The 80,743-nt window shown below is 39.9% G+C and carries 63 protein-coding genes (1 of these 63 running past the window's edge); 24 read left to right on the top strand and 39 right to left on the bottom strand.

Annotated features, from left to right (window positions below):
- Both ESB04_RS08500 and ESB04_RS08495 read left to right on the top strand, forming a co-directional pair.
- The coding region (locus ESB04_RS08500) for a T9SS type B sorting domain-containing protein (RefSeq protein ID WP_205749493.1) at positions 1 to 5,032 on the top strand (5,032 nt) is incomplete at its 5' end.
- A gap of 173 nt (positions 5,033 to 5,205) precedes the next feature.
- The gene (locus ESB04_RS08495) at positions 5,206 to 5,805 is read left to right on the top strand and encodes a Crp/Fnr family transcriptional regulator (protein ID WP_129027301.1); all 600 of its coding nucleotides are present in this window, start codon (positions 5,206 to 5,208) and stop codon (positions 5,803 to 5,805) included.
- A gap of 287 nt (positions 5,806 to 6,092) precedes the next feature.
- Here the strand turns inward: ESB04_RS08495 and ESB04_RS08490 are convergent, their stop codons facing one another.
- The gene (locus ESB04_RS08490) at positions 6,093 to 6,968 is read right to left on the bottom strand and encodes a YitT family protein (RefSeq protein WP_129027300.1); all 876 of its coding nucleotides are present in this window, start codon (positions 6,966 to 6,968) and stop codon (positions 6,093 to 6,095) included.
- A 360-nt stretch (positions 6,969 to 7,328) separates the two neighbouring features.
- Here ESB04_RS08490 and ESB04_RS08485 point away from each other — a divergent pair, with 360 nt between their 5' ends.
- From ESB04_RS08485 to ESB04_RS08475, 3 genes are all read left to right on the top strand, one after another.
- Positions 7,329 to 7,829, top strand: coding sequence for a heme-binding domain-containing protein (locus tag ESB04_RS08485; RefSeq protein ID WP_129027299.1), 501 nt, complete (start codon positions 7,329 to 7,331; stop codon positions 7,827 to 7,829).
- Positions 7,830 to 7,971: 142 nt separating this feature from the next.
- Positions 7,972 to 9,117: a glycoside hydrolase family 88/105 protein gene (locus tag ESB04_RS08480; RefSeq protein WP_129027298.1), complete on the top strand. Its 1,146-nt coding sequence runs from the start codon at positions 7,972 to 7,974 to the stop codon at positions 9,115 to 9,117.
- A 4-nt stretch (positions 9,118 to 9,121) separates the two neighbouring features.
- Positions 9,122 to 10,834 (top strand): hypothetical protein, encoded by a 1,713-nt coding sequence (locus ESB04_RS08475; RefSeq protein ID WP_129027297.1) that lies wholly within the window; start codon positions 9,122 to 9,124, stop codon positions 10,832 to 10,834.
- Positions 10,835 to 10,883: 49 nt separating this feature from the next.
- On the opposite strand, the gene ESB04_RS08470 is transcribed toward ESB04_RS08475, so the two are convergent.
- The 11 genes from ESB04_RS08470 to ESB04_RS08420 all read right to left on the bottom strand — a co-directional run bounded on the left by ESB04_RS08470 (position 10,884) and on the right by ESB04_RS08420 (position 22,626).
- The gene (locus ESB04_RS08470) at positions 10,884 to 11,333 is read right to left on the bottom strand and encodes a hypothetical protein (RefSeq protein WP_129027296.1); all 450 of its coding nucleotides are present in this window, start codon (positions 11,331 to 11,333) and stop codon (positions 10,884 to 10,886) included.
- 81 nt (positions 11,334 to 11,414) lie between these two features.
- Positions 11,415 to 12,410, bottom strand: a complete 996-nt coding sequence (locus tag ESB04_RS08465; RefSeq protein WP_129027295.1) for a GRP family sugar transporter — start codon at positions 12,408 to 12,410, stop codon at positions 11,415 to 11,417.
- A gap of 17 nt (positions 12,411 to 12,427) precedes the next feature.
- Positions 12,428 to 13,972, bottom strand: coding sequence for an ADP-ribosylglycohydrolase family protein (locus ESB04_RS08460; RefSeq protein ID WP_129027294.1), 1,545 nt, complete (start codon positions 13,970 to 13,972; stop codon positions 12,428 to 12,430).
- A 4-nt stretch (positions 13,973 to 13,976) separates the two neighbouring features.
- Positions 13,977 to 14,924 carry a nucleoside hydrolase gene (locus ESB04_RS08455; protein ID WP_129027293.1) on the bottom strand — a complete coding sequence of 316 codons (948 nt, stop codon included), beginning with the start codon at positions 14,922 to 14,924 and terminating at the stop codon, positions 13,977 to 13,979.
- Entirely contained in the window at positions 14,921 to 15,817 is an 897-nt protein-coding gene (rbsK, locus tag ESB04_RS08450) for a ribokinase (protein ID WP_129027292.1), read from the bottom strand. The genes ESB04_RS08455 and rbsK overlap by 4 nt, the downstream gene beginning before the upstream one ends.
- Positions 15,817 to 17,013 (bottom strand): Gfo/Idh/MocA family protein, encoded by a 1,197-nt coding sequence (locus ESB04_RS08445; RefSeq protein ID WP_129027291.1) that lies wholly within the window; start codon positions 17,011 to 17,013, stop codon positions 15,817 to 15,819. Before ESB04_RS08445 ends, rbsK begins: the two co-directional genes overlap by 1 nt.
- A gap of 1 nt (position 17,014) precedes the next feature.
- A complete protein-coding gene (locus ESB04_RS08440) occupies positions 17,015 to 17,830 on the bottom strand; it encodes a phytanoyl-CoA dioxygenase family protein (protein WP_129027290.1) in 816 nt (271 codons plus the stop codon).
- A 107-nt stretch (positions 17,831 to 17,937) separates the two neighbouring features.
- Positions 17,938 to 19,596 (bottom strand): amidase, encoded by a 1,659-nt coding sequence (locus ESB04_RS08435; protein WP_129027289.1) that lies wholly within the window; start codon positions 19,594 to 19,596, stop codon positions 17,938 to 17,940.
- A 268-nt stretch (positions 19,597 to 19,864) separates the two neighbouring features.
- Complete coding sequence (locus ESB04_RS08430; RefSeq protein ID WP_129027288.1) at positions 19,865 to 20,854, bottom strand: aldo/keto reductase; 990 nt, start codon at positions 20,852 to 20,854, stop codon at positions 19,865 to 19,867.
- A 3-nt stretch (positions 20,855 to 20,857) separates the two neighbouring features.
- Positions 20,858 to 21,640 carry a TauD/TfdA family dioxygenase gene (locus ESB04_RS08425; RefSeq protein ID WP_129027287.1) on the bottom strand — a complete coding sequence of 261 codons (783 nt, stop codon included), beginning with the start codon at positions 21,638 to 21,640 and terminating at the stop codon, positions 20,858 to 20,860.
- A 125-nt stretch (positions 21,641 to 21,765) separates the two neighbouring features.
- Positions 21,766 to 22,626, bottom strand: coding sequence for a polysaccharide deacetylase family protein (locus ESB04_RS08420; protein WP_235832204.1), 861 nt, complete (start codon positions 22,624 to 22,626; stop codon positions 21,766 to 21,768).
- A gap of 79 nt (positions 22,627 to 22,705) precedes the next feature.
- Between ESB04_RS08420 and ESB04_RS12625 the strand changes: the two genes are divergently transcribed.
- Positions 22,706 to 24,265: an Atu1372/SO_1960 family protein gene (locus ESB04_RS12625; RefSeq protein ID WP_129027286.1), complete on the top strand. Its 1,560-nt coding sequence runs from the start codon at positions 22,706 to 22,708 to the stop codon at positions 24,263 to 24,265.
- Here ESB04_RS12625 and ESB04_RS08410 read toward each other — a convergent pair.
- The 3 genes from ESB04_RS08410 to ESB04_RS08400 form a co-directional block, all read right to left on the bottom strand.
- The gene (locus ESB04_RS08410) at positions 24,262 to 25,083 is read right to left on the bottom strand and encodes a sterol desaturase family protein (protein WP_129027285.1); all 822 of its coding nucleotides are present in this window, start codon (positions 25,081 to 25,083) and stop codon (positions 24,262 to 24,264) included. The two genes, ESB04_RS12625 and ESB04_RS08410, sit on opposite strands and share 4 nt — an antisense overlap.
- An 85-nt stretch (positions 25,084 to 25,168) precedes the next feature.
- Positions 25,169 to 25,795, bottom strand: coding sequence for a PepSY-associated TM helix domain-containing protein (locus tag ESB04_RS08405; RefSeq protein ID WP_129027284.1), 627 nt, complete (start codon positions 25,793 to 25,795; stop codon positions 25,169 to 25,171).
- Positions 25,796 to 25,853: 58 nt separating this feature from the next.
- Complete coding sequence (locus tag ESB04_RS08400; protein WP_129027283.1) at positions 25,854 to 27,353, bottom strand: DUF2271 domain-containing protein; 1,500 nt, start codon at positions 27,351 to 27,353, stop codon at positions 25,854 to 25,856.
- 243 nt (positions 27,354 to 27,596) lie between these two features.
- Here ESB04_RS08400 and ESB04_RS08395 point away from each other — a divergent pair, with 243 nt between their 5' ends.
- Positions 27,597 to 30,026: an outer membrane beta-barrel family protein gene (locus ESB04_RS08395; RefSeq protein ID WP_129027282.1), complete on the top strand. Its 2,430-nt coding sequence runs from the start codon at positions 27,597 to 27,599 to the stop codon at positions 30,024 to 30,026.
- Positions 30,027 to 30,074: 48 nt separating this feature from the next.
- Here the strand turns inward: ESB04_RS08395 and ESB04_RS08390 are convergent, their stop codons facing one another.
- Positions 30,075 to 31,265, bottom strand: a complete 1,191-nt coding sequence (locus ESB04_RS08390; RefSeq protein WP_129027281.1) for a DUF6786 family protein — start codon at positions 31,263 to 31,265, stop codon at positions 30,075 to 30,077.
- 293 nt (positions 31,266 to 31,558) lie between these two features.
- On the opposite strand from ESB04_RS08390, the gene ESB04_RS08385 reads away from it, so the two are divergent.
- Positions 31,559 to 32,395 (top strand): glycerophosphodiester phosphodiesterase family protein, encoded by an 837-nt coding sequence (locus tag ESB04_RS08385; RefSeq protein WP_129027280.1) that lies wholly within the window; start codon positions 31,559 to 31,561, stop codon positions 32,393 to 32,395.
- A gap of 55 nt (positions 32,396 to 32,450) precedes the next feature.
- Here ESB04_RS08385 and ESB04_RS08380 read toward each other — a convergent pair whose 3' ends face one another.
- The 6 genes from ESB04_RS08380 to ESB04_RS08355 form a co-directional block, all read right to left on the bottom strand.
- Positions 32,451 to 34,688, bottom strand: coding sequence for a hypothetical protein (locus tag ESB04_RS08380; RefSeq protein ID WP_235832203.1), 2,238 nt, complete (start codon positions 34,686 to 34,688; stop codon positions 32,451 to 32,453).
- 25 nt (positions 34,689 to 34,713) lie between these two features.
- Positions 34,714 to 35,895 (bottom strand): sialidase family protein, encoded by a 1,182-nt coding sequence (locus ESB04_RS08375; RefSeq protein WP_129027279.1) that lies wholly within the window; start codon positions 35,893 to 35,895, stop codon positions 34,714 to 34,716.
- A 4-nt stretch (positions 35,896 to 35,899) separates the two neighbouring features.
- Complete coding sequence (locus tag ESB04_RS08370; protein WP_129027278.1) at positions 35,900 to 36,985, bottom strand: polysaccharide deacetylase family protein; 1,086 nt, start codon at positions 36,983 to 36,985, stop codon at positions 35,900 to 35,902.
- Between the two features lie 84 nt (positions 36,986 to 37,069).
- Positions 37,070 to 38,368, bottom strand: a complete 1,299-nt coding sequence (locus ESB04_RS08365; RefSeq protein WP_129027277.1) for a hypothetical protein — start codon at positions 38,366 to 38,368, stop codon at positions 37,070 to 37,072.
- A gap of 63 nt (positions 38,369 to 38,431) precedes the next feature.
- A complete protein-coding gene (locus tag ESB04_RS08360) occupies positions 38,432 to 40,072 on the bottom strand; it encodes a SusD/RagB family nutrient-binding outer membrane lipoprotein (RefSeq protein ID WP_129027276.1) in 1,641 nt (546 codons plus the stop codon).
- Positions 40,073 to 40,098: 26 nt separating this feature from the next.
- Positions 40,099 to 43,494: a SusC/RagA family TonB-linked outer membrane protein gene (locus ESB04_RS08355; protein WP_164969624.1), complete on the bottom strand. Its 3,396-nt coding sequence runs from the start codon at positions 43,492 to 43,494 to the stop codon at positions 40,099 to 40,101.
- A 164-nt stretch (positions 43,495 to 43,658) separates the two neighbouring features.
- On the opposite strand from ESB04_RS08355, the gene ESB04_RS08350 reads away from it, so the two are divergent.
- The 3 genes from ESB04_RS08350 to ESB04_RS08340 are packed head-to-tail and all read left to right on the top strand — an operon-like array spanning position 43,659 to position 46,646.
- Positions 43,659 to 44,522 carry an AraC family transcriptional regulator gene (locus tag ESB04_RS08350; protein ID WP_129027275.1) on the top strand — a complete coding sequence of 288 codons (864 nt, stop codon included), beginning with the start codon at positions 43,659 to 43,661 and terminating at the stop codon, positions 44,520 to 44,522.
- Positions 44,523 to 44,563: 41 nt separating this feature from the next.
- A complete protein-coding gene (locus ESB04_RS08345; RefSeq protein ID WP_129027274.1) occupies positions 44,564 to 45,853 on the top strand; it encodes a hypothetical protein in 1,290 nt (429 codons plus the stop codon).
- A 7-nt stretch (positions 45,854 to 45,860) separates the two neighbouring features.
- Positions 45,861 to 46,646: a polysaccharide deacetylase family protein gene (locus ESB04_RS08340; protein WP_129027273.1), complete on the top strand. Its 786-nt coding sequence runs from the start codon at positions 45,861 to 45,863 to the stop codon at positions 46,644 to 46,646.
- On the opposite strand, the gene ESB04_RS08335 is transcribed toward ESB04_RS08340, so the two are convergent.
- From ESB04_RS08335 to ESB04_RS08320, 4 genes are all read right to left on the bottom strand, one after another.
- Positions 46,643 to 47,587: a dihydrodipicolinate synthase family protein gene (locus ESB04_RS08335; protein ID WP_235832202.1), complete on the bottom strand. Its 945-nt coding sequence runs from the start codon at positions 47,585 to 47,587 to the stop codon at positions 46,643 to 46,645. The genes ESB04_RS08340 and ESB04_RS08335 overlap by 4 nt on opposite strands.
- A gap of 6 nt (positions 47,588 to 47,593) precedes the next feature.
- Positions 47,594 to 49,096 (bottom strand): sodium:solute symporter, encoded by a 1,503-nt coding sequence (locus ESB04_RS08330; RefSeq protein ID WP_129027272.1) that lies wholly within the window; start codon positions 49,094 to 49,096, stop codon positions 47,594 to 47,596.
- Between the two features lie 2 nt (positions 49,097 to 49,098).
- Positions 49,099 to 50,118 (bottom strand): sialidase family protein, encoded by a 1,020-nt coding sequence (locus ESB04_RS08325; RefSeq protein WP_129027271.1) that lies wholly within the window; start codon positions 50,116 to 50,118, stop codon positions 49,099 to 49,101.
- Between the two features lie 141 nt (positions 50,119 to 50,259).
- Entirely contained in the window at positions 50,260 to 51,012 is a 753-nt protein-coding gene (locus ESB04_RS08320) for a LiaF transmembrane domain-containing protein (protein WP_164969623.1), read from the bottom strand.
- Between the two features lie 262 nt (positions 51,013 to 51,274).
- Between ESB04_RS08320 and ESB04_RS08315 the strand changes: the two genes are divergently transcribed.
- The 3 genes from ESB04_RS08315 to ESB04_RS08305 all read left to right on the top strand — a co-directional run bounded on the left by ESB04_RS08315 (position 51,275) and on the right by ESB04_RS08305 (position 56,132).
- Complete coding sequence (locus ESB04_RS08315; RefSeq protein ID WP_129027269.1) at positions 51,275 to 54,271, top strand: PVC-type heme-binding CxxCH protein; 2,997 nt, start codon at positions 51,275 to 51,277, stop codon at positions 54,269 to 54,271.
- A 128-nt stretch (positions 54,272 to 54,399) separates the two neighbouring features.
- Positions 54,400 to 55,200, top strand: a complete 801-nt coding sequence (locus ESB04_RS08310) for a 3-keto-disaccharide hydrolase (RefSeq protein WP_129027268.1) — start codon at positions 54,400 to 54,402, stop codon at positions 55,198 to 55,200.
- Positions 55,200 to 56,132, top strand: a complete 933-nt coding sequence (locus ESB04_RS08305; protein ID WP_129027267.1) for an SGNH/GDSL hydrolase family protein — start codon at positions 55,200 to 55,202, stop codon at positions 56,130 to 56,132. Before ESB04_RS08310 ends, ESB04_RS08305 begins: the two co-directional genes overlap by 1 nt.
- On the opposite strand, the gene ESB04_RS08300 is transcribed toward ESB04_RS08305, so the two are convergent.
- Positions 56,129 to 57,049, bottom strand: a complete 921-nt coding sequence (locus ESB04_RS08300; protein WP_129027266.1) for a metallophosphoesterase — start codon at positions 57,047 to 57,049, stop codon at positions 56,129 to 56,131. The two genes, ESB04_RS08305 and ESB04_RS08300, sit on opposite strands and share 4 nt — an antisense overlap.
- A gap of 9 nt (positions 57,050 to 57,058) precedes the next feature.
- Positions 57,059 to 57,814: a sterol desaturase family protein gene (locus ESB04_RS08295; protein ID WP_129027265.1), complete on the bottom strand. Its 756-nt coding sequence runs from the start codon at positions 57,812 to 57,814 to the stop codon at positions 57,059 to 57,061.
- A 146-nt stretch (positions 57,815 to 57,960) separates the two neighbouring features.
- Between ESB04_RS08295 and ESB04_RS08290 the strand changes: the two genes are divergently transcribed.
- Complete coding sequence (locus ESB04_RS08290) at positions 57,961 to 59,079, top strand: vWA domain-containing protein (protein ID WP_129027264.1); 1,119 nt, start codon at positions 57,961 to 57,963, stop codon at positions 59,077 to 59,079.
- A gap of 6 nt (positions 59,080 to 59,085) precedes the next feature.
- On the top strand, positions 59,086 to 60,528 hold the full coding sequence (locus tag ESB04_RS08285) for an AAA family ATPase (protein WP_129027263.1): 1,443 nt from the start codon (positions 59,086 to 59,088) through the stop codon (positions 60,526 to 60,528).
- Between the two features lie 29 nt (positions 60,529 to 60,557).
- Here ESB04_RS08285 and ESB04_RS08280 read toward each other — a convergent pair whose 3' ends face one another.
- The 5 genes from ESB04_RS08280 to ESB04_RS08260 are packed head-to-tail and all read right to left on the bottom strand — an operon-like array spanning position 60,558 to position 69,048.
- Positions 60,558 to 62,198 (bottom strand): FAD-dependent oxidoreductase, encoded by a 1,641-nt coding sequence (locus tag ESB04_RS08280; protein WP_129027262.1) that lies wholly within the window; start codon positions 62,196 to 62,198, stop codon positions 60,558 to 60,560.
- Positions 62,199 to 62,210: 12 nt separating this feature from the next.
- Positions 62,211 to 63,695: a DUF1501 domain-containing protein gene (locus ESB04_RS08275; RefSeq protein WP_129027261.1), complete on the bottom strand. Its 1,485-nt coding sequence runs from the start codon at positions 63,693 to 63,695 to the stop codon at positions 62,211 to 62,213.
- Between the two features lie 4 nt (positions 63,696 to 63,699).
- Positions 63,700 to 66,909 (bottom strand): DUF1553 domain-containing protein, encoded by a 3,210-nt coding sequence (locus tag ESB04_RS08270; RefSeq protein WP_129027260.1) that lies wholly within the window; start codon positions 66,907 to 66,909, stop codon positions 63,700 to 63,702.
- A gap of 3 nt (positions 66,910 to 66,912) precedes the next feature.
- Entirely contained in the window at positions 66,913 to 68,319 is a 1,407-nt protein-coding gene (locus tag ESB04_RS08265) for a c-type cytochrome domain-containing protein (RefSeq protein ID WP_129027259.1), read from the bottom strand.
- A 9-nt stretch (positions 68,320 to 68,328) separates the two neighbouring features.
- Entirely contained in the window at positions 68,329 to 69,048 is a 720-nt protein-coding gene (locus tag ESB04_RS08260; protein ID WP_129027258.1) for a hypothetical protein, read from the bottom strand.
- A 128-nt stretch (positions 69,049 to 69,176) separates the two neighbouring features.
- Here ESB04_RS08260 and ESB04_RS08255 point away from each other — a divergent pair, with 128 nt between their 5' ends.
- A complete protein-coding gene (locus ESB04_RS08255) occupies positions 69,177 to 69,743 on the top strand; it encodes a pentapeptide repeat-containing protein (RefSeq protein WP_129027257.1) in 567 nt (188 codons plus the stop codon).
- On the opposite strand, the gene ESB04_RS08250 is transcribed toward ESB04_RS08255, so the two are convergent.
- The 4 genes from ESB04_RS08250 to ESB04_RS08235 all read right to left on the bottom strand — a co-directional run bounded on the left by ESB04_RS08250 (position 69,711) and on the right by ESB04_RS08235 (position 72,968).
- On the bottom strand, positions 69,711 to 70,187 hold the full coding sequence (locus ESB04_RS08250; protein WP_129027256.1) for a DinB family protein: 477 nt from the start codon (positions 70,185 to 70,187) through the stop codon (positions 69,711 to 69,713). The genes ESB04_RS08255 and ESB04_RS08250 overlap by 33 nt on opposite strands.
- Positions 70,175 to 70,678, bottom strand: a complete 504-nt coding sequence (locus tag ESB04_RS08245) for a GNAT family N-acetyltransferase (protein ID WP_129027255.1) — start codon at positions 70,676 to 70,678, stop codon at positions 70,175 to 70,177. The genes ESB04_RS08250 and ESB04_RS08245 overlap by 13 nt, the downstream gene beginning before the upstream one ends.
- Before the next feature lie 85 nt (positions 70,679 to 70,763).
- Positions 70,764 to 72,128, bottom strand: coding sequence for an oxygen-independent coproporphyrinogen III oxidase (hemN, locus tag ESB04_RS08240; protein ID WP_129027254.1), 1,365 nt, complete (start codon positions 72,126 to 72,128; stop codon positions 70,764 to 70,766).
- A 198-nt stretch (positions 72,129 to 72,326) separates the two neighbouring features.
- The gene (locus tag ESB04_RS08235) at positions 72,327 to 72,968 is read right to left on the bottom strand and encodes a DsbA family oxidoreductase (RefSeq protein ID WP_129027253.1); all 642 of its coding nucleotides are present in this window, start codon (positions 72,966 to 72,968) and stop codon (positions 72,327 to 72,329) included.
- Between the two features lie 111 nt (positions 72,969 to 73,079).
- Here ESB04_RS08235 and ESB04_RS08230 point away from each other — a divergent pair, with 111 nt between their 5' ends.
- Positions 73,080 to 73,430 carry a DUF2834 domain-containing protein gene (locus ESB04_RS08230; RefSeq protein ID WP_129027252.1) on the top strand — a complete coding sequence of 117 codons (351 nt, stop codon included), beginning with the start codon at positions 73,080 to 73,082 and terminating at the stop codon, positions 73,428 to 73,430.
- Positions 73,427 to 74,113, top strand: a complete 687-nt coding sequence (locus ESB04_RS08225) for a carbohydrate-binding family 9-like protein (RefSeq protein WP_129027251.1) — start codon at positions 73,427 to 73,429, stop codon at positions 74,111 to 74,113. The genes ESB04_RS08230 and ESB04_RS08225 overlap by 4 nt, the downstream gene beginning before the upstream one ends.
- Before the next feature lie 19 nt (positions 74,114 to 74,132).
- Here the strand turns inward: ESB04_RS08225 and ESB04_RS08220 are convergent, their stop codons facing one another.
- Together ESB04_RS08220 and ESB04_RS08215 are read right to left on the bottom strand one after the other, a co-directional pair.
- The gene (locus ESB04_RS08220; RefSeq protein WP_129027250.1) at positions 74,133 to 75,011 is read right to left on the bottom strand and encodes a PIG-L deacetylase family protein; all 879 of its coding nucleotides are present in this window, start codon (positions 75,009 to 75,011) and stop codon (positions 74,133 to 74,135) included.
- Between the two features lie 10 nt (positions 75,012 to 75,021).
- Positions 75,022 to 77,172 (bottom strand): TIM-barrel domain-containing protein, encoded by a 2,151-nt coding sequence (locus tag ESB04_RS08215; protein WP_129027249.1) that lies wholly within the window; start codon positions 77,170 to 77,172, stop codon positions 75,022 to 75,024.
- Between the two features lie 190 nt (positions 77,173 to 77,362).
- Between ESB04_RS08215 and ESB04_RS08210 the strand changes: the two genes are divergently transcribed.
- From ESB04_RS08210 to ESB04_RS08190, 5 genes are all read left to right on the top strand, one after another.
- Complete coding sequence (locus ESB04_RS08210; protein ID WP_129027248.1) at positions 77,363 to 77,737, top strand: DUF4260 family protein; 375 nt, start codon at positions 77,363 to 77,365, stop codon at positions 77,735 to 77,737.
- Positions 77,738 to 77,853: 116 nt separating this feature from the next.
- Positions 77,854 to 78,171 (top strand): Dabb family protein, encoded by a 318-nt coding sequence (locus ESB04_RS08205; protein WP_129027247.1) that lies wholly within the window; start codon positions 77,854 to 77,856, stop codon positions 78,169 to 78,171.
- Positions 78,172 to 78,228: 57 nt separating this feature from the next.
- Entirely contained in the window at positions 78,229 to 78,939 is a 711-nt protein-coding gene (locus ESB04_RS08200; protein ID WP_129027246.1) for an SGNH/GDSL hydrolase family protein, read from the top strand.
- 159 nt (positions 78,940 to 79,098) lie between these two features.
- Positions 79,099 to 80,157, top strand: coding sequence for an NAD-dependent epimerase/dehydratase family protein (locus tag ESB04_RS08195; RefSeq protein ID WP_129027245.1), 1,059 nt, complete (start codon positions 79,099 to 79,101; stop codon positions 80,155 to 80,157).
- Positions 80,154 to 80,743, top strand: partial view of an NAD-dependent epimerase/dehydratase family protein gene (locus ESB04_RS08190; RefSeq protein ID WP_129027244.1) — the 5' portion only. The gene runs 475 nt beyond the window's last position; 590 of the gene's 1,065 nt are visible here — the first part of the coding sequence; it begins with the start codon at positions 80,154 to 80,156; its stop codon lies beyond the right edge, outside the window. Before ESB04_RS08195 ends, ESB04_RS08190 begins: the two co-directional genes overlap by 4 nt.

Below are 80,743 nucleotides of genomic sequence, written 5' to 3'. Positions count from 1 at the left end.
AAGCAGTGCAGTAACCATTTCGGGTGTAACCTACACCAAGGCAGAAACAGGAGTTGAATTAACCGCTACTGGTTCAGGTTCAGGTAATGTAAGTGGTAAAACAGGCAATTCCAATGCATTTACCGTAGTAGCTGGAGCAGCTAGCAAATACATCGTAACAAGCAGCTCTTCTTCTCCTACCGCTGGGGGTACCGTAACCATCACCGCTCAATTAGTCGATGCCAACAATAACCCAGTAAGCACTTCGGGTAAAACCATCACTTGGTCCAAGAGCGATGCCAATGGTTCTTTCTCTTCGGCAACTAGTACAACCGATGCCAACGGTACTGCTACTGTAACATTTACTTCACATACAGTTTCTGGTACTACGACTACCATTACGGCCACTGATAATACTAGCTTAACGGGTACTACTTCTAACATTACTACCGGTGTAGGTACGGCTTCTAAATTAGTTGTTTCTAACATCGGGCAACAAACTGCTGGCACCGGGTTCAGCGTTACAGTAACATTAACAGATGATAATGGTAATGCTGTCAATGCCACAGCCAATGGTACAGTGACCTTGACTCGTAAAACAGGAACAGGTACATTAGGTGGTACTTTAACAGGTACCATCACTTCGGGAAGTAGTGCAGTAACCATTTCGGGTGTTACCTACACCAAGGCAGAAACAGGGGTAGAATTAACCGCTACTGGTTCGGGTTCAGGTAATGTAAATGGTAAAACAGGCAATTCCAATGCCTTTGCTGTAGTGGCTGGTAGTGCTAACCGCTTTATCATCTCGAACATTGCAGACATGATAGCCAATAGCACATTCTCTGCTACTGCTACCTTAGTGGATGCCAATAATAATCTAGTAAATGCTGATGCGACTACCACTGTTACCTTTAGTGTAAAAACAGGAACAGGTAATTTGGGAGGTACAGTGAGTGGAACTTTGGCCAGTGGAAGTTCCAGTATTACCATCAGTGGGATTACCTATGATAAGGTAGAAACTGGGGTAGAAATAAAGGCAACTGGTACTAGCTCAGGTAATACCAATGGTAAAATTGGTAATTCCAACGCCTTTGCTGTAAGTGCAGGAACGGGTTCAAAAATCAAATTAAGTACAATTAACAACTATGTTGCAGGTACTGATCAAACGATCACCGCTACCTTAACGGATGATAATAACAACGCTGTTTTAGCTACTGCCAACACTACCATCACCATTACAGTTAAAACAGGTACTGGAACCATTGCAGGAACTTATACTGGAACCATTTTATCGGGAACAAGCTCAATCACCATTTCAGGTTTAAAATACAATAAAGCCGAATCAGGTATAGTTTTACGTGCCACTGGTTCAGGTGCGGGTTCCAATGCAAATGGTAAAGTGGGAGATAGTAATGCCTTTACAGTGAGCCCTGGTCCACTTTATCGCTTTTTCATTACAGGTTTAACACGGCAGGAGGCTGGTACTGCCCAAACAATCACTATTCTTGCCTATGACCAATATAATAATGTAGTTCCAACCATAGCTGGAGTCAAGCCGATTACTTTCACGGGTGCTACTGCTGCTTCTGATACCTATAAGCCAAGTGTAGGTCCTACAAATGTGAACACAAGTTCTAATAGTGGTGGTGTTATCGTGCTAAATCAAACAGCTAAAAAAACTACTAGCTCTTCACCAACCATAGTGAACATCAATGCCACGGCAACAGGGAACACAGTAGTACAAACCCCTGGATCCAACAACATTAGTTTAAATTCCACTTTGAGTACAATGACGGAGTTTGGAAGTACCGTAAATCTAACCTTCACCAACGGTACAGCTAGTGCAAGTATTATTTTATATAAAGCGGAAACAGCTACTATTTCGGCAACCGATGGAACCATTAATACTCCAAAAGAAGGGGAACTACAAGTGGAAGTAGTGCATTCTACATTCACCAAATTAGAAGTAACCTTAGCACCGCAGCAAATCGTTGGACAACCATTGGTTGGTACTTTGAAAGCTCTAGACCAATATGGTAATGTGGTGACGAATTTTGATGCATCGCAAAACAACATTACCATAGTTGTGAATAATTTAACAGGCAGTGTAACAGGTCTTTCTGGTACCATTAAATTAGCTAGTTCAAACGACTTTGTGAATGGAGTAGCAGACTTCTCTCTTTTAGGAATTACCTATCAAGGAGGATCTGGTAGCGGAGGATTTACCTTCACTCCAAGTACGGGAACTGGTACAAAAGCTGAAAATATTGTTGTCGTGGCAGACGACACTGATGGCGATGGGGTGACTGATGACAATGAAGAGAAAGATGGAACGGATAAAAATGATCCTTGCTCATATTTATTAGCTAGCCAAGTAATCTCCAAAACTACCCAAGCTTGGAAAGATGCAGACTGTGATGGAGATGGTACGTCAAACGGATATGATACCGCACCATTGAACTCCTGTGTAGGAGGTATTCCAGGTTTCGTACCTGCTAAAGGATCTGCAGGATACCAACGCTACTTTATGGGAGATTGTGATGGGGATGGCATTACCAACGACATGGAGTGCTACGGTGGATACACAGGTACCGGCAATTGCCAAGACTTCGACAGTGACGGTATTCCAAATTATCAAGATCCAGATTCTGATGGAGATGGTATTTTAGACATCATTGAAAAGAATATTGACTCCGATGGAGATGGTGATGCCAATTACTTAGATCTAGATTCGGACAATGATGGTATCCTTGACTCTATGGAAAGAACTGTAGATACCGACGGCGACGGTACTCCAAATTATTTGGATATGGATTCTGACAATGACGGAATCATGGATGCTTGGGAAGCTACTAACAGTTCTCGCGGGGTTATTGATAGCAATTATGATGGCCGGGTAGACATCAATGGTTCTTTACCAGATGCCAATGGAAATGGTTTGGCTGATTTCCTTGAATCCAATCCAGCTCCAATTCCAGATACAGATAAGGATGGAACTCCTGATTATCTAGATGTGGATTCTGATGGAGATGGTATCAACGATAGCGTTGAACTTACAGGAGACCCTGATAAAGACGGTAAACCAAACTACAGAGATAAAGATTCAGATGGAGATTGGTTAGGTGACTCCGACGAACGTGATCGGGATAATGATGGAGATGGTATTTCCAATTACCTTGATTTAGACTCTGATGGAGATGGTATTCTAGATGCATGGGAAGGTAAAAACAAGTGCGCTACTTGTGAAAATAAAATGGATGATAATGACGATGGCTGGGATGATCGTGGACAATATGTGGCGGTCATTGATACCGACAAAGACGGATCTCCTGACTTCTTAGACTTAGATTCAGATAATGATTGTATAGCCGATAAACTTGAACTAGGAGGGGATATGGATGGTGATGATATCCCTAATTTCCGTGACTTAGACTCAGATGGAGATAGAATACCCGATAAAGTAGAGAGTGTAACTTGCGATAATCCTATAGATACAGATAAAGATGGCATTCGAGATTTTGAAGATCTTGACGCTGACGGGGACGGAATTCCGGATGCCATTGAAGCAGGAAGCAATCCAAGTGAACCATTAGATTCTGACAAAGATGGATTAGCAAATTACCGTGATACCGATTCTGATGGAGATGGTATATTGGATAAATATGAAGCAGGTGCTAATCCTAAAAATCCTATTGATACGGATAAAGATGGCATAGCTGATTACTTAGATCTTGACTCAGATGGAGATAGTATTCCTGACCGAATTGAGGGTGGTGGAGTAGGCTTCAAACCATTAGACAGTGATAAAGATGGTATTGAGGACTATCTTGATTTAGATTCTGATAATGATGGTATTCCTGATAAGGTTGAGGTGGGTATCAGTGGCTCTAACCCAATAGATACTGACCAAGATGGATATTTCGATTTCAGAGATACAGATTCGGACGGTGATGGCATTTCTGATAAGTTTGAGGCAGGTAATGATCCAAATAATCCAGTGGATACCGACAAAGATGGTAAACCAGATTACTTGGATACTGATTCTGACAATGATAGTATTTTGGATCTTTTGGAATTAGGTTCTGATGCCAATAAACCATTAGATTCTGATGAAGACGGAATTCCCAATTACCGGGATACTGATTCAGACAATGATACCATATTGGATAGCCTTGAAGTTGGAAATGATCCAATGGTTCCATCTGATTTTGATAAAGATGGTATACCAGATTATATGGATGTGGACTCTGATAATGACACTATTCCTGATAAAGTAGAAGTAGGGCCAAATCCTGCTACACCATATGATACAGACAAAGATGGTATGTTTGATTTCCGTGATCTAGATTCTGACAATGATTCCATTCCTGACAAAGTGGAAGCTGGAGCGGATCCAAACAAACCTATCGATACTGATAAAGATGGTATTCCAGATTACCGCGATTTAGATAGTGATAATGATGGCATTCCTGATATCATTGAAGTAGGGAAAAATCCTAATAATCCTGTGGATACTGATCGAGATGGCCTTCCAGATTTCCGCGATTTAGATAGTGATAACGATGGTACCCCAGATAGTGCTGGCGCTGGAAGTAGCTTGTTCAGCCCATTAGATACCGATAAAGATGGAATCTATGATTATCTAGACCCAGATGATGATAACGATGGCATACCAGATCTTTTGGAGGATGATTTAAATTATGGAGCTATGCCAGACTGTGATAAAGATGGTATACCAAATCGTTTAGATCCTGATACTTGTAACACCTTTGTGCCACAAGGTATATCTCCTAATGGGGATGGATTAAATGACAAATTGATCATTCCTGGAATATTCAATTACCAGAATAGATTGTCCATCTATAATCGCTGGGGTGATTTAGTTTTCGAGATTGAAAATTATAAAAACGATTGGGGTGGAGAAAGCTCTCCTAACAATCTATTTACCTTAGATAAAAAACTCCCTGATGGGGTTTACTATTACATTGTTGATTTCTTTGGTGCTAAACCAAATATCTCATCTTATGTATTTATCAATAGAACCTCTAATTAGAGAGTAAGGATTTCATCAATCAAAAAAAAACGAGGGCTCATGGTCCTCGTTTTTTTATTTATGGAAAAATCTGTTCAAATCTTTTTTTATTTAGAATAATTAGTTCTTACTTTAAAACAGTTTGCTTTTAAAGTACTGTAGATTTTAAAAAACCTATACGGTCCATTGATAATATGAGCCATCCTACTCCTAAAAATTTATACAGTCTCATTTTTTTTAATTCCATCATTCCCATCTCTAAGGACCTGAAGGACTACTTCTCTGCCCACATGAGAAGCTATAATTTCAAAAAGGGTGAAATGATTTGTCAGGCAGGAGAACCCTTCCATGAATTACATTTGATTAAAAAAGGACTAGTAAGAGGGTTTTATAAGCACGGAAGCAAAGAGATTACACAATGGGTAGATTGGGAAAATCATGTATTCACCTCCGTTTCAGGCTTTTTCATGAGAACTCCTTGTAAAGAAAACATTCAGGCTTTGGAGGCCACCCAAACAGAAGCATTACATTACGATGATTTACAATACTGTTTGAAACACTTTCCAGACATGTCAATCATCTATCGATCCTTGTTCGAATTCTACCTTGTCTCAGCTGAAGAAAGGGTGTATATTTCCCGAATACCCAATGCTAAAGAACGGTATGAGGCTTTTTTACAATCAGGATACGCGGAAAGTATCAACAGAATACCGAATAAATACATCGCTGAATTTTTAGGAATGAGACCTGAAACATTTAGTCGTTTAGCCCAAGAATACGCTCATAAAAGTTGATTTGACCTAGACCTGATCTTGACATTTGTCATGAAGCACATACATTTTTTAGACTATTTGAATGTGATTCAAAACATAAAATATAATTTTGATCAGCAAACACGGACTACTCCGTGTTCCGGACTTGCTCCGTGTTCTTCATGACAAACGAAAAAGGAGTTTCTTTCTGTTTTTGATTCGTTCAAAATAGTAAGTTTATTCCTTTTTTTATGGCCCAAAAAAAGGTATTTAAAAATCTTCCAAAGATCCTGACTTCGAACAATTAGCCATAAAACAGAAGCATCCTGTTAATGCTTTAATGGGCGTTGTTTTATCATACCACCTTTGGTATCCTTAACGCTAGACATCACCACAAAAGCATCCTTATCAATTTGCTCAATGGCATTATTCAATCGATTTAACTCCAATCGGGTAACAATCGTATATACTATATCGACATGCTCTGATTCACCCTTTTTCCCATACCCTTTCTTTCCAGAATATACGGTAAATCCTCTACCCAATTCTTTTTGAATCATATCTTTGATTGCGCCATGTCTGGTAGAAATAATGGTAACTCCCATATATTCTTCAAAACCTTCAAGGAAAAAATCCAGTGTTTTAGAGGCTGATAAATATGTCACCATGGAATAGAGAGCTATTTCCACCGATAAAAAATAGGTTGCGGCCAAAAATATGCAGGCATTCAATCCAATGATGATATCCCCAATAGTGGTCCCCAAACGCTTACTTAAATAAATGGCTAAAACCTCGGTTCCATCAATCACCGCTCCCCCACGAATAGTTAATCCAATTCCCGCTCCTAGAAAAAAGCCACCAAAAAGAGCCACCAATAAATTATCACTCGTCACATCTGGAAAGGGAATAAAGGCCACCACAGCCGCTAGACCCGAAATAGCAAAGGCTGTTTTAATGGCAAAAGTCCTACCCATTACCCGCAATCCCAAAAGGACAAAAGGAATATTGATGATGATCAATAAAAAAGCAAGTGGCAATTTCGTAACGTTCGTCAACAATAAAGAGATACCTGTAGCTCCACCATCAATGAAATGATTCGTCAATAAAAACCCTTTAAAACCAAATGAAGCAGAAAAAATACCTGTAATAATGAGCAGGATATCCTTTAAAAATGAATTATTTCTATTTATGTTTTTATTTGGCATATGAAAATGTCATTTGGGGTTGTCATGGTAATCTAAGAAAAATCCCTGGATTTGGCACACCAAATTGATCTTAAATCTGTATCCAATGAATGATTCCTTTTAATTGAATAGACATGGGGTCATTTTAATTACTGTATTTATTAATTTAGCCAAATATCTAAATTTGTCAACTTCTCGACACAAACCGATTAACAGAAAATCCAGAGAAATTTATGAATTGACAACGTACCTAGGGACATATTATTCTCTCAGGCATGCACAAAATAGTAAAAGATTTAAGCACCTACCGTATTTTAAAAAGAAAACAATGCTTAAATTCATTAAATAAAAATTTAGGCCACATATTTATCCCTAAAATTCATGAAAAAGAAAATCCTCTTAGCCCTAATTATCATCTTAGTTGGGATTCAATTCATTCACCAGGAAAAAAATGAATCCAATGATGAGACCTATTCCATCTCGACTAAATACCTAGTCCCAGAAAATGTGAATCAAATCCTGAAAGTAGCTTGCAACGACTGCCATTCCAATAAAAGTACCTACCCTTGGTATTCCAATTTCCAACCCGTTGGCTTTTTCTTAACACACCACATCAATGATGGGAAAAAGCATTTGAACCTGTCAAGTTTTACCAAATTACCTATCGCGGTGCAGAATCATAAGCTGGAAGAAATCGTTGAAACAGTGGAGGAAAAAGAAATGCCACTAGAATCTTACACCTACTTTGGCCTACATAAAGAAGCCAATCTAAGCCAAGAACAAAGAGAAGTGTTAATTAGCTGGGCAAAGGCACAAATGGATAGTCTCAAAGCTCATTATCCTGCGGATAGTTTGGTCATGAAAAAAAGAAAGAAATCCTAACAATCTATCTCATATAACTATTTATATAGTTTGTTAAACAGAATTAAGGATTTAAATAATTATATTGATGGGAAAATGTTGGAGAATTAATCCAACATTTTCCCTTTTTTATGCTCTAAACCTTTTAAACGATGATTAAGCGATGAGAAGAATTGTATTCCTCAGCATTTTCTTTTACCTAACTTTTTCCAGCACGCAAGCGCAAACTTGGATAGATTCCCTAGATCGATACGGTCGAGAAGTTTATATGCCCGCTGAAAAATATACATGGGATTGGGGACAGGCGACATTTCTTAATTCATTGATTCATTTGTACGAAACAAAACCTACCGATGAGAAGTACAAATACCTGCAGTATATCCGAACAGCCATGGATAAAACCTACGATGTGGCTAACGGAAAACATCCAAATGCTATTGCATCAGGAATTGGAATGGCATTTTTGGCTCGTGTCACTAAAGAGGAAAAATACAAACTAAAAGCACAGGCCATTTATCAAGATTACCTCAATGCCCCAAGATCAAAAAACGGCGGAATTTCCCATAGAACAGAAACCGTAGAGTTATGGGATGATACAGTCTATATGCTCCAAATGTTTCTCATGGAAATGTACCGCGCCACCGGAGAGGAAAAATATTTGGCCCATGTTTACAGCCAAATTAAATCTCATAGCCAATCACTCGCTAATCCCACCACTGGACTTTGGGTACATGCTTTGGATGACGATGACCAAGATTATGATGATGGCTGCAGTGTAGTCGGCTGGCCTGATAAAAAGACTAGAAAAAGTAGTGAATATTGGGGACGTGCCAACGGGTGGGTCGCTATGACTTTAGTGGATGTGCTAAGTAGCATTAGTCCCAAGTCAAACTACTATGAACCACTAAAAAATGAATTCTTAGCCATGATGCATACCTTACCCTCTTTACAAAATAAACAAACAGGGCATTGGTACCAACTCCTGTTATATCCACAAGATGCCAAAAACTGGGAAGAAAGTTCATGTACCGCCATGTTTGCCTATTCCATGGCCAAAGGCATAGAATTAGGAATCCTAAAAGCCCAGGAATATTTACCTTCCATAGATTTAGCCTATCGAGGTCTGAAAAAACACAGCCTTGTTCAACCCAAAGGCCCCTATTTATGTCCAAGCAGAGTCTCAGGCGGAACCTGTGTTGGCATGAAAGATTATTATTATGGCAGGCCCATCGTAGAAGGTCAGGGTTTCGGCATTGGCTCTTTCATCATGTTTGCCCTAGAATACCAAAAAATCTCTCGCCAAAAATAAGCGCATGAAAAGAAGAAAGTTTGTGCATATAGGAGCTATGAGCATGGGAGCTCTATCCTGGACAAATTGGGCCTATGCCAGCCATTTAAAAGAGGAAAAGCCTGCTTGGCTAGTCAAAATCATTCACCAAAATGATCAAGACTTTTCACGTTATGAGGCTCTGAGAATTAGCGAAACCCAACACCGCTATTTGGGTGGTTTCCGAGACGGGGACGATATTCCCAATCCTCAAACCACGGGATATTATATCGTAAAAGTAGCCTGTGCGGTTACCAGTCCAGAGTCTAGCCTTTACCAATCCCAAACACATGTAGAAAAGGCCATACAAGCCTGTCAATGCCTTTTGAAGATGCAACATGCTGATGGGACCATTGATTTATTAAGTACCAATTTTCACTCCACACCAGACACAGCTTTTGTGGTTGAAAAACTGAGTGTAGCCTATCTTTTATTACAAAAAAATAATGCTGATAATCGCTATACTTCCCTCATGAAACCCTTAGAAACATTTTTAAAGCGTTGCGGGGAATCACTGATTGTAGGCGGAATTCACACACCCAATCATCGCTGGGTAGTTTCGGGAGCTTTGGCCCATCTTTACAAAATTTGGCCTGACCCAAGATACAAAGCAAGGGCAGAACAATGGCTCCAAGAGCATATTGACCTAGATCCCGATGGACAATATACCGAAAAAAGTGCGGGTATATATTCTGCCATTATCAACAAAGCCCTCCTAGCCGTTTACCAAGTATTTAAAAAACCAGAACTTCTGGATGTCATTCGAAAAAATCTAGAAATGACTTTGTACTATGTTCATCCTAACATGGAGGTAGTAACTGATGCTTCAAACCGACAAGACAAAGGAGGAATCAGCATGTTTGAGAATTACTATTATGGCTACCGTTACCTGGCTATCCTAGATAAAAATCCTCGCTTTGCGGCAATGTGCCGACTGATTGAAAAAGCTTATTTCCCAAGAATTGGTACACATATTGAAAACTTTCTGGAAGAGCCATTTTTATGGCAAGAATTACCTGAAGGAAACAACATTCCGATCAATTATGTTAAGTCTTTCCCCTACTCTGGCATCCTTAGAATCAGAAGAAATCGATGGGATTCTACCATTCTAGTCAATAATCCCAATTTCTTAACTTTCCAGCATGGAAATGCTACTTTGCAGGGGCTTCGCTTGGCGGCTTCTTTTTTTGGTAAAGGCCAGTTTCAATCCCATGAAATCCAGCAGGATGGAGACACCTGGGTGCTGCAGCAGAAACTAGATGGCCCTTATTTTCAACCGCATCAAAAAGAGCAAATCGCTCCCGATGGAGATTGGGAAAAAATGCCTCGAAGTAATCGGCAGCAAAGTGAAGTTCAATATCTGGAAACCCGAATTCAAATAAAAGAAAGGGATGGAGGATTGATGATTGATATCCACATGAAAGGCACCGATGGTGTGCCGGTAAGTTTGGAATTGATTTTCCGCGGCGATGGCCGTTTCGAAGGTGTTATCCCTAGTGGAAAAGAAAACAATACCTATTTATTGAAAGAACCTGAAGGAAAATACACCCTAGGTGATGATAGCATACGCTTTGGACCAGGTAGAGCTGAGCATAAAAACATTCACCTTAGAGGAGCCTTAGCTTTTGCACAAGCACCTTCGGTTTATATAACAGCATTCACCCCCTTTGCTCATCAATTGTTTTTGAGCTCCAAATAATTTATCAAAGTAAAAATGAATTAATCAGCATATTAATCGCTTAAAAAACTCATGGGGCAAATTCTGCTTTCAACTGAGCTAACTTAGCTTGTAACGCATTAATGGTGTCAATTTTCAATCCTCGGGTGAAGGTGATTTGATGAGATAAAGCCCCATTTTGAACAGCTATCCACTCATCACAACCATCAAAGCAGACGTTACAGGTTTTATATGATAATGAATTAAACTGGGACCAATTAAGCGCCTTCCTAATATCTACCCATTCCTGATCAGACAGTTTCCTAGTTTTGGAAATTTGTGCCTGCATGGATTGACGAGGAATATAATACACATACCTTACTGTTTGGTTCGTAATCTCCAAGGTGTCTATCCCTGAACCCCATCCACAAATGTATCCGGCTTTAATCTTAAGGTCAGATGGGTCTATAAGATCTGTAGAAGAATTTCTACAAGATAAAAAAACCATTCCAATACCAATAAGAAAAATCAAATGCTTCATGCCAGAATAATCTTGTAGGTTATAATACGATGAAGCAATAGGTAAAATTATACCTGGTCCTAACAAATCAACATAAAATCGCTACTTCGCCACAATCAACAATGCCAACCCGACAATATAAAATAATAACATCCAATTAAGCATCATTCGAGTAGAAGGCTTAGCTTGGGCAAATTCCTTCCAAATAAAAATGCCCCAAATTGCCGCTACCACCGTGGCACCTTGACCCAAGCCATAGGACACGGCAGGGCCTGCTTTTTCGGATGCCAAAATACTCAGTGCCATGCCGATAAACCAAATTCCACCTCCTAATATACCCATCAGATGATCTTGAAAAGATCCTTGAAAATACTCTTGAAAGGAAACGGCTTCGCCCGAAAACGGTTTTTTCATCTGCCAAGTATTGAATACGAATGAGCTGGCCATAATACCGACCGAAAATAGAACTAAAGCTGTATAAGGGCTTAACTTACCCATTTCAGGATCAACAAAATTGGTGGCCATGGAAGCTGCCACGTACTTATAAAATAGGCCCATTAAGCATCCACTAATTACCGACAAAATCAATCCTTTGGTGGATAATTTTTCTGCTCCTTCATTCAATTGCTTGTAAGCTCTCGCATTCAAAATAATAGCTAAAGATATCAGCGCAACCCCACCCAATATCAAGAGTGGATTGCCTTGTGGCGAAGCCAAATAATTCACTAAAACACCTAACACCAAAGCAATTCCTATGCCTACCGGGAAGGCCACCGACATGCCAGCAATGGATATGGCAGCTACTAATAAAATGTTAGCAGCATTAAATATTACTCCTCCCAGAAATGCTGAAAAAAGGTTTTCTTGACTTGCTTGGTTTAAATCAGGCATAAAACTTCGTCCTTCATCACCCACACTCCCCAAACTAAAAGCCAATAAAATTGACGAAATCAAAATACCCAAAGCATAGTCCCAATAGAACAATTCGAAACGCCAATGACTGCTAGCGAGCTTTTGGGTGTTTGCCCAAGAACCCCAACAAAGCATGGTGACCACGCATAATAAAACCGCTGTTAGGTAATCATCAATGATGAACATAGAAGTAGGATTTAGATTTATTTCAAATTACCCAATCGATAAAAATGAGTATCTGTTACTCGCTTGGATGGTGCATCATAGACAATCACATCCATCATTTTAAGCTCAAGTCCCTCCACTGGATTTAACAGTTTCAAACGTACCCGATGTTTACCTGGAAACAAATCGTAATTCCAAGTTAATTCATGTCGGCGCGTCGTAAAGGCCGTAGGCAAAAGCGCCTTCTCCATCAGTTTACCATCCACATATACTTCCATTTCAAAGGTATGACTAGAATTAGATGCCCATTTCGCCGTTTCACCCCTTAAAACAAATCCCTTCCCTGTAAACTCAAATTGGTATTCATCTTTTAGTGTTTTGCCCACGCCGATTTTCTGCGTTGGATATACTCCATCAAAACTCTTCTCAAATGCCACGGTCTTGGGCGCCTCCTGTGGAATATATACCTGATCTCCAACAATCTTTCCTCCATTCCTCTGAATGTTTTGCAATGCATGCTTAAAACCAATACTGTATACATCAGATAAGGAGGTACTTGTGTATTTAAAATCGATATCCTCCGCTTCCTTTAACCCTTGTTTCCAATAAGCCGGTATCTTATCATAACCTAACATGGTACCTAAAATTCCTCCCGCTGAGGAAGGATTACAGTCGGCATCCTGCCCACAGCGTGTCGTGATTTCCATGGTTTTGCTAAAGTCTCCCTGGCCATACAATAGACCTATCACCACATAAGCAGAATTTACTGTCGCATCTATATTAAACGGTGCGAAAACCCCATCTGGGCAACCAATATCTTGTGCCCATTTTTTCTGCACTTCTAACCAAGTTTTGGTCCAGTCGCTAGGGTATTGTTTGTGCCAACGAACCACATCAGAAATGCATTGATAATAAGCACTTTGCTTTGGAATGGTTTTTAATGCCTCTTGGATAATGTAAGGAATATTGTTCGAAACAAATGCCAAAGTATAACAGGCGCCCAAAAATACTCCGCCATAATAGCCATCGCCATAATTCATGATATGGCCAATTTTATCTGAAATTTTAGACGCGACATTGGGCATTCCGGGCGACATTAATCCTGCAAAATCACATTCAATTTGATAATCAATGCAATCCGCATGAGGATTGTTTTTCCAATGCCCCGAGGCTGGAGCAGCCATCCCATGTAAAATATTGTACCTCCCCGCTTGATTCGCATGCCAAAGGGCATAGCCTGCTTCTGCATAGGCTTTCGCATGTGAACTAATGGGTGCATCCAATCCCTCGCGGTCAAACACCTCTACGAATGTCAAATCCATATATAAATCATCGTAAAGACCCGCATTTTCTAACATGGTCTTTTTCAGGTATCCATCGTACCAAGGAATGGGTTGATAAGCATCAATCATGGTACCATTGTATCGGAATTCCATGGGTCCACCAAAAGTCACTCCGATAGTCTGCCCGGCCCAACCTCCTTTGATTTTATCTTGAAGAGTCTGCTTAGAAAGCACGAAGTTCTTGGACTGCGACCAAGCCACGGCAGGTATAAAAAGTAGAAGTAAACACAGTTTTTTCATCGTTTTAGGGTTTTTTAGCAAATGATTGTTTCAAATAATGATTCATCAAAATCTTCAACACTTTCGCTTCTTGGATTTTTATCCCAACCACCGCATTGGGCTTAGCCTGAGTACTACGCGTATAACCTTGATCATCCACCATAATATTCCTTTTTTCTGTTTGAAATAAATCGGGATGCAATAACATCGCAATGGCAACTGGATCAAACAAGGTGGGCGTTTCATGCCCCCAAAGTCGGTAAAGCTCCGTTAAGGCATTCGTCAATGGTGTATTTTTCTCCTTCAAAATCCGACGATTCTCTGCCGAAAGTTTCACTTGTGAAGTCACATCCGTTCCCGCATAGGTAATGGAAGTGCCAGATTGCACAAATTGCTTAGAGGCGGGAATATCAACCTTGACATTCCATTCAGCATCAATAGGTTTTTTCTGATTATAACCCACATCAAATGACCCAAACATGGCATAAATATGCTTTGCTTTCTGCAAAATCTTAGGGTCTTTTTGTATGATATCAGCGAAATTGGTCACAGGTCCTACCGAAAATATGACCACTTCATTGGGGTATTTTTTAATTTGTTCCATGATAAAATCTGCCGCAGGTTTCGACTGGGGTTTTAATTTTTCAAATCCTTTTGCCCATGAAAATTGATCAGCGTACCAATTAGCTCTTTTGTCGACATGCGACGTATTTCTCCCTATGTAAACGGGAATGTGTTCCTGACCCGTCTCATACAACATCTTTAATGCCAAACGGGCACGATCATCTGTTCTTCCGTAACAAGTAGTAATTCCTAAAATTTCTAACTTATCCTGTTGGGTCAACAAATAAGCCAAAGCATAGGCATCGTCAATATCATCTCCTAAATCACAGTCAAAAATGACTTTCTGTTTCTTAGTCTGAGCCGTTAGAAACATAGGGATGCATAAAAAGAGTAATAGGAGTTTTTTCATAATTGTTCTCGTCTGGGCATGGAGGCTTGTGCGCCTAATTGGGTAACTGAAATGGCAGCGGCTCGACAAGCAAAAGCTATGGCTTGTTCAAAATCTTGGCCTTCTGAAAGTGCAACAACCAAAGCTCCATTGAAACAATCTCCAGCAGCGGTGCTATCCACAGCCACAACCTGCTGGGCAAGTATGTGCCCCGAACTTTCCTTTGTTTTCCAATAAGCTCCTTGTGAACCACGTGTAATCACCACTCGTTTAACTCCTCGAGAAAGAAAATAGTCTGATGCCTGTATCAAACTAGCCTCATCCACCGGTTGGATTCCTGTCAGAAACTCGGTTTCCGTTTCGTTGGGAGTAATGATATCTAGATCGGCATACAACGATTCTGGCAATTCACAAGCAGGGGCAGGATTTAACACGACAGATAAACCCGCTTGTTTAGCTTGTTGAACCGAATAAATGACAGTTTCCAAGGGTATTTCTAATTGCAACAATATGCAATTCCCTGGCTGAAAGAGCGAAACAGCCGCTTTTATGTCTTGAGGCATTAAATGGGCATTTGCTCCTGAGGCAACTGTAATGCTATTTTCGCCATGCGTATCTACATTAATGAGTGCAATACCCGAAGGATGTAAATCATCCTGAAAGATAAATTGACCATGTATTCCTTCTTGGGCGAATTGTTTTAAAGCGCTTTCTCCAAATACATCTTTACCCACTTTGGTAATAAAATAGGTTTCTCCACCTAATCGGGCAGCAGCCACTGCCTGATTAGCTCCTTTGCCACCGGGATTCATAAAAAATGTTCCACCTAAGACCGTTTCTCCAGGGGCAGGAAGTCGGTCCGACTGGATAACCATGTCCGTGTTAGAACTACCTATGACAATGATTTTAGCCATTATACCCAAGTTTCTTTTTCAATAATTTCCCCAGTAGCTTTCACTTTCAGGATGACTTTTTTGTCGCCATTAGGCAATATTTCATCCTTGATAAACCAATGATCTGCATCAAATTCTTGATATACAGAGGGCTTGCTTAGACCCACTTGTCCACGCCATTCCGGTAATTGTACAGGCTCCCATAATTTGGTTTTTGCTGATCTATAAGCTGCATCAATGATAGCATTCACGACATAACCATCATAAAAGGTTTCCATGGGACTTTCTCCCTTTTCATAGGCATCAAACATGTCGGTGAACATATTCGTGTATCCCAATTCATGCGCCTCATCTCCTACGGGAAACTGCCAACCTGAATCACTCTCTGCTTTTTCAGCTACATAGGATTTACCAGCACCCGAGGTAAACATTTCAAAACCCGTTCTTAAAAATGAATTTACCCAAATGGTTCCTTCGGTTCCCATGACCTCATCGCGTAAGTCCATGCCTCCACGGAAAGTCCAAGAAACCTCAAATTGACCAATCGCCCCATTTTCATATTTCACTAAACCGATGGCATGATCCTCTGCATCAATCGGTTTAACTTGGGTATCAGCCCAGCACATCACTTCCACGGGTTTAACATCCTTTCCAATGAAATTACGAGCAATTTCAATGCAATGACAGCCTAAATCAAGCACCGCACCTCCTCCTGCTTTTTGAATATCCCAGAACCAGTCGGAATGTGGACCAGGATGTGTTTCTCTAGATTTGGCCCATAGAATACGTCCCAAAGCACCCGATTGTACCGTTTTTAATGATTTCAAAAATTTCGGGGTATAGCAAAGGTCTTCCAAATAACCCGCAAATATTCCCGCTTTTTCACAAGCTTGAGTCATTCGTAAAGCCTCTTCCGCTGTTCGGCCAAGAGGTTTGGTACAAAGCACTGCCTTCTTATGTTTGACACATAAATTAACCGCCTCTTCATGCAGGTAATTGGGTAAGGCGATCACAACAAATTCACTGTTTGGATGCGCAATAGCCTCCTCCATTTGGGTAGTAAAATGCGGAACTTGATAATCTTTCGCAAAGCGAATAGCTGTTTCCTCTCTTCGGGCATACACTACGCTTACTTGGTCCTTACCTCTACGACCCGTTAGGGAATCGGCATAAAACCTTCCAATAAATCCACCACCTAGAATACAAACTTGAGCCATCTTATTTTAAATCTTGTAAGGTTATTTCTTTGTCTTTACTCAAAAAATCTGCTTGTGTAACGGTCCGTTGGCCACTGGCCAAAAGAGCAGTATCATCGACCACCTGAACGGGTTCAATACAGGAAGTATGCTTTTCTCTAAAAGGCTTATTGTAGGATAAATTATAGGCAGAAATGACAGACCAGCGAGCCTTATCCGATAAATTTGCCTCCGAGCGATGCAAAATATTGCTATGGAAAAACAAGACATCACCCGCTTTCAATTCACAGTAAACTAGTTCCGAAACCTTTTCAGCTTCCCTCACAAAGTCCATGTCAGCCCCCTGCTGCTCCCCGGCAAATAGATGCTCAAAACGTTGCATTTTATGGGTTCCTTTGAGTACCTGCAAACAACCATTTTCAATGGTGGCATCCGTGAGGGCAACCATCACCGAAATCATGGCCTCTGGAAAAAGAAAGCCATTTTTATACCAGTATCCATAATCTTGATGCCATTCCCAAGAACCGCCTACATGGGGTTCTTTTTGCATGACTTTGGAATGAAAATGACAAACCTCACCTTCCCCTAATAAGCTTTGCACCCCTTCCACCAAACGTCTACTCCTCGACATCAACCCGAAGGAATCATCGCCAGCCGTGAACCATAAAGTAAGTTTAGTTTTTTTGCCGGATTGGTCATTGAGGTCAAATGCTTGACTAACAACCGACTGGTCCGTTGCCACGGCATATAATAAATCAATTTCCTCTTGAGAAAATAGCTTAGGTACAATCAAGTAACCATCTCGATGGTATGCCTGTTTTTGTAGATCAGTAATCATAAGTTTAGAATAGAATAGGCTAATATAAGTATTTCTCAAAAAAATCTTATTTTATCTACCCTGATTACCAAAAATCATTTCCTGATAAAAAGAAATGAAAAATCCCCCTACTTAAACATCTCGGGATGCATTTCGTCCCAAGGGGTGGCATCTTGATACATTTTAGCTAAAGCCAAAATAGTTGCCTCGTCAAATAAATTCCCCAAAAAACTAATGCTGGTAGGCTTATGTGTTTTTTTATCAAATCCATTCGGGATACAAACCACTGGATGCCCTGTCAAATTCGTAATCGCCAATTGGTTACCAGAGGCTAGGCTTGGACTGATAATTACATCAAAATCTTTGAAGAAGTAATTGACTTGCTGCATCAATAAATATCTATGACGCTGCGCATTGATGTATTCTACGGCAGGGATAAAACGTGCTGTCCTAAACTGATTGGGCCAATCTCCCTTTCTTTGCATGGTTAACTCATCATCGATATTGAAGCGAGTTAATTCATCAAATTGCGCGGCACATTCCGCACCGATGATGATATCCATCATTTGGAAGGGATAAAACTGCTTCTCTGGAAATTCCACAGGCACCAGCTTAGCTCCCAATTTTTTTAATACTTGAAGAACCTGCCATTCGTTGGCAGTAGTATCTTTCAATTTGTCGAAATAGTTTTTTAGGTACCCAATTCTTAACTTTTTAATATCTAATTGATTGGAATAATTAAACGCTGCTTCGGTTGCTGATAAATCTAAACCATCTGTCCCCTTGATTGCCTCAAAAACGATGGCTGCATCTTCAGCATTTCGACAAATAGGACCTATTTTATCCAAACTATAACTCAATGCCATGGCACCGGTTCTACTCACCCGTCCAAAGGTAGGTCGAAGCCCCAAGGCACCACAGGTAGTGGAAGGAGATACGATACTTCCCCAAGTTTCAGTTCCTATGGCAAATGGCACTAAACCTGCCACGGTAGCCGAGGCAGATCCAGCTGAGGAACCAGAAGAACCTAATGCCAAATTCCATGGATTTTTGGTTCTTCCTCCATACCAATAATCGCCCATGGCCAAGGCACCCAAGGTAAATTTGGCAACGAGAACTGCACCTGCAGCTCGTAGCTTTTGATAAACGTAAGCATCTTCATCTATTACTTGTTCCTTGTAAGGAGCAGCACCCCAGGTAGTCTTAGTCCCTTTCACGGCAAAAAGATCTTTCAAACCGTAAGGAATTCCATGCAGCATTCCCCGATATTTCCCTTGGGAAATTTCCTGGTCTGCTTGATGAGCCTGCTCTAAAGCAATGGTTTCCGTTAATGAGATCAAACATTGAAGTGTATCTCCATATTTTTTGATTCGATCTATGTAGAATTGTGTCAACTGCACAGAGCTTATCTTTTTTGTTTTGATTAGCTCAGCTAATTGAGGGATACTATAAAATGCCAAAGATGATTTATTCATGGGCAGTTCTATCCCTGAGGCTTTAGTCCAATAAATAGGCTGTTGATTTTTATTAAGATGTACCTCTGGAAGAAGTACGGTTTGCCATAAGCTTAAAGGAACGGAATTGGGTAAATGTACTCGATGTTGCTCTTGGTAGACAGCCAAATTATCTTGGACATCTGACAGTAGGGTATCTATTTCAGCACCAGTAAAATTAAGATCAAATATTTTGGCAGCGCCTTCCACATCTCTCTTTTGAATTTTTGTATGTTGAGCAAAACCTAAGTGGATAAGTAGAAGTAGCGGAATAGAAAGTACATATTTCATCATATGGCATCTTTAGTTACCATGAAATAAATCAAAATAAGCGAAATAGCACCTTTTCAATCAAAAATTTATCACAAAGCTGATGATATGATGCTTGGAAAACACGAGAATTTTGATGTAGCTTGGGTGGCGGTGGGGATGGTTATTTGAGGATACCAACAATTAGGCAATTGACAATTTGTCGATTAGCAATTGGCAATTAGATTTGTCAACTTTTAAAAAGTTGACAAATCTAATCACTAATCAAATCCGAATCGTTACATCAATAAATCTATTTGCTAGGTTTCCACCAATCAGGGACAGAAGGCACGGCTTGTACAATTCGATCAACCAAATCTTGACCAATTGCCGGTAAATTCGATGCAGACAGATTAGCATGTACTTGTGATACCGATCTAGCTCCAGGAATTACCACCGCGATTTGGGGATTTTGCAAACTAAAACGTAAGGCATTGGCAGATAGTCCACCTGGCAAATCCGCCAAAAAGGCTAGCTTCCTAGCATTTTCCAGCATCCAATTTTTATCTCGATCCGCTAAGTAAGTACGGTAATCATCTTCTCCAAAATGGGGCTCTTCCGTCAACCAGCGATCACTTAAAAATCCAGAACCCAGTGGCACTCGACCAATAATGTCGTAGGCCTCTCGTTGGGGATGATGACTTAATATCTCATCCACCCGACGATCCAAAACATTATAAATTACCTCGATTACAGAGCCAAAACCCGCATCCATCACTCGCTTTGCTCCATAGACACTTTTGGAACTTACTCCATATTGTCGGACTAATCCTTGACGAACCAAATCTTCAAATGGATGGGAATCATAGTTTTCCCAATCAAAGTTGTCCGGCGGACTATGCATCAACAAAACATCGATACAGTCGCGACCTAAACGATCTAAACTAGCTTTTACACTTGCCATCAAATGTTCTACAGAAAAATCTTGTCCAGTAGAACCATCTGGAAGATACACGTTACCAAATTTGGTACAAACGATGACATCTTGAGTAAAATTAGCTGTTCGGAGAGCCTTGCCTACCATCTTTTCAGATAGTCCTTTTCCATAAGAATCAGCCGTATCAATAAATTGAATACCTGACTCCAAAGCAGTCACCAAAATATCTAGTGATTCTTCCTCGTTAATTTCTCCCCAGCCCATAGCCTTACCTTGTACCACATTGGGTCCACCTAATTGCCATGTACCAAGACCTAATTTTTGATGTAAGCGATTGGAAAAGCGGTGTGAGCAAGTTTTTGTCATGTCCTAGGACAATTGAAAATCTGGCTCTAAAATAATCTTTCCTTTGATCAAGCAGCGCTCCCCTTTTTTTGTAGCGAAATATGCATTTCTACCGTGCAAAATACGGTCATCATGGAAAAATGCAGCTTCACCTCGCTCTAATTGAACTGGTAAAACTAAACCTGCATTAATGATCCTAGCCTCTAAAAAATGGTGAAAATCCTCCACTAGTTTAAGCGCTTCAGGTGTATTGTCAACATCAACACAGTAATAGTTCCAATTGGCTAACCAACCTAACTCATCCTGATCTAAAATTTTACGTACTTTTTTATGTCCAGCTTTCTCAAAATTAACCGAAATGGTCATCAATCGATTCAATAAATCATCTTGTCCATCAATTTTCAAACACTCCACCAAATCCGGCAAATCATAAAACGTGGTGGCTCCACCGCGGGCAGCACGGGAAGTACAATAAAAAAACTGCAATGATTTCTCATCTCCTAACTCCACATACGAATCATCTGTATGCAAAGGCTGACGGGTATTACTACTTCTATAACGATCAGGTATAGCGGGATCATAACTAATGTCAATCCAACGATTTTCTTTACGCTCTCCAGTGATTAAATCCTCATCTTCATTAAACGGGGTACCAATGGAATCAGCAAAATTGATATAGAATTGCTCTAAGGGAATAGATAAATTATATCCTGCCAAATGGATAACCTTGTATTGCTTCACCGCTTCTGTTAATTCAGCGATGGTCTCTTGCTCGGTCGTAAAATTAATTTTCTTAAAAAACTTCATAAGTAAAACTTTCAAATGTACTGTAAACTAGACCATTACAAAGGTCCAGTCTCAAAGGTACAAAAATTTGTTTACTGACATTTCTTGCTATAAAGAATAAATTATTTTTGGGTCAATATCCCACCTCAAGGTAATGGCCCCAGATCACGGTAAGAAATGAGCTTAATTCCTAGAGCTTCAATGGCATCCTTTACTTTTTGACTCGTAAAAACATCCGTCACCCCTTGCCTGTCCACAGCAACCCCTTCGTATCCAACATGAGATATCGCCCGTAATTCTGCATCATCTAAACCAGGATGATCCACAAAACAATAGGTTTTCCCTGCCTGTAAGTTGCGTAGCATATTAATAAAACTGTCTATTTTCTGCGCGGAGGTCTCCTTTGGGCCATCATAACTCGCTCGTTCAAAGGGATACAAGGTGTTTTCAAATATCAAATGATACTCTTTGGCCAATTTCTTGGTCAATTGGTTGACTTCATCATTTATTCTAGAACAACCCATGTGGGCAGATATATGACTAATTCGAGGTATCTTCTTTTTAGCCAATTCTATTTGCGCCCTAAATTCCACTTCAATGTCTGCCAAAGAAAATTTATTCTCCACGATAGCTGCACCCGGATAATTTTTATTGGCATATACCATAGGGAAAAAATATCCATCTGAATCCCGAAGACTTTTTGCTTCGGTTAATGGTCTCCATTTCACCTTATCCCACTCACTTGTCAATGCCAAATGAATCCCCACATCAATATTTGGATGTTGTTGAAGCAGCTGAACCGCCTCCGGAAACCAAGGGGAAGGCACAATAACTTCAATGGACGTTTGAATACCCTGAAGGGATGATTGAATCAATGCCAAATTTCCCGAGTGGCTGTAACCCATATCATCACCCCGAACAATTAGTCGAGGTGGCTCAGGTATTTGTGCCAAGGAGGCAAATGTCCAAAATAGCAAAATCCAAACTTTATTCATGATACCCGCCATGGAATTGTAGAAAATTGTAAGGTGAAAAATACCCAAAATTTACGGACATTCGTATCTTGTTTACCCAAAACCTTTACCTATGTTAAATAGCATTACCCTTTTTATCAGTACTCTCTTGATGGGGTCACCCGCAGATTCTACCCAATATCAATTAATAGTTGGCTCCTACACCAAAGCCAAAAATCCTGGAATTGAAGTTTTTGATGTGGATTTAGCCACAGCCAAAACCAAGGCCAATTATGTCAGAGAAAACCCCAATGCTTCTTACCAAGCGCTTTCTTCCGATGGAAATCTATTGTACTCCGTTTCAGAAGAAGGAGGCGGTAAATCTGCCATTAGTGCCTATGCACGAAATGCCAATGGTACCTATACGAAATTAAACTCCAGCCCAACCGTTGGAGATGGCCCCTGTTTTGTAAAATTTCATGAAGCAACCAGAACAGTATATGTGGCCAACTACGGCAGCGGTTCACTGAATGTGTTTAAAACGGGAGAGGACGGTCGACTGTTACCTGCCGCCCAAGCCTTTTTTTATAAGGGTTCTAGTGTCGTTACTGGTAGACAGGACTCACCGCATGCCCACATGGTCGCCATTGCGCCCGATCAAAAAAGTTTATATGTTCCAGATTTAGGTTCTGACAAAATCCATTGGCATAGTATTTTACCCGATGGAACATTGACTGAAAATTATCAATCGATTGCCGTGAATCCCGGAAATGGTCCTAGACATATGATATTCCATCCCAACGGGAATTTAGCCTATGTGATCAATGAATTAAATGGTACCATAGATGTTTTTAAAATCAGCGCTCAAGGCTTGGACAAAATCCAAAACATTGTTTCAGATACCAGCACCAAATTGACGGTGAAAGCTAGTGCCGACATACACATATCACCTAATGGCAAATGGCTCATTAGCTCCAACCGTATTACAAGCGACAATTTGGCCCTCTTTGCCATACAGCCAGATGGCAAATTGAAGTCCATGGGTTACCAAGCTGTAGCCAAAATGCCCCGAAATTTTAGCTATGACCCCAGCGGGAAATGGTTATTTGTGGCTAGTCAGACCGAAAACAGAATTCAAGTTTTTTCTGTCAATCAGCAGACAGGACAATTAAGCGATAGCAAACAAGACATTTCAGTAAGTTCTCCCGTTTGCCTCCTATTCCTCAAAAAACCTGACAGTCCAGAGGAGCGCTTGCAGGCATTAGGAATCCAATTGCTGAAGCCTAGCACTCCGCTAGCCAACTACGTCAAATTTACCCGAGCAGGCAATATCGCTTATTTATCTGGACATTTACCTGAGAAAGCAGATGGTGGTTTTGTTTTAGGTAAGCTAGGCAATAAACTCACAGTAGAAGAAGGTCAGGCAGCAGCGAAATTTGCGGGAATTGCCTTAATATCTACGTTAAAAGGCCAATTGGGCGATTTACGCCGTGTAAAAAGAATCCTAAAAGTAACAGGCTATGTCAATTCCGATCCTAGTTTTACCCAACAGCCCATGGTCATGAACGGATTTTCCGATTTGATGGTGGCAGTATTTGGCGACAAAGGAAAGCATGCTCGCTCAGCGATTGGCGTTAATACCTTGCCTAATAATGCAGCCGTAGAAGTAGAAATGATTGTGGAGCTTTACTAATAGTCTGTTTTAATTTGGGAATTAAATGGTACTCTAAATTGATAACCTAAATCTCCATCTTTTTGGTTATCCAAGACATCTAGTCCATAAGTCAATTCGTTGACTGAAGTAGAATTAAACGTGCCAAAAAGTCTATCCCAAATCGCAAAAATATTTCCATAATTTGAATCTGTCTGAGGACGAGTCACGTGGTGGTGCACTTTATGCATGTTCGGAGAAACTATCACATAACTGATAGCATTGTCCAAAGCCTTTGGCAAAGAAATATTGGCATGATTAAACTGTGAAAGTACTACAGAAGTACTTTGATAAATCATAACTAACCACATGGGAGCGCCACATACCAATACTCCTAACATAGTAAATAAGGCTCGAATGACACTTTCTCCAGGATGATGACGGTTAGCTGTGGTGGTATCTACCATAGTATCCGCATGATGAACCATGTGAAATTTCCACATCACTTTCACTTTATGCTCCGTCCAATGAACAAAATAAGCCCCCACCAAATCCAAGACTAAAAGTCCTACAATCAGGCTTGCCCAATTGCCCATCGGAAACCATTGTAAAATACCAACCTGCTGACTGATAGTCCAATCGCTCAAACGAACTATCCACAGGGCAAAAGCAAAATTCACCACGATGGTGGTAAAGGTAAATAGCAAATTTATCCCAGCATGTTTCCATTTATTGTAGCGAAAAGAAACCAATGGAATGGCATATTCTACCAACCAGAAAAAACTAATTCCACCCGCTAAAATGAGTGCACGATGACTGCTTGGAATATGGTCAAAATAGGAAATAAGGCTTTCTAACATGATGAAGTGATTTTGCTCAATTTGGTGACAAATTATATGAAAAACCCTCTCATTTCCAATAGACTATTCGTCTGATTTTGATTACCTAAGTTAAAAAATAATAGATGCCATAAGAAATAGCCAAACCAATCAAGGCCAACAACAAGCCCGTGGTTTTTCTCTTCTTTAAAAACAACAACAAAATTAAACCCGTCGCTGAAATGAAAATCATGAAAATGGCCGAGAGATCAATCACCCAAGCCCAAGATTTACCCGTATCTCTTCCCTTATGCAAATCATTCACTACGGCCATCCAACCCATCCGTGTTTCTGTTAGATCATAGTCGCCCGTTTCGCGATCAACAAATACATCTGCTGTATAACCAGGTCCTTGAAAGGAAATGGAAATTTCCCTTTCATCGATTCTAAAATCATTCAATTGCCCCTTGATTCCATGAGTATTTCGAAGATGTTCCACCACTTCCAATTTGGCTATTTTGGAAGTATCTGTTGGATTAACCCATGCCACGTTCAACTTAGCCTTTTGCTCCTGAACATCCGATTTCTCAGGTAACCACTCCTGATGATTCAATGTCAAACCTGTCACCGAAAAAAACAATACGATGGCAAAGCTGAACATGGATAAATAGATGTGTAGCCACCGGGAAATTTCTGCAGTAGAACGACGAAGCTTGTTGGACTTGCTTTTTAACTTAGCATTGGGAGTACTCATGGTATTTATTTAAAAGAAGCCCATGAATTTTCATAGGCTCCCAGAATTATTCAACAATTTATTTGGCTACATAAATCAAAGAAGCCCCCTTTACTTCTTCGTTTCCTGGAAGAGTTTGCTTTTGATCTTTTCCGTTAAAATTCATCTCTTGCTTCATCAATTGATAAGTTCCATGCTCACGTGCTGCCTCAATATACACCGTATATTTACCTTGTTTCACAAATTGACCAGCATCATCTTTTCCGTCCCAAACCAAAGTATATTCTCCAGGCGAACGAGTAGCACTAGCCAAGGAGGCTATGTCAATAGCGCTTTCTCTTTGAGCGGCATACCATGAACGTAAATCTGGCAACCACCTAGGCTTGTTAAACCACAAAGCGATACGTCGAACCGGCTTATGGTTCTCATCTTCTACCCATACGGCCACAAATGGTCTACGGAATCTACCCTCAAAACTCGCCAGTTCAAATTTGATTTGTAACTCTTGCTTATCTGTCCACATTTTTTCCTTTTGGTTAACCATCAGGATATTAGTACTAAAACTAGCAGGACTTATACTAGGAGCTGTAGAGGCTAGTAAATTCTTCCAATTGGGACTTTGGTATTCTTCCCCAGACTTAGTCAAAATCAAATAATCCGTATCAGGAATGGAAGCCGCTAGTTGTTGACTTTGTCCCGGACTCATCACTTGAAATGCTGTGGAAAGTGCTCCGGCAGTCACCGCATCTGGATGAACCACGGTGGCACTGATTACTTCTGAGGCAGGCAATCCAGTCAATGGATTCACAACGTGTGAAAACCATTGTTTATTAATTTCGAATCCTCTTTGATAATCTCCTGAGGTAGCTACGGCTTTATTCTCCACTAAGATTTGAGCGTGTGGTTGGGCATTTTCCGCATAATTACGAGGATCTTTGATGGAAATTTGATCTACTCCGTTCCCTTTTACGAGAATATCACCCCCAACATTTAAGACGATCCCCTGTACTCCCTCAGTGGCTAAAGCGACTTCCGCTGCTTGTTGCATCACGTAGGATTTAGCAAATGAATGTAGGCGCAAAGCAGCTTGACTAGTTCTGGCAACGCTTTGCTCAGCTTCATTTATTTCCCAGTGTTTTTGTTGGGCAACGTTAACTGCCTGTTGGATTTTCTCCGCATCAGGCATCTGCTTTTGGTCACTGGCCGACTTCCAAACGCGAGAAATTTCCTCAGAAGAAGCATTGATAAGTCCTCCCGTTTTTTCTTGCCAAGTGTCAAAAAGCCGAAGCACCTGTAATAAATCTTGAGAAACAGGTTTGAATTCTCCTTGACTAGACAGCCACTGATTGAACTCTGTGCTAGGATGATAGGAACCCAAAATTTGACTCAACCGTTTTACCTCTGCGAGTAAATTAGCTTCGGCTTTTTTGGCAGCACCGTAATGCGATGCAGCGATTTTTAAATCGAGTGATGTTCCCAACAAATGATCCATTTGGGAAACATACATACCAGAAGATTGGGTAGAAGTGATTTGGGGACTGGTAACAGAAAGGGCCGCAAGGCCAAGGGATCTTAACATATGCTATTTCATTAGGGTTATTAGATTCGAAATTTAATTTTATTCTTAAAATGGCTAGAAAATTAGAGATAAACCCCTATTATTTGTCTACCCAAGGTGTTTTTGATTCGAATCTAATAACGGAGCTCTGCCCTGATTATTAGCTCACTATCTGATTTTACGTTGTAATTAATGTGCATTTTGTCGATTTTTACCAAAATAAACACCTCTAAAACCGAATTTTAGCTTGACAAAATTATTATCATGAAATTTAATCACCTTATTTGCTTCTCATTTCTATTCTCCATTCTGAATTTTCCAAGTTTCGCCCAAGTAGGTCCAAAAGGTAAAGTCAAGGGACAAATCATCGAAAAAGATTCCAAAGCTCCCATTCCATTTTCAAGTATTCGCTTGTTTCAAGCGGGTGCACAAAAATTAGTTACAGGAGGCATAGGTGACGAAAAAGGTCAGTTTTCCATAGATGTCGTTTACGGATCCTATGATGTCGTTATAGAAAGTGTGGGTTTTGAGACTGTTTCTCAAAAAGGCGTACAGATTAACAAAGAGAATCATACACTCAATCTGGGCATTTTAGAGGCCAAATCTTCTTCAAAGACCTTGGAAGAAGTCACCGTAAAGGGTCAAAAAGCATCTATGGAATTAGCCTTGGATAAGCGAATATTTAACGTAGGAACAGACTTGGCCAATCGGGGCGCCACAGCCGCAGAAATCTTGGGAAATCTACCTTCTATTCAAGTAGATGGTGAGGGCGGAGTGAAGCTACGTGGAAGTGAAAACGTGCGCATTTTGATTGATGGAAAACCCTCTACCTTGGTGGGCATCAGCGGGTCGGGAGGTTTACAATCCTTGCAAGGAAATTTAATTGAAAAAGTTGAGGTAATTACTAATCCATCCGCTCGATATGAGGCGGAAGGAATGGCAGGTATCATCAATATTGTCCTTAAGAAAAACCAAAATCAAGGCTTCAATGGAGCCATTGAAACGACCACAGGATACCCTGAAAATTTCGGGGCGACGGCCATTGTGAATTATCGTAAAGACAAGTTGAATTTTTTCTTAAACTACGGATTGTTCTATCGCAGAACTCCTGGAAGAGGAAATATTTACCAAGAAGTTTATAATCCCGGACAAACGAATTATTTGCAGCAAACTTCACAAAATAATGTAAGAGGAATGGTCAACAACATCCGTGGCGGTGCGGACTATTTTTTCAATGAAAAAACGGTATTAACAGGTTCATACATTTTCCGCAGAACGGACGTTCGTCGAATTTCAGATTTTCATTATTTGGACTACCAAAAAAGCCTGAACAATTTATACAGTATCACCGATCGTCAGCAAGACGAAAAAGAGGCAGAGCCAAATTCGGAATATGCCTTGACTTTCAAAAAATCCTATGCTCGAAAAGGGAAGGAATTTACCGCTGATTTACGTTATTTGGATTATTGGGAAAGTTCAGATCAGCTGTTTACCCAAGTGGGGAAAAAGCCCGATGGGTCCGCCTTTCCGGAGAATACCAAAATTCAAAAATCCATCAATGATGAAGCAGAACATCAATGGATTTTACAAGCAGATTATGTTAACCCAATCGGCAAAGATTGGAAAGTGGAAACCGGTTTGCGAACGAGTTTTAGGGATATGACCAATGATTACATCGTTACGCAAAAGCAAGAAACGGGGGAATTTACCGTGGTACCTGGTTTACAAAACAACTTTGTTTATCACGAGAATATTACGGCAGCTTATGCCATTTGGGGGACAAAAATCAAGAAATTTTCCTATCAAGTTGGGATACGTGGCGAGATGACGGACATTCGTACTGAGTTATTACAAACTCAGGAGAAAAACCCAAGAAACTATGCCAATCTTTTCCCAAGTGCACACTTTACATATTCTTTGTCACCAGACAATTCCTTCCAACTAGGTTATTCCAGACGTGTACGTAGACCTACTTACAACGAATTAAGTCCATTTGTAACCTATTCAGATAATAGAAACTATTTCTCCGGTAATCCTAATTTAAATCCACAATTCACCGACGTATTTGATTTAGGACATGTGAAGTATTTTGAAAATGGAAGCATTAGCTCCTCCATTTACTACCGAAATACCGATGGAAAAATAGATCGTATTCGTACAGTTGACGCGAATGGATTCTCTGTTACTTTACCACAAAACTTCAAAAATGAAGTTTCTATGGGAGCAGAATTTACAGGCTCTTCTAATGTAACTAAAACTTGGAAAGCGGATTTAAGCATTAATATTTTTAGGGCAAAAGCAGATGCCAGCAACATTGATCCTACCTATGTGAGTGATACCTATTCTTGGTTTGCACGTCATACTTCCCGCTTTAAGCTAGGAGGGGGAATAGATGCTCAATTGAGAGCCAATTATGAGGCGCCACAAAATACTCCTCAGGGTTCAAGAGGTTACATTGCGTGGATGGACTTGTCGGCAAGCAAAGACATCATGAAAGGCAATGGAACTTTAACGCTAAATATCCTTGATGTATTCAGTTCTAGAATCATGCGCTCGGAAACGAGGGGTACTAGCTTTTATACCAAATCCGAATTTCAAGGTCGTTTGACCCAATTCAACCTAACATTTAATTACCGAATCAAAACCACCAAACAAGCGGCTAAACAGCGTCGAAGTATGATGGATGAGGAGTAAGAATTGAAGATCATCTATTTTAAAAGCTCTAGAAATTCTGGAGCTTTTTTATTTCCAAGGTAAATCGGATAATTGGATTCCCAATAGTTGTTGGCATACTTGATTCAACTGAGCTTCCATACCTTCCAGATGAAATGTACGTTGCACATGTCGCAAGGACTGACCTTGGGCTAAAGCAATAGCAGGTGAGGAACTTTCCAATTCATAAAACTTGCCCATTTGTGTGCCTGTATCATTCTTGCCATCATTATAGGCGTTCAGGGCATCGCCTTGATAAGGTTTTTCCTGAATTTCCCACATGGAATTCACGTATTCTTTCTCGCCATGATAATCAAACTGTAAGATGGTTAAAATATGGTTGGTAGCATCATAGCTAGCAGCTAATGGAACTAAGGCTTGGGGAGGAATGCCCAATTTTCCTCGTGAATTGGCATCCGCTTTAAAGTAAAGCATTCCATCCTTTTTGATAAGTCGGTCAGCTGGAATCTTTCCAAAATAGGCATCGTTAATGGCTGCCTCCTTACCCTTTTGATAAGGGATAAGAATGGTATTTTGTTCTGATGCCTTCATCATCCCTAATAACCAAATCGACAATACACCAGTCGATTTATTCCAATCTGCACCTGTATTTTTTAAGGTATTATCAGTTTGATAACCTACCCAAGAAAGCCCTTGTAAAGAAACATTTAAATACTTCTCGGCTTCCTCTTGACTTAGTAATTTGATTTCTCGGTCAAGGGCCAACTTAAATTTCGTTCCGGAATAATTTTCTATTTCAAAATCCTTGTGAAAAAGGGCTTTCTGACCATCCGACTTAACTAATGGATAGGTTTCAGTGTCGATGATGGCAGGCGTTTGCCAATGCTCAAATGTAAAAGGATCACCTGCTTTGAAATATACCGAATACTGCCCTCCCTCAGGCCCCAACCAAAAGCGTTCTTCCCCACCAAAGGCATTCATGTGCGGCCCTAATTTGCCTGATTGAATAAGTTCATGATTAATCCAGCCATAACTAAATCCCTCCCTTCCCATGGAGCTACTTGTCATTACTCGGGCTTGGTATTTACCAACAACTAAAACTTGTTGGTCACCTTGACTTAGTAAGACTGTCGTGGGATCATTTTTCAATAGTTCATAGTCATAAGCGAAACTATTTTCTGGTTGTATCATGCTTTGCGTAGGCTTAGAAGGTTGGCAAGCCATCATCCCCAAAAGGATTAGTAAACAATACGTTTTCATAGGTTTTGAGGGCTTGTAAATAGGAAATGAAGTTACTCAAAATTCCTAACGCTGTCAAGGTTCGAAACCTTAACAGCGTTGTCGTAACGAATGAGTCCATTTAACTATTGTCCAAGAATCTGATATTCATCAACACACCCATTATAACATAATTCCGAATGTAAATTTCAAGATTAAAACCAGAAAAATTTTATCACAGATTTACATCGTAAAAGCCGATAAATGGGATTAGATTCCTAATTTTGAAACAGCATAAAAGCTTATCCTTTTATGACATTTATAACCTATTTAATATGAAAAAAACCGTTTGGTTATTGGCATGTTCCATAGCCACCTTAATCTCTTGTCATCGGCTAAATAGCCCAAATCAAATAGTGGCTCGGACTTATAAGTCTCAACAGAAGCTTCGCATATCAGCCCATAGAGGGAACTCAGGATTAGCTCCAGAAAATACTCTCGCCACCTTTCAAAAAACATTGGATATGGGCGTAGATTTTATTGAAATTGATGTCAGAACATCCAAAGACAATCAGTTGGTTATTTTACATGATGGGACATTAAACCGCACGACTAATGGCACTGGGCCTATTTCCAATTTGACATTGACAGAAATCAAACAATTGAAGGCGAACAAAGGCTGGGAAACTCAATTTCCAGATGAGCGCATTCCCACCTTAGAGGAAACTCTTCAGTTGGTATCCAGTTGGAATAAAGAAAGAAATACCAAAACCTATATTTATGTAGATTGTAAGCAAGTGGATCCAAAACCTTTGGTCCAGTTGATGAGGAAATACCGCTTGGACAAGGAATCAGTCTACTATGGAAATGACGACTTTTTGGTCAGACTAAAGGCTGAAGATCCACAGAGTAAAAGGATGCCAAGCTTGGATAAAGCAGAGGAAATGGAGAGAAAAATCGCTCAGATAGCTCCTTATGCCTTTGATGTTAATTGGCTTCAATTAAGCCCTCAATTAGTGAAAGATATCCATCAAAAAAATATTCGAGTATTTTCAGATGCCCTTGGCCCACTTGATCAAGAAAAAAATTATCAGAAAGCAAAAGAGCTCGGAATTGATCTAATCCAAACAGATCACGTAAAATCAGTTTATCGATATTTTTTAGGAAAATAATCTCCCCAAATGCAACGTTGTCAAGGTTTGAAACCTTGACAACGTTAGCAGATTTTTAGTTCTTAGGTCCTGAAATCACCCCCAAATACCTTCCTAACCAATAAGGCAATAGCCAAATATCTCCAGCACTATGTTCAGATAAACCATTTCCTCCATTTCTATCCATATTAAACTGGTTAGCATTATGGCGCATAATTGGTTTTTCATCTGGAGGCAATACCTCCTGAGTGGTTTGTCTCCGGAAATTGTCTGGAATTTTAACAATGTCTTTGCGGTGACTGTTTTGTATAGCCCAATCAATCATGTCCAATGGATGCTCCTTTAAATACCAGGCCGCTTCATTTAAATCGAATTGCTTAGTTCCTGTCAAAGCCGTGAAAATATTCCATGCTCCCTCTTTCTCTGGACGCTCAATTTGCCAGTGATCTAAAATCGATTTCTTAAAATTGGCTTTTAAGGTATCATTGAAAGCATATCGATATAATCCCCAATAACCCACATAATACATTTCATCATCCGAGTGATTCCAACCGTCCGACATATTTTGAGCATGGGCATCAGCATCTTTGCCAGCTCGTCCTAACACACTAAATGGACGCATTAAATTTTCATAATACCCATATTTGGTTAATAATTCAAAAGCCTTCTGCTTATATTTCTCCTTCTTTGTGAAATGATATGCCGTTTGTAACATGGCCGTAATATTGGAGGAATTTAATTTACGGTCTCCAACATTGGTAGGGAATGAATTCACGTATTTCGGATTCCACTTACCCCACATGGTTGGCTTACCATCAAAATCAATGAGGTACATATCATTTTTCAAGATATGCGACATCAAGGTATCAATCAGCACAATAGAACGCTTCTTTAAATCCGGATCATCCACCAACTCAGCCATAGCCCCAAAAGCAAAAATATGCCCAATCACCTCATCACTACTGGTGGTAGATTTGAAATCCCACTCAGGATCAGGAGATGGCTGCCAGCGCTCAGGATCTGATAAACTGGAGATAAAACCACGACGCTCAAAAGAACGCGCTGGAAAACCCGGAACTGGAGTTAACTTGTATAACCGCTCCATAGCATCCAAAGATTCGCGACAGTTTTGCAAAGCTTCTGGGTCCTTCGTTACTGCATAGCGGAATATTTCACCTCCTAAATACATGGATGTCCAAAGGCCATCATTATCTGAATCAGCCAAATATCCTGTGCTCAAATTACCTTTTTGCATTCCATCCAACGAGGCATTAAATCCATTTCTGATATGACGCTTTCTCACTTGTTCATCGTAAAAAACAGCCTTTTCATGCAAGGTCATTTTCTTAAAACAGATTTGTCCTAAACCCGCGCTGGTAGTGATTAACACAGAATTTTTAGGCCCCTCAGCAATGTGCTTCACCACATTACTTGGCAACCAACGCTCTCCATTGTAATAATCAAATTTCCCATCTTTCTTCAAGGCAAAAGCCCCCTTGGTTGACCCAAACCAAACTTTATCTCCAATCACTTTAATCGCCGTAATTTCTGTCCAAGGTAATTTTTGTTGTTTTTCCCCTACTTGTTTGGTTGAAGCATCTAATACGGCATATCCATCAGACATCCCTAGGTAAACTTTACTCGATTTCTCAGCTATATCAAATGCGGCCAAAGGACCTCCCGCATATAATTTTGAAATACTTAAAGAGCTCGGAGAAAAAGTATAAACTCCATGTTTGCCCAAAATAAAATAGGTCTGACTAGATGCCTGGTATTTCAAATCCAATACTTGATCGCCTGACAAATTTCCTTTGAACAAGGTCTTGGAGTCTTTTACCCAATGAAGACTGCTGCCATCGGAGATTAAAAAGGCAAAATCCTTTCCTCCCACCACTTGATTAGCCTTCGGAAGCTCATGCTTAGAATAGATACTTCCCGCAAAGGCATGACTCAAAATGGCTTTATCATCCAACAATACAAATTGATTTTGATAGGAAGTCAAAGCAGCCATTTTCTTTGGTGCACTAGTCCTATACTTGGTGTCTTTAATAATGGAACCTGGATATAAAAATTGTCCATCATGAGGGAGTAAGGTTCCCGTAGAACCAAACAACAATACATTTCCATTTCTATCCGCATAAGTCGCGTTTAAGTCAATGGATTGATCTTTAGAAAGGTAATACTTAACAGCATAATCCTGCCAAAAGGGGGTATCTTGGTAAACAGGTTGTTTTGCTTTGCTTTGTGCCCCAACATGCGATACATTGAGCATTAAACAAAAGCACAGTAGTGCATAGATTCGATTCTTATTCATAGTATAGGTTTAGATTAATGTAAGGCTACTCAGCTTTGATTTTTTGTGGATCCACTACCACATATTTAATGGATTTTTGATCTTTATCTACATGATGGGAGTAAGTGATATGTAATAAACCATCAGGACTTTGTGTTAAGCAAGGATAAGAAAAACTACCTTTCCCTGGAGCTACATTTTCTAAATAGGTCTTCCATTTCCACGTTTTCCCCTCATCATCTGAAAGAAATAAAGCGATTCGATAACGGCCATCAATGATGTCATTTCCGAGGAAGGCCATTCGTCCATCCTGTAAAACCAACAGCTCAACACTGGCTGTGTTAGGGATATTTGTTTTGACAGATGCTGACCAGGTTTGTCCTTGATCACTTGATTCACTAATATGCACTCGTGGCGGACCATCACCGCTGTCTCGCATATATGCCAATAAATTTCCGTTCTTCTTTTTTACCACGGCCGGTTGGATGGGTCCCCGCCCCACCAAAGGTAAACTTGGACGCCAAGAAGTTCCCTGGTCGTCAGAAATGGCCATTAATGAAAAATTATAGCCATCTGAGTAAAGAGGTAAAATAATCCGTCCATTGTCTAAAATTAATGGTTTAATACGCGTCATCCATCCGAAACTACGCTTCACTGGATCGGCACTGGCTTTGGCGATCATCTCATCATATTTAGGCGCGTATCCCGCCCAACCAATATGATGCTCCGGTAATTCCTTCAACTTTTTACTTACCTCGGTAGCAAACTCATTTCCTGGCTTTAAAAATATATTGTCTTGCCAATCCCATACGGGTGCCCCATCTCTATTATAATTGATAGATGTTTTCACACGCAACACCGATTGCTCCCATTGATTAGCCTGCACCGCAATCCAAACTAAAAAAAGTTTATTGTCTTTATTCAAAAACAAGACTGGATTACAATCCGGGATATTCGGTGTATCCGCCATTAAAAATGGCTCTCCCCATTGGGAAGCTCCTTTTTTTAATCTGGCACCCATCAACTTTACATCATCTGCCGTCCTTTCGCCACTACCATAAAACCAAACAGAAAGGTAATCTCCATTGGGTAATCGTACCAAACTACTTCCGTGAACATGTTTTTCTTGTCCAGGAAAAATGAGCATTGACTTAACGACAGCCGAATTCTGTGCCAGTGAAGGAAATGCCATCACTAGCAGGGCAATGATAATTTTAACAAATTTCATGCGATTATTTTACTTTTTTGCGACGCTCCATTAACTCGCGGAAGGTACTTAAAATGATTCCTTCCTTCTCTATATAAGCTTTCAAATCTGGGTGCATCATGGAATTCATATCAGCCAATCGAGAGCCCCCAGAACCACTGATAAATTTAAACTCTTCTGTGATATCACTGCTATGAACAATTAACATGGCCACCCCAGGCTTCATGTGTTCCAATTGATAAATCCATTGATCAGCTTTGTATTTTGCCCACTCAGCAGAACTTGGATTACCCTCAGGTTTCCAATCTCCACTATCTGAATGCAAATCATCTAATACAGGTAAACCCGCTTTCCAAAGCATTTCTCCAATCTTCTTGGATTCAGTTACTAAATCCGTCAAACCAAACTTAGCCATCGGCAAAGGCATTCCTTCTTTCCATTTGCCCTCTGCCTTCATTTTTTTGATATATGGCTTATTGACAGATTCAATCAACATTTTATTGTTGCCACCAGGAAACATCACAGGTATTCCCAGTTCCATACCCACTTTTAAATAACGCTCCAAAAAGGGAGGATAAGCAAACAATGTTCCCATGTGGGAATCTAAATGAGTAGGTTTCCAACCTAGGCGAGTAGCTCTTTCAATTTGTGCCCGAATCTCTCTTTCAACCTCATCTGGACTAGCATTTTTAATAACCTGTTCTACACTATGCCACAAACAGCCATCTCCATCACTCAAGGTTGGAACTTGTTGAAAGCCCGACAAAGCTGGCCAACGATAATCCTTCCATTCGGAGGTTAAGGTCAAGTGTAATCCTGCGTCTAGATTAGGATGATTTTTTTGGATGTAATGAATAAAACTGGCAGCCCATGGGCAAGGCATCATGATACTGCAAGAAGTAGCCACTCCTTGTTCAATGGATTTATAGGCTCCCTGATTGGAAGAATATGACATCCCGCAATCATCCACATGGAAAATAACAACCTTCTTTCCCTTAGGATAGCCTAATTTTTCCGCATAAGTTGGCTCTAGTTGTTGCTGTGCCATGGTACTATTGCTTATGGTGCTACTGGTAATGAAAGCCCATAAAAGTAGTCCTAGTTTTTTCATATTACAAAACATATCAATGTGACAATGGAAATAAAGCCTGCTTGGCTGAGGCTAAGATAAATCAAAAGAAAGAAAACTGGATGATTATTTACCTATTGGCTTAGGACTTGCCTGAATCAATTGCAGGGCTTGTTCCATATAAATCTCCGCGGTCATTTCCCCCAAGCTAGTCCTAGTTACATAATCATAGCGCTTAAAACTATTATAATCCACTTTGGCCAACATATAACCAAATGCATCATTCGTTAATCCAAACAGAAAGGGCAATTTAGTTGCCATATGTCGCTTCACATAATAGCCCACATTGGGTAATGCTTCTCCAGGAACTGTCAATATTTGGGCAGGGCCAATGTTCAACAAATTCAATTGTGTACTGACAGTATTTGGCTTTTTATATTCGTATTTCAATGGAGAATGGGTAAGAATATACCGCATAATCTCTGAATCTACAGGTAAATCAATCATTTTAGAAGTACAATACAAGGATGGAGAATCCAATACAGGTGCCTTATTGATTATTCTCAATGCCTCATCTGCCAATAACTCCCCGATTCGAATACATTCTTCCCAATTATTGGCTTCCTTTTGGTCACTCTGACCTTCTTTTCCATATTCCAAACGAGTATCTGCCGTCACCATGCCTCCCTGAGCTCCATTCATGAATAAGGCTACACCACCTGCTTGGGCTTCGATACGGCTATACAATGGCCCACATAAATCAGGACTTAGAATGCCTCTACCACTTCCGATTACTTCTGGGTGAATGGCATAATTAACCAAGGTGGCAATAGCTTTTCCTTTTCGTTCACCCGAAGTAGCTAATGCCTGAATGACACCACATCGAGGATCATACAATGCAGGAGCGTAATAATTATAGGCAATTTTGCCTTTAGCATCTTCTACATTTACTTTTAAAACAGCTGGTTCTAATTTCGTAATGGCTTCGTTGACAGCATCAGCGATTTGCTGCACACAACGATCTAGGTATTTTAAATCGGCATAATTTTTTCCAGTAGCATCAGGAAATCCGTAGGCGTCTGGAGCAGAATGGGTATGAGTAGCTCCTATGATGATGTTTTCTGGAGGGATGCCTTTAATCAAGGCTCTTGACTTATTTCCTAAGATGGATGTCCATCCCAGATTATCCACATTAACAATCGCAAAACGGGTATTTCCTTGTTCAAATACCATCGCACGCGCAAATAAATCCCCTTTCTTTTCTACAGCAGGTTTAGGTGTGCCTATACCCCCTGAAACAGGCAGTAAGGGATCTGGAGTTATCACTCGAACCGCTGCTCCAACCCGAAGGGTTTGAGCAGAAAGTTGAGTGAAAAAAAACAGGAATACAAGTATTAAAAGGTTTAGAGGTTTATAAATTTTCATTAGGTTAACAGAAGAATAGAGGTCTATTTTTGAAGGGTCCCCCGAAGGAGACCCCGTAAAATATTAATATGGCTTACCTGTTCCTTGAATAATCCAAGGTTTAGACCAAGCACTGTTTTTGCCATCAGCCTGAGAAAAATTAGTTACTTCTAATTTATCTAAAGCAGCAGCTGAATTTTTGGAATTGATACGCAATTCATCCTGCATATAGTAGAAACGAACAGGAAGCGCTTGACGTTTGGCAACAGGACCTGCTTTTAACTCAGGGAATCCTGTACGACGGAAGTCAAACCATGCCTCAGTGGCAGCTGTCCAGCTAGCAATCCACTTTTGCTCGATCACTTGCTTCACTGTTCCATTATAGGCTACGCCAGAATTTGCTAAATAAGCCGCTGATGTAGAACCTACTCCCCAAGTAGTTAAAGAGGCTTTGATACCATTTTCATAAAAAGTCTTAGCATCACCTACAGAATATCCCTTTAATGCTGCTTCAGCCAAGATGAAATTCACCTCTGCGGCTGAAACTAAACGTGCTCTTAACAATGGTCCTGTTGCATTTTTGTACATTGGAGCTAAAAACGAAACGTGAGGGTTGAAAGAAGTCTGACCTGGCGTCGGGTTCATATTGTAAGCAGATGGCAGCTGCGAAAATGAAGTAGGTAAGCCTACGTATTCTGGATCAGTATCTACTTTAGTATTTCCAACTACGTCTGGAGACAAATAACGCTTGCCATCCACAATCTTATCCGTTTTTGCAGGAAGAGTAGCATCTACCACTAAAGGAATTTCAACTTTAGCTGCCCAAACACCTAAACGTGGGTCTTTCACTCCTTGTAAATATTTTACAAAAGTGTTTGCCATTTTGATACGACGGTAGTTAGATCCACTTACATCATATACGGCATTAGCTGGCCAAGAAGTACCATCAGATGTACCTGGGAAGCCCATAGTTGCATCATCTGAATTACTTAAAATCACTGGGTAGTTGGCAGGATTTTTGGCAATTTTCTCAATTCCTGCTTTCGCTACATCTGGCTTCTTAGATGAAATACGCATGTAATAACGTAAAGCTAAAGAGTTAGCCAATTTACGCCATTTGGTAGGATCTCCAGAGTAAATAACGTCTACGTTATCTACGATGTTGGAGTATTCACTTTTTTGCTTTGATAACAAGGTATTAGCCTTTTCTAAATCTGCTAAAATACCTGTATAAATTACCTCTTGAGAATCATAAGCAGGTAAGATATTATCTGTACCACCTGTCTCCCCTTTCAAGGCATTGGTATATGGTGCATCACCCCAAAGGTCTGTAATCAAACCGAACATAAAGGCTTTGTTAACCAAAGCAACTCCTTGTTGGAATTCCCAGTTTAATGCAACAGCACGACTATAAAGTAAATCGTTGTTACGTAAAATATCATAATAACCCGACCAACTTTGGTTCCCACCCCAGTCATAGTCATTATGTCCAGAAGACCATGCATCTTTTTGCGTATGCTGAACCACACCCGCAATATCCTGATAGCCTAGGTTCACATAAGCCTTAGACATTTCGGTTAATACGGTTGGCATCACCAAGTTCGGATTCACAACCTCTGGCTGCACTCCGTTTGGATTTATATTCACTTTTGTCAAGTCTTCACAAGAGAAAAATACTCCTGTTAATAGTGTGAAGGCGACAGCTTTTATTAATCTTATTTTCATGATTTTAATGTTTTAAGGTGCTTTGATTAAAATGTCAAACCAAGTTTAAATCCAACTGGGATAACCCAAGGAGTAACATTATAGCGCTCAATTCCTTGCTTAAATTGGGTACCTGCTTGCGCTCCAGCCTGTGGTTGGAAAGCTGTTTCTGGGTCAATTCCAATTTTTGATGCAGTCCATAAAATGATATTACGGCTATACACAGAGAAGTTAGCACTTTGTAAACCTAAGCTCTTAACAAAAGTACTAGGTAGCTCATATCCCAAAGAGATCTCTCTCAACTTCACGAAAGAAGCATCAAAAGTAGCTGCACGAGTAAAGCTCCAAGGATAGTTATCTCCATAAGGTAAGATACGGGTATTAGGACCACCTAAGTTTTCCTCATATCCTGTAATATTTCCCTTAGAATCGTAAATCGCGATTACACCCGGATTAAATACCCCATTTGGATATGTTTTCCCGCCGTATTCAAATGGATATCCACCGTATTCAGCAGTAGGTCCACCCACGATAGGGAAATAGCCATTTTTGTTGATTCGGATGTATTTATCCTCATTCGCTACCAAGAAATTACGTAAGGCATCACCTGTTAATCCATTAGGGTTAATCAAGTTGTCTAAGAAACGCTGAGATTTCAAATCTGACTCACTGTAACGATAGGTCTGAGAAACGAAGTCTCCACCATTTCTCCAGTCGAATGTCATATTCAAACTAAAGTTCTTGTAGGACAAAGAAGTCTGTAAACCTAAAATGAAATCTGGGTTAAAGTTACCAATCTTAGTACGCGAGTTACTTGCACTTACTGATTGCCATGAACCATCAGAATCCAAAATTGGGTATCCGTAATACTTCGATGATTTATCCTTTACAGTCACAATCTCCGCATCATAGATATCACCAATCTTATCGCCTACATAAGTCCATGCTCCACCTTTGGCATCTGTCCAAAGAGTGTAGAAGTTCAAGCCTTCAGAAAGTTCTTTGATGGTTGTTTCGTTCTTATAGAAGTTAGCTGTCAAATCCAATCTCCAACCATTCTTGTCAATTGGCGTACCACCTGCTGTAATTTCAATTCCCTTAGATACTAACAAACCTGCGTTGATGTTCTTCGAAGTAAAACCAGATGAAGATGGTAAGGTAGTAGGGATAATTTGGTTACGATTTTCTACCGTATAATACGTACCAGAGAATCTTAAACGATTTTTGTACATCGTTAAATCAGCTCCTAAATCATAAGAAGTAGAAATCTCAGGTTTCAAATCAGGTAATAAAATAGAACCCGGTTTGCTCAAACGAGTCAATGACCCCCAAGCTTCTGAATTTTGAAGCGTGTTAATCAAAGCGTAAGGGTTGGTATCATTACCTACTTGGGCTACACCTGCACGTACTTTCAATAAGTCAATCTTATCGTTTGGAATAGCAAAAGCCTCATTCAATAATACGCTCAAAGATGCCGATGGATAGAAATAAGATCTATTTTCTACTGGCAAAGTACTTGACCAGTCGTTACGAGCAGTCAAATCCAAGTACACCATGTCCTTATAAGATACGTTGGCCATTCCATAAGCACTGTACACCACCTTCTTAGTTTGGAAACTAGAATAGTTGATATTCGTGTTGGCAATGTTTTGCAAGGTGAACAAACCAGGAATAATCAATCCAGTACCATTTCTAGAAGCAGTACTTACGTCAGTAGTTCTATATGTTCTGGCATTTCCTCCCACAGAGAAAGATAAATGGAAATCTTCTACCGGCTTAGTCCAAGTAGCTAAGAAATCTACGTTACGCTCATAACGATCTAAGTTAACGATACCATAAGCACCATTTTTCTCTCCTGTATAAGACTTCGCAATTTTAGTCTCACGAGTCTCACCATACGTATCCAAAGCATAACGAGCCATGAAACTTAATTCCTTATTGATTTGGTAATCTAATTTCACATTACCAAAAGCACGATTACGCTCAAAACCGTTCTTTACTTCGTACGCTAAGAACCATGGGTTATTAAAGTTTCCGATGGATTGAGACTTTTGTTGTAAACCTTCTTGTCCTGGAACCCAATAATCTTTTAAGTCCATGATATTAATGTGAGGAGATACCGCATAAGCCCACTGCAATGGGTTAGATCCTCTTTCACTCGCTGGACGATTGTTAGAGTTATTTCTGCTCAAATCAATGTTAGCACTTAATTTCAATTTTTTAGACAAATTGAAAGCAGAAGCCGCGGATAAGGAATTCTTAAATAAATCCGAGCCTGGGATAATTCCACGACTAGTCATATTGGAATAAGTCAAACGGTAATTAGCAACTTCATTACCATTGGTAACAGAAACACCATTAGTCGTAGTAATACCCGTTTGAACGAAATTCTTCACGTTATCAGCATAAGACTTCAATTCAGTTGGAATTGGCTTGCCATCAGCACCTTTCGGACTGTTCCATTGAATAGCCTTATAACCTTTATCTAATTCTGGTCCAATACCACCAGCAGATCCTTCTTCAATACTTAAAATTCCTCCAGGATATGGATTGTTATCTGGAGTAAATGGAAGCACACCCGTTGCAAACTTCGAGTGCATCTTCAAGAACTTATAAGGATTATCAAATACCGTATTTGAAGTAATATTAACGGTCATTTTCTTTGCCTTAGCACCATTCTTAGTAGTAATTAACACCACTCCGTTACCCGCACGAGAACCGTAAAGAGCCGCAGCACTTGGCCCCTTTAAAACCGATACACTTTCCACGTTTTCAGGATTCAAGTCAGAAATAGCATTACCATAGTCAACACGGTTATCATTACCCACTTGACCCACGTTGTTCAACGAGTTAATTACAGGCACACCGTCAATCACAAACAAAGGCTGGTTGTCATTACTTAACGACTTAGCTCCACGAATAATCATACTCACCGAAGAACCCGTTCCACCTGTCGCATTGATACTCACACCGGCCACTTTTCCAGATAATGAGTTTAATACGTTTTCGTTTACGACACGACTTAAATCCTTACCTGCTACTTTACCCACAGAATATCCTAAAGATTTTTCCTCACGCTTAATGCCTAAGGCCGTTACAACTACCTCGTTTAATAATGCCGTACTAGATGCCAAAGATACATCCACTACGCTACGGCTTCCTACGCGAATTTCCTGTGTGTCAAAACCCACAAAAGAAAATACTAATACGGGATTTGCTCCACTCACTTCAATGGAATAAGTTCCTGAGTTATTAGTAGTTGTTCCTTTGGTTGTACCCTTCAGTGAAATATTCACACCGGGAACCTCGGTACCATCTTGACTGGAGGTTACCTTTCCAGTAATCAGTCGAGACTGAGCAAAAGCAGCTGAATAGCACCCGGCCATCATGACTGCTACAAATAGAAAATGCCGAAACATTTTTACTGTAAAATTTAATCTCATAATTAGATTGATTTGGTTAAAGAAGAATTACTTGGTTTTCTGGTTTAAAATTTTAACAAAAAAATGCATTAAAATGGATGAATAATTAAATAAATTTGTCAAAAAGCACAACTATTCTAGCATAATAGCTTCATTTAGGCTAAATTGACAACTTTAATAATTCAATGAAGGCTCATTTACTTAAAGTTTCGAACCAACCACTGCGATCTTTTAGTGTTCGCCGTGACATAGTTAATTACTTTTTTAACAAGTATCATTACCATCCTGAAATCGAATTATTATTAATCGAAAAAGGAACTGGAACTCAGTTTGTAGGAGACAGTATTCAGCGTTTTCAAGACGGTGATTTATTGTTAATTGGCTCCAACTGCCCGCACTATTTACGCAGTGATAACGTGTACTTTCAAGGGGATGAAAACCTAAAAGCGAGTGCCCTAGTGATCCACTTCAATCCGGATTTATTTGGAAACTCTTTTTTAAAGCTTCATGAAAATCGCTTTATCTTACAGTTATTGGAGGAGGCCAGAAAAGGAATCCGGATTCAAGGAATTACCAAAAAACAAATCATTAGTCGAATGAATTTCATCTTAGACAATGAAAATGAGAATCTCGTATTACATTTATATCAAATCCTAGATTTATTGTCCATGAGCAAAGAGATGGAAATTCTCTCCATGGGTATTTTGGAAAACTCCACCAGTGAAAAGGAGACGGAAAGACTTAACCTCATCTATAATTATTCGGTAAAGCATTTCAAAAGAAAAATTAGTATTGATGAAATTGCCGGAGTAGCTCACCTGAGCCCCCTTTCTTTTTGTCGGTACTTCAAAACCAAAACGAGAAAAAACTACGCCAGCTTTTTAAATGAAATTAGAGTGGAATACGCTTGCAAGCTGATCAAAGAAAATCAATTTTTAGTTACACAAATTTGCTACGAATCTGGCTTCAACAACTTCACTAATTTCAATAAGGCCTTTAAAAAAACCACGGGGAAAACTCCTTTTCAATACGCTAAGGAGTTTAATTAAGCCCCCAGTAATAACCATTTATTTTCTAAACCTATCAAACAATGAACAACAAAAAATTACTGATCTCCCTACTAACAGTGGGGATGACATTAGGAACGGCATGGGCTATACGTGGCCAGTTCGGACATGAACATGGTGCCGCTTGGGCCGGGTCCATTGGAACCATCGCCATATTATTATTTGCCAAGAGACAGGACTGGTTTTCCAAGGCATTTCAAATCATCGTTTCAGGAGCCATGGGCTGGGGAATAGGAGGGGTCATGAGCTATGGCTTGGTCGTAGGCTATGGTCGCGACACTGAATTTGTGAATGTCTATTATGGTTTACTATCCTTATTTGTAATCGGTGGACTATACGGCTTTATTGGCGGAGGACTATTCGGATTAAGTTTATCCAACTCGAACAAAAACTCCATCCCTTGGCACCAGCTATTAGTGGAAATGGTTGTGGGAGCTTTACTTTTCTATTTTTTCATCATCGTTCAATACGAGTGGCTTATGACTCCACCTAGAGACGAATCTTGGGCTGGAGTTTTGGGCATGGCGGCCGCATTAACCTGGTTTATGTTTCGGACCAAACAATATTCTGCCCTACGTGTGGCTTTATTTGCCGGACTTGGTGGAGGATTTGGATTCGCATTTGGGAATTTCTTACAGGTATTGGGGCATGTTTCCGAAATCAAATTCAATTTTTGGAATGTCATGGAATACTCCTTGGGATTCTTTGGTGGAATTGGAATGGCCTATGGAACTTTTACCTCTCATTGGGAAGATACTACGGAGCAAACCTATTCCAAGCAATGGTTTCCCATGATCATGCTCGTATTAATCATTCCATTCACCATGTGGCAACAAAATTTCCGAATGGATCGATTGGAAAAAACGATCACACCTTTACTTACTGCATCTGATCAGGCCATCGAACTATCTGTGCGCTGGGATTCCCTCTTATTAATTCTTTTCGCAGGAATCTATTGGCTCAATGTTCACGCAAAACCCAAATCATTGGAATATGAAGATATCAAAAAGTTCTTCATCGGTCATTTTGCCCTTTACATGTTATTGAGCATTATCATTACCGGGGCTTTCTTAAGCACTTACCGCATAGAGCAATATCTATACGTGCTGAACTTTGTAATTATTATTTATTTGCTCAGTAAGGCTGAAGTAGATTTTGAAAACAAAAGCCTATCCTGGAATACCTATGCCAAAAACTTCGGAATCGTCTTGGCCTTCATCGCGATATTAGCCTATATTGCCGCTAATTCTCACGATGAAATCAAAGGAGCACATAAAAGATTTGGTGAAGAAATTCCCCTAGAAAAACCATAAACAGCCGATGAAAAAATTAGCCATTTTCTTGTGTGGATTAGCTCTATTGGGAGCTATTCCATCCTTTTCACAACAATTTACTTGGCCTTCTGACAAAAAAATGGCTCTCAGCCTTAGTTTTGATGATGCCCGCGGAAGTCAGGTGACCCTAGGTACTAAGCTTCTTAATCAATATGGGGTAAAAGCCACATTTTTTGTCAACCCCGGTTCCATGGAGAAGAACCTAACCGGATGGAAAAAGGCCGTTGCCGATGGACATGAAATAGGAAACCACAGTACATCTCACCCTTGTACTGGAATTTTCACCTGGTCTAGAGCCAATGCCCTAGAAAATTACAGCCTAGAAAAAATGGAAAAGGATATTTTAGATTGCAATGCCTCTATTGAAAAGAACTTAGGAGTAAAAGCTGAGGTATTCGCCTATCCCTGCGGACAAACTTTTATTGGAAATGCCACCCAAACACAAAGCTATGTACCACTGATAGCCAAGCATTTCCTTTTGGGTAGACTATGGAAAAGCGAGGCTCCCAATGACCCTAATTACCATAATTTTGCTCAATTAACAGGCATAGAAATGGATGGACAAGATTTTGAACAAATCCTGCCTCTGATAGAAGAAGCAAGAAAAACAGGTAAATGGCTAGTTTTAGCTGGCCATGAAATGAATGAGTCGGGTAATCAAACTACCCGACTCAGCATGCTCAAAAAACTCATGGAATACGCCACTAATCCAGCCAATGGTATTTGGATAGCACCCATGGGTACCGTAGCCAAATACATCCAATCTCGCTAATCCAATCGCCCCAATGCCAAAGTTTTAACCATCGGCAATTTCAAATAACTCTCGATCAATTGATCCAAAGCTGAGGTTTCCTTAGGAGTCAGTTTCCCCACATCGCGTCGGGTAGCTAGGCGAATAGGGAAGCCTCTTTTTTGTAATACATATTTGGCACTAGTAGGATAAACGGTATGCATCACATCCATATGATCTATGAAGAACTTTTGGACTATATCTACCTGCTCCTCTTTGCCTGAAGTATTAAAGTTTTCGCAAAGCCAGACTATTAATTCAGGAAAGTAATTTCCTTGAATACAAGATAAACCCATGGCTCCAGCTTTTAAAACAGAAACCGCATGACCCATATAGGCATCATACAATCCAAAATTATACCCTTGTGCCGTACGGATACGTAAGGCTACTTTGGCTAAATCCAAGGAAGTGTCTTTATGATAAACCAAACGACCGGAAGGTAATAAATCCTCCAGAACTTCCTGGCTTATCAAACGCTTGTATGGAACAGGACATTCATAAATACCAAAAGGAATACCCGGTGTCAAGTCCATGAATCGATGCATATGCTTCAAAAATTCCGCATCAGATTCCTCTTCTTTAACCATCAAATTATTCAATACAATCACGGCATCAACCCCTAATGCATAAATAGCTCTGGAAAAATCAGCCATTTCTTCGATGCTATCCCCCAATGTGCCTGTGGCCACTACGGGTACACGTCCAGCGGCTGTTTTCACCACTGTTTCAATTAAACTTAATCGCTCCACGCGCGTTAATTCATACATTTCACTGGACAAACAGTTGGCAAATAAACCTACAGAGCCTGTTTGTATATACATCTCCGTTAGCCGAGCAATCCCGTCTAAATCAAGCGAATGATCTTCTTTAAAAGTACTTATCATCACGGGTACAAAACCCTTTGGTAATTTCTGCTGCATCATTTTTACTTATTTACTGATAAATTTTTGAACTACGCGACCGATCACTACGATAGAAATGGTTCCCAATACGACGGTCATTTTTGAATCAAATGGGCTTTGCCAAGCTGGAGGGAAACTGTCTTTAAAAGAAATCCAAGCAATGATAGCTACTCCTGTAGCAGCACCAATCTTGGCTGCTAAATTTTCCACATTCTTGGCTAGGAAACCCAATAAGAAAATCCCTAACATACCCCCCGCAAAAATTCCAGATAATTTCCACCAAACATCTAAAAGGCTCTTCACTCCGATCATACTAATACCAAAGGTGATACCCAACAAGCCCATCACCACAGTAGCCGTATGCAATACCTTCAGCTGTTTGGCGGCAGGTAAATCTTTATGAACATAGCGCAAATAAATATCCTTCAAGAATACCGTAGCTGAGCTATTCATACCACTACTCATGGTACTCATGGCAGCTGATAATAATGCGGCCATTAACAAACCCAATAAACCTTTCGGAATCTGTGTCTTCATGAAAAAGGGTAATACACGATCTCCATAATCCGAAGGTTTCAATGCATCCAAAGCTATACTCTTTTCCGCTGAAACTTGTTGCTTTAATTCTAAAATCAAAGCAGGGTTTTCCATGTAAAAAGTATAGAGTGCTGTTCCTATGAAAAAGAAAAGACAAGAAACAGGAACAAAATAAAATACACAAAGCCAAATACTCTTAGCCGCTTCTTTAGCATCTTTGGCAGTATGATAACGCTGTATATAATTTTGATCAATTCCAAAATTGGTCAGGTTAATGAAAAATCCATACATCAACACCACCCAGACAGAACTTGTACTCAGATCAGGACTAAAACTTCCTAAGCTAAATTTATCATCCCGTATCCCCACTTCAATCACCTTCGAAATTCCTGTTTGATAAATGATAATTCCTACGATCATCAAAGCTCCCAAGGTTTTTAAAATCGCTTGAATAACCTCTGTCCAAATAACGGCCTCCATACCTCCCAACACCGTGTAAAAAATAATACACAATCCAGAAACGATGATAATAAGTCGCATATCAAGCCCAGTCAATGCATTGATTGTCAGAGCTATTCCATAAAAAATAGTTCCCATTCTAGCCAATTGGGTCATAATAAAACAGACCATGGCATAAGTACGAGCCCAAGCCCCAAAACGCTTTTCTAAATGCGTGTAGGCACTTACTTCTCCGCTTTGTCTGTAAAAGGGAACGAAATATTTAGTAGATACCCAGGCAGCTAAGGGGATAGATAAACTAAAAACAAATGGATTCCAGTTAGACCCAAATGACTTTCCTGGATCACCTAAAAAGGTAATCGCGCTTAAAAAAGTAGCATAAAAACTTAGTCCTAAAGCCCAACCCGGAATTTGACCGGAGGCTGTGGTAAATTGTTCGGAACTATTATTTTTCCTGGAAAAATAAACCCCAATAGCCACCATGCATAATAAATATATGACGATGATGCTCAGATCAAGAACGGGTAAATTCATAACTATAGGGAAATGACTACGTGCTTAATCTTTTCTCTTTTCCAAGTATAGGTAATATGAATTTTACCATCTTTGGTCTGAATGACAGCAGGGTATGAAAATTCCATTTTAGGTTCAGTTTCTAATATAGCCAATTCCTTCCAGTTCTTTCCATCAGAAGAAATTGCCACATTCAATGGAGAACGCCTACCACCCCATTCTTGTGATTCCTTGGTTACATGGTTATACACCAATACCTGTCTACCATCTTTTAATGTCACGGCATCGGTGCCAGAATTCGGATTTGGAAGAGAAATTGGCTTCAAAGCCGACCAGGTTTTACCTTGATCTGCTGAATAAGATTCTAAAATGTATCCATTCTTGCTTCTACAAAGAATTTGCAAACGACCATCTTTTAAAAACAAGACACTAGGCTGAATCGCCGAATACTCCTTGCCATCATTGATGGCCTCAGTACGCGTCCAGGTACGTCCACCGTCTTTGGTCATTTCAAAGTGTACCCGCCAGCCCTGGTCCTCTGAACTCGTTGGACATAATAAGGTGCCATCTTTTAACATGACTGGCTTATTTTTAATAGGGCCTAAAATTCCCAAGGGTAAACGCTCGGCATTTGACCAGGTCTTACCTCCATCTTTGGAGCGCTTAATCATACCCCACCAGCTACTAGGTGTAGGACCTTCTTTGTAAAATAATAATAACTCTCCGCCTTTGGAAGCAGGCATCTGAAATAAAACAGGATTCCATAATGGATAACGAATAGTACTATTTTGAACCCCATTCGCCACCTCCACAGGAGCGGTCCATTTCCCCTTCACCATTCTACTCACCCAGATTCCAACATCTGGATGGCGTTCCTCCGTTCCTCCAAACCAAGCGGTAACTAAACCACTGGGCGTTTCTTCTATGGTAGAGGCATGACACTCAGGGAAAGGTGCCTTTTCATAAATAAATTCTGAGCTAACTGTTTGCGCGAAAGCGCTTTGCCCCAGCACAAGAAGTGCCAGCAAATACAAAATTTTCATAGTTAAATAGGTTCAATGGAAAGCGAATTTACACTATTTATAAGAAAATCATCCTTTTTATGCCACTTTTTGAAAAAAAGGCTCCTAAAAAATGATTTTATTTTTCCTGCAAATGCCTCCAAAGCCACCTAAATCATATACTTAACGGATATCCTTAATTTCTATCCCCGACAAGGCTTGAATACCATTTAGATACAATATCTTCTTTTCTCCCTCCAAATTATTACCTAAAGTATTTCGTTTGTCCTCAAAACCTGCCAATAAAGTTGTGTAATGCTGCCTAATTTCCCAGTTGGCCGGAACGTATATTGTCACACCTGATAAAATTTGGGTCAATTCAATTTGAATGGAGACTCCTTCAAATTCCACTTGACTTAAATCTATTTCCATTCCTGCCAAAATATTGGTCAGATTTGCTCCCTTAAAATCTTGGTTGGTTACCTTAAGATGACGGGAACTGAGTACACTGGAAATAGCTATAAAAGGTTCATCATGGATGGAAAAATGGGCATTCGAACTACCTGTGCCTGATTGCCCAGAACTATCCTCTCTTCCCATTGATTTCTTATTGGCCTTTCGATTGGTTTTCAAGACCATAGAAATTCCAATCAAAATAAATACCAATGGAAGGGTATATTCAAAAATATCAACCTCAACAAATTCATGATCAATGAGAAAAATTGAGCCTATGATTAAAGGCCAAAACCATCCATTCCCTTGAAATGAGCTACTAATTCCAGATACTAAACCCACTACTATCAGTAAAACAGGCCAAGTAAATAACCATTCAGGAAATTCAAACCAATCTGCTTGACGAATTAAAAAGACGATTCCAACCAACAGGAAAACAATTCCAACGGTACTGCCAGATGTAGAAGTAGATTTTTTGCTCATGATTTTTAGGGTATAAATTTGTTCTACAAGTAAATGAAAAGGTCCATTTGATTCCATCATTTTAGGATAAACGGAAGATAACCAAGAGAATAGGTTCTATCTCCAATGAAAATTGACCCACACAATTCATCTAACACAACTATTTATACATGTTTCTAATAAAATCTAGCAAATTCATCCAATTAGCCATAACTAGGCTTTTTATGGTTTATCAAAACATGAAAAATCTCATAACTTGCAAGTTCTAAACCTATAAAGTAACATGCATAAGTTGATATTATTTTTCATTTGCCTAAGCTTTTTCGCCTGTTCTACGGAGAAAAAGCATACCCCACAACTTTCCAAAGAACAACAAAAAGCACTTGATGATTTTAAAATCATGGATGGCTTTGAGATAGAAATGGTGGCAGCAGAACCCCTGATGGCTGATCCCGTGGCCATGGAAATAGATGAAGATGGCAATTGGTTTGTTTTAGAAATGCCCGGTTACCCATTGGACCTCAGTAAAACGGGGCAAGTACGCAAGCTAATGGATACTAATGGAGATGGATATCCCGACAAATCAGAAGTATTTGTGGATAGTTTAACTCTACCCATGGGTATCATGAAATGGAAAAAGGGAATTATCATAGCAGATGCCCCAAATATCCTGTATTTTGAAGATACCAATGGAGATAATAAAGCGGATAAAAAAGAAGTGATATTAACAGGCTTTTCCTTGTCCAATCCTCAACATAACATGAATTCACCTAAGTTCGGTTTGGATAACTGGATTTATTTAGGACATTCCGGCTCCATCAATTCTTTTGCCTACGAATACCTTTTTGGTGATAAAGGAAGCGATATTCGTTACCCTTCAAATCCCAAAGCTCCCTTCTTACCAAAAAATGGGAATGGTAGAAATGTTCGATTCAAACCAGATAGTTTTGGCTTAGAATCCATGTCTGGGGAAACTCAATACGGACATACCTTTGATCCTTGGGGACATCGCTTTTACACAGATAATGCAGATCACCTGTACCACGAAGTGTTGGATGCCCGTTACACCAGTACCAATCCGAATTTAGTCATACCTGAAGCCATGGAAAAAATTCCTGATCATGGCGATGCATGTGAGATCTATCCAATCTCAGAAAATCCCAATCACCAATTATTAACTGATGTGGGAGTGGTTACTTCTAGTTGTGGTATCACATGGTACGATGGTGGCGCATTTGGAAAAGATTTTGACAAAGTGACTTTTGTGGGAGAGCCCGTTCATAATTTGGTGCATGCCGATATCATTGAATCCAAAGGCTCCACTTTTTCTGGAAAAAGATTATTAGAGAAAAAGGAATTTTTAGCTTCTAAAGACCCCTGGTTTAGACCTGTCAACTTTTATGTCGGTCCCGATGGTGCCTTGTATGTCATTGATTATTACCGGCAATTAATCGAACACCCTGAATGGATGTCAGAAGAGGTAAACAAAAGTGGTGCTTTGTATAACGGAAAAACCAAAGGCCGTATTTACCGTATTACCAAGAAAGGAAGTAACAGCATGAACTGGATGAATGAGACTCATGTATCGAAAGAATCTTCCGAAAAACTGGTAGAACTTCTTCAGTCAGAGAACGGCTGGTTTAGAAAAACGGCACAACGTTTATTATTCCACCGCAAGGACCTTTCAGTAGTGCCTGCCTTACAGGAAATCGTATCCAAAAAAGAAGCAGAAGCAAGTGTCCCAGCCTTGTGGTTATTATCTGATTGGGGGAAACTACGGCCAGAAGATTTGGTATCAGCTTTGGATAATCCATCTGCTGGGGTTCGCGAAAATGCTTTAAAAATCGCTGACCACTTGTGGAATTCTCCTGCCTATTCTTCCAACAAAGAACTCACTCAATCGCTCATAAAAACCGCCAAAGACTCGGATGCACGCGTTCGCTTTCAATGGCTTTGCTCTTCTGCCTTCTTTACTTTTCCTGAAGCTGTAGCCCTAAGAAGTAGTATTTTAAATCAAGATATTGATGACCATTGGGTGGGAGTGGCCGCCATAGCGGCATCAAAAGGTTCTGAACTTGATTTATTAAAAGGAGCCATCAAGAATTTTGGAAATAAACCCTCTGAGGGAAAGGAAAACTTCTTCGCTTACATTGCTGCAGCCCTGATGAAAAAGCAAGATGTAAGTTTCATCCCATTAACAAGTGATATTCAAGTTAGTAATGATTGGTGGCAAGCCGCTATGCTGAAAGGACTAGCCCAATATGCCGAATATGCTGAAAAGAAAATCAGCTTAGATGAAAATCAAAAAAATGCGCTGGCCCATTCCTTCTTGATTTCACCAGATAGCAAAATGCGTCGTGCCATCATTGCTGTTTTTAAAGCAGTAGGCTTACCGACAAATAAAGCATTTACCCAAGAGGTCTATGCCAAATTTTCAGGGAGTCAGGAAGCTAAATTCCAAGAGGATGCCCTGGCTTTACTTAGTCTGCAAAAAGACCCCGCATTTACTGCTAAATTAGTTTCTTTCATATGTACCTCTGGAAGTGAATCCGTACAATTAGCCAGTATTAAAGCATTGCCTAATCAAATTTCTGCCAAAGAAATGGCTCAGGTAAATCAGGTTTACCAGCAAATGAAAATTCCCTCCAGAAAAGCCTGGATTCGCTACCAAATTGTGAATGAAAAATACATGACTCCGCTATTGAAGGAAATTGCCAATAAAAATATACCGAAAACGGATTTAGAATGGCCGCAATTTGTAGAGCTTATGAACTCATACGATGCTTCCGTTAGGAAATTAGCTAGGGAAGTATTGGCTATCAGTGAAGATAGAAAAGCCGTATTACAAAATTATTTACCTGCCGCAGAAATGGCGGGCAATCCCAGCCGAGGAAAAGAAATCTTTAAAAGTAATTGTACGGTTTGTCATCAAATCAAAGGTGTTTCAGGGGTGTCATTTGGACCAGATTTGTCGACCTTGAAAAGCAGAAATGCATTGTCTATCATTACTGAAATTATTAATCCCAACAATTCCATCGCTGACAAATATGGCAATTGGGATTTACAGCTTTCAGATGGTAGCAGATTATCAGGAATTATTACCTCTGAAAACGATAATTCCATTAGTTTAAAACAAATGGGAGGTGCCGTTCAAACAATAGAAAAAAATCGAATTAAATCTCGCATCGCTTCTAAAGTATCTGCCATGCCCAATGGTTTAGATGCCAATATCAAGCTACAAGATATGGCTGATTTGGTGGCCTTTATTAAGGGAATTTAAATTTAAATTCGCTAGGGCTGACAGCGTTTGAAACGCTGTCAGCCCTGCTACAAAAACAAAATAATCGAATTTTTTATTCAAGAATCTGATATATTTGGACAATCGCTTAAATAACCTATTTACTGATTATGTTGTCCAAATTTCCAATTACCTTTCTTGCCATCCTATTGGCATTAAATGCCTTAGCCACCCATCCAAAAAAAGAAAAATGGATTTCTCTTTTCAACGGCAAAGACATCAAGGATTGGATCGTAAAAATCCACCATCATGAAGTGGGTGATAATTTTGGCCAAACATTTCGAGTAGAAGATGGCTTGATTAAAGTGCGCTATGACCAATACGATCATTTCAATAATCGATATGGGCATTTATACTATAAAAAACCATTTTCCTATTACAAGCTTCGATTAGAATATCGATTTACCGGCATTTGGCGAAAAGATGCTCCTGACTATACCTTAAAAAACTCTGGAGTGATGTTTCATGCCCAAGATCCTAAAACCATACTCAAAGAACAGGACTGGCCGATTTCCGTGGAAATGCAATTTTTAGCTGGTTTAGGAGATGGCAAACCTAGACCAACAGGCAATATGTGTTCTCCGGGAACCGATGTGTTTTATCATGGCAGAATTGATCCGAGGCATTGCATCAATTCCAGCTCTAAGACCTATGAAGGAGATCAATGGGTAAAAGCAGAACTGGTAGTATTGGGTGACTCACTTGTCAGTCATTACATCAACGGCGAAAAAGTATTGGAATACTCTAAACCGCAAATTGGTGGCGGTGTAGCCAATGGCTATAATCCAGCCCTTAAAATTGACGGCAAATTGTTGAAAGAAGGGTACATCGCACTTCAAAGTGAAGGTCAAGAAATCGACTTTAGAAACATTGAAATTCTAAAATTGCCGATGCCCAAATCCCAAAAATAATGAGACTATATTCACTCAGATTCTTGTCTGTAAGTCTACTGTTATTAGCCAGCGTGATTTCCACACAGGCACAAATTTTTGATGCTTCTGTCAAACGAGTGCTTTTTTTAGGAAATAGCATCACCTATGCCGCAGGTTATGTTCAAGCCATTGAAGCATACCATAAAGCTCATTTCCCAGAACATAAAATAGAATTTATAAACGCTGGTCTTCCCAGTGAAACCGTTTCAGGATTGTCTGAGGAAGGACATGCCGATGGTCGATTTCCTAGACCAGACCTTCATGAACGATTGGATAGAGTATTGTTTCAAACTCAGGCGGATGTCGTTTTTGCATCCTATGGAATGAATGATGGAATATATCTCCCCTTGGACTCCGCACGATTTAAAAAATTTAAAGAAGGTGTCGAATGGCTGCACGCCCAAATAGAAGCTAGGGGTTCAAAAATCATCCATATTACCCCAAGCCCTTATGACGAAACTAAGGGCAAAAAACTAGGCTATGCCCAAGTACTTGACCAGTATTCAAACTGGCTCTTGCAACATTCCAATTGGGAGGTCATTGATGTACATTTCCCCATGAAAAACTATCAAATAGAGCAACAAAAGACTGACCCGCAATTTGCTCTTGCCAATGATGGCGTTCATCCAGGAGAATTGGGACATTGGCTCATGGCACAACAAATTTTACATTATTTGGGACAAAAAGACATACTTTCAGCCCATTCCATTATAGAAACATTACCAAAGAGCATCAAAAACCCTACGGCCTATGTTCAATTAATCGCAAAACGGCATAACCTGATGAAAGATGCCTGGCTGACATCCATAGGCCACAAACGTCCTGAAATGAAAAAAGGGCTCCCTTTATTGGAAGCCCTTCAATTATCAGTAGAAATTGATCAACAAATTGACTCTTTGAGAGTGCCTTAGTCAACCATCAATTGCTCAAATAAAAACAATTGAGATGATTTTGGATCAACGATCACCCTTACCGTTTCCATATCTGCCTCACCAAAAACCTGTAAGCGCGTAAAATTTAATAAAGTAGACTTCTTATCTGGCATCAATAAAGGTTTTTCAATAATCAAACGGTGGGAATCTCCGTTAATCCATAAAACTGGCTTGCCATAGGCCCTGGTTAAGGCACTTAACTTCTCGACAATTTGAGTGAAACCGGTAGGAACGGCCCCATGATAAAACATATCTGCTTGCGTAAAAAATACCAAGCCTTTTTTGTTACTCGCTTTGGCAAACACTTCCTCTAACCAAGCTTCATTTGCCCTTTCGCGCTCATTAAATTCAGTATTATCTGCATTCCCTGCTTTCAAATTATTATTAGATCCCACTAGGTGTATAGTCGCAAATTGAATCCCGCCATATTCCCAAGCGTTATTCTCTACATAGTTGGCAAAAGCTGGATTCTCCGACTGTGAAACTAGTTTTATTTTCTTCTTGCCAAAGCTTTCTTTCTTAGCAAAAAAGACTTTTCTCAGCTCTCTCAAACGCTCATTTGCGTCATATTCCCCTGCCCCTTTCCGATGACAATCTGTCCACTCATTATCGCCTGGAGTATAAATCAATGGCTGTTCAAAGCTTTCAAAATACTGAATGATTTTATAAAAATACTCCGTGGAGCATGGCGTAGAGCCCGATTTAATATCCCCCACATGCACACTAAAAACAGGTTTTTCTTGATTTATCTTTTTAATGACTCCTTCAAATCGTCCATAGTCCTCAGGCAATTTGTATGGCATATCACCAAAAGCGATAAAATTGAATTTCTTGCTTTGTGCCGTAGCTTCCGCACCCAGCAAGATGCAGAAAATTAAACTTGATAAAAATTTCATAGTATAGGTTTATTGTTTTGCTTTTACTTTTTCAAAGACTTCATCATAGTCATCTCGCAAAGTCCCCATCACTCGATCCCAAAACAAGAGATATAGGCCATAATTTCCTTTAAAATATTTATGATGCTGATTATGACTCACAGATGTATTTATCCACTTTCCAATCTTTGATTTAGAAAAACCAGAAGGATATAATTCCCAGCCTAAATGCCCATAGGCATTATAAATAATCGAGAAAAAGAAAAATAGGAACAGGTGACTGCTATGGATGGGAATGGTAAATACGAATAAGACAAAAATACCCGTCTCTACGATCGATTCCAATGGATGAAATGCATAGGCGGCCCAAGGAGAGGGGTTTGTTGATAAATGATGAACCTTATGAACCCACTTAAATATACTGGGTTGATGCATGATGCGATGAGCCCAATAAAAATAAGTATCATGCATCAGGAACATCAGTAAATACGCAAACCAATAATAGCCCCAACCCATGTCGTCAATGTTGTCATACACAGTGGTGTAAGGCCGAATATCAGGATTCTGAACAATCAGTATGGGAACCAAGGCAAAGAGTAAAATGGTGCCTAAAGAGTAAGAAATCTCCCTTACATAGTCTCCCAATTTAGGATAAGCCGCCTGAATTTTCTTACTAGCAAAAACCCGCTTAAAAAGTACATAAAAAATCAAATAATATACCCCAGCGACTAGATAATATCGGCTCCCGATGCTAAAGGCAATTTGAATAAATTTTTCTACTGTCATGGGTAAAATTTTGCAAAGTAAATGTATGGAAATAAGCCGTCTTTAAAAAAATTGTCTTATTGATTTCATTTCTGAACTTAAAATTTAAAATGTTGAAACAGAAAAGCCTAGATTAGCGTTACAAATGAGTTCCCTTTTCGCCCCACATGAGTCAAGAAAATAAAAGAGCCCTTTACTTTAAAATCTATGAGCCTGAAAATCAGAGCCCATTTGATAAGCTTTTTGCCATTTTCAAAGAGTTGATTGTTCATACCTCTGGCGACTTTGATGAAGCCATTGATTGGTTGCGAGAACTAGATAAAGAATATCAGCTTACAGATGAAAACTATACCATCGATGATTTCATTGAAGATTTGAAAAAAAGAGGTTACATCCGTGATGAAACCCGGGAAGATGGTAGTTCAGGTTTAGGGATAACGGCCAAAACAGAGAGGGCTATACGCCAACAAGCTTTGGATACCATTTTTGGTGATTTGAAACGTAGTGGATCTGGAAATCACAAGAGCAAGCATCCAGGTAGTGGCGACGAGCATACTGGTGAGTTTAGAGAGTACCGTTTTGGAGATAGTTTAGAGAAAATTTCGTTGACTGAAAGTCTCCGAAATGCTCAGGTTAACCATGGCATGGATCAATTCCAGCTTAGTGAGGATGACCTAGTAGTAGAGGAATCTTTGCACAAATCCCAAATGAGTACCGTGCTCATGATTGATATTAGTCATAGCATGATTTTATACGGTGAAGATAGAATCACACCCGCCAAAAAAGTAGCGATGGCTTTAGCCCAGCTCATCACCACAAGATATCCCAAAGATACCTTAGACATCCTAGTCTTTGGCAACGATGCCTGGAGTATTTCTATCAAAGATTTACCCTATCTAAAAGTGGGTCCTTACCATACCAATACGGTAGCAGGCTTACAATTGGCCATGGATATTTTGAGAAGAAAAAGAAATACCAATAAGCAGATTTTCATGATCACCGATGGTAAGCCAAGCTGTGTTAAACTGCCGAATGGGGAATATTATATGAATAGCAATGGTCTAGACGAATACATTGTGGATAAGTGTTATACGCAAGCCCAGCAAGCTAGAAAATTACATATTCCCATCACTACTTTCATGATTGCGCGAGACCATTATTTGCAACGATTTGTGAATGAATTTACACAAGCCAACCAGGGAAAAGCCTTTTATACGGGTCTAAAAGGTTTGGGTGAAATGATTTTCGAAGACTACGAAACTAATAGAAAAAAACGCATTAAATAAAGACATATGTCCATGAACAACATTGCCACTTTAGGAGAATTAAAAAAAGTAGGATATAAGACTAGAGGCATCAAAGATGAATTAAGACAAAACCTCATTGCCAAAATCCAGTCGGGACAAGCTCCTTTTGAAGGAGTTCATGGCTTTGAACATACTGTCATACCTGAATTAGAAAGAGCTATTTTATCGCGCCACAATATTAATTTGTTGGGACTTCGGGGACAAGCTAAAACCCGCTTGGCCCGTTTAATGGTTAGCCTACTGGATGAATATATTCCCTATGTAACTGGGTCTGAAATCAACGATGATCCATTTCAACCGATTTCAAGATTTGCCAAAGACCTAATCGCCGAAAAGGGGGATACGACTCCCATTTCCTGGTTGCACCGAGATGAGCGTTTCTTCGAAAAATTGGCTACGCCCGATGTGACCGTGGCTGATTTAATTGGGGATGTTGACCCTATCAAAGCTGCCAACCTAAAACTTTCTTATGCCGACGACCGAGTTATCCATTTTGGTATGATTCCTCGAGCTAATCGTTGCATTTTTGTCATCAATGAATTACCTGATTTGCAAGCTCGTATACAAGTGGCATTATTCAATATTTTGCAAGAAGGTGACATTCAGATTCGTGGATTCAAATTACGGATGCCTTTGGATTTGCAATTTATATTTACCGCTAACCCGGAGGATTATACCAACCGAGGAAGTATTGTGACACCTCTGAAAGACCGTATTGGCTCTCAAATTTTAACTCATTATCCAGAATCCATTGAGGTGGCCAAAACCATTACTGCTCAAGAAGCTAAACTAGAAAAAGAGCAAAAAGACCGAATATATGTGCCCGAATTGGCCATGGATATATTAGAACAAATAAGTTTTGTAGCGAGAGAATCTGAATACATCGATGCCAAAAGTGGGGTGAGTGCGCGTATGAGCATTACGGCATTAGAAAATCTCATGAGCACCGCTGAAAGACGTGCTCTTCGCTCAGGAGATGAACATACTTCCTTGCGACTTTCCGATTTCATGGGTATTGTACCATCCATCACGGGTAAAGTGGAGTTGGTCTATGAAGGCGAACAGGAAGGAGCGGCAGAAGTGGCGCAACAACTGATTAGTCAAGCTGTACATCATTTTTTCCCGAACTATTTCCCAAAAATAGAAAAGCTCCACAAGAAAGATTTGGCCAGTCCATACGACCCATTACTTGAATTTATCTTTACCGAAGGCGGAGTGGTCATTACCGATGATTGTCCAGATGCAGAATACCAAAGTAGCCTGGATTCCATTAAGCCTTTGGATGATTTACTCAAGCAATACGCCCCCAAAGTAAAGAAGGAGGATCGCTATTTCATGAAAGAACTCATCCTTTGGGGATTAGCCGAATACCGCAAATTAAGCAAAGAGCGAATCACGGAAGGCTATCAGTTTAAGGATTTGCTTTAATTGAATGTAGAATAAGTGGTTTCTTTTTCCTAATAAGTAAGCACCTGACCACCCTGCAACAACCGCTCTTTTAACAAAGAATAGGGTAATTGTTGAGGAATGGTGTTTTGCTGGATAGCTAACACGGCTGCTGTGGCGGCAGATTGTCCCAAAATCATGAATACGGGTTCCATGCGAATAGATCCGTAGGCAATGTGGGAACTTGAAAGACAAACCGGCACCAATAAGTTTTGACATTCCTGCTCTTTAGGAAGAATAGAGCCATAGGCAATGGAGTAAGGTCTATCCGGATGCACTCCAATGTCTCCTTCATTTTGAACGAATCCCTCCTCCGTCACAAAGCGCTGCGCATTGTGCGAATCTAAGGAATAGGACCCCATGCCGATGGATTCAGGAACCTGAGTTTTCCCCAAAGCGTCCGCTTCTTTCATGACATATTTGCCCAACATTCTTCTGGCTTCTCGCACATAAAGTTGATGCGGCCACCCTCCATTATCCTTAAATTCATCTTTGGCCAAACCCCAGGTTTTCATACGTTCTTGCACATCGGAAGGAACCCTAGAGTCATTTTGTAAAAAATACATCAATCCTTTTTGGTAGAGTTCATGTTCCTTGATAATGGCTTTTCTACGGGCATAACTTGCCTCTGGATAATCATAGTTTTTACCAATGAAATCAGTACTAAAAGGTCCATGATTATTAGTGTCCGTCTTTCTATTAGGAATGGCATCAAACTTATCAAAAGTCTCCCTCCATCCACTTTCAAATACCCGTGCATACAAGGTATATCGATTGGGATCATATCCTACTGGCTTAGGAAATACTATTCTATTTTCCGGATGATTACTCAAACACATCCGAAAACAATACGCTTGTATTTTATGATCCCCTGAACCATTTGGTCCAGGCTTTTCTCTTGAAATTTCTGGTAATAATCCGCTAGATGGATCATTAGCTATTTTATATGGACTAATCTTAGATTTGAAATAATGTCCATGTTGAAATACTCCCACTTGAACCCCATTCCACTTTTCATCATATACGGTATTCGCCTCCCGGCCTACATGGTATTTCACCCCTGCCAATGCCATTAAATCTCCCTCATATGTGGCATCTATGAACATTTTGCCCACAAAATGTTTCTTAGACAAAGTGCTTATTTCCAGAATTTTAGCACCATTTAATTGGATACCATTTTTACTGCGGTCCAAGCACTCATTCCGCATCACTTGGATTTGGTTTTCTTTCACCAAGTCTTCAAATACTTGCTCGGCCACATGCGGCTCAAAAATCCACATCGTCCTGTTGGTACCATCCATCGCCACCGTTCCCTGGCCCTTATTTCCAAACTGTGATTTTTTCTCCCAAAGCCAACTTTCCTCTTTTTGATAATGTAGGTAAACCCGATGATAAAACTCTCTTGACAATCCCCCAATCACCTCTTTATTTCCCGTATCAGAAAAGCCCAAACCTCCCGAAGTCAGCCCTCCCAAATGTTTATCTGGTGAAACCACGATGACGCTGTGCCCCATTTTTTTCACTTGTACCGCTGCCATGATGGCAGAGGCATTCCCTCCATATACAATAACATCTGCGGAATATATCTTTTGTGCATAGGTGCTACAGCTACTAGCCAAACAGATAATCAAGATAATTTTACATAATTTCATACTCATCAAAATTTAGGATAATATTCCCTTAACCACCTTCCCATGCACGTCAGTTAGTCGGAAGCGGCGACCTTGATATTTATACACCAACTGCTCATGGTCTATCCCCATCAAATGCAGTAATGTAGCTTGAAAATCATGCACATGAACGGGGTCTTTGATGATATTATAACTGAAATCATCTGTCTGACCAAAGCTCGTTCCTGCTTTGACTCCTGCCCCCGCCATCCACATACTAAAACACTTGGGATGATGGTCTCTTCCGTAACCTGTAGGAGATAATTTACCTTGAGAATAAACGGTTCTTCCAAATTCTCCACCCCAAATTACCAAGGTATCTTCTAACATTCCTCTGCGTTTCAAATCCATAATCAAGGCTGCTGTCGCTTGATCCGTTTGCTTGCACTGATTTACGATATTCTTCGGTAAACTGTCGTGATGGTCCCATCCTTGGTGATACAACTGAACAAAGCGAACGTCTTTTTCCAGAAGCTTTCGGGCCAACAAACAATTGGCGGCAAAACTGCCTTTATCCCGACTATTAGGCCCGTACAAATCAAAAACCTCTTGTGGTTCATCAGAGACATCCATTACCTCCGGAACGGAAGTTTGCATGCGATAAGCCATTTCATACTGCGAAATTCGAGCATCCACTTCCGGATCTCCCCAAGCCTCATTTTGCAATTGATTCAACTGCTTTAAATAGTCCAACATCTCTCGACGGTCTTTGCCATCATAACCTTCCGGATTGGACAAAAACAAAACAGGGTCTTTACTAGATCTGAACTGCACCCCTTGATGTTCCGAAGGCAAAAATCCATTCCCCCAAAGTCGAGCATACAAAGGCTGATCTTTCGAAGCATCTTTGGACACCATGACAATAAAGGCAGGTAAGTTTTGATTCTCGGAACCTAAACCATAACTCAACCAGGAACCAATGGACGGTCTGCCGGGCAACTGATGTCCCGTTTGAAAAAAGGTGATTGCTGGGTCATGGTTGATTTGTTCCGTAAACATGGATTTGATGATGCACAATTCATCCACCACTTGAGCCGTATATGGCAACAAATCACTCACCCAAGTTTGACTTTGCCCATATTGTCTAAATCCATAAGCGGAAGCGGCCACTGGTAGCACCGCCTGATTCGCACTCATTCCCGTCAAACGCTGCCCTTTCCGTACCGAATCGGGCAAATCTTGCCCCATTCTTTTAGTCAATTCGGGTTTATAATCCCAAGTCTCAAACTGTGATGGGCCTCCGCTCATAAACAAGTAAACCACTCGCTTGGCCTTTGGGGCTATACGTGGCAAAGCCTGCCATATTTGTTCTTCCAAGGATTGACCCGCTGCCTGATGTGAAGCTAACAGTCCATGTAAGGCCACTGCCCCAAAACCCATGGCCGTCTTCTTTAAAAAATCACGCCGATCTAGCCCTCGATTCAGTTTTTCTAAATCAGGATGGGATAAACGAAAAGGATCTACATGTTTATGTCCCATAGTTTTATCGTTTAGTTATGCTGGCATCAGAGTTCATAATGGCACTGGCTACCACTGCATGTGCGGCCACCAAATTGCTATCAACACTGCTGTTGATTTTCTTCATGCCTGCTTGCAACCAGCCTTTGGCTTTGGCAGGGTCACGCTGAAAACGAAGCAGCGATTTTCGCTGCAAATCAAGCAATAGATTTAATTCTTTTTCCGATGCCTCTCGACTAGTCAATTTTTTAAATGCCAATTGTATGGCTTGACCCGCATCTTTTTCTGTGGCCATTTGCTCTCCGAGCACCTTGGCTGCCTCCAGAAATGTGGGATCATTCAAGCCTACTAAAGCCTGCAAGGGTGTATTGGTTTTTTGTCTTCTTGCCAAACATGAACTTCGACTAGGCGCATCAAAAGTCGCCAAAGTAGGATTGGGAACTGAACGCTTGACCACGACATATAAACTCCTTCGATATACCGCTGAGCTGGTATCCTGTTTATAATGCGAACTATTTATTTCCCACAATCCATCAGGTTGATAAGGATACACACTTTTACCTCCAATCTTTTTCACCAATAAACCCGATGCCATTAAGGCATTATCACGAATCATTTCCGCACTGAGCCGGACAGAAGGTCCGCGCGCCAGCAATCGGTTTTCAGGATCTTTTTCTCTTTGCTCAGCCGTAGCCCTAGAATCTTGTTGATAGGTTTCTGACATCACCATTTGCTTCATCAGTTGTTTGATATTCCAGCCCGACTCTCGGAATTGAATGGCTAAAGCATCTAATAGTTCGGGGTGACTAGGCATTTCGCCTTGATTCCCAAAATCCTCGGAGGTTTTTACTAGACCTATGCCAAAGAAATTTTGCCAGAAGCGATTCACCGCTACACGTGCTGTCAGAGGATTATTTTCATGCGTCAACCATTGCGCTAATCCAAGCCTATTTTTAGGAAGATTGGAAGGGAAAGCCAATATGTTGGAAGGCGTATTAGGGAATACCTCCTCCCCAGGAGCATCGTATTGTCCACGCTGAAGTAGGAATGTCTTTTTAGGCTTGGGCATTTCTTGCATGATCATAACCTCCTCCACTTTCTCAGATGAATCCGCCAATGCGGTTCGCCAATGTTTGAGTTCTTTGGCATAAGCCACCTGCTGGGAATCTAGATTTTGTTTAAAATAGGCTCTAAAAGCTTCTCCTTGAGTATTGGTCCATTGTTCCTGCGACTTAAAAACGATGTCCTTCCAAGAGGCTTTTTGAGCTAATATTTGTATCTCCCAAGGAATTAACTCCCGATTATATACGGCCACTTCATCTGCCTTACCGCCTTTAAAGCCTAATCCACGCCACCATCCGCCAATCTGCAAGCCTAATTCGTTTTTCGAAAAATAGATGATGTCTTTATACAACTGGTCTATGACCGTTTCCATCTCAGCCTTTTGTCCATCCACAAATAAATTAAATCCATCAGCCTTAGATGATCCATCATAGCTCAAAGCCAAATGAATCCATTGGTCTCGTGGAATATCTACCTTTATAACCTTATTGATGGCATTGGAAGGAGCCGTATGCGCCATGTTGATTTCCAATCGGTTGTTTTTCAAATACACATGAAAGCCCTTGAAATTATATAGTCGCTCCGCATTACTCTTATGAAAAATAACGCCTTCTTTCATGTCTTTAGGAATATTCACCCACATGCCTATGGTAAACGGCTCCGACTTTCTAAAAACTCCGGCAGGACTTAAATCTGCATAAATATCCCCATCAAAAACCAAGCCTTGACCTTGTATTCCTTTCACAAACACTGGCTGATCACCCGTTTTTCCAGACTCTCTTTTAATGATTCCGACTTGTTCATTCAGCTTATTTTTCAAAGAAGCATCCAAATCAAAATAAGCCACCAAACCCTGCTGAGGAATAGACTCTTGGGCTAGTTTTTCATGTGATTTATTTTTTATCCAAGCTTGAAATGAAGCATTGGAACTTGGAATTTGATTCATTTTTTCCTCGACCGTTTGAATCTTATTTTGAATAAAGGTCAAAATCGCTTCCTTCTCTTTAGTAGGCAACATCAAGGTTGGCGTAGGTAAATCATCTGAATAAGATATTTGTCCTGCTTCCCGAACATTATTGAAAAAGCTAAAAAGCTCGTAATAATTTTTCTGCGAAATAGGGTCAAATTTGTGATCGTGACAACGAGCGCAACCGGTCGATATAGCCATAAATGCTTCCCCAAAGGTATTGGTACGGTCTATCACATATTCCGCCTGAAATTCTTCCTCCACAATTCCCCCTTCTGTATTTTGAGGATGGTTACGGTTAAAACCTGTGGCAATCAACATCTCCTTGGTAGGATTTGGCATTAAATCTCCTGCCAACTGTTGGTGAATGAAGGTATCATAAGGCATGTTAGTATTAAATGCCTTGATGACCCAATCACGGTAAGGCGACATATCTCGGATGCGGTCAACCGTATATCCGTGTGAATCGGCAAATCGGGCTAAATCCAACCAGTCAACGGCCATTTTTTCCCCAAAATGAGGTGAAGCCAACAAGCGATCCACTTGTTTTTCATAAGCCGAAGGAGAAACATCTTGTAAAAAATTCTCTAATTCTGTCGTAGTAGGCGCCAATCCCGTTAAATCAAAAGATAATCGGCGCAAGAGCATGGCTTTAGACGCCGCTACACTCTTTTTCATGAACTCTTTTTCAAGTCGATTTTGTACCCAATAATCAACCAGATTCATCCCTTTTTTAGCTTCAAGCATAGGATGCTTGACGGGTTTAACAAAAGCCCAATGAGGTTTATAGACAGCACCCTCTTGAATCCATTTAAGTAAAGTTGCCTTTTCTTTGGGTGAAAGACTCAAATGGGACTTTGGTACGGGCATGACATAGCTTGGATCTTTGGAAAGAATGCGATGTGCCAATTCACTTTTTAGGAGATTGCCCGGCGTAATGGCTACTTTATTGGGATTTTCAGGCAATTTACCATAAGCAGCGGAGGGTAAATCTAATCGTAAACCTGCCTTTTGCTTGGCTTTATCGGGACCATGACAGGCAAAACATTTATCAGATAAAATAGGCTTAATATGAATATTAAAATCCAAAGCAGCAGGTAGTTGCTTATACTCGAAAGCCACATCTGCCGGCAATGGCAAGCTCTTTGGTGGCTTAGCAGCTATCAAAAAAAAGAGAGGAAATATGATAAACCAATACCTTTTCATAGGTTATTTAATTGCTTTCAAACGATTGGTATCCGGGGGAGTAAAATGGATTTCTCCTTGAACAACTTGTAAATCCGGACGAGCGCTTTGTAGACTTTGCAGTCCCTTTTGGCTTAGCTTACTTTGCCAAATATAAAGAACTTTTAATGCCTTCATGGATGCAAGGGTTTTTACTCCTGCATCAGAAACAGAAGTCCCATAAAGATTCAACCGTTTTAGATTCGGGAGTCGGCCAAGAATTTCTAAATCCTTATCCTGAATATTGCTTTGTTCTAGGTTCAACTGTTCCAATTGTGGGAAATTCAAAAGCTCCTCTACTGCCACATCCTTCCTTTTCCCTAATTTGATTTGGAATATATGATCTTGTATTTTCTTCGCCACCTGCCAAACTTGAGCATCCAACTGCTTCACATTCACAAAATTTACGCTCAGGCCTGCTGGATGACTGGCCACCGAACTGACGCTCAATCCTAAATTCTTGGCCTCTAAAATAAATTCAGGATTGACTGGCTCTAAAGATTTCATTGGCTTAACCATTGCCTCGTTGGCTGGAGAATTTACTTCGTCCATCGAGCTATTTTCTGAACTTGAAATATCCATGGCTGAACTTGGCAATGCCCCAGTGTATTCCCCAAATGGAGCGCCAATTTCGATCCATCGACGAATGATGGCAATTTGTCTGGAATTCAACTGTTTTTTGCCTTCGGGAGGCATGTGTAAATCATCGTCCTCAGGTAAAATTAAATACTTGTAAAGATGACTTTTCAAGGGATTACCCGCTAATAAAATTGCTCCTTCCTTACCCCCTTTTTTGATAAAAAGCTCAGAATCCAAACGTAATTTCCCCTTCTGTTTTTTACTGGAATGGCATTGAAAACAATGGTTTTTTAAAATCGGTAAAACCTCGTCTTGAAATGGAAATTTCTTCGTTGGATTCAAAACTTGTACTGTGGTATCTTTAGCTAAAGCAACCAAGCTAGAATCCAAGGTTCTTTGTATCTCCTTGGAAGAGATAACTGATTTTTTCTGTTGAAATAAATAATTGGCCCCATATGTCAGTTCTCCCCCCAAATGCCCGGTAATAGCCAATGCTAAAAAAACTAGGACGCTAATAATTGTTCGATAGGCATGAAAAAAGTAAAGCGCTATAGCAAGTAAGCATGTTCCTATTCCCCACCACTGATGTGGATTAACGGATGATGATTGATAATCACCCGATTGGGATAAAAGATACCCCGAAATACAAGCAGCGCCAGCAGTCAGGGCCCCCAGCATGGATAATAAAGAGATAGATGATTGAAAGTCCGTCTTACGAAAAGCCCGTAGCCAAATCATCACACAGGCAATGACCAATATCCCAATTGGAAAATGTACTAAAAAGGGATGTAAATGGCCCATCAAATCAATCATACAGGCAAATTATTTATGATCCAATAATTCTCTTCTGGACCATGCCTCATCCATAGGACCTCCTGTCGATTTTTGACCTTTATGTCGCCAAATTCCGTCTTGAATTTGAAGCTCAAATGGAAGTTTTTTGCCTATACTAGAGCTTGCTTTAGTGAAAAAGACGATTTCTTCCGTATACACATTTCCTTGGGTGGTATACCAGCCACCACCTGTGCCGAAAAACTGTTTGGTTAGGACATTATAGGCAATCCACTGAAAAGCATTTCCCGTGTGAATTTTCATGGTTCTTCGTGGATAGAATGGGTTGGGTCTCCTCGACAACACGTCATTGGAAAAATTCCCAACGATAATCCAATTTCCCTTCATTTTACCGGGTTCACCTTTGTCCATAGACGTGAAAGATACTTGATCAATCAGTACATTACCTTTCCTCCATTTAACAGACAATTTTTTAGATTGCCCAACTTGAAGCGAATCTTTTGAATTCCACTCTTGCAGAACTTCGATTTCCATTCCATTTATGCGATAAGTTCCTCCATACGTGGCCAACAATTTATGACTAGCCGTTTCAAACTGGGTAAGGCTAAGGATTTGATCCGTTACCAATATCCATGTAGTCACCTCCCCCTGAGTATTTGACCATGCACCCTCCAATGATTTCTGTGCTTGAGCGACAGTAGGCGCTAAGAAAAACATCCATGCCAAAAAGGCGAGCATTTGCTTTTTCATGTTAGAAAATAGGTTTTATTTCTTGACTAATTTACAATCTTTTTCTGAATCACCTAACCTTAGGAAAGTTCCTTGAATATACGATTAGCTGACAAAATTGATGTAAATTGAAACCATAATCTCCCTACATGGAAAATTACTTTCAACAAACCTTCGAGAAAAAAAACTTCCTCCAAGAACCACTTGAACAAGCTGAATACGAGGCCTGTGTATTTAAACATTGTGAGTTAGCCCAAGTAGATTTATCCAATTATGCCTTCGTTGATTGTGAATTCATTGACTGCAATCTGAGTTTAGCCAAAATGGGTAATACCAAATGGCAAAATGTACGCTTTATTAATTGTCGTTTACAAGGATTGCATTTTGAATATACCAACCCTTTTTTGTTTGAAGCACATTTTGAAAATTGCTTTTTAAATCTGTCTTCTTTTTATCAGCGTCAGATGAAAAAGGCGCGGTTTATGCATTGTTCATTACAGGAGGTGGATTTTACACAGTGCAATCTAACTGAAGCAATATTGGAGGAATGTGATTTATTGAACGCCCAGTTTGATCAAACTAATTTAGAAAAGGCTGACTTGAGAACCTCCTTTCACTTTACTATCAATCCGCTGAACAATCGAATTAAAAAAGCCAAATTTTCTAGGGAAAATATCACTGGATTAGTTTCGAGTTTTGAAATTATCATCGATTAAATCTTGGATGATTTTTAAGTGATGATGGGTATGTATCCTCAAAAAATACAAGGAATCTTTCAAGTCCAAAACTCCAAATATAAAATGTCGGAAATGGGTGTTAGGTGGCAATGCATTTGCCTCTTCCAAAGATTGATAAACCTTGGCAATTTTGGCGCGGATTTCATCCAAATTTATTTCACCTTGTGGCTGTACAAAACTGGGAGCTTTCACCCTACCTCTAGGTACTCTTTGCGTCAAAAATACCCAAGCCCTTCTGGCATTAAACATCCAATGGTAAGTACTAGGATCCGACTTTTTCAATGCACTGATGATGGTAATCATCACCATTAAACAATGTTCAATATGCCAGCCAACAGATCCCTCTGAAATCAGCGGGTTGGTTATATGTGCCAATGCCATGTTTTTTTCCAAAACTTGAACTTGTCTTTCTAATGATTCCATGGGTCTTTTTTATACAGATGAAGTACTTGTTGGTCTCTTTGAATACACTTCTCAAAACTTAGCCCTAATCGCAATAATAAGCTGATGGAACGAACATTATGCTCTAGGGTAGTGGCAAAGATAGGGGCTTTATGTTGGCTGAAATAATCCTCCAATACTAGACTGGCTGCTTCATAGGCATAGCCCTTACCCATGTGAGCAGGTAAAAACGCAAAACCAATATCTGGTTGTGGTAAATAATCACGCTGAACGATGGAAATTATACCAAGTGGAATTCGGGCTAACTGATCAAAAACCACTCGATAATGTATACTGGGATTATGCTTCAGTTTAATACTAAAATCAATGGCCTCCTCCAAATTTCGTACCCCTCGGTCGCCAATAAACTCTATGAATCCTGAAGTATTAAGTAGTTCCAATAGAAATGGCGCATCTTCAGGACATATGTCCTTGATGTACACTCGTTGGCCTTGCAAAATATGGGTAGCCATAAAAAAGGGATAGGGCCAATAGCCCCAAGTATTTCTTAAAGAAACGAAAAAATCCCGAATGGAAGATGAAGTGAAATGAAGAATATTACACGGCCTGACTAAACTTCAAGGTTGCGTGTTCATCAGATAATAATTTTAGGTCAAATGCTTTGCAAACATTCCGCACAAAATTGGCTCCCAGGTTGGTTAATTGTAACCCTTGGTAATCCCACTCTATTAATCCATCTGCCTCTAATTCAGCTAGATATGGGAAGGAATAAGTTTCCAAAAGCGAAATATCTTCGACTTTAAATTGGGTTTTACCATTGCAAGCAATGTCCAAAATGTATTGACGCATGGCTTGGTCTGTTTCTGTCAAAAAGTAGCCTTTAAATACCGCTAAATTCCCTTGCTTGATATCCTCGTAATAATCGTGAATGGTTTTTCTGTTTTGCGCAAAACCATAGAATACATCGCTAATACTGGATACCCCCAAGCCCAATACCATACCCGTTTGCTGCACAGTATATCCCATAAAATTCCGATGCAAAGCTCCTTGTTCTTTGATTTTATACATCAAATCATCGGGCATTGCAAAATGGTCCATACCTATATCTTGATAACCTTCTGCCAAAAACATATTTCGGCCTAATTGGTATAAGGCTAACTTTTCTTCCGCAGTTGGCAAGTCATTTTCATCGAATAAACGCTGTCCCCGACTTGTCCAAGGTACGTGGGCGTAGCTGTAAAAAGCAATTCGATCTGGGGCTAATGAAATGGCATCTTGAATGGTTTTCTCCATTCGATGAATACTTTGCAAGGGTAGGCCATAAACTAAATCAATATTTACGGATTCATATCCAATTTCCCTAGCCCATTGCACTACTTGCTCGACGTTTTTCTGGGGTTGAATACGGTTAATGACTTGCTGGACTTCAGGATTACTATCTTGCATTCCAAAACTCACCCGATTAAACCCTAAATCGAATAAGGTTTTTAAATGAGTATAGGTCGTATTATTCGGATGTCCTTCAAAGCTAAATTCATGATCATCAGCTATCCGAGAGTATGAAAGAATGGATTGAATCAATCGCCGTAAATTTTCGGCAGAAAAAAATGTGGGTGTGCCTCCTCCCAAATGAAACTCTCGAATCAATGGGGTCGTACCCATTTGTTGTCGGTACAATTCCCACTCTTGCAAAACCACCTCAATGTATTCATCTTCTACCTTGTGATTGGTAGTGATTCTCTTATTGCACCCGCAAAAGGTACACATACTCTCACAAAAAGGCAGGTGGATGTAAAGGCTGATACCTTGAGAATCATTGCATTCCTTAAAGCGCATATTAAATGCGGCCTTCCAACGGTCCTCATCTATTTCATGATCCCAATAAGGTACGGTTGGGTAGCTTGTATAGCGAGGAATAGGAACATTATATTTATTCAGTAAAGCGTTATCGACAGCAATCATAATTCCGTTTTATGCTTATTAATCATTCTAATTCATAGAATGATTTTTTGACTTAAAGTTTGGCTTTAACTTTAACTTTGACTTTGACTTAAGATTTGTCAACTTTTAAAAAGTTGACAAATCTAAGTTGACAAAACTAAGCATATTGACGGATTTGATTCCTGAGAAAACTACCAAATACTCGATAAAATACTGATATTAATCATGTTCTGCTGCTTGATGGAGCGTTTGAATAAACACTTCTAAAGGTTGAGCCCCAGGAATACCATAACGACGATTAAATACAAAAAATGGAACCCCTTTTAACCCTAAATTGACACCCTCCTGGGTGTCCTGTCTTACTCGATATGCAAATTCATCATTATGTAATGCCGCTAAAATTGCTTCCTTTTCTAAGCCAACCGACTCCCCAATTTGCACCAAACTGGATTCATTAGCCAAGTCTATCCCATTGATAAAATAGGCTTCGAATAGCTTTTCCTCTATTTCATTATCCTTTTTCTGCTCCTTAGCTAATTGAATTAATTGGTGCGCCTTTAGCGAATTGGCTACTTTCATTTGGTCAAAATTATAATGTAAGCCCACATGCTCCGCCATAGTAGCTACCTGCTCATGAATTTCCATCGCTTTCTCTATACTGATTCCCTTACGATCTGCTAAATATTCATAGACATTGACAGGCTTATCAAAATGATGGGGTATAGATGGATCTAGTTGATAACTTTTCCATTCAATTTCAATTGGGGTCTTAGACTCAAATTGGGCTAATGCTTTTTCCAAATGACGTTTCCCGATGTAGCAAAAGGGACACATGATATCACTCCAAATTTCTATTTTCATATTGTGTATATTAGAACTTGAGAACCTTATTTACCCGATAAAAAGTTCCGATTCAAATAATTAACTAACTTAAGCCAGTCAAATTAGACCCATTAATTCCCAATCAAACCTATGAAAACCTCTTCTATGAATATTGCCTATTTTTATCTGCTACTGTCTGTAGTGGGAGGTTCGCTGACCTTTTATTTTGTATGGTTAGGAATGCAAGAACAGCAAGGGCATTTTGATGTCAATCAATTTATTCAGAGTACATGGACTAGCTATTACGCTAAAAGTATCACATTTGATTTTTGGACAGGTACCACCGCGGGTTCCATTTTTATGGTAGTAGAAGGGTATCGATTACAAATGAAAAAATGGTGGATTTTCATTGTCTTAACCTTTCTTATCGGCTATGCCTTTGCTTTCCCTTTGTTCTTATTTTTCAGACATAAAATAATTAACCATCCTCTGGCCCAATGAAATACTATTTGTTTCTATTGCTCCTCCTTTCTGCTTCCTTGTCTGCTCAAGACACCCTGTTGGTTCATTACGTAGCAGATTTCCCCATCGATGGACAAGCAACACATACGGCTTGGCAAAAAAGTCCATGGTATGCCTTACCTGCTCGCAATGAACTGGCGAAAGGTTTGGACAGTCGATTCAAAATCTTGTATTCCGACAGAGGAATGTATGTGTATTTGGAAGGAAAAGATCAGAAAGTGACAACTACCTTTCAGAATGATTTTGAAGATTTATATCAAGCAGATGTCTTCGAAGTATTTTTTCATACAAATCCAGCGGCCCCCGTCTATTTCGAGTATGAAATCAATCCTTTAGGAAAAGAATTAGTCCTGATGGTTCCCAATTTTCAGAATAAATTTTTCGGTTGGTTACCTTGGCATTATGAAGGAGACAGAAAAGTACAAAAGAAGGTATCGCTGAACCATAATGTAGGAACTCCTGGTTCTTGGTCTGCTGAAATATTCATTCCTTTCACACTTTTAACACCACTTGAAAATGTGCCCGCTAAACCCGGAATGACTTGGAAAGGTAATTTTTGTCGACTGGATTATGATACCGGAAAAATGGCAAAATGGTCTTGGTCACCCTTGCCTGGAACCTTTCACGACTATAAAAAATATGGGGTCTTTTTATTTAAGTAATTCTCAGACCCCCTATTTATTATTTCCCTAACATAGGAAACAGTCGACGAATATCTTGCTCTGTTGGTTGAGATCCATATTCACATATTTCAAATGCCTCCGCATATTTAATCTGATCTGCTCTAGATTTACCATACCATTTTTCTAAGGTTTTTCTTACCTCAGGATTTGGTTGCTGAACTCGTTTAGCTAATAAATACTCCTTGTGCTTGGAAGGATCTTTCGGAACTTCACTTTCATAATTTCCAATCCAAGGTAACCACTCATAGAATTGAGATTGATGAGCATCTAAGCCTGCCAATTTTTTATCAATTACTGGGGTAATGTCTACCGCTATATCTGGCTGAAATGGATTGGGCTTTTTAAAATTGTCTTGGAAATACAAGAATACAGGATTCTTTCTTAAAGGTTCAACATCTGGAGCCACATTAGGTACACCTACCATAAAAGCTGCATCCTGAACCAAAACTCCCGTATAACGATGATCCGGGTGATAATCATTGGATCGTGGGGCAATCACCACATCTGCCTTCCATTCCCTAATTTTTCGAATAATTTGCAATCGAATTTCTAAAGTGGGTAATAGCTCTCCATCGTGATTGTCTAACACATCATAAGCAACTCCCAATCTCCGAGCCACCTCCTGCGTTTCGGCAATTCTTCTTTTGGCCAACATACCTCCTCCCTCTGATTGATGCCCAGCATCTCCATTGGTGACAGAAACAAATTTTACTTTATGGCCCATGGCTACAAACAAGGCTGCTGTTCCACCACTTTTGATGTCACAATCATCTGGATGAGCACCAATCATAATGATTTGTAAAGGACGGTCTTGTGCCTTCAAATTAAAAACAAGAGTAAATGCCATCATGGCAATCCATAAAAATCTTTTTTTCATAGTGTATCGTTTATTTAGTCATAAAACTCCACTGTATCTCTGGCATATAGCCAAAGTTGGCTTTGGGAGAAACTTGCTTAGGCCGGCCTTCTAATTGTCCATTTTCCCCACGTCGAACTCCCAATTCTGTCCACGTATAAGCCCCTTTCTCAAAATCAAATGTGCGGCCATCATCATCATACATTTTCCAAGTTGAGGCTTTCTGACCATAATGTCGAACTTCCAAAGGATAATGCTGTCCGTCTTTAGGGGCTTGTCGGTGTACAGGCACCATAGGAATAATTGCCCCATCTTTGACGAATAAGGGAATCTTGTCGAGGCTTGGAGTGATTTGAATTTTTTGATTTTCCCCGACTAATTTCCCTGTATAAAAATCATACCATTTGCCCTCAGGTAAATAGACCTCCCGACTTTTCTCCCCGGCAAACATAGGTGCCACTAAAATAAAGTCACCCATCATGTACTGATCTTTGATGTCATTTTTAATACTCATTCCATAGGGGTTCTCGGTGGCATCTACTTTCCCTTTTTCTCCCTTGGGCTTAAAGGCAAAGCCATCCACTAAATTCATGGATCTAAAAGGAGGTTTCCCTTCAAAACGATACTGCGCAAAAGTGGTGTAGAGATATGGAAGCAATTGCATCCTTAAATTGGCCACGTCATTTACTGCCTGAGCCACTTCAGGGAAGGTCCAAGGTTTGGTTCCATCTGCCCAGGCATTCAGCATAGCCATGGGTGAAAAACAAACCGACTGCATGCGGCGAACCCACTCCTCAGCCGATTTAGATGCACGAACTTCAGGTGTCCATAGCACCCCAATGAAACTAGAATTAACTAAAGCCGTGATAAAATCTTTGTGACTGTAATAATCATTATATATCACATAAGGTAAATGACTAGCTCCTGCATTAGAGGCTCGAATTAATCCATAGGTTCTTTTATTTTTTTCTTTAAACCATGAAGCGGTCATTTCCTGAACCATCAATCCATAGATCTGGCGCATTTGTTCAGCACTTGTTCCGGAGGGAAACGTGGCCACATCGGGCCAAATCCAAAAATCATAACCATCTACTTCATCAATTTTATATCCTCCTACACCTATATCCAAATGGTGCTTTACAAAATGATCCCTCATCAATTTTCTGGCTTGAGGCAAGGTAAAATCCGGAACGATTCCATTCCAAACTAGGTGAGAACCTGTATATTTTTTGATGGGCGCAAATAAAGAGGATTTAGGTGAAACATATGGATTCAGCCAAAGATTGGCAGAAATTCCCATGCGAGATAAGGTATCTAAAAATGCTTTAGGCCTTGGAAAACGAGTTGGGTCCCACTCAAAGGTGCAAGGATAAGAGGCACTGTGCCAACCCGGCTCTACACCGATAAAATCCAGTGGGAATTGGTGGTCTTCGAAACTCTTAGCTTCCTTTATGATATCATCTTGGCTGAACAAAGTGGGAACTCGCTGCGTAAATCCTAGACCCCATTTGGGAGGTAAATATCCCCCACCATTGAATAAATTATACCGCTGTACCGCTTGCATGGGACTGGGCCCGGCAAAAACATAAATACTCGCACCATCAGCAGGAATTAAGACTTCTAGGGCATCAGATGGAGGTTGAGAATCCCAGTTTTTATCCGTATTTCGGTCCTGAATGGGAGGTCTATTTTTTGAATCGGATCGGACATTGGAACCCACATAAACGGTCATGTAGGCGGAGGCATCAATCAGCACACCATATCCTCGAGAAGAAACATAAAATGGAACAGGGGCATGCGTGCGGCCATTGTCTTTTCCGCCGTAGTGGTCCACATGCAAATTCATAATTCTACCTCGTTGATTGACCGTCTGAAAATTCAGTCCCAATCCAAAGATTTGCTCATCGGAAGCCAAAGGAAAACTCAGGTATATTTTCTTATCTATAATCTTGAATTTAATCTCATCTTTAGGTAGAGGGAAACCCGTCTGAGGTAAAGATTTTAAGCCCTCTGGGAGGGATTTAGCTCCTGCGGCTTGAAGCAAACTAATGTGTCGGAGATTCCCAATTTGTGTCTTCCAAACTCCTGCTTGGACTTCCTTCCAAACTTGGGATTTTTGTGCATGAACCGAGCTAAGAAAAAGTAGAAATAAGGCAGTTAAAAATTTCTTTTTGAGGGGCATGTATCGAAGGCTTAGAAACTCAAATATGTCTATTTATTCATGGAAGTACAAATATCTGTAAGTCAGGGAATAGAAAATTTCCAATTGCTCAAACAAGGACGAAATGCTGCCATTGCTGGAATTAAACCTTTTATCCTATTTTTAGGAATTATGTCCTTGCATTCCACTTATTTCGACCAAAATTCCTGTGATGAGAAATATATTAAAATTAGAATCCCTCGGATTATTTTGCCTGAGCCTTTGGGCATATTTCCAATTTTTTCCGAATCAATGGGGGACATTTGCTTGGCTTATTCTAGCTCCTGATTTATCCTTTTTAGCCATCATCATATCCAAAAAGCTAGCTCTTCAGGCATATAATTTATGCCATCATCAAGGCTTAATTGCTTTAGCAATATTATGGGGTTTTTATTCAGATCAATCCCTATTGCTTCAAATTGGCATCATTTTTATGTGCCACAGTACCTTTGATCGAATCATTGGATATGGGTTAAAGCTTGAAAGTTTTGAGCACACCCATTTAGGCTGGATAGGTAAAAGTAAATTTAGAAATGAAGAAATTTAGGTCTATGCTTGGAAGAAAATAATTTCTGGAGGTTTTAAATTTTCAATTTATTACCAAGCTTTTCCTCTTTTTGATGTAGTTTAGCCTGAATTAATTATAAAACGTTACCTACACACATGGAAAAAAAATATCTATTACATCACGTTTTCTTCTGGTTAAATAATCCATCTTCAGTAGAAGATAGAAATAAATTAATTGAGGGATTAAGCACGCTCAAAGGCATTGAAGTCATTAAAAAACTACACATTGGAGTAATTGCCTCTACGGAAAAAAGAGAGGTGGTAGATACATCTTGGGATGTGTCCGAGCTCATGTTCTTTGAAAATGAAGTAGATCAAAAAGTTTATCAAGACCATCCAATTCACCAAGATTTTGTCAAAAACTATGCTCATTTATGGAGAAAAGTAGTGGTTTTTGACGCGCAAGACGTGTAAAAACAAATCAGAAATCTATTTTGAGCCCTTCATTGGGCTCTTTTTCTAAACCTTATCATGAAAACCATACAATCATTCGGATGGCTCTTAAGCTTTCTCATTATTAGCTTAAGCGTCAAAAGCCAAGCAAATTCATCCAATTATTTGGAAGGAATCAAAGCAGAATTGCAGAAGGAATGGCCTAAAAACCGACAAATAAACCTGGTATTTCATGGCCACTCCGTGCCGGCAGGATATTTTAAAACTCCGACCGTGAATACGCTAGGTGCTTATCCTTACCTTTTACTTAAAAATTTGAAAGAGCAATATCCACTGGCTGTCATCAATGTCATCAACACGGCCATTGGTGGTGAAAATGCAGAGAAAGGTGCCAACCGTTTCGAAAAAGAGGTATTGGTACATCGGCCAGATGTCCTATTTATTGATTATGTATTAAACGACCGAGGGATCGGTTTAGAAAGAGCGAAAATAGCTTGGGAAAAAATGATCAAATCAGCCATAGCCCAGGGGATTAAAGTGATTCTTTTAAGTGCAAGTCCAGATCAGCGAATTGACATATTAGATACCAACTCCGTATTAAACCAACATGGCGATCAGGTAAAAAAATTAGCTCAAGAACATCAAATTGGTTTTGTGGATAGTTACGCAATTTTTCGGCAGCAAGTGAAAGAAGGAACCGCCATTCAAAACTTAATGTCGCAAGTCAACCACCCAAACGAAATAGGACATGGTCTCATTGCATCTGAACTAATGCATTATTTTAAATAATTAGCCAATCGTCTAAATAATAAAAAACAATTCAGCGTTTTTACTGAAAGATTCTCATTTATAGCTGAGTACTAAAAAGTTAAAAATCCCTTGTCTATTTCTATAATTGAAAATAAAACGATAATTTTGCCCCCGATTCAATCAAATTAAGCAAGCTACATGTCAAAAAAATTAATGGTTACCGGTTCCCTAGGATTGATTGGTTCAGAAGTGAGCGAATTTTTCTTAGAAAAGGGCTGGGAAGTGCACGGAATAGACAATAATCAGAGGGCCGTTTTTTTTGGTTCACAAGGAGATAACTCAACGAATCAGGATCGCTTAGCCAAATTTGGAGAGTCCTACCAACATCATACCATAGACATTCGTGACCGTCAAGCGGTACTGAATTTAATTCCCAGCATAGGTCCTGACGCTATTGTCCATACTGCTGCTCAGCCAAGTCATGACCGAGCTGCATCCATCCCTTTTGAAGATTTTGATACCAATGCAGTCGGTACTTTTAATTTATTAGAATCACTTCGCAGGTTCAGTACTGCTGTTCCTTTTGTTCATTTATCAACCAATAAAGTGTATGGCGATGCTCCCAATTTCATCAAAATGAAAGAATTGGAAACACGCTATGACTACGATGATACCACTTACGAACATGGTATCGCTGAAAACTTTAGCATCGACCAATCAAAGCATTCCTTATTTGGAGCATCCAAAGTGTCTGCCGATATCTCCGTTCAAGAATATGGCCGCTATTTCAATATGCCCACTGCATGTTTGCGAGGCGGATGTTTAACAGGTCCCAATCACGCAGGCGTTGAATTACATGGATTTTTGAGTTATCTCATCAAATGTAATTTAGAGCAAAAAGAGTACACGGTATTTGGCTACAAGGGCAAGCAGGTGCGAGATAATATCCATTCATATGATGTTGCACGCTTCATCGAGGAATTTATCAAAGCACCTAGAGTGGCAGAAGTTTACAATATCGGTGGAGGAAAAGCCAATTCGGTATCCATTCTAGAAGCATTTGATTTGATTTCTAAGATTAGTGGTATTCCAATGAAGTACAAATACGATGAAACTAACCGTATCGGGGATCACATTTGCTACTATTCGGACTTACGCAAAATGAAGTCGCACTATCCAAATTGGGATATCACCAAATCATTAGAAGACGTTTTCCAAGATATTTATCATCGTTACATGGAGGCCAAAGCAAAATGAAAATTCTCATCACAGGTGGTTGTGGTTTTGTAGGCTCCAATTTGGCCGCCCTTTTCAAACAACATCTGGTTGATTGTGAGGTATATTGTTTGGATAATTTATCTAGAAGAGGTTCCGAATTAAATCTAAATAAAATACTTCCATTAGGTATTCATTTTATCCATGGCGATGTTCGAATAAAAACCGACTTTGATCGGGTTCCTAAAGTAGATTTCGTCATAGATGCGGCTGCAGAACCCTCCGTGTTAGCCGGTAGCCAAGCGGGAGAATTGGAATACTTGATAGACACCAATTTAAACGGTACGATCAATACCTTGTATTTTGCTAAAAAACATCAAGCGGCTTTCATATTTTTATCTACTAGCCGAGTTTATCCCTACAACACGCTAGCTAACATCAATTACCATGCAGAAGGAAAGCGTTTTGTTTTATCGAATCAGCAAGCTTTTGTAGGTTTAAGTGAGCGAGGAATTGCTGAAAATTATCCATTGGCAGGTTTACGTTCCTTATACGGCGCCACCAAATTATCATCTGAATACATCATCCAGGAATTTGCCCATAATTTTGGCATTCCTACTGTTATCAA

Source organism: Aquirufa rosea, assembly GCF_004118285.1.
GTDB classification, from domain to species: domain Bacteria; phylum Bacteroidota; class Bacteroidia; order Cytophagales; family Spirosomataceae; genus Aquirufa; species Aquirufa rosea.
This window is presented reverse-complemented; position numbering and strand designations above follow the sequence as displayed.

What these genes read in the sequence shown, in the direction of transcription:
- ESB04_RS08495 (WP_129027301.1), top strand. Translation starts at nt 5,206, where the DNA reads ATGAGCCATCCTACTCCTAAAAATTTATACAGTCTCATTTTTTTTAAT.
- ESB04_RS08490 (WP_129027300.1), bottom strand. Translation starts at nt 6,968, where the DNA reads ATGCCAAATAAAAACATAAATAGAAATAATTCATTTTTAAAGGATATC.
- ESB04_RS08485 (WP_129027299.1), top strand. Translation starts at nt 7,329, where the DNA reads ATGAAAAAGAAAATCCTCTTAGCCCTAATTATCATCTTAGTTGGGATT.
- ESB04_RS08480 (WP_129027298.1), top strand. Translation starts at nt 7,972, where the DNA reads ATGAGAAGAATTGTATTCCTCAGCATTTTCTTTTACCTAACTTTTTCC.
- ESB04_RS08475 (WP_129027297.1), top strand. Translation starts at nt 9,122, where the DNA reads ATGAAAAGAAGAAAGTTTGTGCATATAGGAGCTATGAGCATGGGAGCT.
- ESB04_RS08470 (WP_129027296.1), bottom strand. Translation starts at nt 11,333, where the DNA reads ATGAAGCATTTGATTTTTCTTATTGGTATTGGAATGGTTTTTTTATCT.
- ESB04_RS08465 (WP_129027295.1), bottom strand. Translation starts at nt 12,410, where the DNA reads ATGTTCATCATTGATGATTACCTAACAGCGGTTTTATTATGCGTGGTC.
- ESB04_RS08460 (WP_129027294.1), bottom strand. Translation starts at nt 13,972, where the DNA reads ATGAAAAAACTGTGTTTACTTCTACTTTTTATACCTGCCGTGGCTTGG.
- ESB04_RS08455 (WP_129027293.1), bottom strand. Translation starts at nt 14,924, where the DNA reads ATGAAAAAACTCCTATTACTCTTTTTATGCATCCCTATGTTTCTAACG.
- rbsK (WP_129027292.1), bottom strand. Translation starts at nt 15,817, where the DNA reads ATGGCTAAAATCATTGTCATAGGTAGTTCTAACACGGACATGGTTATC.
- ESB04_RS08445 (WP_129027291.1), bottom strand. Translation starts at nt 17,013, where the DNA reads ATGGCTCAAGTTTGTATTCTAGGTGGTGGATTTATTGGAAGGTTTTAT.
- ESB04_RS08440 (WP_129027290.1), bottom strand. Translation starts at nt 17,830, where the DNA reads ATGATTACTGATCTACAAAAACAGGCATACCATCGAGATGGTTACTTG.
- ESB04_RS08435 (WP_129027289.1), bottom strand. Translation starts at nt 19,596, where the DNA reads ATGATGAAATATGTACTTTCTATTCCGCTACTTCTACTTATCCACTTA.
- ESB04_RS08430 (WP_129027288.1), bottom strand. Translation starts at nt 20,854, where the DNA reads ATGACAAAAACTTGCTCACACCGCTTTTCCAATCGCTTACATCAAAAA.
- ESB04_RS08425 (WP_129027287.1), bottom strand. Translation starts at nt 21,640, where the DNA reads ATGAAGTTTTTTAAGAAAATTAATTTTACGACCGAGCAAGAGACCATC.
- ESB04_RS08420 (WP_235832204.1), bottom strand. Translation starts at nt 22,626, where the DNA reads ATGGCGGGTATCATGAATAAAGTTTGGATTTTGCTATTTTGGACATTT.
- ESB04_RS12625 (WP_129027286.1), top strand. Translation starts at nt 22,706, where the DNA reads ATGTTAAATAGCATTACCCTTTTTATCAGTACTCTCTTGATGGGGTCA.
- ESB04_RS08410 (WP_129027285.1), bottom strand. Translation starts at nt 25,083, where the DNA reads ATGTTAGAAAGCCTTATTTCCTATTTTGACCATATTCCAAGCAGTCAT.
- ESB04_RS08405 (WP_129027284.1), bottom strand. Translation starts at nt 25,795, where the DNA reads ATGAGTACTCCCAATGCTAAGTTAAAAAGCAAGTCCAACAAGCTTCGT.
- ESB04_RS08400 (WP_129027283.1), bottom strand. Translation starts at nt 27,353, where the DNA reads ATGTTAAGATCCCTTGGCCTTGCGGCCCTTTCTGTTACCAGTCCCCAA.
- ESB04_RS08395 (WP_129027282.1), top strand. Translation starts at nt 27,597, where the DNA reads ATGAAATTTAATCACCTTATTTGCTTCTCATTTCTATTCTCCATTCTG.
- ESB04_RS08390 (WP_129027281.1), bottom strand. Translation starts at nt 31,265, where the DNA reads ATGAAAACGTATTGTTTACTAATCCTTTTGGGGATGATGGCTTGCCAA.
- ESB04_RS08385 (WP_129027280.1), top strand. Translation starts at nt 31,559, where the DNA reads ATGAAAAAAACCGTTTGGTTATTGGCATGTTCCATAGCCACCTTAATC.
- ESB04_RS08380 (WP_235832203.1), bottom strand. Translation starts at nt 34,688, where the DNA reads ATGAATAAGAATCGAATCTATGCACTACTGTGCTTTTGTTTAATGCTC.
- ESB04_RS08375 (WP_129027279.1), bottom strand. Translation starts at nt 35,895, where the DNA reads ATGAAATTTGTTAAAATTATCATTGCCCTGCTAGTGATGGCATTTCCT.
- ESB04_RS08370 (WP_129027278.1), bottom strand. Translation starts at nt 36,985, where the DNA reads ATGAAAAAACTAGGACTACTTTTATGGGCTTTCATTACCAGTAGCACC.
- ESB04_RS08365 (WP_129027277.1), bottom strand. Translation starts at nt 38,368, where the DNA reads ATGAAAATTTATAAACCTCTAAACCTTTTAATACTTGTATTCCTGTTT.
- ESB04_RS08360 (WP_129027276.1), bottom strand. Translation starts at nt 40,072, where the DNA reads ATGAAAATAAGATTAATAAAAGCTGTCGCCTTCACACTATTAACAGGA.
- ESB04_RS08355 (WP_164969624.1), bottom strand. Translation starts at nt 43,494, where the DNA reads ATGAGATTAAATTTTACAGTAAAAATGTTTCGGCATTTTCTATTTGTA.
- ESB04_RS08350 (WP_129027275.1), top strand. Translation starts at nt 43,659, where the DNA reads ATGAAGGCTCATTTACTTAAAGTTTCGAACCAACCACTGCGATCTTTT.
- ESB04_RS08345 (WP_129027274.1), top strand. Translation starts at nt 44,564, where the DNA reads ATGAACAACAAAAAATTACTGATCTCCCTACTAACAGTGGGGATGACA.
- ESB04_RS08340 (WP_129027273.1), top strand. Translation starts at nt 45,861, where the DNA reads ATGAAAAAATTAGCCATTTTCTTGTGTGGATTAGCTCTATTGGGAGCT.
- ESB04_RS08335 (WP_235832202.1), bottom strand. Translation starts at nt 47,587, where the DNA reads ATGATGCAGCAGAAATTACCAAAGGGTTTTGTACCCGTGATGATAAGT.
- ESB04_RS08330 (WP_129027272.1), bottom strand. Translation starts at nt 49,096, where the DNA reads ATGAATTTACCCGTTCTTGATCTGAGCATCATCGTCATATATTTATTA.
- ESB04_RS08325 (WP_129027271.1), bottom strand. Translation starts at nt 50,118, where the DNA reads ATGAAAATTTTGTATTTGCTGGCACTTCTTGTGCTGGGGCAAAGCGCT.
- ESB04_RS08320 (WP_164969623.1), bottom strand. Translation starts at nt 51,012, where the DNA reads ATGAGCAAAAAATCTACTTCTACATCTGGCAGTACCGTTGGAATTGTT.
- ESB04_RS08315 (WP_129027269.1), top strand. Translation starts at nt 51,275, where the DNA reads ATGCATAAGTTGATATTATTTTTCATTTGCCTAAGCTTTTTCGCCTGT.
- ESB04_RS08310 (WP_129027268.1), top strand. Translation starts at nt 54,400, where the DNA reads ATGTTGTCCAAATTTCCAATTACCTTTCTTGCCATCCTATTGGCATTA.
- ESB04_RS08305 (WP_129027267.1), top strand. Translation starts at nt 55,200, where the DNA reads ATGAGACTATATTCACTCAGATTCTTGTCTGTAAGTCTACTGTTATTA.
- ESB04_RS08300 (WP_129027266.1), bottom strand. Translation starts at nt 57,049, where the DNA reads ATGAAATTTTTATCAAGTTTAATTTTCTGCATCTTGCTGGGTGCGGAA.
- ESB04_RS08295 (WP_129027265.1), bottom strand. Translation starts at nt 57,814, where the DNA reads ATGACAGTAGAAAAATTTATTCAAATTGCCTTTAGCATCGGGAGCCGA.
- ESB04_RS08290 (WP_129027264.1), top strand. Translation starts at nt 57,961, where the DNA reads ATGAGTCAAGAAAATAAAAGAGCCCTTTACTTTAAAATCTATGAGCCT.
- ESB04_RS08285 (WP_129027263.1), top strand. Translation starts at nt 59,086, where the DNA reads ATGTCCATGAACAACATTGCCACTTTAGGAGAATTAAAAAAAGTAGGA.
- ESB04_RS08280 (WP_129027262.1), bottom strand. Translation starts at nt 62,198, where the DNA reads ATGAAATTATGTAAAATTATCTTGATTATCTGTTTGGCTAGTAGCTGT.
- ESB04_RS08275 (WP_129027261.1), bottom strand. Translation starts at nt 63,695, where the DNA reads ATGGGACATAAACATGTAGATCCTTTTCGTTTATCCCATCCTGATTTA.
- ESB04_RS08270 (WP_129027260.1), bottom strand. Translation starts at nt 66,909, where the DNA reads ATGAAAAGGTATTGGTTTATCATATTTCCTCTCTTTTTTTTGATAGCT.
- ESB04_RS08265 (WP_129027259.1), bottom strand. Translation starts at nt 68,319, where the DNA reads ATGATTGATTTGATGGGCCATTTACATCCCTTTTTAGTACATTTTCCA.
- ESB04_RS08260 (WP_129027258.1), bottom strand. Translation starts at nt 69,048, where the DNA reads ATGAAAAAGCAAATGCTCGCCTTTTTGGCATGGATGTTTTTCTTAGCG.
- ESB04_RS08255 (WP_129027257.1), top strand. Translation starts at nt 69,177, where the DNA reads ATGGAAAATTACTTTCAACAAACCTTCGAGAAAAAAAACTTCCTCCAA.
- ESB04_RS08250 (WP_129027256.1), bottom strand. Translation starts at nt 70,187, where the DNA reads ATGGAATCATTAGAAAGACAAGTTCAAGTTTTGGAAAAAAACATGGCA.
- ESB04_RS08245 (WP_129027255.1), bottom strand. Translation starts at nt 70,678, where the DNA reads ATGGCTACCCATATTTTGCAAGGCCAACGAGTGTACATCAAGGACATA.
- hemN (WP_129027254.1), bottom strand. Translation starts at nt 72,128, where the DNA reads ATGATTGCTGTCGATAACGCTTTACTGAATAAATATAATGTTCCTATT.
- ESB04_RS08235 (WP_129027253.1), bottom strand. Translation starts at nt 72,968, where the DNA reads ATGAAAATAGAAATTTGGAGTGATATCATGTGTCCCTTTTGCTACATC.
- ESB04_RS08230 (WP_129027252.1), top strand. Translation starts at nt 73,080, where the DNA reads ATGAAAACCTCTTCTATGAATATTGCCTATTTTTATCTGCTACTGTCT.
- ESB04_RS08225 (WP_129027251.1), top strand. Translation starts at nt 73,427, where the DNA reads ATGAAATACTATTTGTTTCTATTGCTCCTCCTTTCTGCTTCCTTGTCT.
- ESB04_RS08220 (WP_129027250.1), bottom strand. Translation starts at nt 75,011, where the DNA reads ATGAAAAAAAGATTTTTATGGATTGCCATGATGGCATTTACTCTTGTT.
- ESB04_RS08215 (WP_129027249.1), bottom strand. Translation starts at nt 77,172, where the DNA reads ATGCCCCTCAAAAAGAAATTTTTAACTGCCTTATTTCTACTTTTTCTT.
- ESB04_RS08210 (WP_129027248.1), top strand. Translation starts at nt 77,363, where the DNA reads ATGAGAAATATATTAAAATTAGAATCCCTCGGATTATTTTGCCTGAGC.
- ESB04_RS08205 (WP_129027247.1), top strand. Translation starts at nt 77,854, where the DNA reads ATGGAAAAAAAATATCTATTACATCACGTTTTCTTCTGGTTAAATAAT.
- ESB04_RS08200 (WP_129027246.1), top strand. Translation starts at nt 78,229, where the DNA reads ATGAAAACCATACAATCATTCGGATGGCTCTTAAGCTTTCTCATTATT.
- ESB04_RS08195 (WP_129027245.1), top strand. Translation starts at nt 79,099, where the DNA reads ATGTCAAAAAAATTAATGGTTACCGGTTCCCTAGGATTGATTGGTTCA.